The sequence below is a fragment of the Bacillus sp. JJ1533 genome (assembly GCF_036965045.1).
Classification (GTDB): Bacteria; Bacillota; Bacilli; order Bacillales; family Bacillaceae_L; genus Ferdinandcohnia.
The window spans coordinates 1176-116518 of the sequence record NZ_JBALOV010000003.1 but is presented as its reverse complement, the minus strand read 5'-3'; the positions used below and the strand labels follow the sequence as shown (position 1 = coordinate 116518).

Here is a 115343-nt window from a genome sequence, read left to right as displayed (position 1 = left end):
GTGGCTTTACTGATAGAGAAACGCAGGAAGTAAAATGGGGCATTGAAATTCCTTGGGCGCTAAGCTTTCTTGCTGGAAACAGCTTTAATACGGTGGTTGTTGGTTTGAATGATTTTCCAGAGGAGCTTTGGCCACCATTATTTATACATACTCTTTTTAATGCTATGGTTGGAATTGGTTCATTACTTATCCTTATCCCTATTCTCATGTTTGCCTGGAGAAAACTATTAAAAAAGAAGCATTACCCAAAAATCATGCTTTGGACGCTAGTTACTACAGGCCCATTGGCCGTGCTTGCGATTGAATTTGGATGGATTTTTGCTTGTACGGGCCGCCAACCATGGGTGATATACAGAATCTTATCAACAGCCGAGTCAGCAACAACTGCGACGAACTTAAGTACATTATTCATATTGTTTATTTCTGTATACATAATTTTGGCGATTTCTGTTGTATTTGTATTGTTGTACTTCTTTAGAAAAAACACAGAAATGGACGATATCGAGCGTGCAGAAAAGAAAACGGTCCCTTTGTTTAGTTCAAATTCATAGGAGGAAATGCAGATGCCTGATGCTCTTATTGCGATTACTGTGTTATGGGGGTTTGTCTTTATTTATGCTGTCATGGCCACCATGGATTTCGGAGCTGGCTTTTGGTCAATGGTTTACATTAATCGAGAAAAAACGAAAGCAACTGACATTGCCAATCGATATTTATCACCCACTTGGGAAGTGACAAATACATTTATTGTTGCATTAGTTGTCGCTATCTATAGTCTTTTCCCAAATGCAGCCTATACTCTAGGCACGATACTGATTATTCCGGGAAGTATAATCCTGCTTTTACTTGCATTGCGAAGCGCATTTTTAGTATTTTCAAATATCGCAATCGAATTTAAAAACCCATTGACTTACATATCAGGTATTGCAGGGATACTAATTCCTGGACTTTTAATTAGTGTATTGCCAATAACGCATGGGGAATTTGTTGATTACGGGAATGGTACTGCGAATTTAAATTTTTATAGGCTCTTTACCAGCTCAAATGTATATGCATTTATTGGTTTTGGCATTAGCAGTACTCTTTTTCTTTCATCCTTATTGTTAGCGGATTACTCGAAAGCATCTAATGAAATGAAGGCATATCAAGTATATCTTCGTGATGGGAAAATATTAGGACCTATTTCCTTACTAATGGCCTTTCTCATTATGCTTACATTACCAAATGATGCTGAGTGGTTATACAATAGAATGTTGGAAGACTTACCACTTTTACTTATTTCTGTTGGCTTCTTTTTAATTATAGGGATTGGATTATATGCCCAATCTCCTTTTCAGAAAGGAGTCAAGGGGATGCCAAGGCTCGCTGTTATTGCAGTGACGGTTCAATACCTAATTGCAAGTTATGTATATGGTAAAGCACATTTGCCTTATATCATCTATCCTAATGTAACAATTCATTCGGCTTTTACAGACCCAAATTCATTTAGAGCTGTATTTATTACCTATATCATAGGGTTCGCAATCCTTTTTCCTGGATTTATTTACTTTTGGAGTTTATTTATGAATGATAAACGATATTTACGACAAAAGCAGTAACTAGTATATCTTATATTTAGCAATTTTGATGTCGATATTATCGGCTAATGGGTGCGTTAAAGATAATAGGGCTCCTTCTGCTGCTTTTTTGTTGTTCCCACTAACAAGGCAGTCGAAAACGTCATTGTTCCTAAAAGAATCGGTAAAGTTGCAAATGTTTAATGCGGGATGCCCTTACTGCTATTGGGAATAATTAAAGTGGCATGCTATTTCAAATGGAGGAATTTAACATGGGCAAAACAATTTTCATTACTGGTGCAGGCACCGGGCTTGGCAGAGGTGCTGCAATCGGTCTTGCCAAAAAAGGTCATCGTGTGATTGCTGCAACAGAGCTGACTTCTCAAAAAACAGACCTTCTGTGGGAAGCCAATGACCTGGAAGTGGATATAGAAGTGATTAAAGTTGATATTACGAACCCTTCGGATCTGGAACAGATTGAGAAGTATGATTTTGACGTATTTGTTGCAAATGCTGCCATTAATGAACGAGGGCCGCTCGGGGAAGTGCCGATGGACCGATTTCGGGCACTTTTTGAGGTGAATGTTTTTGCAACCTTAGAAACAGCACAGTTAGCAGCACGGAAGATGGTTGAAAAGGGAAGCGGAAAAATCGTCTTTATGAGTTCAATATCAGGAATTTTGGCATCTCCATATGGTGGTCCATATGTCGCAACAAAGCACGCAATTGAAGCAATTGCCCATACTCTGCAGTTAGAACTTCAAGGATTTGGAGTAAAAGTTGCCACCATTAACCCTGGTGCCTTTAAGACAGGCTTTAATGACCGAGCGGCAGAAGAGCTATGGAAATGGTACGATGAAGAGAAAAACTTCACGAGAAAAGAGGATATAAAAAAAGCAGAAGAGGGGTTAAAGAACCAGTTTGACCCAGAAGATTTAATTGCAAAGATGGTAGAAATCATCCCAGCTGACCATCATAAATTCCGAACCGCTTATCCTCAGCAAATGGAGAAACAGATGAAGCAAGAAGAACAAAAGTGGTGGGAGATGGACATATAGGACGCTTCATCCAGCTCTTTTAACCTGTGGAATGAAATTGTTAATAAAAAGAGAAAAAACTGAAGTCCCTTTTTCCCCGTTTTGCATTTAGGTATTAGCTGAAAATGACTATTTACGATCAAACACACTAATAAGAGTTATAGAAATTCTATAAACTAAAAAGAAGGGTCCAAAGACTAAGTGTTTTTTAAAAAACAAATGTCCAAGAACCCTTTAATTATTATCGTAAAAGAGATATCTGTTCAATTTCAAGAACTTCCAATAGAGTTTCCAACAAGGAGGATTAAGCCGTGATTCGATCAAATTATAAAGTAAAACATTTCATTATTTAACGAACGAAGCAGTTTGGTTGAATAAGGAAGGTCAATAAAAGTAATAAGTTTGGATCTTAATAAATAACTTAACCAAATAGATTCCCTATAAAGTAGAGAATTAAAGCATAGGTCACAAAGGACCTATGCTTAGGAATTAATTTAGAGCTTTCTCCAATGTCTCAAGATTTTGCCTCATAATGCTAAAGTAATCAGCACCATTTTTTAGGTCCTCTTCTGTTATTGATTCAAGGTTATGAAGAGTTAAGGCTTCTGCACTGATTTCCTTTTTTACCATTTCAGAAATTTTGGAAGTTAGATTCTGCTCAAAAATAACAAACTTGATGTTATGTTCTTTAGCAGTATTAATAATGTTTTTTAAATCCTTTTGAGAGGGCTCATTTGTTGGTGATAAACCAGAAACACTTATTTGTTTAATACCGTACCTTGATTCCCAATATCCATAGGCTGCATGGGAAACTAATATTTCTTTTTTTGAAGACTGATCAATAACACTCTCAAATTCTTGATCTATTTCCTGCAAGTTTTTCACTAGTTCATCAAAGTTTTTTTCAAAGTCTTCTTTAGCCTCTGGTTTTAATTCCTCAAGTGTATGAAGAATACTTTCAGCTAATTCAACAGCTTTTAATGGGTCTAACCAAACATGTGGGTCAACGTCACTATGATGATGGTGGTTGTCTTCTGTATCTGCTTGACTGTCGTGATGCTCCTCATGTTCTTCATGAACATCATGACCGTGGCTTTCTTCAGAATTCGAATCAGACTGATGGCTGTTGTGCTCTGTTTCAGTTCCTTCTTCGCTTTGATGGTTTTCTTCGTATTCATCTTGTACATTGGATAATTCCATACTTTCTGTTGCTTTCACCAGTTGCACCTTTTCATTTTGAAATATTTTATTGGCAGCATCTATGAAGCCTTCGACACCTGCACCAATATAAATAAGAGCATCTGCTTCCGCAATCTCTATCATTGTTTTTGAAGTAGGTTCAAATGTGTGAGCATCAGCACCTGTAGGGAACACACTTAAAACTTCTACATGTTCACCGCCAATTTTTTCTGTAAAGTCCTGCAATGGAAAAACCGTAGTAAAGATTTTAAGACTTTTAGTTGTTGTACTTGTGTTCTTGACTTCGTTTGTACTTGTTTTGTTTTCTGAAGTGCACCCAAATAATAATGAGGTCGTTACTATGACCAGTAATGTAAAAAAGTGTTTAGTTTTCATAATTGCTCCTCTCAATCATAACCATTACGATTTAGTGAATATATTAATATATATCGTAATCATTCCGATTATATGACCAAAAAAAATTAAATTTCAGGTAGACTATGAAGTGGTCTGATAGGTTACTCCAGTCCATTATCATTCAATTTTTGATGATAAACATTCAATACAAATCGAAATGGTTTCGTTTTACCTAAACAATATTACGATAGAACTAGAAAGTTTTCAAGTTAAATTATTGATTTGTACAACTATTTTTAAAATAATGGGAAGCTCATTTCTAAAACGTAATAACTCCAATTCAAATTTAGTCTTGATCTTATTTAACTAAAGGACTATCGTTTATTTTGTAGAACTTATTGATCTAACGGTGCAGGATAGCTTAAGAAGAAAAAACTTTCCTATTATGTCGAAGTAGAAATAAATAACGACGATAGAGGATTTAATTTATTTATTGTATTCTAAATAAAAAGGCTGACTACTAAGTTAGTCAGCCTCAACTAGGAATACCTAATTCAATTAGTACCCATGATGAACGAAGGATACTCCAACAATAATTAACAGGATGAATAACACAACGATTAAGGCGAAATTCATGCCATGACCATGACCATATCCACTCATAGCTTACACCTCCTTTTTTTAGTTAATTCAGTATATGTAACTGAATGTAACATGCTTGGACAAGTGACTTAATTATGAATTGAAGGACACCCATAATTATGAGTGCCCAGTAGAAGGTATAAAACTATGTGCTAGGAAGTGGGTAGGAAGTGGATAATATAGTTTATGCGTAAAATACCAATATGAAATGGACAAGAGTGTATTTAATAGTTCGCAATCTGATTCAATTGTGACGAAATGTACTTAAATTAAAAGGAGCAAGAACTATAGATCAAGCTGTCATTATGGCAGTTTTTATTATTTCACTAAAGCGTGCCTTGATCCATGAAGGATTGATGCACTCAGTTTAGATGAATAAAGGGTATTTCTAAAGGGTTATTTAGGCGGTTTTCAAATGGATTTATTTTAATATTTTTTCCTAAATTAAGACCTTTCCTCGAGGTCACCAATACAGTTGCTCTTATCTGGATAGTAGTTTTTATTAAACATAGAAGTGACAATGCTAATAAGTAGAAAGTTTAGTAAATGAAACTAATCGAACATTAAGAACGTATAATTATTAATATAAAGTATCTTAGAAAGGAGGAATTCGTAGTGCCTACTTGTCAAAACTGTAAAAGGAAGTGGTCTTGGTTTGATTCGATTAAGAAATTATTAATATTTCGTAAAAGAATGAAAAGTAATCATTGTGGAGAAATTCAATACCAAAGTACATCTTCGAGAAATACTACATCTTTATTAATTTTACTCCCCATTAGCACTATACCATTTTCTGTAATGTTTGATTTATCTCCAATTGCTGTACTACTCTTAGGACTTGCTTTAATGATTGTGGCACTTTTTGCAGTGCCATTATTACTGAAATTAACTGATAAAGAAGAACCATTATGGTAAAAGGGGGACTTCACGAGACAGTCTCCTTTATTATATCTCTTAGATCAACATTAATCTTTAACATAGCCAAAAAGAAAAAACACTTTAATTAGGTTTATTCCATTAACGTGTGCTTTAGTTAAAGTTGCAAGTAATCAAACAACCAATCTAGTTCTTAATAAACTAGATTGGTTTTTAAATAGAAAAAATGCACTCCAATTTTGAGTACATTCAAGGCACACCTTTAGTTATAAACAAACTGTGAAAGGTGTCAGAATCGAAATGCTTTTGAAGCTTTTTTTGTTTGGTAAATCAAGAGTAATAGTTTGATCTTCAATTTCACTAAGTCCGCCGCAGTTTAGTGAAATTTAAAATATCTTTATGCGCCTTTGACCCAAACCTATGTAGTAAAGGCTATGAGATTTACAAAGTCATTTATGAATAACAACCGGAGTACCAATTGGAACCCTAGATGATAATTCGAGTACATCATGATTAAACATTCTAATACATCCATGTGAGACATTCTTACCAATTGAAGACGGGTTATTTGTTCCGTGTATACCGTAATGAGGTCTTGATAATCCCATCCACAACACTCCGAACGGTCCTCCGGGATTAGGTTGTTTATTAATAATCGTGTATGTCCCAGTAGGGGTTGGTGACAATATTTTTCCAATTGCAATTGGGTAAGCCTTTATCAACCTGTGTCCATCAAAAAGTTTTAATTGATGCTTTGATGTAGATACGTTAATCCATTTCGCCATGAAGATCAACTCCTTTTTTGAATATTGTATGAAGTAACCCATGCATTTGTTAAAAATAGGATTAATGCCTTTTCTCATATTACAATTTGAAAATTCTATGATTTGTTATAATGTACTTCGTAAGTAACCTAATTAGGTATACAGAGGGAGTGCTTAAAAATATGGAATACATAACACTTAATAATGGGTTAAAAATGCCAACTGTAGGTACAGGTACAAATACTTATGGAAAAGAAAATAACGAGTATTACGGGGCGTTAACAAATGAAATTCCTGAACTAGTATCAGCACTTGAGTTGGGTTACCGTTCAATAGACGCAGCCATCATTTATCGAAACGAAGAACTTGTCGGAAGAGTTTTAGCGGAAAGCCCTGTGCCTCGAGAAGAGTTATTCATTACGACAAAAGTTCCAGCAAACGTTGAATATATTTCTTCAAAGGAAGCTACTCGAGCAGCTATCGATAACAGCCTAAAAAACTTCCGAACAGACTACGTCGACCTGCTTCTTATTCACTTCCCTTTCGAAGACAAAGTACAACTTAAAAACACTTGGGAAGTCTTTGAAGAATATTACGAAGCAGGCAAACTAAAAGCAATCGGCGTTTCAAACTTTGGAAAAAATCATCTAGATGAATTGAAAGAATTTGCTAAAGTGAAGCCAGCTGTTAATCAAATACAAGTTAACTTAAAAGAACCTAACAAAGATCTCCTTGCTGTATTAAAAGACGAGGGCATTACACCTGTTGCATGGGGACCTATGAAAGCCGAAGCCCATCAAAAAGAAGTTTTGAATGAAATCGGTAAAGCCTATAAAAAATCTGGTGCACAAGTCTTATTAAAATACCAAATTCAACGCGGTGTGATCGTTATTCCTAAATCTCACAACCGTGATAATCAAGCATCTAATATAGATCTTTTCGATTTCGAATTATCTGCAGAGGATATAGAAAAAATTGAAAACTTATAATTAGTTAGTCCTTCATCCTGAGTGTAGATATGCCATTAATAATATAAATACTTTTAATAAACACTTATTGAAAGAAATTTGGGAATTGGCTTTAGCTTTAAAATGGTGTGGTGAACCAGTTTGGGTCCACGGAGACTAAAATATACTTTAATTTTGTTACTGAACAGTTTTCAATTATAGGACTTTAAGTTATTTTTTAATAATTGGAAGGTGTAGATAACATAGGAAAAACTAATGGATGAGTAAAACATTTGTTTCGGTTTAAAATTGACTAATTTGTAACTAATAATTTCTGCATTAACCAATTCATTGGGTATGCCAGAAATAGAACCATCAATGTGTTCACTAGTGTGTAGAGCCAAAATTCGTCGAAACGGACATAAGTGGAGTTTAAATAAAATGCGAAATAAGAAAAAAGCACCTCTTTTAGGTGCCGGATTTTAACAATCTTTATTTTTACTATAGTGAAGTGGTGGGGGAATTAGCCAACCTTTTTCCTTATTCAACTTTAACATTTTTAAACCAAACTGAGCCTTCGCCAAATGAAACTGACCATACATCATTGCGATATCTTCTCGGATACATTGGCCCATGGCTTGACTGCAAGCTACTAGAGCAACAGCTACATTGCTGCTAATAGCTGCGCTAATCTCAGGGTCAGTAAACCTTGCCCCAGCAGGAATGTCCTCTAAATTTGCGTTTGGACGCTCTGGTGGCGCTGGAGGCAAGGCGATTCCGTTTGTTTTAAGAAGTTCTTGTAATTGTCGGTTTTCGTTTTCCATACCTTGAATTGCTTCTTCAATAAGTTTTTGTAAGTCTTTATCACCAGTGTGATTAAGATATGCCTGATAACTAGCAATTAAACCATTGTTTGTTAACAGGTGAGTAAACATTCCATAAACCTCACCGTAATGCATTGGTTCATCTTGAGGATTTCCACTTAATATTCCCATAACTACACTCCTAATCATCTTTTGTACTATCATAAAATACTCCTTTTGGAGGATATAGAGCACAGTGATTATTATTAATTGATATGTACAAGAATATACACTTTAAAAAAGAGATTTTCCTTTTTGAGTAATAAAAAAAGTTTTTTATTTCACAGTTCTATGTAATTATAAAGAAAAACACTTTCATTGTTTAACTACCGGGGGAGATCTGTTGCTTTTCATGAACAAAGGGAGCCCTCACGATTTGGGGCCAAACTATTCTTCCCTAATTATAGAAATATTGACGTCATAAAACTCTGCAATTCTATAGAGCTCTTCTCTTTCAGGGAAACTTAGGTCTCTCTTATAGCTACACATAGAATTTTTACTTATTCCAATAGTTCGAGCAACCTGCAATTGCTTAGTATTCCATTGTTGTTATCCTTTTTAGGATGGATAAAATTATTGATAAATGGATAATTTATTATTACACCTAGAATTACCCTTGAAATAGCCCTGTCTCTTCGGACACGGGGTTTTTTTATTTGAGGCATTCTTAACTTTTCGGAAATCTAACCGACATCAACATTATTAGACAACGTTCCACAATATTTTTTAAGGGAGCTTAACGATGGATATAGAACAGGTCATTAAGGAAATAAACAACAGCGTAGGTACTCTTGATCTAGTAACAGCAAGAAAATACATTGAGGAAATATGGATTTGTTAAATTTTAAAAGTCATTACTCAAATAAAAATGCCAGGGAGCTATTGAAAATACTAACCGACATGCATAATTCCAATTACAAGCCGTTGCAAAGAAATTTACCTATTCTTATTTTTAAACAAAGGCAAGACGTATGTAGTAAAAACAAAAAACTACCTAATTTATGGTAGTTTTTTGTTTTGAAATTGGTCATCTATGCAAATCTCTGTGAAAAACAAATGTTTCACAATTTTAATATACCTTTAATATTCTTATTTATTCTTTTAACATTCCACTTTCTCAACTAAAAGGTTCATTAACCTAGAAGGATTTAGCCTTTTTTGTTGAAACCCTTATTTAACAAAGGTGGGAGGATAATTCAAACAACGATTTTTCTCATAAATTAAGCTTTTTGTACTTTCAAACAGGTATTGTAATCCATAGAACAGAAAAACCTTAGAAAAAAAATAGAAGAAAAACTGTAAATGATTTAGACGGACCAATGTGAAATACTTAATTTTTCTCGCGAATTTTGCGAATGGATAAGCAAAGAAAGCATTGCCGATTGCATTAAGAAAGACAAACCTTGTGAACTTTCCATATGACCACTTCATTAGCCAAATTGAAAATACCAAGAACAAACCAATATTAAAAGGGAATTCATTAAATAAGTAAGAATTTGGTTTATTATAAAAAACCCACCATCTACGTTTTTTTCCAATAAGTGCATTAATCACTTCTATACAACCGATAAGAAAGGAAACAGGTAAGAATCGCTTTAAATTTTGTAATCCAATAAAAGGTACTGTTGAAAATGCAATTATAACCATAGTAACATTTAAAATCTTTTGAATTTTTACCGACATAAAAATTAAACACCCTTTACTATAGGCTCACTACTCCATTTTGTTAACGTATCCAAAAATTGAACTTGTATGCAAATCCTAATATAGTTAAGGATTGAAGCTTTCTAATTCAAGACTGAACTACCTATATAAAGGCTTAGTATTTTTTATAAAACATACTGAAGACTGTTGTTGGGTGTAAGAAGTGTGAAAATAGCTAACGAAGAGGATAGGGTGGCATATCTTAATAAATTCAAAGTACTGTAACTAAAGGATTATCATCAAAAAATTATTAAGATTGTTAATCACTAGGAGCTGTTTTGCCGCTATATTTATGTGAATGAGGATGAGAGCCGTTTACGGTGGTTACTCCATAAAATTTGTGATAATGCCCTCCTTCAGGCAATGGGATAGCAGGCCCCGTGACTCCTCTAATTTCATGTTTATGCCCATCATTGAACGAAGTAACCGTAAAATAATGATGTGTATGAGGTACTCCAGTAGGGGCTGGTTCGGTTCTTCCTGCATATCGATGTTCATGTCCGGCATTAAAAGAGGTTACTCCCGAGAAATGATGTCTATGAACAGGTTTGCCATCCCATGAAGTAAGATACAAAACATGTGAATGTTCACCATCTCGATTTGAACTAGAGGATTCGACAATATAACCTGTAACCGGTATTTCCATAAGTGTTTTCCACCCTTCTTTTTGAAGTTTTAAAGAAAAGTTTTTGTGAAATTAATGTTTCTTCACAAAATACATATGGTGAATTTGTGATTTTAGACCAATGAATCACTTAGTCTTAGAAGAGAATAATGTTTGCTTTTTAAAAAAGGGCTGATTTCGTATTGATTGTTGCTTTGGAATAAAAAAGACATTGCATTAACCTTCTCCTAGTTAATAAATAGAGAAAATTCAATCAAACAATTTGCAAACTTGTTAGATATAAAATCTTCATAATCGATTGACAGAGTAGAAAATTTGAATTTTTATTGAAACCCTCATTTTAATATCCATATCTTTAAGAAGGGAGCACCTGGTGACTGTGCTCCCTAAATGTGTTCAGTTATGATCGGTGAAGGTTTGCTAAAAATACTCCTTTAACAAATGAAGCTCCTACAATAATTAACTGGATGAAGAGAACTACACAAATAAAACAAATTCTGAACCATAACCCCACATCATACACTACCTTCTTTACTTAAGAGATTATTACATAATATGAAACAAAATGGACAAGTGTGGATTTTTAATACTATTAAATATTTGTCCATATCCGTTAGTATTAATCTTCATACTTTATATTAGAAGGTAGTTTCCTACAAACTTTTAAACGACTAAAGGAGGGAGGGATTTGAAACTTCTTTTACAGTAATTGTTGTGTCGTTTAGAGGTTCTGTCCTTTTGATTAATTGAGAAAAAGAAAGGAGAGTGATAAGCATGCATCCTTTAATGAGATTTAGAGGAGAACCAGTTGAGGTAAGAACTCGTGATGGAAGAACATATAGAGGAACGATTGACGGGGATCCACCTCGTGGAGGATTTTTTTTACGTTCCTCCTTTGGCAGAAGATTCATTCCATTTTTTGCAGTTGTTTTCGTTTTCTCCTTCCGTTTTAGAAGACGGATATTTTGAGAACAAGCTTGTAACAAAATTCAATGGGGGTAGATTTAATCTACCCCATCATGTTGTAGAACATATTTTTTTATTAATTTAAAGCGAAAAGTTCTATCATTGTATGAGTTGATAGACATTTTAATCTATCACATTTACACTATTAACTTTAGTGATAAGAAAGCATTAGCACCTAAACCAAACCTACTATTTATTGATGGATGAGCCATTCAGTAATATCTAAATTATTCTGAACGGATATCACAGCATCAACAATATTGCTATTTCCATATGTCAAACTTTAATATCTTTTGCTTCTAAAACTCCGTTTACAATCAAAATGGTCTGTTTATATTCTTCTGAATCCAGTATATCAAAGCCATCAGTTAAATAATGTGGGGATTCTCGGAAATGTCCCACCCAGTCTTACATATAACAACAAATGCGGTCACTGGATCACGCTTTGCTGGAACAAGTGAATAACAAAAAGTACCAAGAGATTTCTTGGTACTTTTTGTTGCAACTTTAAGAAATAAGGTTTGAGTTAATCGTTACTGTTAGGGGTGATTAGTATCCACCGCCCACATATGAAGTACCAACAATGATTAGCAGGATGAAAAGTACAACAATTAATGCAAATCCTGCACCCATACCGTATCCGCCACCGTAGCTCATAGAAACACCTCCTTCTTCGAAGATAAGATAGTCTATGAATCGACATTAGGATCCGACATGGACAGGTGTGGAATTTAGCAACAATGAAATTTTCGTCTATGATGCACTACTTCAATTCTTCTAATCGGTTTTGGTACATCTTTCACATTTATACGATTAACATGAGTTTAAATACTTGAACGATAATAAAAAGGTACTTAAAGGAACAAGCTATAATAATGCAACTTAAATTAAAATCCGGATATAAGGTGTGACAGGATGTCTAAATTTATTAGTAACTTAATTAGAAACGCTATTAATGAAGCAGTTGATAAAACAATTACACGGATGGCAAGGGATTCATATACAGAAAACCTGTTCGAATGGATTCCTGTTACAAAAAAAGAAGGACTCATTAATATGATTGAAAATGTGATGAGAGCAACTCAAGGAAAACCTCCTGAACGTCCATGGGGAAGTCATTTGCATTTTTCTCCATGGGAAAAACTCTTATTTAATCCCGTGCATCTATATCGATTTCCAACCCAAGAAGATGTTAAAATATCGACTTCTGTAACTATTGGCAAGGGTGCTAAAAAACCATTAAAGGTTTCAATTCCGTTGATGATCGCCGGGATGTCATTTGGTGGAGCACTTAGTAAAAATGCAAAAATTGCTTTGGCCAAAGGTGCTTCCATGGCAGGAACAGCAACAAATACGGGTGAAGCGGGATTAATGGAAGAGGAAAGGGAAGCCGCAACCCTATTAATCGGACAATACAACCGGGGTGGATGGCTAAACACCCCTGATAAATATTCCCGTCTAGACGCAATTGAGATTCAATTAGGACAAGGAGCACAAGGATCAACAGCACAAAGGACTGTGGCAAGTAAAATCGGTCAAGAATATCGGGAGGTGTTTGGACTTGCTGAAGGTGAAGATGCAGTAGCACATACCCGATTGCCAGGTGTAAATAATACAAAACAATTCATAGAACTTGTACGCAGGTTAAGGGACGAGACAAATGTACCGGTTGGGCTGAAAATAGCTGCAACTCATTATCTCGAGAAGGAACTTCAGGTTGCATTAGAAGCAGGAGTAGACTTTATTACCATAGACGGTGCGGAGGCAGGATCTCACGCAGCTGCACCAATATTGGAAGATGATTTGGGTCTACCTACCCTTTATGCGGTTTCGCGAGCTTCGAAATACTTATCACAAAAGGGTGCAGTTAATACTAGTTTAATTGCAGCAGGAGGATTATCAAATCCGGGACAATATCTTAAGGCGATGGCCTTGGGAGCAGACGTTGTGTATATTGGAACTGCAGCAATTACCGCTTTGCTTGGAGAGCAAATGACTAAAACCGCACCTTTTGAGCCACCTAGCGATCTTGTCATCTACAATGGAAAAATAACGGATCAGTTAGACGTTGAAAGAAGTTCCATTCAATTGGCCAATTTTTTGAAGGCCTCTGTGCGTGAAATGGAATCAATCTGCTATACTACTGGAAAAGTAAGTTTGTCGGAATTATCCAGAACCGATTTGTGTACGCTTGATCCATTTTTGTCTCGAGCAATCGGAGTTGAGCTTGGGTATATTTCTTCAGATGAACAAAATGATTTCTTTGCAGGATTTCCTAATCTCCCCGATTTTAGTTCATCATTCAAACAGGATGATTTGTATCATGACCAACACGAACTACATTAAAAGAATCAAGCAATACTGTTTAAACGGTATTAAATGACATTATAAATAAAGGATTATTGATAAAGAACTAGTCGCCAAAATTGTAGCTTGTTCTTTTTGATTTTCGGACAATATTAGTTAAATAAAAAGAAGTCTAAACAAAGGAATATTATTCTAAACAGTAAAAAATAATGAAAGATGAAGATAGTTTATATTTATGCAAAACCAAGTTTTTGAAAAAATGAGCTTAAATTAAAAGGTGCTTTAATCCAAGAAGGATTAAGGCACCTTTTTGTTGAACTCCTAATTGAGCTAACGATGCAGGATACTTAAAAAGGTTAATTTAACAAATTTTCGAGAAGGGGAGAGAAAGATGAGTGTGCTATTTAGGGTTGAGTTGTATGTAAAAGACATTGAAGAATCTTTAAAATTTTATCAAGACATTATAGGGTTAGAACTGTATGGTAGAAATGAACGGTCTGGACGATTCAACTATGATTGTTTTTCTTTGTTAATCGCTTCTGAATCAATTCTAGGGGACAGCCATTATTTTAATAATAAGCCTAAAAGCAACGTTAAAGGAAATGGTTTTGAAATGATTATTGTAGTAGATGAATTAGAAAAAGTGTACCAACGATGCCTTGATAGCAATTACCCAATTGAGGTTGAGGTGGAAAAATACCCTTGGGATATGAGAGGATTTAAGATTGTTGACCCAGATGGATATTTTTTAAGAATAACTTCTAAATAATATAGTGAAGTACTGTAGTTAAATTATAGGGTGCGTTGGTCCAAGAAGGATTAACCGCCTTTTTTGTTGAGGTTATTAAGCTAATGGGGCAGTATTGTTCAATAAGTAGTGAAACTTTGTAATATGGGTTTTCGTAGTAGTAAAAATAAGGGGGGCATTACATCAAGAGCAGTAAAGCATTTATTTTATTCGCTTAATGGGGAAGTAGTTATTAATGTGAGGAGGAGTTTAATATAAGTAAAATTAAAACAACATCTATATGTACGTCTATCGTATTAATAATTTTACTTGGGATTACTTTTTTTGAATACATATTTTTAAGAATATTCGGGTTGCAATATAATTCAATTGGTGCTTTCTTTGTTATGTACGTATTCCTTGAAATACCTCTCTCGCTTATTACAAATGCGATACCAAAGGCTATAAAATCTATCGGTATTCTTCAATCAAGTAAGGGATAGTTATCAATTATTTTGAATACGGGTCTCACTTTTGCGTTAAATTGAGATACTTGATACCTTTTTGGAGAATATTTCGATTACTTGGCAAGGCTCACTCATATTCTCATTGATTACTGGACTTATCGGTTGGAAATTAGAAGAGAACGATGATGAACCCCCAATGATTGATAGCAAGGATTTTGAGATATTAGGACATAGATTTAGATCTAAGAAATAAAAGGGTTGTGAAAAATTACACTTAAAGTTAAGGAGTGTTAGTAAAAAAGGATCGTCAAAAAGATAACGGGTTCTTTTTTGTGGGAAAAAAGGCAATAAAAATATTTAAAACGCAAATAAAAACCACGATTTTCATAAAAAAATCGTGGTTTTTTAGCATTATAATTTCATTGTATAATTCCCTTAATTTTTTGTTCTTCCTGAAATTTAATTAAACATTTTTTACATTATGCAATCTATTCTTATACTTTCAACTGGCACTAATTCAAAGATTTCTTTAGGGAATTCCTCCATATCACACCAACAATTGCCGTGTTCTCCAGCACTAGACCTACATCCATTAACTTCCCCACATAAAGGGCAATATTTATTTGTCAATGAACTTCCCCTCGAATTGTGACATAATAATAGTCTTTTGTTATATTCTATTTATACTTTGATAATATGTGCTATTAACGATATGTTTGTAGCATAACATATTAAGAGCCATCGATATACCCAAGAAGCAAATCTTATCTGAAGACCTAATAGATAAAACGGTAATACTAGATGTTACAGATTATTATTTATTCCAGTAGTTATATGGTCCCGTAGAGAAAAGTAACTCCTACCGAAAAAAGCGTAAATCTAATAGAGATTTTCGCTTTTTTTGTATTTAACTTATTTATATAAGTAAAAAATTATTTAGGTGAAGTGTTTAAGAAGAACAAGCATGAATAACTTATAGAATTTTAACCAGATCTCTATGTATATTTCGTTTTATTTAGAAATCCAAAGTATGTAATTTAGAGCAGAAATTTTATATTACTGCTCTAATAATTTTTCTGGAATAAAAAGCTTTAAATTGGATAATGTATTTAGATCTTGACCAAAAAAGTTATTCGTCTTTACTTTAGATAAATCTTCAAATTTCTTAACTGCCCTTTGAAACTCCATATCACTCACTTGCCCTGTAGCAAGAAGAGAACATAAAATAGCAAAGCCTATTGCTGTTGTATCAACATTTACCTCAATATTTACATCTACATCTGAATTTCCGCTGTGTTCAATTGAGTTTATACTTTTATTTTCATTATTAAGCCTATTTATATCCTTGGAACTTCCATAGACTTTAAATCTAGTTTTTTCTTGGGGAAACTTATTTCTTTTCTCCATAATATTTCATCCTTTTTATTAGGTGGGATATAAAATATATCCCACCACTAGTTAAAAGTCTACATCTACATCAGTATTTTGATCCTGGTCGTTTTCCGCATCTTGTTCTGACCTTACACGTGCATTACTTCTACTATTTAAACGTACATCAACTCTAGAGTTTCCAGAATTAGTTACAGTAGCTCGCGCTACATTGGTATTTCTATCTGTGTTTCGAACATCCGCTTCAGATTCTGCATTCGTTCTGTTATCAATATCACTCTCGAAGTCAAAATCGCTATCAACATTCACCTCTTGTCGACCGTTTGAACTTCTAAAATGGCTTTGGTTTCCGTGACTGTCGAATCTTCTTCTAGTCATTTTGTTCCCTCCTTTCTCAATCTTAATTACAAGTTATTCTTATTTTAAAAAAGTGTATAGGCTGCTTTCTGAGTGTTTTTGCCCTTTTTAATGAATTACTAAAGATTTAAATCTAGTTAAGGCCTTGTAATAAATATACAAATAACAAAACTAAAAATAGGTTTTAAACTATTTCGGTTTTTGTTTTAGGTGTAAAAATTTCCAAGCTTCTAGAAACCCTCAATGTAGTGAAATTATTTATAAAAACAATCGTTTGTCCCTATCAAAATAATTGTCAATGAATAAAATGTCATTGATATTTATTGAAAGGAGCTAAAAAAATGGATGGAATGAATAATATGCAACCATCAAGGCTTTGTCAGGAGTTCGCAAATATCTTGGATGCGACTCCATCTATTATAAATGGTGTTTGTACAGCTACTCGCTTCAGAAATAACCTCCACCCAACCGTATTAGGCCGTAGAGCGGAATCCTTTATGTTTGTCCCACAAGCTTTTTCATTTGAACAAGAGGACAGTCAAGGAAGAGCTTTGTGTTTAGGTGAGACGGTGATTCTTCAAGACGAAATCAACCGATTTGTTTCTATATTAAGGAAGAATGGGATTCTTGTCACAGCTATTCATAACCATTGGTTATTTGATGATCCGCGGTTAATGTTTATTCATTGGGAAGCCACTGATAAACCACTCGATTTTGCAAGAAAAACAAAAGAAGCACTAAATGTATTAACATCGCGAAATATAGGGGGCTTTAGTAGAGGAAGGAATCGTGTTAATCCCCTTGCAGAGGAACTGTGCGAACAGTTTCATGATATACTTGGTGGTGATCATACATTTGAAAATGGTATTTGTACGGTAATGAGATCCAGGTTGAATCTAAAACCACGTATTTTAGGCAGACCAAGCAGATCATTTCTTGCAATTCCACAAATGTTTACTTTCGAATCATTAACTCCTGACGGAAGAGCTTTATGCAGTGGTGAGTCGGTTCTATTAGAGGAAGAATTTAATCCATTAGCTAGTAGATTGCGCCAACACGGAATTCTCATCACGGCTTTCCACAACCATTGGCTCTTTGACAATCCGCGACTTATGTATATTCATTTTGTGAAAATTGATAATCCAGTACAGTTTGCAAGAGATGTTAGTGATTCTTTAAAGGTTCTAAAAGGATAAGTTTGGGCAACTAGCAAACTTTGATGGAAAGCAACGTTTTAAAAGGCGTTGCTTTTCAAAATTTTAAATTTGATTTGTTTGTTTTTCCGAAGGGATGAATCTGGACTTCCTATTCATGTTATTTAAATAGATTGCTCTTCAAGCTCCACATAAAATCCAATAATAGAAAAACCCTTCCTTTTTTCATGGACAATCGATATTTTAACTTGAATTTTAAAAGGATGAAGTTAAAAAACTCAACTCCATCCCATTCAATGAGGTTAAAAACCTTCATCAAATTCTCCGTCTCCGTCTCCGTCTCACTTCTTCAACCTCAACATCAATGTTTATATCTTGGTCCTGATCGTTATCTTGTTCTTGTTCAGATCTAACATTCGCATTGCTTCTGCTATTAAAACGAACATCTACTCTTGAATTACCTGAGTTAGTTACTGTTGATCGAGCTACATTGGTATTTCTATCAACGTTACGTACATCTGCTTCAGATCGATTTCTTAATCTGTTTTCGATATCTATTTCCACATCAACATCAACATTTGTATTATTATTTCCCCTTCTATCCATTCAAACTTCCTCCTTTATTTGTTCTTTCGAAAACATAATATTCTAAATGAAAAAAACACCTCCTTATTTGAAGTAAGTACAGTATATATAACTGGATTTAACATGCTTGGACTATTGACTTTATTTTAAATAAAAGGACACCCATAATAATGAGTGTCCAGGAGGAGGTATAATATGTCTAAATGGTGGATAATTTAGTTTATGCGTAAAATACTAATATGAAATGGACAAGAGTGGAATTAATAGTTCGTAATTCGATGAAATTATGAAGTGAAAGCACCTTCTTTTAACTTAAGTAACAGGTGCGTTAATCCAAGAAGGATTAACGACCTTTTTTTTTTCTAATGAGCGATTTTAAAAGATAATTCTTATTCAATCAATGGTAGCGATGCTTCAAGAGCGAAGGATCGTCTTTTTGAAATTATTTATTTTCCTTGAAACCTTTTCTATGTATAAACGTATATACTATTAATCATTTTTGTCGGTTTAAACCATCACGTGATGGTTTGTATGGGGAGGTGAGTTTTGATGGGGTCGGGAAGTACCGAATTGGTGAACTTGCAGAAATGGCGAATGTAACAAAGCGCACAATTGATTACTATACAAATATGGGTCTTTTAAAAGCAGAACGTAATGCTTCGAATTATAGATATTACACTCAGGAATCTTTAGAAATTCTAAGATTTATAGAAAGCTGTAAACAAAAACAACTTTCCTTACATGAAATAAGAGAATCAATAAATGATGAAAGTAAAAAGAATCAGACTGATATTCTTCTACAAACAAATGAAGTGGAAGAAAAAATCAAGAACTTAAAAAACAATGTTGATGAGTTACTGCCCTTACTAGAAAAACTCAATGACAGTGAAAAAAAGTTGATTCTCAATAGACTCTCACCTGAAAGTGTAACTTTAATTCATTCATTACTGATGCTATTGGCTTAAACAGGTTTTAAGACTAACTAAATCTTTCTCAAAAATCAGGAGGTGTCTCCTTATCCGTTATCGGAGTAAGGGATTTTATTGATAATAATTAATTTAATTTTGTTTGCGGTATTAATTGTATTAACAGCATTTTTCGTTGCAACAGAATTCGCAGTTGTGAAGGTAAGAAGCACTCGAATTGATCAATTAGTTGCGGAAGGAAATAAAAATGCAATAGCTGCTAAGAAAGTAATCTCTAACTTAGATGGTTACCTCTCAGCATGTCAATTAGGAATTACAATGACTGCATTAGGTCTTGGTTTTTTAGGGGAGCCAACGATTGCCGCTCTGCTTGAGCCAGTCTTTTTGAAGTATAATATTACCCCTACAGTGTCTCATATCATTTCGCTTGTTCTTGCCTTCGCATTCGTTACATTTGTACACGTTGTTGTTGGAGAATTGGCTCCTAAAACGGTGGCCATTCAGAAAGCAGAACAAGTAACTTTATTTTTAGCTCGTCCCATTATATGGTTCTATAAAATCATGTATCCTTTTATTTGGTCTTTAAATGGAACTGCACGATGGTTAACTGGATTATTTGGGATAAAGCCAGCTTCAGAACATGAGGTAGCACACAGTGAGGAAGAATTACGTATGATTCTGTCTGAGAGTTATGAGAGTGGAGAAATTAATCAGGCTGAATATAAATACGTAACGAACATTTTTGAATTTGATGATCGAATTGCGAAGGAAATCATGGTTCCACGAACGGAAATAGTAAGTGTATCTGAAGATTCCAGTATTCAAAATTTTATCGACTTGGCAAGGTTTGAAAAATATACTCGTTATCCAGTAACACTTGATGGCGATAAGGATCAAATTATTGGATTAGTCAATATGAAAGAAGTTCTATCAGATTATGTTAATGGAAAGGATATGGCAGGAAAGACAATTGCATATTATACAAAACCTATCATCGTAGTAATTGAGTCTATGCCTATTTACGACCTATTAATAAAATTCCAAAAAGAACATACTCATATGGCCATCTTAGTAGATGAATACGGAGGAACAGCTGGACTTGTAACGGTAGAGGATATTTTAGAAGAAATTGTCGGTGAAATCCGTGATGAGTTCGATGCTGATGAAATAGCTGAAGTGGAAAAGGTAAAAGCTAGCCACTTTATCTTTGATTCCAAAGTCTTGATTGATGAAGTTAATGAATTACTAGGAACGAATATTGAAGAAGAAGAAATGGATACGATCGGCGGCTGGATGCTTACCCAGAATTTTGATCTGGAAAATGGCGATTCGATATTCTTTGACGGATACGAGTTTAAGGTTTTAGATATTGAAGATCATCATATCAAGCGAATTGAAGTTTTTCCAGCTAAGGAAAAGGTAGAAGACGATCCAAAAACAGAAAAGGAAACCGAATAAGATTAAAAAGGCATGAACGGTTTCGGTAAGCAGAGAGAGAACATAAATGAATATAGTCAATGGAGTATGAATTAGCAAATAAATTCATACTCCATTTTTTATTGATATAACAACTATTTATTTGTTTGTTTTAACAAGATATATAACCCTCTAACAATCTATGTCAGTAATATGGCCATTATCTAGAAAAATATGAATAAAACCTTTTTAATTGAGAATTATTATCACTTAATGTATATTAGGTAGTAACGATACATATTCAATGAGAAGGAGATTATACAATGCAAATATACTGGACTAAAATAAATAAGATTATTGAGGAAACGCCTGAGGTTAAAACGTATCTGCTCGACTGTCCGGAAAACTTTACTTGGGAAGAAGGCTCCCACACTCACTTTGCACTGGAAGGTTTCAATGCTGGAGATAAACCAAACAAGAGCCTGGTTCGTCATATGTCTATCTCTACTTTACCGTACGAAAATGCAATCGGTATCACAACACGCATCAGAGAGCAGTGCTCTGAGTTTAAATCGATTTTAAGAAATCTTGAAGTCGGAAATGAAGTTGCAATATTTAAAACACATTCGAATGTACCACTGAAAAGGGAAGATAAAAATATTTATCTGCTGTCGTCAGGTGTCGGCCTTGCAACTTTTAGACCGCTTGTACTTGAATATTTCGAACGTGCTGCCAACGTCAATCAAATTCATTCCCTAAACATTGATTCGTCAAAAGATTACCTATTCACAACTATTTTTAAATCTGCACCTGACAAGAAGTTTACGGCACAGTTCGTCGACAACCGTAAAGACTATTATGAAGCAGTGAAAAATTTTGCTGCAGATAAGAATGGACTCTTCTATGTTGTTGGTAGCGACGAGTTCGTTGTCCAGAACATTGAGGTGCTGCGCGGGCAGGGCATCAAGCCAGAACAGATTATGCTTGATAAGCGTGAAAAAGAATTGCCTAAGTTTTTTGGATTTACAAAGGAATAAAGGGGAGCAAGCGATAACAAGATAAAACCTAAAATGAGCCAAACTTAGGGTTGGCTCATTAAGATTATACTTTATCAAGCTCTTTCTTTTTTCTATAAGGCCTTTCATTGAACAATCTGTAATCCGCACTTAAATGGCAATATGCACATTTACATGTGGTTGATTGTTCTTGATTGTTATTTAGTCTAGCTACATGTGGAACATCAAGAGTATTAAGCCCATCTTTTACATGTTTTAGACAGACGGCTACCATTTACTTTCCTCCTTCTTATGCTAAAGAAGCTTCAGCAGAAATTCGTTTTTTATAAACGATTTTGCTAAGAGAAATACTTAATTCATACAGAATGAATAAAGGAATAATGACTAAAATATCCGAGATAAAGTCAGGTGGTGTAATTAATACAGAAATGGCAACGAGCAAAAAATAAGCAACCTTTCTTCCTTTTATTAACTTTTCCGGATTTACAATTCCTAGTCTGGTAAGGAACATGATGACCGCTGGCATTTCAAATAAAAATCCAAATGGAAGTGTTAGGTGAAGCATGAATTGGAAATACTTTTCTGCTGTGAAGAATGTTTCAAATTGGTCTCCAACTATATCTAATAAAAAAGAGAGAACTAATGGAAAAAGAACAAAATAACCAAATGATATACCTAAAATAAATAGGATAAATAAACCTGGAATAAACATTAAGGTTACTCGTTGTTCTACAATTGATAACGCTGGTTTTATGAACTTCCAGACTTGATAGGCAGCTACAGGAATCGTTATAGCAACAGCAAAGACAGTCGCAATGACCATATAAACCCATAGGATGTCCCCTGGACCAAGCAAGGCTAATTTTCCATCCATATCCCTTACTAAATATTGATAGAGATCCCCAACAAAAATTAAAGATCCAATTAGAGCTAATATAAAAACAAGTAACGTAATAATGATTCGTTTACGCAGTTCTGCTAAATGGTCAGTGAGTTGCATTGCTTCTTTTTCCATTTAGGTACCCTCCTTTCGTTAGAAAAAAAGATGCAAGTAGGTAAAGGCCTACCTACATCAATCTGTCAGTTAGCTTCCTGTTTTTTTGTTCGTTTGATCGATTGTATGCAGTGTAGTTTTTTCTTCCGTTTTTGATTGGTTGTCGTCACCATTTACTAATTCACGGGTTGCTTTTTTAAATTCCTTTAGGGTTGTTCCAAAGGCTCGGCCAATTTCAGGTAGCTTTGAAGGGCCGAAAATAATAAGAGCTAGGACCAATAAAAGAATTAACCCAGGGATTCCAATGTTTTGAAGCATATTTGAACCTCCTTCTAATGTGAGAATATTATAAGTTTACTCCGTGGCGCTCAAATGCTGCCGCTTCTAGAACGGACATACCTTGGGCCTCGGCTGCCTTAGCCACTTTTTCCGAAACTTGAGGTGCAAGATTCTTAGGAGCAGCAAAGGACATTTCTCTTGCGCGCGCAGAGTTTCTGCGTTGGAACGGTCCCCAAATGGCAAAGGTTATACCTGGTTCTTGAATATTGACAAAAAGTGTGTTTCCATCTGGTGAGAAGGTTGGTCCTGCAAATTCTTCATCATTTAAACGGTTGGCGGCAAAAGGATAGACCTTGCCTTCTGGGGTAATTCCCATAATGCGATCTTGTCCAGCGCCATCTTCTACAAACCAAAGGTCGCCCCATGGAGTACAGCAGATATTATCAGGATATTCCATTTCTCGTGCATCATTTCCCTCATAGAAAAGCTCCAATGTATTAGTGTGAGGAACATAACGATAAACGCGTCCAAGTTTTTTTTCACCGGCAGAAGTGTCATCGAACCAGAAAACACCCTCTTGGAAAAACGCTCCCTCAAGTCTTGAGAATTTAATGCAGTTTTGAGCATCAGCTTCCTCACGGCACCAATGAGGATCTACTTCCTTCCAAACAATCTTAAATGTTTGTCCTGTTTTAAATGTGCTTGCAGCTGGATCAGTTACCGCTTCAATTGCGGCTGCATAAAGCTTACCGCCTTTTTGTAACGAACCTGGTTTTTGGCTCAAATCATTAGGAATAAAACGGTAAAGGTAACTTGGGCTTGCATCCTCGGTTAAGTATACATAACCTGTCGATGGGTCGATGGCACAAGCTTCGTGAGAGAAACGCCCCATTTCCTTGATTGGAGTTTTGCTCAAATCGTTTTCCGGTTGTTGCGGATCTACTTCGAATACATATCCGTGTCCAGCGGAACGGTTTTCTTCACAAGTTAACCAGGTACCCCAAGGTGTCGCTCCGCCAGCGCAATTTCGGATTGTACCTGAAGAGGTAACATATTCTTTAATGACTTTACGATTTGCACTTACAACTAGAGCCGTTGTACCACCTTTAGCATTTGGATCATAAGGATTACTTCCAAATGCTGGACCTGCCGATAATTCATGATTACGAACCAGAATGGTTGTATTGTTAGGTCCTTCAAATGCCGCCATTCCATCAAAAGCTCCAGGGATTTTCCTTCCGTCTGTCATCAGTTCGCCTTCTCTGGAAATAATTTCATAATGAAAGCCTTCTGGAAGATCTAGAATTCCATTTGGATCTGGAATTAGAGGACCATATCCGCCAAAGCCACTAGTTGGATTATCAACTTTACCAGCCGCGAAAGTTTTGGCTTGTCCACCTACCGATAAGAGACCTGTAGTGCCTAAAGTCAACGCAAGTGTACTCATTCCACCAACCTTTAAAAAATCTCTTCTGTTCAAACCGTTCTTTTCCATTTGTTTGCCTCCATAAATGTAATAGATTATTAGGGTGTAAAAACTTCAGGTGAATCTATTTACTAAATTAAAACATGCAGTTTAATTATGAATTAAGACATGATTAAAATAGTGTGAATATTTTAAAAGTGGGTATAAAGTTTGATGTTTTTAAAAAACGGGATAAAGAATATTCATTTAAGGGAGTAATTTTGTACCAGTTCATTAAATCTAGGAATGAATTTAGGATAAATTCCCTGTGATTTAGGTAATGGATTACGAAAAGAAAAGAAGATGAATTTTCTTTTTTTGTAAAAGTCTTATTAATTTATAGTAAAAATAATGAATAAATTACTAACGTATTATTGTGTTGGTTAACATTGGGGCAGGAGTATGACAGAAACGTAAGACTATAAGATGTTTGTGAAGAAATGTACTTAGACAAGCGGGTGAAATACGTACACAAGGCGATCATAATGGTCGCTTTTTTTGATTTGTATATTGCATTTGGAATATTATGTTAGTATTGAAGCAACAGATATTTTACTAACGGAGCAGGTTTATAGAATTGGGAAGATAAGAAACTAGATATTACTAGAAATATGAAAAGATTTAAAGGAGTGAAGAAATGAATAATAATTTTCAGGAATTAGTGGAAAAGCATAAGCCTAAAATTGTTGATAAAGGGGAATTTAGAGTTGTCGGAATTTCGTGTAATACAACCATGATGGATAAGGACATTAAAGTCCCTAATATCGTTGAGGAATTCCATTCTTCTAGAATTGGCGAGGTCAAAAATAGAATTGATGAAACAATCTCTTATGGGATTTTTGTTGACCCGCCAAACTTTAACCCTGAAAAAGATGAGTTTACCTGGATTGCTGGTGTAGAAGTAACAAATGATGAAGATATCCCAATGGAGATGACGTTTATAACCATTTCCGCCCATCAATATGCTGTACTAGCGTTTAATCCAAAGACCGATGATATTAATCCCTATCAGTTTCTTTATCAATGGTTTACGAGCGAAGGATATGAAGAAACAGATCTCATTGGTTTTGAAGTTTATAACCCATATAAAGGTGTAGATTCGGATTATATATTGCATTTACCTGTTAAAAAGTCAGAAGATATACTCACTAAACGGAAATGATATCAGTTTTGTGAGTAGTGGTATGGTTCGCTGCTACTCTAGATGTACTTGTCATTGAAGCCTTGCAAGTGATGAATTAACCATTGAGGAATTGGATGCCTTACATTGTTTAAATCAAGATTTTCGAGTAGGACCTGTTCCGGACAACATTGATTTTTAATATAATCATAATGTGTAAGAGGCGTGTTTTTTGACACGTCTATTTTCTTTTTAATGGCAGATACTCGACATTATCACATTACAAAAAGGGATCAAAGACTATAATCAGTTACGTTCAAACCTGGATATTGTTATAATAAAGCGATATATAAGACTTAAGAAAAGTGGAATATTTAGCGACATTTAATGAAAAACTTAAATGATATGGATTTCTAACTAGTAATTTCACAGGAGGTAATAAATATGTCATTCAAATCCCAAAATATCTTTATCAATTTATCTGTAAAAGATGTGAACAAGTCCACCCATTTTTTCAAGGAACTTGGTTTTGAGTTCAACCCACAATTCTCTGATGAGACGACATCTTGTATGATCATCAGTGAGAATATCTTTGCTATGATCATGAATGAGGAACGATTCGTTGGATTTAGTAAGAAGAAAATTGTGGATACCACTAGTTCTGCCGAAGTAATTCTCAGTTTTTTAGCTGGAAGTAGGGATCAAGTAGATGAGATAGTAAATAAGGCATTGTCATCTGGTGGTAAATCTTTTAGTGAGCCACAAGATCATGGGTTCATGTATATTTGGGGGTTTCAGGATTTAGACGGTCATTTATGGGAAGTTGCTTATTTGGATGAAAGTACAATTAATCAATAATATGCTTAGAAGAGGATGGTTGGCATGACAAAGACTTCAATAACACAACTGGTAATGAAACGCCAGTTTGATGTTCCAGCAGAAAAAGTGTTTGATGCATGGACTAAGGAAGAAATGATAAAAAAATGGATGTTTACGATGGAGCATACGAACAAAGTGGCAGAGTGTGATCCTCGTGTCGGAGGAACATGGGAAATTGTGGATCATCGAGACGGGAAGGATTACCGGGCTATTGGAGAATACAAAGAAGTAACCCCACCTACGAAACTTATTTTCACATTCCGTATGCCTCAATTTAGTGATTTAGAAGACAACATTACAGTAGAGTTACAACCGATTGAATCAGGTTGTGAGATGACGTTCACACAAGATATTACCGTTATTCACGAAGAGGGTTGGACTACAGAAGACATTGAAAAAGCACAAGAAGAATGGAAAAAAGAAACCGGACAAGGTTGGCATTATATGTTCTTAGGTTTGAAGGAATTAGTAGAAACAGGAAAAATTACATATCCTTCATTTTAATATTAATTAAAAGTAACAGAAGTTCTTTTATCTTAATGATTCCTGCATTTTTATATCCTTACTTAAATTAATGATAAATGGCAACTGCTAATCGGGGACCAAATTTTATTTAAGAAAGCTACGAAAGAGAAAAATCTTTTTTGTTGAGTACGGAAATAATAAGGTAAAAGATGAACCAATTACACCTATAGTCAATCATAAAAATGATAAAGTTACGAATGCAACTTTGTAAAAAACTGTACGTTAAGGGTGCTTTTCTTGTTTAAGAAGGCGCCTTTTTTATTGTACCTGATTCTAGAAAAAGCCATTTTAGGATTAGTTATTGTCCAGCCTTCTTTAACGTTCTTTAACCTAAAATGAACAAAATAGGTAATGCTGTTTTTGAATGAAAATGGTACGATTGTCATGAAGAGCATACAATGAAAAGGAGACATGTTATGAAGGAAATCCTCTTGAAATATATGGCTACCTATACGTCGCTAAATGAAGAAGAACAACAGGCTGTGTTGGATGCTTTAGAAATACAAAGGTTTGAAAAGGGGACCTCTCTCATCAAACAGGGGGAACGGCCCTCAAAGAATTGTTATTTTGTATTGAAGGGCTGTGTCAGGCAATTTCATGTGAATCTTGATGGAAAGGAGGTTACGACCCACTTTTATACCGAAGAACAAGCCATTTTATTGTTTAATAATGAAGCACCAAATCAAGAATCCAACTATACATTAACCTGTCAAGAGGATTGTGTATTAGTGGTTGGAGAACTAGAATCTGAACAAGAAATGTATCAGCAATACACAGAGCTTGAAACCATGACCCGACGGATGATGGAAAACTACTTTGTTCAAGCACAAAATGAAACCTCAACATTTATACGTTCTTCCCCAGAAGAACGCTATAAAATGATCGTCCAAACTCGACCAGAACTCCTCACACGTGTACCACAACATCAATTGGCAAGCTACCTCGGTATGACACCAGAGTCATTAAGTCGAATAAAAAAGCGAATTCAGTCATAATCTTCCCTTATTTCTTACCATCTTAACTTAAGTCAATGCTGCATTCTTATTGTCCGGCTACAATCAAGTAAAAAGGATCAAAGGAGGACGGAGATGAAAGCAATTATCTCTGAAAGGTACGGATCACCAGATACACTGAAGCTACGTGAGGTCGCTACACCCACACCTAAGGAAAATCAAGTATTAGTAAGAGTCCATGCATCATCGATTAATTATAGTAATCTTGTTTTATTAAGAGGGAAACCACTTCCAGTTCGATTCGTGTTTGGACTGAGGAAACCTAAATACCTGATTCCTGGAGGGGATATGGCTGGAATCGTGGAGGCGATAGGTGAGAATGTTACCCAATTTCAAGTGGGGGATGAAGTGTACGGAGATATATCAGGCAGTGGCTGGGGTGCTTTTGCGGAATATGTAGCCGTTGATGAAAAGGCATTGGCTTTAAAGCCTAGTAATCTCTTATTTACCGAAGCAGCCGCCGTCCCGATGGCAGCATTGACAGCCTTACAAGCGATCAGAGACAAAGCGATGATAAAGCCCGGACAGGAAGTGCTGCTTCATGGTGCTTCAGGTGGTGTCGGGACATTTGCGATTCAAATTGCGAAAACATTTGGTGCGGAAGTGACGGCTGTGGTCAGTACGAGAAATGTAGAAATCGCAAGTTCCCTTGGTGCCGATCATGTCATTGATTATAAAAAAGAGAACATCAAGAACCATGATAAAACCTTTGATGTCATTATCGGAGTGAATGGCTCGCAATCACTTTCTACCTATAAAAGAATGCTAAAAGAAAACGGAGTATTCATTCATGTAGGTGGCGCAGAAAGTCAAATGTATCAAGCAATGATGCTAGGAGCCTGGTACTCGATGACTGGAAAAAAGAAATTCATGTCTTTTTTACAGAGACCGAAGCAAGAAGATTTAGTCGTGATGAAAAAGCTTTTTGAAGAAGGAAAAGTAAAGCCATATATCGATAGAAGCTATTCCTTACGTGAGATTCCTGAGGCCTTTCATTATTTTGAACAAGGACATTCACAAGGGAAGGTTATTATTACTATCTAGTTGAGAAGGTTGGGGTAGTAAGAGAAGACCCCAACCTTTTTCTTTATTAAATTCTTTATGACTTCTTTCTCCATACCCAAACGAATACGAATCCAAGACCCACAAGCATCATGCCAATATGTACATACCAATAATCAACTAAAAATCCCCATTGAAGTTGGTAAATTTCTTTTAGGCGTTCAAAATATCCCATTCGTTCACACCCATTTCAAGACTTTTTGATTAGGGCAAGGTCCCCAGTGTCATAAAGCATTACCGCACTTGGGGTCAAGCCCTAAAATTGGTCTATTTCTGTAATTCATACTTTTTTATTTTAAGATATAGCGTATTTCGACTGATTGGTAAAATGTTCGCGGCTTTTGTAATATTCCACTCGACAGATTTCAATGTTTGTAGGATAGCCATTTTTTCCGTGTTCGTCAGAGAAAGTGGAGTGGCTATTTCAGAAGGTCCACGAGCAGGTTGACGCTCAAACTCATCTTCGAAATGTAAATCCTCGCCGTTAATGATTTTATCTTCTGCAAAAAACGAGGCTTGCATAAGAACACTTTTTAGCTCCCGTACATTACCTGGCCAATGGTAGGAGATTAGTTTTTGCTTCGCATCATCCGATAACGTAATAGAGGGGGAGTCTAGTTTTGTAATTAAATGTTGTGCTAGTTCAATAATGTCGGTTCTATTTCGTAAAGGAGGAAGTGTGATAAAAATCCCTCTCAACCGATAGTATAAATCCTCTCTGAACCTTCCGGCTAGTACTTCCTCGCGTAAATTCTTATTTGTTGCAGCGATTACTCTTGTATCAATGACTTTAACGGAATCTCCGCCAATTGGGGTTACCGTTTTTTCTTGTAACACGCGAAGTAAGGCTGCTTGTGCCTTCAAAGACATATCTCCAATTTCATCTAAGAATATCGTTCCGCCGTCAGCAGCTTCGAATTTCCCGGGAGCTCCTTCCCGCCTTGCACCTGTAAAAGCACCACGTTCGTAGCCAAATAACTCACTCTCAATCAAACTATCAGGTATGGCACTGCAATTCACCGCAATAAATGGTTTCATTTTCCGTGTACCCGAAGTGTGTAAGGATTGTGCGATTAATTCCTTACCTGTTCCGCTTTCTCCATAAATGATGATAGGGTACTCAGATAAGGCCGCTTTTTTAACAACTTTCCTTATATTTGCTATTTTTCCACAGGAGCCAATTATATCAGAGATTGTATAAAGCTTTTTTTCCTGGGAGGATTTCGTGTTATTTCTATGTAAGGAAACAACAGAACGAAAAACTTTATTCGAGTAATCGTCTATGATATCGACCGAATAGCCACCCTTCATATGAAACTCCTGCCCGATACAATCACTGCCTAATACTTGCTGGGCAGGTTTGTTTGCGCGAATAATTCTTCTTTCATGATCGAGTGTAAGATGGGGAGTTGAGCTTAGATTTGCTGTAATTTCCAATTCTTTTAAGGCTAGCAGCTTTTCTCGGTTTACATGATCCATAAGCAATCGGTTTTGGATAGCTTCTACAATCATAGTTGCTAAAGAAACCATTGAAGGATGAAATAACTCTTTCCTTGCACTTATATTAACTGCTCCGATAAAATCGCCACTTGGAGAAAAAATGGGGCTTGCTGCACATGTGAGAAAGTGATTCTTAACATGGAAATGGTGTTCTGCGTGGGTGATAATGTTCTTTTTCTCATAAATGGCAAGTCCAATTGCATTTGTCCCTTTCAATTCCTCTGACCAATTTGAGCCAATTGAAAAATAGTCAATGGATGCATCAATATCGAGATTACCTATTTTATGAATGATCGTTCCATTACCGTCAGCGATTACTGTAACAATGCCACTTGAATGAATGGTAGGATAAAGCTTTTCTAAAATGGCCGTAGTATGGTTGATCAAATTCTTATTCTCTGTTAGAACCTCTTGTAATTTCTTGCCCGTAAATTTGATATCCTGAATTGGGCCGGTGGGTGAAAATCCAAACCTTTGACATCGTTTCCAAGAAAGATCAATAATGTTCCTTTGATTGAAAAGATCGACGGATGACATGAATTTACCTATCCCCCTTACATACTTTCCTTGCAATTAGGACGTACAAATTATATCTAGTTATTATTATACTATTATTCCATTATTTTGAAAGTAATGAATACTTGTATTACGTATGTATCAAAATAGGACAGATGTTGCTCAGGTTCTGAACAGCATTTTTATTTTTCACTCTTAAAAAGGCGATTTTTAAAAGAATGTAAGATTGGCACGTTACTTGCAAGTATACAAGTTGTCTGAATCATACTCATTTTAATGGAGGGGAAAAACAATGGCAGGAAACAGAGCGGTAGCCTATATGGGACCTGGTAAGGTAGAGGTAATGGATATTGGTTATCCAGATTTAGTTTTGAGAGATGGACCTGGAGTAAACCCTTTAAACGTAGGACGTAAATGTGAACACGGTGTTATCTTGAAGGTAGTGACAACCAATATTTGTGGAAGTGACCAGCATATGGTAAGAGGGAGAACAACTGCTCCCTCAGGACTTGTGCTGGGACATGAAATAACTGGAGAAGTAATTGAAGTGGGACGTGATGTGGAATTTATCAAAAAAGGGGACCTGGTGTCTGTCCCGTTTAATATTGCGTGCGGACGATGCCGAAGCTGTAAAGAGCAGAACACACATATATGTGAAAATGTAAATCCTGATCGTCCTGGTTCAGCTTATGGTTATGTTGATATGGGGGGATGGGTAGGAGGTCAGTCTGAATATGTGATGGTACCTTATGCTGATTTCCAATTATTAAAATTCCCGGATAAAGATCAAGCGATGGAAAAAATTAAAGATTTAACCATGCTTTCTGATATTTTTCCAACAGGTTATCATGGGGCAGTGAGCGCAGGAGTTAAGCCAGGATCTACTGTGTATATTGCAGGAGCAGGACCTGTTGGTCTAGCAGCTGCACATTCGGCACAATTATTAGGGGCTTCTGTCGTTATTGTAGGAGACTTAAATGAAGAAAGACTTGCCCAAGCAAGAAGCTTTGGCTGTGAAACAGTGAATCTACGTCATCACCCAGATCTGGGAGAGCAAATTGAACAAATTTTAGGAGTTCCTGAGGTAGACTGTGCTGTGGATTGCGTAGGCTTTGAAGCATCTGCCCATGGTGCGAGTGGTATCGAAGCACCAGCAACTGTATTAAATTCAATTATGCAGGTCACACGTGCAGGCGGACGACTAGGGATTCCAGGTCTCTATGTAACGGGAGATCCAGGTGGAATTGATGAAGATGCCAAAATTGGTACATTGAGAGTTCGTCTAGGATTAGGGTGGGCGAAAGCGCACACGTTCGTAACGGGTCAAACACCAGTCATGCGATACCACCGTGACTTAATGCAAGCGATCTTAAGTGGAAGAGCACAGATTGCAAAAGCTGTTAATGCAACTGTTATTTCCTTAGACGACGCGCCAAGAGGCTACGCAGAGTTTGATAAAGGTGCATCAAAGAAATATGTAATTGACCCTCATGGAATGTTGAAATAATGGTGGATGCCTATGGAGACACCCAGCCTGTTCAAACGATGTTTTGCTGAAGGGATCGGTACTGCTTTATTAGTTCTTATCGGTCCTGGAACAGCTGCATTTAATGGCATTATTACCGCGAATAACAACGAGTCTACAACATTAGCAGATATTGGCGTGATTAGTTTTGCCTTTGCAATCATTGTGATGGCAATGATCTATTCAATCGGAAGATTAACGGGTTGTCACATAAACCCAGCAGTTACAATCGCATTAGCTTCGACTGGTCATTTTCCATGGAAAGAAGCAGGACCATATATTCTTGCGCAATGTGTGGGCGGTGCCATTGGGGCGTTTGGAATTGTAACGGTTTTAGGCATGGACGGAGTCTTGTTAGGTAATTTAGGGGCTACTGTACTGGCACCATCTACCGGATATTTACAGGGGGTGATTATCGAAGCCATTGCAGCGTTTATTCTGATGTTCGTCATTATGGGAATTGCAGTGGACTCAAAGGCCCCAAAAGAGTGGGGAGGACTTGTAATTGGTTTAACAGTCGGAGGGATTATCATGATGACTGCCGGTGCTACGGGAGCATCATTTAATCCAGCAAGAACCTTTGGCCCCTATCTAGTAGATAGTCTATTAGGCGGCAATATCAATTGGATCCAATTTCCTGTTTATGTCATTGGTCCCATCGTGGGTGCCATCGCAGCGGCGGTCGTTTATACGTATATGACTAGTTCGAAAAAGCTACCGGTATCAAATGAAGGATTTCCTCATGAAGTAGCTAAATAGAGTTAGATAAAGGTGAAAGTCCCTGCTGTAAATACTTTTAGGCAGGCGACTATTGCCTTTTTCGATTTTTATAGAGGGTGTTTGGCGGTTGTAACAGAGTCAGGCCCTTCTTATCAAATGACAGGGCTGTATTTTTAGATATTGAAGATGATAATGAAAACAGAAATTGTATATTTTTGGTTGGTAGCAGTAAGGCAATCCAATACTGCTACCAAAAGCTGTGACCAATAAAATATTGTTCTCAGGCGGTGTGAAGTGGATAGGAAGTGATTTCTCAGAAGCCATTGGTTCATAACTGTTAACATTATTTTACAATAATAACCAAAAGTAAAATATTGGATTTATATAAACCCAACCCGTATAGTTATAATATGAGAGGTTAATATAATAAAAGGGGATGTTTTAATAGCATGTATAAAGAAAAACTTATGTACTCACCATGGATTATAGGTATCCTATTTGCATTGTGGTTTCTAATAATACCTCCAATAATAGCTATTGTTCTTATATATAAACGCAATAAAGAGATAAAAAAATTCAAAACTCACTGGAAAGAAAATAAATTTGACGAGATTACAGACTCAAAAGCTGAAGTCGAGTTGTTAAAAAGAGAAATTCTAAAACTATCAAATGATAAAAAAGAAATAGAAAGCCAATTAGAAACATTTAAACCAATTACAGATTCATTAGAAATTCAAAATGATCTACTTAAAAAAATAGAAGAACTTGATAAGGAGAGCAAAACGATATCTAAGAGAATATCTGATGGTAACTTGTTGATTGATTTGGAAAAATCAAAATTAGAAATTAGCGGGGCAATTCATGATTTAGAATCGAAGAAAAACACAATAATATCTGAAATAGACTCATTACAGTCGAACCTTGTACTTCTAAATGATGAACTCAAAATGCAATCTTTTGGTTTTTATCTACCTAAGTATGGTTTTGAAAACTCCGAAGCCTACCAGGTTAAATTAAATGAAATTCGCAAGGAACAAAAGAAAATGGTTAAAGAAAAAACTGCTACCATCCACAGTCTTGATTGGACTATAGGTAACGATAGTAAGAAAGGTAAGGAGTTTATACTTGATACCATAAAGTTGATTCTAAGGGCATTTAATAATGAATGTGATAATATCATCACAAAAGTAAAATACAATAACGTTGATGCAAGTGAGCAGAGGATTCACAAGGTTTATGATGAGTTGAACAAACTTACAGATATGCAGCGAGTGTCAATTGCTAAGGGCTATTTAAACCTGAAATTACAAGAGCTTTACCTAAAATATGAATTTGAACAAAAGAAACAAGAAGAAAAAGAAGAACAAATAGAAATCAAAGAACGCATGCGTGAAGAGGCAAGAGCATTAAAAGAGCTAGAAAAGGCTAAGGAAAAAGTCGAAAAAGAAGAAAAACACTTTGAACAAGCAATAGAAAAACTTCAAGTCCAAATCTCAGAAACAGATGAATTAAAACACGCTAAATTATTAGAAAAACTAAAAGAACTTGAAGCACAACTTGAAGAAACTAGAAAGAACAAAGAAGATGTATTATACCGTGTTCAAAACACAAGAGCAGGTTATGTTTACATTATTTCCAATATCGGATCATTCGGTGAAAATGTCTTTAAAATTGGTATGACACGTAGACTTGAACCTGTTGATCGAGTAAAAGAACTTGGAGATGCATCTGTACCATTTACGTTTGATATACACGGAATGATCTTCAGTGAAGATGCCCCAGCACTAGAAAACGCGTTGCATAGAGCTTTTTCAGGACAGCGAGTAAATAAAGTCAACGAACGTAAAGAATTCTTCAAGGTTACTCTAAATGAAATTGAAGAAGTAGTTAAACGTAATCATAACAAGACAGTTGAATTTACAAAACTAGCGGAGGCTTCAGAATTCAGACAATCCGTTGCGATGGAAAAAGAAAAAGTACTTGCAGTCGTTTAAAGTAGAGGAAAGAATGACAATACATTTATCTGAATCAAAAATAGATACGGTTTGGGGATTCTGGTTTGGCATGTATTCGGTATTACCGGACTCATGCCTTTTTATTTTACCTTTATAAGTTTTGGGTTATGGAGTTTGAGGAAGTATAAGAGTGTTTTCTTAATGTAGTTCTACCGACCACCACTATCTTTAGGTGAAACTGAGTGAGATTCTAGTGCCAGACCCCCAGTGCGGAAATACATTGCATATTGGAGGTCAGGCACCTTTACTAGGGCGTGCCAGAAACCGTCATCAGGTTTTTAGGAAAAGAAGCTATTATTAAAGGATTTTCTCCTTATAACAGCTTCCTAGATAACTAAAATTTTAAAAAAACTTTAAAAGTCCCCCCATTTGTCTTAGCATACCAATTCCGGTTGTAACCTTTCCTACGTGTCCCATAACCGTTTGTAATCCTTGAAGTCTAGAAGTTGGTGCCTGTTGATTTGGAGTTGTAAAAAAAGAACGAGGCTGTCGTCTAATTCGATTAGGCGGTCCAAATCTCCTTGGAGGGAATGGTCTCCTTCCTGGGTTTGGAGGATAAAATGGCATATTTAATCACCTCCTGTTAGTTTCTCATGTTCAATAACCTTCCTAACTACCATATGACATGTGTCTTTGAATTGATTAGACATTAAGATAAATTGTCTACAAATAATACATATACCTACACAACAATTACATAAAATAAGGGAACTTGAAAAAATTTGTATATATCTTAAGAGAGGTGGAGGAAATGAAAGAAATTTTAAAATTAAAGATGGTGCCTGACCGTCATAATGCATTATCGGGGGGCAGGCACCTTTTTCATAAAAGTAGAATTTGATTTCGTTTTTTATGCAAATCGATAATAAATCAATAAAAATGTACTTAGCACGAATAAAAAGTTTAGGAAAACAAATATCATTTGGTCCAATCTGGTCTTATGTATTTTAACTGGTGGATGATAAAAGGATATTCCTTCGATAATAAAAATGATTAAAACAATATGAATCATCCCATGTCCCACTACTTCAGTGTAGCCAAATATGGTAGTTGTCAGGATAAATAAAATGGTTACTACAACAGCCAATAAACGGTTGAGAATACCAACGACTAATAAGTAACCAACAACGAATTCAATAAATGCTGATAGAACAATAAATAGTTCTGGAGCAAAGCCAAAAGTAGGTACGTGATGGCGGTGAATAATATCGATAGTCATAAAAGGATAAACCCATTTTTCTACTGCAACCCAACATAAACTTAAACCTGTTCCGAGGTAAAGAAATGGAAACCCTGCCGTCTCCAATCTCGTTCTTCCCACCAATAAGACACCGATAATAGCAAGGTAAAACCCATAATCTAACATATGAAACCAACCGGAATAACTCCAAGTATGAATAAATAAACCAAGCATTAAAATGGAAGCTAGTTTTGTTGCAAAATGATGAGGAATTAATAGTAAAACGATAATCGCCCACATAAGAACCGTTTGCCAAATATGGTGGATAGTGAACTCAGGTGCAAACATAGTTCTATTAATGACTTGTAAAATAAATGCGACAGCTGTGCCATATTTAAGAATATAACGAGAGTATTTCCGATACCCATCTAACTTCATATCGATTTTGGCGACACCGGGAATTTTCATCAACTGTGGTATGAATTGAGATAATAACGCTAAAAAAAGAGCAATCAGTAAGGATAATATGATGAATTCTATTGAAAGGATTTGTTCAATAGGAACCTTTTCTGGTTCTTTCTCCGTAAACCACTTTACATGTGCATTTGCAATAATTGGCGAAAAACAAATAAACCCAAATAAAAGAATAAAATTGCATTTCTTCAATGGATATACCCCTCCTTTTTGTAACAAAGTTCAAAAATTATTATTCCTTAAGAAGTAGCCTATTATGTTGACGTTCACTGTAAAAGTCGGAAAAAAGCCCCCTAACCGACAAATCACAGTGACTTGTCGGTATTTGGTGTTACTGTCTCGAAAAGTCTTCTAAATGCGTTTATTGTCTTTCTATCTAGTTTGATTGTACGAATGGATGCTTCATTTTTTGTTGGACCAAAACCTTCAGATGCCTTTTGCATAGTCCTACGTTTTTCCGATCACATTGCCTGACCCCAAGTTTGATATAGCAATACAGCATTAAAGCATTACTGCACCTAGGGGTCAGGCCCCTTTTTTAAAAAGAGAAGCGCATCCATGGAAATGCACCATTAATAATACAAATCAGTCTGTAAATACTAACCAATATGCTATAGTAAATAAGCCTTTGAACAAACAAACTGATATTAATATACGAAAAGAGAAGTGATTGGCCTTGCGAGATTTTTTACAACTGGGTATTCGAAAAGAGATTAACCATACATTAAAGTCATTAGGTATAGAAGTGCCTACTTCCATACAAGAACGGACGATACCATCCGTACTTGAGGGGAAGGATGTGATTGCAAAAGCACAAACTGGAACAGGAAAGACGTTGGCTTTTGTTCTTCCCATTCTTGAAAAGATTGATGTGCACAATTCGGATGTTCAAGCCCTTATTTTAACGCCAACAAGAGAGTTAGCTCAGCAAATTTCAAAAGAAATTAAGAAAATGATGGAGAACCTAGAAGGTGTCAATGTGTTAGCTGTATATGGTGGTCAGGATGTTGAACATCAATTAAAAAAGCTAAAAGGAGCTCAACATATTGTCGTTGCAACACCTGGTCGGTTATTAGATCATATTCGCCGTGGAACAATTGACCTTTCAACGATTGAGAAGCTTGTGATTGATGAAGCTGACCAAATGTTACTTATGGGTTTTCTTCCAGAGGTAGATGACATCATTCAGGAAACATTCCCATCTAGACAAACCATGTTGTTCTCTGCAACAATGCCTAAAGAAATTCAATCTCTTGCCAAAAAATATATGGTAGAGCCAGAATTCATAGAAGTGAAAGCAAAAAAAGTAACGGTTGAAGAGATTAAACAAATTGTGATTGAAACAACGGACCGAAGAAAACAAGCCACTTTATTTCATTTAATCGAAGAGCATCGTCCATTTTTAGCAATTATCTTCTGTCGTACAAAAATTCGAGCTAAAAAGCTTCATGATGCATTGATTGCCAATGGATATGAATCGGATGAGCTTCATGGTGATTTGCCACAATCCAAACGTGAAAAAGCGATGAAACGATTTCGTGAGGCGAAAACTCAGTTTTTAGTTGCAACAGACGTTGCTGCACGGGGACTTGATGTAGAAGGGGTAACACATGTCTATAACTATGATATTCCACAAGATGTTGAAAGCTATGTTCACCGAATAGGACGAACTGGCCGTGCGGGTGGCGATGGGGTTGCCATTACGTTAGTGGCTCCTAAGGATCTGGAGTTCCTCCGAATGATTGAAAAAGGGATTCATCAAAAATTCGAAATACAAGTGATTAAAGGAATAAGTATCCCTGATAAGGAGGACTATCAGAAAGAAAGAAACGAGCAAATCAAAAAAACAAAGCGCCCTGAAGGTAGTGCAAAAGACAGAAGCAATGGGTCTTCAAAAAGAAAATCCAATGATAGTCAATCAAAAAGAAATTCAGGCACTTCAACAAGAGGGAGAAGACGTTCTCGCTAAAGAGTAAATGATACATAATGGACTTCCTTACCTCTGGAACGAAAGACGCTTTAGTTCACCGGGGGAAGGAACCAAATTCAGGAGGCTACACCCATGTTACAAAAACAATTGAAAACATACATTCAATCAGAGTTGATGAGTAAAGAACCTTCGTCAATACCATTATATCAAGAGGAAAAAGAGTACATTGAAAAACATCAATTGATTTCAAATGACGTTACATTAATAGAAAAAGATCCAACTACACGTTTCCATGAAGCGTACATTGAAAGATGTGATAAAGAAACGGAAGAAACACTCTCTAAAGAATCCTTCGTTTTTTTAGAACAACCGATTGACTATCTTCAAAAACACAAGAATGAATTTCTATACTTGGAATCAAATTGGTTGGGACTAATCGGCGTTGATGCAATTGCGTTTGAAGTGAATGATGTATTTGGAACATACGACGTCATGGTAGGATTGAAGCTGCAGAAAAAGTATGAGGCAACTCTTAAAGAAAACTTAAGAAAAGATTTACTTGGAGATGAAGCAAAATTCGAACTGATGTTTAATCAAAATGATGGCTTATGGGACTTTAATTTTGCTTTGAATTACGTGAATGGGTTCAAAGAGGAGATGTCATTAGAGGAAGCATATCGGTTAATTTATCGATTTTTATTTAAACTAGTAGAGAGAACGGAAGAAAGAAGCATGGACGTGAATTAACTGTTAAATCGCATTTCTTTCTTACATCTGATACCATTTAACTCTACACAAAAAAGGGACGTGATTGGACATGATAAAAATTACCATACCTACGCCGGATCTAACGATTACAGAACGGAAACAAATTCCGAAAGAAAATGAACCAGTAATCAAGGATATTTACGGCTTTATTGATTTCCATCTAATACCGAGAGATAAAGGTGGCATTTTCTTATTTTTCAATAAAAATGATGAGCTTCTTTTTGTCGGGAAAGCGCGGAAACTACGTCAAAGAATTAAAAAACATTTTGAAGATACGGTATCTCCTATTAAAATGCACAGAGATGAAGTACATAAAATCGATATTTGCATAGTAGAAGATCCAATGGAACGAGAAATTTACGAAACATATATCATTAATAAACTCAAGTCGAAATATAACGTGGATAAAGTATTTAATTAAAAAGGGATTACAGGGCCAAACCCCCAGTGTATGAAAGCATTACTGTGCTTGGGTTAGGCCCTAAGTTTCTAATATCTTTCTTTTCGATAAATACATTACCTAAATAATCTTCCAGAACCACGTATGATCTGAAGGCGTTGTTGCTCTAGTTCCCTCCATATTTCTCGACATCATTCCTCTTATAAATCCCGAAGTATTCATCTTTTTTCCTCCTAAACTAAAAAAAGAATAGAGGGCTAATTGTTTGACCCGACGAATTGGGTCAGGCCCCTAGTTAGAAACTTTTTATACATTTTTTACACAAAAATATTGGCAAATATAAGTGTTTGACAGAAAAAGAGTATAATAACTTCAAAAAGGAGTACTGAAATTTGAAATTAAAAATTTTAGATTCAACCATTTCCGTTTAAGATTTCCATCAACAAAAACAATACCATTGTGGCATTGAACGCTATATATTTTTTCTAACACGAACAGATGAGGAAATCGTGTTAGAAAATGAAACTTATTGAATCTAAAAGAATATTCCAGTCAAAGGTAGGCGATAGAAATAATGGGTAAAATTAATTATTCAATTGTAGATGTATTTTCACAAGGAAAATATACAGGGAATCAACTTGCTGTTTTTAAGAATGCTGAGAACCTTTCAGATAAAAAAATGCAACAAATAGCTAAGGAGATAAATTTTTCAGAGACTTCTTTTATTTTATCAGATAGTAAAAAAGATGATGGCTATAATGTTCGTATTTTTACACCTAATGAAGAGGTTCCATTTGCTGGCCACCCGACTTTAGGAACGGCATATATCATTCAAAATGAAGTAATAGGGGAACAGATAGATAAACTAATTTTAAATTTAAAAGCTGGACAGATTCCTGTAACGTTCGATAAACAAGAACAAATACTTTGGATGGAACAAAATAAACCCACATTTGGTCGTATATTAGATACAAATAAGGTTTCTGATGTTTTAAATTTGGATAAAGAGTACATAGATGATAGATATCCTATCCAAGAGGTTTCAACAGGACTTCCCGTAATTATTGTCCCTTTAAAATCTTTAGAAGCAATTAAAAAAGTTAGAATAAATAAAGAAAAATACTTTGAGTTAATTGAGCATACTGATGCAAAAGCAATTTTGGTCTTTTCTCCTGAAACATATAGTATCGATAATAATTTAAACGTTCGAGACTTTGCATATTATTTTGGTATTCCAGAAGATGCAGCTACTGGAAGCTCTAATGGGTGTTTAGCTTCTTACTTAGTGAAATATCGGTATTTTGATAAAAGTGAGATTAATATTCGTGTAGAACAAGGATATGAAATTAAAAGACCATCTTTATTGTTTTTAAAGGCAATTGATAAGAATGGAGAAATAATAGTGAATGTTGGAGGAAAAGTAGAAAAAATTGCTCAGGGCGAATGGTTTCTATAGTAAATATATATTCTTTCTTTTTTATTTAACGAGATCAAGATGTAGGTCGCTCTTTTTCTTGTTATACGAAAGGAGAAGTTTAATTAAACAACAATTTAATAGAATTGTACAAAAGTAAAAAATGGACTTAATCTGTAGTTCATGGAAAATTACATCTAGGGGGAAATCTTATGGAGGACAAGAAAAAAGCGTTAATTATAGTTGATGTACAAAAAGCGTTCGATGATAAAAAGTGGGGAGAGCGAAATAACCCAAACGCAGAAGAAAACATTAGGAAGATACTACACTTGTGGAGAAGCAAAGGTTGGTTAGTAATACATATACAGCATACTTCCGATAATCCTAATTCAATATTTCATCCCGAAAATGATGGGTTCGCTATAAAAGAAATCGTTGAGCCTACTGATAAAGAAGTAATAATAAAAAAGAAAGTAAACAGTAGTTTTATTGGTACAAATTTAGAAGACCATCTTAAAGAAAATGAAGTAAAAACAGTTGTAATAACTGGTTTTACTACACCTCATTGCGTATCAACAACTACCAGGATGAGTGGTAATTTAGGTTTCGATACATATCTAATTTCAGATGCAACAGCAGCCTTCGGTATGAAGGATCAAACCGATACATATTATGATGCAGCAACTATTCATAATATATCTCTTGCTACATTGCACGAAGAATTTGCCACAATACTGACAACAGAACAATTAATAAACAATTTTACAAAATAAGCTTGTTTCATGAACGAGTGGTCTAAAAGAATAAGCTATCATAAAAAGTCGAATCCTTCGCGTAAGAGGAATTCGACTTTTTAGATTCATATTCACTTAGCGTAGAAAATTTTCGAAATGTGACGATTCACTTACATTCAAAATATCGATCAAATTGGTATTCCATAAAAAGTGCCATGGGAACAGTGGGGCGGTTCAAACGATTCACTTAAAATGCTGAACAGTCCCCTCGTTTTTACAATATGTATTAGGTTATTGAAGATGATAAAATAATGAGTAGATGGGCTACATAGTTATTGAAATTGTAAACTAGTAAACTTGCGACACTTTTTTGAGAAGGAGGAAATAAAGTGGGTTATGAAATTGTTACATTACCTGGCTATCGGGCAGTAGGATTAAAGTGGGAAGGGACATTCTCTGAGATTGTCCCTAAATTAAAAAACGTTATTCGGCAAATAGAAGAACGTGCCAATGAGTTAGATGACAAGCTGAACCCCCATGTTCAATTAGGACTCTCTTATCATGTAATTGAAAATGGTTTCGTGCATTATGCAGTATATGAAGTAAGTAACAGTCAGGAAATTCCTGATGGGATGATAGAAATAAAGGTTCCTCAATTGACTTATGTGAAGACAACACATCACAAAGGGGAGGATATACAAAAGACGTATACCGACCTACATGAATGGTTATTTGATAGCGATTATACCGCATTTAGGGAACCAGGTGTAGTTTACTATGATTCATATATGCCAATAAAACATGAACATTATCCAGTGGAACGCGACCCTAGTGATCCGCATTTTGATATTTATATACCGATTGTTAAAAAGTAGAACAGAGAGATGGTTCCAACACTTCACCTTGAAAAATTGCAACAGCCCCTTGTTTTTCCAAGACCTTTTCAGAGGAGAGTGAGATTGTGAAAGACAAAGAGATCATAGACGCCTTTGAACAGTCAGAAATAAATTTACTCGTAGAACTAAGAATGGGAAATGGATTCCATGAAAAGGAGTATGAAAGGTTAGTTAAGGCTCTCACCGTCTGTGCGGATGAATGGGAGAATCGTACAAGTATTCCGGGAGAAGTCGTCCATACTTTAGTTGGACTATACGATGAACTGTACAACTTTTCTTTAATATATGGTGGTGAAGAATCAGTCCGTATTAAGAACGCAGCCGAAAATACCAAAAAGCTGATTCAAAGATGTACGAAAGATAAAGGAGAAATAGAACCCGAAAGAGCCAGAGTGATTGTCAGGTTGATTGAGAAAATCAACGAAAACGGAAATTTTTTTAAAAAACTTCAAACTGGCAAAGGAATGGATGAACAACAATTTGAAAGAATCTACCATGAATTAACACGTATTATTGACGAGATTTATTCGTGGGAGGAAATTCCAAAAGTTTTGGTAAATATTTTGATTGATTTTCGTGAATTAGATTTGTTTGTCGGTCAATATCAAGATGAGTTCAAACAACCTGAAGAGGCAAATAAAATCTATGATGCGTATGAACGTATTTTTAGTTTGATTTTTGGTTGAACCAGTGAGATGAGAAATATAACAATTTGATAGACAAATAGGTACATATGTGACCAGTGACACAAAAGTACTATGATGGGCCTGCCACCAGTGCATTAAAGCATTACTGTGCTTGGGGTTAGGCCATAAATATCCTACTTTTTCATAAATACATATCCTAAATAATTTCCTGAACCTCGTTTGATCTGAAGGCCTTGTTGCTCTAGAACCCTCCATAGTTTTCGATCTAGGGCATACGGATCTCTTTGTTGAAGGGTTTTTATCTCTGTTTCTGTAATTGTAAGTTGGAGAGATTCTTGTGTACATGTAACAGCCAATTCATAGTTTTTGAGCTTCATTACGATCACTTTAAAATCTGGATCCCATTCCTGCAGCTCTTGCTCAATGCAAGTCGCAACCTGAATCAAAAATTTTTCTCCCACCGTATTTTTTGACATCATTTCTCTTATAAATCCCGAAGTATTCATCTTTTTTCCTCCTAAACTTTAAATCAATAAAGTACAAGAATGAAAGCAATGAAAAAGGCTCTTCATTGCGTATGAACGCAACAAAGAGCCTAAGCCGATCGTCATCATTCAAAGCATTGCTTTGCTGGTTGGAGCACCTTACCTATTGGCAGGTTGCTGTGAAGTCATTGAGCCAGGACTCTCGTTCACTCTTGATAACCTTATTGAACTATATATATTATACCTACACCAAGTAGGTACCAAAAACTCTTTTGTTTGCATTTCCCATGTATAATCGATAGCACCACCATTCTCGTCACCCTTATAACTCAGTGCCTTGAACGTATGCTTCATCTGACTTGGATCAAAGAATCCACTAAATAGGGAAGTTAGTTGGTCTTTACCTTCCTTGCGGAATCCAAAAGTAAAATCCTCGAAAACACCATCATCCGTAAACATATTTAAAGCTTTTTCTTGTCCTTCATAGGTGAAATTATTTAAAAGTTGTTCTGCAAATTGTATATTCATACTAAATCTCCTCTCAATACTTGTATAAGATGATATTTTGGCTCTTGCACACGTTTAAAAAATAAATAGCTTAGCTTGCTTTTCGTTTAAATAAAGCTTTGAATAATCGAGTGATTTTATTTTCTTTAGCCTGAATTGGTTGAGTATTCTCCTTTAATTTAAGAATTTCGCTAGCAGCGTCATAGTAGTCGATAAGACTCGTAATCTTTCCATCCTTCAAGGTGATTACCATAGTTCCACGAAGGTTTACTAGTTGGCCGTTTGTTGGAACCCCCATAAATTCCTTCGTTTGCATTTCCCATGTGTACTCGATCGCACCACCATTCTCGTTACCTTTGTAACTAAGGGCATTAAACGTATGTTTCATTTGGTCAGGGTCAAAGAATCCACGGAAAAGGGAGGTTAGTTGCTCCTTACCCTCCATGCGAAATCCAATCGTGAAGTCCTCAAATACACCATCATCTGCAAACATCGCCAAGGCCTTATCCTGCCCATCATAATTAAAATGGTCCAAAAGTGTTTTTGCAAATTGCATATTCATGTTAAATTCTCCTCTCATTTTTTAATAAAATTGGTTTGCAATTGCTTTGTGACTTTATAGTAACAGGAGGAAAAAAACGAATGTACCAATAGAAATGGAGAAATGTCGTTTATCCAACATTTCAATAAAATTGTCTGAAAAATAGGAGTGAGCTTACACCATTACAATGGATTCTAACATTTTGGAATATATGAACAGTTGATGGTGCCTGTTCTCTTTACGGATAAACGTTTCCGCATGGGGGTCATGCACCTTTTTTATAGACCTAGGCGTAAAGAGGTTAATTATCGAACTGATATGGTATAATTTACCTAAATAAAAAGCACAAAAAACCGAGTCTATATATAAACTTACTCATGCAAAATGCTATTTAAAAATGCAAAAGTGGATGATTATAAGTTAAAGGGAGCTAACGAAAATGAGTGTGTATTTTCAAAACAAACGTTTTTCAGAAGTAGCCTATGGAAAGGAAATCGAATTAGAAAGAGACGTTGTCCAAAATGCTGAACTGTTTTTTGGTCAACGTTCTATTTATATTGATGCTAAAAAGAAAATTGAAGGAAAATCACTGGGTGGGAGCATACCAGACGGTTTCTTATTCGATTTGTCTGATTTAAACAATCCTGTTTTTTATCTCGTTGAAGCGGAGTTAAGTCAACATAGTTTTTATGGTCATATCTTTCCACAAATTACAAAGTTCTTTGCTTTTTTTAATAATCGTAAAAGCCAGGATGAATTAATAAACAAGCTTTATTCCCTTGTACAGGAGGATAAAGAAATCACTGAAAAGTTCCGGAGTCTACTAGGGAGGCAAGAACTTTATAAATTCATGAAGGACACTGTGGAAACCAGCCGAAACATATTGATTATTATTGATGGGGAGAAAAAAGAGTTACCGGACATCATGGAGACCTATGGTGAATGGGGGAATACGGTGAAACTATTAATACTAAAAAAATATAGTGACGGCAAGGATATTATTTTTACACTTGATCCTGATTTCGAAAATGTTGAGTACTCTGTCATGAATATTGACGAAGACGCAGACGAAGAAGTGAAGAAAGAATACACAGAAGAAATACATATGGACTATGCGATTGATAAGATTAAAAATCTTTACCTTTCAATACGAGGGATGGTGAAAGAAACATATCCAGAAGCCGAATTTAACGCTACGAAATATTATATAGGGTTACGAAAAGGAGAAAATAAAAAACAGGCTATCTTTATCTTTAATAAGAGAAGTCTTCGTATTGTCTTGATGAGAGAAGAGGACTATGTAAGACCAATGTTACCATCTCATACAATTAAATCATTATCCGCTTCTGTACAAAAGTTCTGGAATGGTTCTTGTTGTGAAGTTCAATTAACAGATAGTGAAAACATTGATGAAGTGGTAAATGTAATTATTGACTTATTAGAGAAGGACAATGGGTGATATTCTATTTACTTAATTATGGTGGTAGAACCTTTATCGCAAGAAAATTAACTTGAAATTGTATAGTAACTAAGAAAATTAAAATGCTAAGTGATAAACAGTTTTTATAAAAAACAGGAGGACAAGCAAATGGTAAATCCTCTTCAACTAGGCTGGATTGACTATTCAAATGAACATCGAAATAAAGTAATGGCAATACTTGATTTACTTGCACAAAAAGGAGCTGTTGATGAGCTTGGTATCGGCATGATACGCGATGGTTTCTCAGATACGTTCTTCCCAGGAACATCTACCTTACAAACGAGAGCTAAATACTTTTTTATTGTTCCTTATTTACTAATGGATCTCGAAAAAGAGTCATTCGCTAGCCACAAACAATTCCTAGATAAGCTATCACAACAAGAACTTGAACTTATCGATGTACTAAAACAAGGTGAAAACCTGGAAGGAATTATTGGAGGCAGATCTGGAAAGAAACTAAAAAGAAAGCCATCCAGTATCTATTGGAACGGTCTTAGGAAATTTGAAATATTTAAATATGAAAACCTTACTCTCGATAATTACGCGAAAACAGTAAACGCAATGAAACGAAATAAACAAGCCTTAAAGTCTCTAGGTGACGAAGAGACAGATGATGCCGACGTTGGAAATGAATATAGTGGGACGTTCTGGCATTGCCTATTACCCGAGGACGATTGGAAACAAAATCTTCAAATAAAGCTAACTCGACAAGAAGCGGAGTTTTTAAAGCAACGAATTCTCTTATCTTCTAAAACAGAACACAGCCTTTTTGCTTTTTTACTTCAACAAGATCCCGAAAAACTGAAACAAGTTGAAAGTTTCGAAATGGTTGGAGAGATGTTTGCTTTACCAGAAGAAATAAAGAGAATGTATCAATTAGCAACCAAATTTAATCATTTTATCTCTGGAGCCAATATACGATACAATGTCATCCTTTCAAAACAGGAGAACCAGCAGGCAGTTGACGAATGGGAAAAATGGTTAAATAGTTCTTTTGTGAAAAATGAATTCGCATCTTTTCCTTATTTAGAAGTGATAAACCTTTTACACATAGACAGACGAAATATTCGATTGAAAAATTTTCTTCGTGATTGGCAGAAGCTTGCAACAAATGGTAACGAGGAAAAAATTGATAAACTACTAATTACTAGAGAGATAGAATTAAAATCAAAAGATCGTGCCAAATTATATAATTCGAAGGCCTTTTCTTATGACGGAAATTGGGTTGGTATAAGGTCTTTGGATTATCGTTTTCGAATTGCGAAGGCGATTATAAACGATATTTTGGAAGGATTGGAGGAGTAGCGTGCTTAAACCTGATAAGAACAGATTGAACTATAGCGATATGTTAAAACCACCAGTAGGATATGAAGTGGAATTTGCAATCGGGACAACTTATTCACTCGATTTAGAAGCATTGATTGGGGTCCCATTGGCACTCAGCTTAGCAGAAGAAATGGGTCATGCTTTCCACGACAATCCAATTTTTATGTTGGAAGGACTTAGAAGAGCATCAGATAAATTTTTGATATTCTGCGAAGCAGGGCAAATAAAGGTACCTCAGAATAACAATACCATTTTTGCTTTAGTAGAAAATAGCGTTTGTGAAATCGCGTTAGAAAACAACCTCTCCTTCCATCCCAAACTATGGTTGATCAAATATGTGAATGAGGAAAATCGTGAATTATATCGTCTCCTTGTGTTAACAAGAAACCTAACGTTTGATCGTAGTTGGGATCTTGCATTGGCATTGGAAGGGGAAAAGCAAGAGGAAGTGAATACGAAAACAAAGCCACTTAAAGACTTCTTTCAATTTCTCCTTCCTTATGTACCAGATGCAACGAAGGTAGAATCCATGAAGAAGTTGATATCAGCGTTGGATTACGTACATTTTGTACCAGGTGGTAACTTTGTGGACTATGATTTCCTACCACTTGGAATCGAAGAGTACAGCAAGGACAAGACGGAACTTTTTGATACATATCATGATCTTATTATCATGTCTCCGTTTTTGAGTGGAAGTACGATAAATGAGATAAAAGAGAAAAAACTGTCAGATAAGAAGTTTGTATTGATTACAAGGAGAACAGAGTTACATAAGCTTCCACATGACATTCTAGATTATAGTGATATCTATGTTTTAAAAGAAATGATTGTTGATGGGGAAGGTGTTATCAGCGAAGAAGATGAAGAGGAAATGGGACAAGCACAGCAGCAGGATATTCACGCAAAATTATATGCGAAGAGTAAATATAATCAACATCATTTTTACATAGGTTCTGCGAATTGTTCGAGGAATGCGTTTCACGGAAATGTGGAATTTTTATTAAAACTAAAATATAAAAAGTATGGGTTTAAAATGCAACAATTACTTGAAGACTTATTTGGAAAAGACGAGGAAGACAATCCATTTGAAAAAATTGATGTCCTTCCTGTTTTTGAAGAAGAAAAGGAAGATGATGTACTAGAACAACTACAAAAAGGGATTAAGCAGCTTTGTAGAAGTGATTTACGGGCATATGTTACAAAGACACAAAGTACATATTCGTTGGCGATTCAAAGCAAGGAACTACAGGGTACGATTCGCTTTTTTATTAAACCATTGTTAAGTCAAGTTCAAGAGCAACTACTAGACGAAACCGTTCTTTTCTCTGATTTGAACTTAGTAGAACTTGGAGAATTTTATCGTGTCAAAGCAGTAATAGAGGATGCTCAAATAGAAAGAATCATAAAAATTGATACAGAAGGAATTCCGGCTGAAAGGGATAGCGAGATCTATAAAAGTATTATTCGTGACCCAGCGACATTTCTTAGGTATGTTGCGTTTCTATTAGCGGATGATTTCTTATTAGCTGCTCTAGAACAGTTTGAGAGAAGTAAAAAAGGGAACATTGTATGGGACTCCGCTTATTTAGATGGACCTATTCTTTACGAGAATATGCTTAAGACTGTTTCTCGCTCTCCTGACAAGCTGAATGATGTGGAATATGTCATGGATATTATTCGTGACGAAGAAATCATCCCAGAGGACTTTGAAAAATTGTATCAAATATTTAAAAGGGCAAATCAGAATAGGTGAATGAAATGATAAATCTGGAAAAGAAAGAAGCGGAAATTCTTTCGGGGCTAAAGGATTTCCAAAGAGCCACGGTTGAACGAATTCATGATCTATTTACCAATCAGTATAGCCGTGTACTTGTAGCCGATGAAGTAGGTCTTGGAAAAACGTTAATAGCCAAAGGAGTTATTGCTAAAACAGCTAGGTACCACAGGGAAATAGTAGAGGATCCCTTATTTAAGGTTGTGTATGTTTGTTCGAATCAGGGAATTGCTAGCCAGAATATAAAAAAATTAATGATTGATAAACAGGTAAAGGTGGAAAAGGCCTCTACGAATCGTTTATCCATGCAGCACCTTAGAATTTTTAAAGATAAGTATGATGATGAGTTAAAGGAAAAATATATTCAATTAATTCCGTTAACTCCCATGACATCTTTTGAAATGACTTCGGGATTTGGTAGTGCAAATGAAAGAGCCCTGATGTTTGCATTATTAAGAAGATACAAAGGGTTTGAAGAACATATCGAAGAATTAGATTGGTTCATGATGGATAAGGCCAAATCAAGTTGGAACTGGCTAAAGGACTATTTTGAGGACAAGGTATTGTCGGTTGATGAAATAAGTAATGGGGAATACATTGAAACAATGCTCCAACAGATCGGACGAGCTTTTGATGACAATCCATCTATACGTAAGGAAATTCAAGATGTTTGCCAACTCATCAAGGAAGCAAATTATCCTGATACAAGAGTAGAAGGCGCAAAGAAGGTTATTCTTTTTTTACGTAAAATGATGGCTGAAATCAGTGTGAAGATGATGGAACCAGATTTGGTCATCATGGATGAGTTCCAACGATTTTCGGAGTTAATCAATACAGATAGTGAAAGTGAGACCGCAATTCTCGCAAAGAAATTCTTCAACAGTGGTAATTCATCAAAAGAAGAAGTGAAAACGTTACTTCTATCGGCAACACCTTATAAAATGTACTCAACATTAGAGGAAATTCTGGAGTCAGGAAGTGATGAACATTACCACGAATTCTTCCAAGTCACGAATTTCTTGTTTGAGAAAAATCCAGATCAGCAACAGAAGTTTGAAACGGTATGGAAAGATTACTCTACAGTATTAAGTGAGTTTACACATCATGATTTTGCAGTTGTAAGGGCAAAAAAGCAAGAAGCAGAGGAACAGCTTTATAAAGGAATAGCACGCACGGAGAGAATGCTGGCAGAAGGCGCAAGTGAATTGATTAAAGGAAGAATCGAGAATTTAGAGGTTACCGAAGAAGATGTAAAATCCTATCTGAATATGGATCAACTTCTTCAAGAAGCGGAACTACCTGATAAACTCCCAGTAGAATATGTAAAATCTGCGCCATTCTTGATGTCTTTTATGGATAAATATAAATTGAAACAGAAAATCTCACAATATTTCATTCATCATCCAGATAAAGTTTCATTAGCCAATAAAGAACGATTATGGGTTGAGAGAAAAGGAATTGATACCTATAAGAAAATACCCGATGTAAATGCAAGAATGTCAAAACTCAAGGAAATTGCTTTACCAGAAGGGGCAGAGAGATTATTATGGGTCCCACCATCGCGTCCTTACTACGAGTTTGGAGGAAGTTATGCGGGGCATCAGCAGTTTTCGAAGGTGTTAGTTTTTTCTGCTTGGGAAATGGTGCCAAGGTCAATAGCAACGTTACTATCGTATGAAGCAGAGCGCTTAACTGTAGGTGGAATAATAGAAAAGATACCTAGTAAGAAAAAACGCAAAAGTAAAAAAAATTATCTCTATTCAGCTGAAAGGAGATTTCCACAGCCACGACTTCGCTTTGTCATGAAAGATAACGCGCCATCTAATATGAATCACCTGACGCTACTCTATCCATCTCTTTCGTTAGCGAAGTTATTTGATCCGATTGATGTCTTAAATCGGAACGTAACATTACCTGAGATTAAAGCAGAAATCAGTGAAAAAATTAGGCGCATGATTGATGAAATACCAGAGGAAGAAAGTGCGAGAATAGATGAAAGATGGTATTTTATGGCTCCTCTTTTATTTGATTTAGACGACCCTGATATAAAGAATTGGTTCGCTGATGAGCATTTCATGGAAGATGATGACCAAGGTGCTACAAAAGATGGCGATGACAAAGCATTAACACTCCATTTTAAAGAATTAAGGGACATTTTCTTATCGGAGGAATACCCTACTTTAGGAAAGAAACCAGATGATTTAGTAGACGTATTAGTGAATATGGCTCTCGGTTCTCCCAGCGTTTGTGGAATACGCATGGTCGGCCAAGTTGACTCAAAAACGTTAACGGATATCGTCATGTTTTCAAAATCTGTACTAAACAGATTTAATTCTCAAGAAGCAATCGCGATCGTCGATTTACAGTACACAACGAAAGATAGAGAGCACACCCATTGGAAGAATGTACTCCGATACTGTGTAGATGGCAACTTCCAGGCAATGGTTGATGAATATGCGCATATGTTGCTTGAAGAAGGTGGATTAAAACAGAAAGATCCAACAGAACGAAATCATGAGCTAATTGAAGCTATCCGAGAATCTTTAGAATTTCGTAGTGCCCCCCTACAAGTAGATACTTTCTCGAGTTTCAAGAGAAGGGTCACAAAAGGGAGCACCGCATCGGGATTACGTATGCGAACATCTTATGCAGTTGGCTTTGCTGATAAACGAAATGAGGACAAGGCACACGACCGAAAACAGAGTGTTAGGAAATCCTTTAATTCGCCATTCCGACCATTTGTGCTTGCCTCCACCTCAATAGGACAAGAAGGATTAGACTTTCATTATTATTGTCGGAAAATCGTTCACTGGAACTTACCTTCAAATCCAATTGATTTGGAACAACGGGAAGGCAGAATTAATCGATATAAGTCGTTTGCGATTCGTCAAAACATAGCTGCAAAATATGGACATATCGAATTTGAAAGTGATATTTGGGAGGAAATGTTTGAACACGCGAATGAAAGTGAACGTGATGAAACTACGTCTGAGCTTGTTCCATATTGGACACTTTCTGGGGACCAAGGAATTCAAATCGAACGAATTGTGCCTATCTACCCTTTTAGTAAGGATGGTCAAAAATATCATCGGCTGATGAAAATACTTCAGCTTTACCGATTAAGTCTAGGACAAGCAAACCAAGAGGAACTTCTAGAATATATCTTCCATCATGATGTGGATGAAGCAGAGCTTAAAGAGATGTTTATGAATTTGAGTCCTTATTATAGGGGTTAAGAAATACCTTTTCTGAAGTAGGGGAATGAACCTCCATCCATTAGAGCAGAGAAAAATTACATGAGAAACAGAGAAGTAGTCCTATCTATCTAGGGGATGCTTCTTTGTCATTTCTACATGCAACAATTAGTGGATTTATATCTTCATCTAGTCTTGAGCGTTACTTATGATTTTGATGATGGTAAAGAAAAAATGATCGACCATAGTTAAAGGAAGTTCTTGAAAAGGATAGTTTAGACCTTTTTTAAACATATGCTTTTACTGAACATGGTAGATGAAGGAAAGACATTGTCTGAAGATAGTTTGGAGTCTCTGCTTATGTTAGAGGGAGGAAATCTAGCATAGAGAACTATTAGAGTTGTCAATCATGTGGTTCTATTAGTATGGTATAATTTCCCTATGCAGTGACTGATTTAGATTTAAACATATATTTATAGCTGGATAGGGGTATCGGTAATGTCAGTAAAATATTTATCAACTACAGCACTCTCTAAGGCAATACAAATACCTGTTAAGGATGTATTTGCATTGCTTGCTGATAAAGGATTAATAACTAGAGAAGAAAATAACTGGATATTAACAGAGAATGGAAAGAAACAGGGAGGTATAGTGAAATCACATCCTCAGTATGGTACATACATTGCCTGGAATGAAGAGATGGAAAATAATTCCATATTTCAAAAATTGGAGAACGAAAAAAACTTGCTTACTTCTACTTCGTTGGGAAAACATTTTGGAATTTCAAAGTTTAGAATCAATCCAATCCTTTCCGAATTGGGCTTAGTTCAAAAAGATGTGAAGGGATGGAGAGTTACTCCACTTGGTAATTTAATGGGTGGAAAACAATTTGAACATGTAAAGACGGGTATTCCCTATGTTTGTTGGAACCCGGAGATTTTAACAAAAAAGAGTATTATCAACGCTTTGAAAGAAGTTCAAGGAGACTCTGCGTTCGAAGAAAAAAATGAAAGTAAAAATACTACGGTAGAATTTCGTGAAAAGTTTGAAGCGAAGCATAGAAGTGCGGATGGGCATTATGTACGTTCTAGAGCAGAGATGCTAATAGATAACTGGTTGTATATGTCCGAAATAGTTCATGCTTACGAGCGAAAACTTCCAATTGAAGAAGATGTATATTGTGATTTTTACTTACCAGTAGGCAAAGTATACATTGAGTTTTGGGGTCTGGAAAATGACGAGAGATATAAAGAAAGAAAAAAAGAGAAAATAAGAGTCTATGAAAAATATGGATTTAATCTGATTGAACTAGATGATAATGACATTAAAAATTTAGATGATATATTGCCTAAGAAGCTACTAAGGTTTGGAATACAGGCGTATTGATAAATAATTTATTACAATGGTAAATTGGAAAACTTTTAGGATAATTGATATACCCTTTTTGAAAATATTGATAGTAGTGAACTTAAAACCAGGGATTATGTAACCAAATACATAAAACTAAGTAGTACTTGTTCGCCCCCCGACCACCGGTATCTTTAGGTAAAATTGAGTTAAATTAAGAAACTATAGAACACTCGCAAATGTTCATACATCAATGTTTGTGGGTGTTTTTTAGTTTTTTGGGTAAAGGCTGAAGTAGGTGGGTTTTGAATTTGTTTTACACATTTTTTACACAAGAGGATACCTTTGATTGTTTGCGGAGCAACTATTATTTAATGTAATAGGCAGTTAATAATGCATAGTAGACTAAATCAATCACTTAAGGGAGATTTGTGTAAAAAATGAAAGATTTACGTTATGAAGTAGGTAAGCGAAGTAATTCGTGGTAAAAGATATCAATTACCAATATGCTGATGTAATTGTTACAGGTTAGCGCAAAAATGAATTCGGTTGGGTACACTCTGAACAAGACGGAGAGTATCTCGGTTTAATGAAGCTCAGAGTACCTCCATAAGAAAGAAAAAGAGGTTACCAAGCTAAGAGATTTAGGAGTCTGACGAATTTGTTTATATAGAGCGGTTTTAGACGAAAGTTAAGTTTCGGGAAGTAACGAAAGCAGGGATATTACGGTTCCCTTCGCTCGCCTAATGGCGGGTTTTTTTATATAAATAGGAAAAAAGAAGGATTTAGTATGTCTGTATAGAATTACAGAAGCAGTAAACATAGAGGAGACGAGAAAATGCCCAATAATATTGAAGTATATTTCACTAGACCTGGAAAAAGGTCTGAAATAAGAGACAGATTGCTATTGGACTTAAAACATGCTAAGCAAAGGATTTATGTTGCAATGGCATTTATTAATGATAATGACTTTTTAGAAATAATCGGGAAATTTAATATTAATTCCCAAAAAAAGTTTATTATAAATACTAATGCTAATAGACATAGAATAGTGACAACAGCTTATACAAATGAATGTGTTCAACTTGGGGGTGTTGTTAATGGAGAAGAAAGTGTGAATTCCCTTATGCACCATAAATTTGTTATTATTGATGATATCCTTTGGTTAGGTTCCTATAATGCAACAGAACATGCTGCACAAATTCACTGGGAAAATATGATTAGAATTACTGATGAACAGGTAATATCCCAGTTTGTTAGAGAATTCAATAAAATGTTCATTATAGGTAGTGCTATACAGCAAAATGGAGAAAGTGTTATTGAGTATACAAATAATGGCCACCAAGAAAGGTTCAATACTATATGTACAGAGTGTAGGGGCTTGACGGCGGGGGATGCTGAGTTAGATGGAACAGTTACTGATGATATACTCTCGCATTTCAATTTTAGTCTCGAACATAATCTAATAAGTATAGATCCCCATGAAGTTACAGAAATATCATACTTTATGGAATGTGCCACAAGAAGATTCCTTTCTCCAGGACCGAGTGAATGGACCGTAGGCGTTTGTGAATTATGTAGCGACGTTCAAAATAGGAATTCTTTAATAAGCGTACACTTTCAGGAACTAGACAGGGGGACAGATAGTAATGGTCTAGTAGATACGCTTGTTAGAAGAGGTAGGGAATATAGATTTTGTACTAAATGCATATTTGACGCTCTAACAAATCACAGAGTGTATAATGAATAGATGATAAAAAAAAGAAAGCCTCGTCACCATCGACGGGGATTTTTTCTTCCTTTCATCATATGCGACAGCTCATCACGATCATAGCTTAACACGGTTATGCTTCGCTATTTCCTCCTCAACAGGGTTAAAGAGTTATTCGTTACTATCATTGCGCATAGAGCCTTATAATAGCCGACAACCCCTACGACCTCTTGCATTGCAGATACACCGATTGATCGACTGTAACGCTAAGCTTATACTACGTACTTTTTACCCTTCTTTGCACAGTAATAGATCTGCACCAAAGTCACCACCGCCCTTTGTAACCTCAGCACGATACACAAACTTTATATGAAGCAATGCAATGTTCGAAGTCATGGCCGTCCATTTGATCGAATTCATGTAGATCCTTTACATGGTGAAAGTATTATTAATAAATACACGGTAATATCCATACACAAAAATAGTAACTAACTCCGCGAAGAAAGTATAGCTAAGTATTTCTTAGGCTTATGGAGTTTGTGATTAGTACATTGAATATATGCCCCAACAATTTAATTTTCTAATTTCAAATACCACTACTTTTTTGTTTTAGAATTGATCGTCCCAAACTCTTCACCTCATGGAACTTTTATTTATTTATCTCCAATATGATTCGCTATAAACTAATGTATTGCCTCAATGAAAAGAGGGTTTAACCCCGAAAAGGGTAGCAGACTATTGAACTTATAAAAACATAACGAACTTTAAATACAGAATCATCTTGAAACAATTTTACTTAGCTTTAAGAACAAGTAACATACCCAAAGTCGTTTGCTGAGCAGTAAAAATATACTATTCAATAAAATGCTTTTTCAATAAAGGGTGCTTTATTGAATTGTGATATATGAAAGCTCAGAGTTAGTCTCTGAGCCTACATATTCTTAAAAGTTTCTATCGTCAGTTTCTCCTCTTCCTCCCGCAGTTCCTTAATCACGTGAGAATAGTGTTAATATGTCGTTTCGATATTGCTATGTCCCAGGTGTTCACACACGTAATTAATGTCAATTTTCATATATAATAGAACACTTGCATGAGTGTGTCTTAAGCCATGAATCGTCATTGGAGAAATTCCAAGTTCTTGTAAGGTTTTTTTAGAGTTTGTTGGCATTGGTGTTGCTAATTTCTCTGTATTTGGACTCTGGGCTATAAAAGACTGAGCCATACAGATTAGGTGTAACTGTCTCGAAAAGTCTTCTAAATTCTTTCATTGTTTTTTTATTTAGTTTAAAGATGGTGCCTGACCCTCATTGTGGTAATTCATTAACGTATTGGGGGGCAGGCATCTTTTTTCGATGTAATAGTCTCCAATATGGGGTAACAGTAAACGTAGGCACTGATAAAGCTAAAATAGCAGAAAAACTAGGTTTCGGTTTCTTTGTTACAGATAAATACTACTAACAGCTGAAGTTGTATCAATCTTATCTTGGTTACTAACGAATTCCACGGCTTTTCCTGAAGAGTATTAGCGATTTGAACAAGTATTATTTGATCTTGATACATTCTCATTTATGAAGGGAGCCATAAAGTTCCCTTATTTATAATCTATAACTTGTAATCGGGAATTAAGGAAGAATCATTAGTTCCAATCCATGGGAATATATAGTATTATAAGAACAGATGTTCTTAATAATTACAGGCTAAATATCATTCCAATTTTAAACGGTTGGATAAGCCATAAAAACAAAGTATAATACATTTAATGAGGTGGAGAATATGAAAAAATTTAAAGTTGCGTCTTTATTCTGTGGCGCAGGTGGTCTAGACTTAGGATTAGAAGCAACCGGAAAATTCCAGACAGTCTTTGCCAACGATATGGACAAGGATGCTTGCACGACTTTTTCTAAATGGTCAGATGCATTAGTAGTACCTGGTAAAGTTGAAAATATTAGTGTAGATGATATTCCTGATGACATAGATATTGTTACAGGAGGTTTCCCATGTCAAGGGTTCTCGGCAGCCGGTCCACGTCAAGTTCTTGACGTGCGTAATAAACTTTATTTAGAGCTTAGTAGAGTGATTGAAGCAAAACAGCCTATCGGCTTTTTAGCGGAGAATGTTAAAGGACTTACTACAATGGCTGGAGGATTAATTTTAGAGAAGATTGTTGAAGATTTTAGCTCAAAAGGGTACAACCTATATCATCAGATTCTTAATGCAGCAGATTTTAATGTTCCTCAGGATCGTCAAAGAGTAATTCTTGTTGGAATTAGACAAGATATCGATAAAGGCTTTGAGTTCCCTGAGCCAACCGGTAGAATTTCTTTACAAGAGGCTATTGGAAATTTCCCTGAACCAAATCCAAATGACGTTTGCCAAGCACCTTTTTCATCAAGATACATGAGCCGAAATAGAAAACGTGATTGGGACCAAGTTAGTTATACAATACCAGCAATGGCTAAACAAGTAACACTTCATCCTAGTTCGCCGGATATGATTAAACTTGATAAAGACTTATGGAAATTCGGTGAAGGGGTAACAAGACGTTTTAGTTGGCAGGAGGCTGCTGCTATTCAAACATTTCCACCAAACCTTGAGTTTGAAGGGGATTTAACAAGCAAGTACAAACAAATTGGAAATGCTGTCCCTCCTAAACTAGCTGAAGCCGTCGGATACAAATTTGCCGAATCACTTGAGAAAGCTGTAGAAATAGAGAGAACAAAGGTAGTGATTTGATGGCAACCCAAACTAAAAATGGCAAGGCATTAGAGTTTGCTTTTCTGCAAATTCTTGATCAAACATTAAGTAGACAAACTAATGTTATGGTTATTGATTCACCCCAATTACAAACAGCACAAAATGCTTATTTGTCATTTCCGAACACGTCGCAACAAAGCATGAGCGCTGGTGCAAGCGCAGGAATAAACACAATCCTTCAATTAGAGCCGCGGCTAATTCACGGTAATGGAACATTACAACTTTCAATTCAACCTGACTCAGCAGGTCAAGCCGGCGACGTTCGAGATGTAATAGGTGTGAGAAGCACAGAAGGATGGGAAATAGGAATATCTTGTAAGAACAATCACGCTGCTCTTAAGCATTCCAGATTATCCTCTACGATTGATATTGGAAATTCTTGGTTTGGGTATAACTCAACTGCTGATTACTTTCATTACGTTGTTCCTATCTTTAATGAGCTCAATGATTTAAGATCACATAACGTGTTATGGAGCGAAATCCCAGATAAGGCAAACCGATATTATGTACCAGTCCTCAATGCTTTAATAGAAGAGTTGTGGAGGCTAAACAGTATTTATCCTGGTCAGATACCACAAAGATTGTTGGAGTACTTACTGGGGCGATTTGACTTTTATAAGGCAATTGTTAAACCAGGCAAAAGAACAACTGAAATTCAAGGTTTTAATTTACAAGGAACACTAAACCAGAGTGCTCATGGAGTAAGACCAACTCTAAGAATGCCGCATCTTAAATTGCCGACAAGATTTTATGACATTCACTTTAAGCCTGGCTCAGATAATACGATCTTAATTGTTTGTGATGAAGGCTGGACAATATCTGCTCGAGTTCATAACGCAAGCTCGCGCGTTGAGCCTTCACTCAAACTGGACGTCCAACTTGTAGGACTACCGCCAACCATTTTCAGGCAGACTTTAGGCTGGTAAGTATAATAAGAGTCCATTCTGGACTCTTATTAGTTTTGACTAGTAAATGAAGCTGGTCTAATAACCCGTTACAGGAGACATTAAACCGGTTTTAATGCCTTTTTCAAAAAAATCAATTGCTTAATTATAAATAGCAATTAGTTTTCTTCTAAAATACTATCGATGTTCTCAATGTTTATATGGTTTGTAAATAGAATATCCGCTATATCAATACCTGATATAATTAGTATCGGATGTTGGTCTTCTTGAATTTCCTCATAGGCTTGTTGTGCTATATAACTTGTTGTGACAAATACGCCGAATTGTCGATGCTTTATTCTTGAAATTAACCTTGATGTATGCTTAACTCTGACCCCAGTTTCCGGACTAAAGAGTTTCGCTTCTAAAGCACAATCTATAATTAATTTCTCGTTTAAGTGGCCAATTCTATATTTGCCAATTGCATCTCTACCGCCATCTTTCCAGGGGCGTGTTAAATCAAATTCAATAAAATTTTTATCCATGAGTTGGACTATTTTGACGGCAAATTTTTCAAAACCAATAGGATTTTCTTTATAATGTTCGTAGATTTTTTCTAGAATTTGTTTTTTTATTTTTTTTGTTGGTAGTTGCTCTATTTTAGTTCTATATGTTTTAATTTTTGGAGCTTTTAATGGTTTTACAGCTGTTAGCCCTTTTTTTATAAAGTCACGCCATACTTTTGGTGCTAACTCCAACAGATTTTCTTGATTCATTCTTAATGCATTTAACCATTCCTTTGAAATTGGTTCTATCCCTGTATCTAAAATAGTAAAATAAGCCTCGTAGTTTTGAAAGCGTTCTCCCTTCTTTGTTCTCCAGATTGCAACTAGAGCTTCATCTGGGTTGATTGATGGATTCCCTGGTACGGCTAATCCTAAAAACCGAACGCTTCTTTTGCTATTATCTGTTATTCTTTTTTGAAATACTAAAATAGCAGGTAATTTCTTTCTTGCTTCCGGACCTTCATAAACTGTTCGAAAAATATCTGCCAATAGTTTATTGCCGCCCTTGGGTGTTTCATGTAGGGTATTTCCAGGCTTACGGTTGTCTCCATAATAACGAAATATCCCAGTTTCAGTGTCAAACAAATCGGGCCATTCTGTCTCATTTCCAGTTGTATATAGTACTACATAAGCCCAATTTTCTGAACTTAACCTTCTGGTTTTACGGAAACCTCCCATATTTTCTAAATTAGGTATTAACTTTGGCAAAGGCTCGTCCCTCGTGTTACCATAGGATCCGCCTTCATAAATAGCATCGATTACTAATGGTGCTTCCGCAAGTTCATCAAATTTATAGATTTTCATATAATACCTCGCTCTCTTACTGCTGTAAATAAAAGTATAAAAAGTGGTATAGAACAATAAAATTAGACACTCGATGGTTTGTTCAAGAACATTTTTGATTTCGTGTTCCCAAGTCTTCTTCACACCCAAGTTTTTTAATATAGTAAGTTGTAACCTCTTCATCCCTTTGTTTGATTCTTTCAAGTTTATATTACCAGCAATCCCTTTTGCTTTTGGACATATACCCATGGATAGGGCAATTATAGCAAAAACAGGAATCGATAAAAAAAAATTTCATATTCTTTAATTTCAATATTAGGTTTCCTAATTAGACATTTATACTTCGCCAAAATCTTACCCCTTTTTTCAAAAGCTCTTTTGCTATCACTCTCTAACTTTGAAACAGACTTAATTGACCGCAGCTTTTTAGATCTGTTTTCTTTCGAGATTTTATATGCCTTTTGAAAACACCTTAAATCGGGAAAGTAGAATAATATAGAATTTACTTTTTATATTTACTTATCTTTATACGTTTAAACAAAATAAGCTATTTGAAACCTCGTAGGAAAGGACTATAATAACTTACTTCATTAAAACAATATAGCTGCCCGTTTTTTACATTTAGTGGTACTATTATATTAGAGTGAATTTTATTAAAATAGTGTTACAGATAAACTCAAATGGCATAAATATATTTTAATACATAAAACCTTTTTAGAAATAGATATAGTGATTGCAAGTAATTGAACACTTATAGAGAGGAGGTAGAAAATGACATATATAAAATGGAACGATTTGATTGCAGAAAATTTTTTTAATGAAGATATGGCCGGAAAGGAAGTTCTTCTATTTGTAGATGAGGCTTTAATAAACGAAATTGGAAGTAAAATCGGTAAGAACACGGATAATTTTATTTCATCAGTTATTGAAGGACCTCCATGGGTTAATGTCCGCAGTAATTCAGGTATTTGTCGAAAGGCAATACAAACATATAAAAATTGGAGATTAAAGAAAAAAATTAAATACCCTCCTTATATAGGTTACCTTGCGTTATTTGTTTTAGCTGGTTATGTAGAAGACGAGAACTACTCTCCCAATGCATATTACCCAAAACTTCGATCTTTATTGAGAGAAGATGAAGGGGGTGGGCAATATCCATTCTTTAATCAAATGATTAATTTGTGGATGGATTTGGAAAAATGGAGTAAAGAAGATAAATTTGAAGAGTTGGGTCGTTTTAATGTTAGAGTACGTGGGAATTTAAGGCATGTTGGCTTACCTCAGTCTCAAACTATTATTTCGAGTAAGGAAAGGAAAAGCCTCCCTTTAATATTTAATAGAGCAGGTATTATTTTCTCGGACTCCCCCGACTATGAAACAATCCGTAATATTTTGCTAGAGCATGGTCAGGACATCTTAGCAAAGAAAACACTAAGACTGTTAAATTTACAGGAAAAAGATAAACATTTATTACAAGCTTTGCTAAATTTGGTTATCGATGAATTAAACGAATGGGATGGTTCTCTACCGGAAGAGTTCTTAGATACAAATACGTTTGCTAGAGCTCGATTGAAAATTTGCATAAACTTAAATAAGGTCACAGAAAAAGCTACGTTTAGTTTAAGGATAAATGCCCAAAATGAGTTTCCAGATGAAACGTTATTTTTGCAGAGAAAGGGAAATATAGGATTATTTCAATGTACACGAAGTATTGAAAATTGGTCTTCTGAACTCAAAAGTGAAGATGGTTCAATATTAAATGGAACTTCATTGGATTGGTTAAATGGAGAAAATTTTGAAGATCAAAGTAATAGATGGAAATGTACTTTAAAAGGAACTAGCGTGCGTGTTTTTGCAGAAGGCCGAAAATTTGGCTTGCCAAATAATTTGGTTGAAATTTCTCGGCTGGAACGGGGATCTCGGTTTATTTTGCTTTGTAATAAAACCTATGTTAGTAACATATTGGAATGGGGAAAAAACTCTTGCGAATCGTTCAGTGAAATTAATTATCAGGGTGTGCCGGCTGGATGGAGTTTATTTTCAGGGATAAATCCGAGTAAATCATGTATGGGAATATCTGAACTGACTATTGGTAGCGAAATAAAAATTCGTCATGTTGATGGGATTCGTTTAGGTAAAGGAAATACTTACTTAAAAGCAGCTCCACCTAAACTATTAATAGAAAATAGTAATGGGACAGAAATTCCCTTTTTGAATGATAAACCACTTAAATTTAATACTGAGAATAGATATTGGGAACTTCCAGAAGATTTGCCAATAGATCAAACTCTTACTATAAATATATTAAATGAAGGTATTGAAATTCGACGAACAAATTTTAAAATTACAAACTCTAGAATATATAATCGTGACAAGAAAAGGTACTTTGATACTGCGGGGTTGCAAGAAAATGAAGATAATCCGCTAGTAATAGGAGTAAATGTATATAATAATGATTCTATTCAATTTGAAAAGGAATACGCCTTACCAACGTACTCATATAACGAAATCATTTTTTTAGGGCAACACCCAGGAGAAATATTTCACTGGCAAAGCAAGGCTGAAATAAATTTAGAATGGGAACCTGTATGGGCAATTTGTAGGGTAAAAAGAAGAAAGTGGAAGGCTGAATTTTGTTCTATGAAAAAAATAGAGGATTGTCAAATCAATAACCAGATATATGATAAAAACGATTTTAGATTTTGGAAAACAGTCATGCGTAAGATGAGAAAATCAATTAAAAGTCCTGAATTTCCTCCCTTAAAAGAGTTGTGGGAAAGCTATCTTGAGGTGGCAAAAAATGTCCATTGATATTCTTACTGTTTTAAGTGTAATGGGTAAAGTTTCTTTTGAAAAATTCAAGGAGGTTTATGATATTCTTCTTAAACAAATGTTTAATAGAGATGAAAAACTAGTACTTGAATATTCCCACTATACTATTTTAAGAGAATTAGAGGCAATGGGGTATTGTGAAATAGATTATATAAAAAGACAAGTTTTAGTTTGTCCACCCTCATTTGCATTATTGCCTATCAGAGGATTACCACGGCTAGTACTAGCTGGCGGAAGGTCTATAGAGATGGTAAATTACATTACAAGACTAGCGAAAAAAAATTCTGACAAAATTAATGTTTCATTTGTAGATGTACCAACAGCAAAGAATGCTCTTTTTCCAAAGTCTATATTTGTAGAAGCTAAAAACATATTCATCCTTAAACAGGTAGTTAAAAAATTGAAACTTGAGGGGAATATAGAAATTCCTGCTTCATACTGTTTATTAGGTTCCTCGCCAAGTGTAAGCGAAGTTAACAACGCTCTTATATTTAATTACGCTGATGAACCAAATTGGAAAAAAACTGTCTTCTGTCGTGAAAATTTATATTTTCGGCAATTTGAAACTTTTGATGAAATAAGGTTAGTCAAATACACAAATCCTATGTCCCAACAACATTACACATGGGTTTGGTTTAACAAAAATGCAGCGGCAATCGATATTTCATGGGGGAGATATTTAATTCTGCACTATTATAAATCAAAGGTGCTTTTATTTGATTCAGTCAGGAAGCGCTTTGCAGTGCCAGCTATTTTACCTCTACCTAAACAACTTTATAAAGCTGCTATTTTTTCAACAGGAATTCTTCCAAGAAATAAAATACTTCGAAAGCAGATAGGAAATTTAAATGAAAATATGAATATTACAGTTTTTGATTGTATTTCGGATACTATAGCGTTAGAAATATCAAAGAAATTAGGGCTTGATTTATTGGAAGCTAACCTAAGTTAGGAGGAAAAGAAATGAGTAGTCCAATAGAAGCTTTTGAGGAGATTAAGCAAAATTTTACTAGATATATTAAGACCGCATTTGGCACAAGTTTCCCTTCACTAGAAAAAGAGAGGGAGGAATTGCTTTTAAACCCAGGTGTTCTGGCACAAGATCCATGGATTGAACCATTGCCAAGGTATAAAAGTTCAAACAAGAAAATAAAGGACCTAACCAACAAAGATCTTCCTAACTTTACTTCAGAAGAGATAAATTTATTTAAAAAATTAGTAGAAAGTGGTCTGTTTAATCCTGAAATTCCCTTATATACCCACCAAGCCCGGATGCTAACGGAAGCATTATCTTCAAAGCATTGTGTTATAACTTCAGGGACCGGTTCAGGTAAAACTGAATCATTTTTATTGCCTCTCTTCGCTTATTTGTCTAAAGAAGCTAGTAAGTGGGGAACTATTGTACAAAAAGAACCCCATGCCGACGATTGGTGGAAAAGCTCAGAGTGGCAAAATCAGTGCAATCCACAAGTTGGAAAAACACGTAGAATTAAAAGATCTTATCGGGTTCCTCAAAGGAAGCATGAGAAGAGGCAATCTGGTGTTCGTGCTTTAATATTATACCCAATGAATGCATTAGTTGAGGATCAATTAACCCGCTTAAGAAAGGCATTAGACTCTGAAGATGCCAGAAAATTCTATGATGAGTACCTTGGGGGAAATAAAATTTATTTTGGTAGATATAACGGAATGACCCCTGTCGCGGGTCATGAATTTAAAAAAACAGGAAATCCTAATAAGGATAAAATAGAGGAGCTAGCAAATAAACTGAAAGAAATAGAGAATACAAGCATTTCTGCTCTTCAATATTCAAAAGAGAAAGGTGATCCTGAAATCCCGTTTTTTTTCCCAAGACTTGATGGTTCAGAAATGAGATCCCGATGGGACATGCAAGATTCCCCACCAGATATATTAATTACAAACTATTCAATGCTAAGCATAATGATGATGCGGGAAGTGGATGATGGAATATTTGAAGAGACAAAGAGGTGGCTTAAAGAAAGCAAAGAAAATGTCTTTCATTTAATAATTGATGAGCTGCACATGTATCGTGGTACATCAGGTGCAGAAGTTTCATATTTATTAAAACTCTTACTAAAGCGTTTAGATTTAAAACCAGACCACCCGCAGTTACGTATTTTAGCATCAAGTGCATCCCTTGAACCAGATGATGCTGATAGTAGGAAGTTTTTAAAAGACTTTTTTGGAATAGAAGGGGAAAAATTTGAAATTATTTCAGGCATACCTGAATATATACCTTCTTCCAATTATGACCTGTTCTTGCCATCAAAACCGTTTATTCAATTTAATGAAGAGATTGAAGAAAATCCTGATCAAGCAATTTACAACCTATTAACTAGTTTGGGTTCTAAAGAACCAAGTGGTGAGACACTAAAAGACTTTTTGGAATCAAAGGATTTGAATTTAACTAATATACTTCTAAATGCCTGTATGAGCGGCAAAAAAATACGAGCTGTATCAATTAGTGATTTCACTAAAAAAATATTTGGTCCAAATGTAAGTATTAAAGATAGAAAAAATGCAGTTAGTGGATTATTTAAGGCTAGGGCTCTTTGTGATAATAAAGATATGAGCAGTTTACCATCCTTTCGTTTCCATTGGTTTTTTAGGAATATAGAAGGGCTGTGGGCATCTACTGCTAGAGAAGACATCGATAATAAAACGAGATCAGTAGGAAAATTATTTTCTAAACCAAATATCATTGATGATAAGGGAAGAAGGATACTAGATCTCTTATACTGTGAACAATGTGGAACGGTTTTTTATGGTGGTAATCGATTGGTATTGCAAAATGGAGAATTTGAGATGCTTATAACATCTCCTGATATCGAAGGAATACCAGACCGTAACAAAAAGAATATGGTTGAACAAAAAAAATACGAAGAGTATACAATTTTTTGGCCCGTGACAGAGGCTGAAGAATTGCATAAAGAAGCTTACTCATGGAATCAACCAAAAAGAAAAAAGGAATGGGGGAAGGCAAAGGGTGAATGGAAGCCAGCTAGCCTTAGTTCATTAACTGGCAGCGTTATGATGACTCATGAAGATGCGAATAAGAATCCATCAATAAATATTAAAGGCTACAATTTTATAATTAATAATGATGAAACAGAAGACTTTAATGCATTGCCATCTATTTGTCCTTGTTGTAGTGCTGATTACTCAAAAAGAAAATATTTAACTAGCCCAATTCGGGGGTTCCGAACGGGTTTTTCAAAAGTGAGCCAAATTCTATCAAAAGAATTGTTCCATCAACTATCTGAAAAGAATGAAAAAAAGTTAGTAGTTTTTTCGGATAGCAGGGAAGATGCAGCTCAAATATCAAATGGGGTTGAACGTAATCACTACAAAGATTTATTTAGAGAAGTGGTGGTAGATGAACTTCGGTTAGCTACAATTGGAGAAACGCAACTTTTAGCTGATTTAGAACAGGGGAATACACTCTCATCTGTTTCTATGCAATATATCAGTGCTTATCCTATGGCGAAGCAAAGAATTACTGAGTTATTGGAACAAACAAAAGAAGTACCACCTCCGGCATACAGGGGATATTATGAAACTGCTTTAGCAGAGTTAGAGCAAATTCGTAATAAGAGGGAAACACTAATCGTGCATTGTAATGAGTTAATCAATACAGCGTCTACAGATGATTGTGGAAGAATAATATCTAGGCTCCTAGGCTTAGGGGTAAACCCAGCTGGGAACGATATTAAATATCAATCTTATTGGTGGGGAAACCACGATCACCGCTGGACGGAACTTTTTGATTTTGAAAATAAAAAGTGGAGGAGCAATTTACCGCCTGAGGCGGATTCTTATAAGAACCAAATATATACTAAGATTCGAAAAGAATTATCTGAGTTGTTATTCAGCAGATTGTATTTCGGATTTGAATCTTCTGGGCTTGGATACCCCATTATAAACATTGAAGATACTTTGTTGGAGGCTAGCTCAAGTTCATTAGGAATTGAGTCTAGTAAATTGAAAGAAATTTGTAATTCAGTTCTGAGAATACTTGGTGATCTTTATCGGCACGAAGGCTCGGATTATCGCATCGATGACTGGGTTGAATACAAAAATGCACGAAGTTCAGTAAAGCAATATGTAAGCAATGTTTGTGGGCAATCAGGACTTCCTTCGAGCGCTCACGCGGTTGTAGGGGAGAAAGTCCTTCAGTTATTAATAAAATCAGGACACTCTGGTGCTATTATTTCTACCGATAAACTGTTATTAAAAGTTGCGGCGGAAAATGACCCTTATTGGGAATGCCCTAATTGTAAAAGACCACATCTACATTTATCTGCCAATATTTGTACTAATTGTTATACACAGATCCCAAATGAAATTAAGGGGACGTGTCGGGAATTAATGCAGCAAAATTACTTGGCTCATATGGCAACAGATGATAGACTACCTATCAGATTACATGCGGAAGAATTAACCGCCCAAACAGATGACCAGGCTGCACGTCAACGGTTATTTAGAGGCATTTTAATGAATACCCAGGGAAGTAACAATGTTAAAGAAGTCGACGAGATTGATATTCTAAGTGTGACTACTACTATGGAGGTAGGCGTAGATATTGGTAGTCTTCAAGCAGTTATGCTAGGAAATATGCCGCCAATGCGGTTCAATTACCAACAGCGTGTAGGTCGTGCTGGGCGAAGAGGTCAAGCTTTCTCATTTGTATTAACTCTATGCCGGGGAGGCAGAAGCCATGATGACCATTATTTTGAGAATCCCTCTGCAATAACAGGTGACCCACCTCCAGTTCCGTTTGTTACGATCGATCAACCGCCTATAATTAAGAGGCTTTTGGTAAAGGAAAGTTTAAGGCAAGCCTTTAAAACTATTGGTCTTCGATGGTGGGATGGACCGGAGAGCCCTCCGGATTCACACGGAGAATTCGGCTATAAATCTAATTGGGGTGCCAATAGGGACGCGATTGATAAATGGCTAAGGTCTAATAAAAATGATATTGAAGATATTATTGTTTGTTTACTTCCAAGTTGGCAAGCCGATAAAGAAACTGTAGAGAAGTTATTAAAATATGTGCAAGAAGAATTAATAAGGGAAATTGATGAATGTGCAAGTAATCCCGAATTAGTTGGGGAAGGGCTTGCAGAATGCCTTTCAGAAGGGGCGAAACTCCCAATGTTTGGTATGCCAACCCGTACAAGGCTTTTGTATCATGGTTTTGATAGTAAAACAAATGAACCTCTTACTATTGATAGAGATATTGAATTAGCTATAAGTGAATTTGCTCCTGGCGCACAGAAAACAAAAGATAAGGCAATCCACACTTCAGTAGGATTCACTTCTCCACTTCTAAAAGTAGAAGGAAAATGGCAACCATCTATTGAAGATCCATTACCACAGAAAAATAGGTATCAAATTGCACACTGTGCGAATTGTGGTTATATGAAAGTAGATGAAAACTTAGAAGAATGCTTCAACTGTGGTGAAAGTATAGGTGAAAAATTTAAAATATATAATGTTGCAATACCCCTAGCATTTAGAACCGATCTTTCTAAGGGAAAAGATGCTAGGGAAGAAGGAGGGGCTATTTCTGGGGCTCCATCGAGTATCGCTGAAGGAAAACAGGTTGTCTTTAATAATGTAATAGGTACCAATTCTCAGGTTAGTTTAAACAATGATGGACGTGTTTGGAGAATTAATGACAACAACGGAAACTTATTTAAAGGCGGTCATATAACTACTAATCATACAAGAAATAATAGTGACAGAGTCGTAAAACATTTTACCTTTAAAGGTCAATGGATACTTGAAGATTATAAGTATACAAGTGATCAGGATTTCATTACAAGTGAAAAATTAGGCATTGCTAGTGCCAAAACAACTGATTTATTAAGAATCAAACCAATTTCTAATAATAAAGGATTAAATCTTGATCCTATAAACATAACAGCCAAAGCGTCCCTATATTCAGCAGGATTTTTACTTCGTTCTGTGGTTTCAGAAGAATTAGATATAGATGCCGATGAAATTGAAATCTCCCAGTGTTTAAGGTCTGAAGTTGATGATGGAAGTTTTGTTGGGGAAATAATCTTTAGTGATAGGTTGCCAAATGGTGCAGGTTTTGTACGTTGGTTAGAAAATAATTGGATAACCGTGTTAAAAAACATTGTTGAACCAAATGGAAAGCACTCATTTATGGACTTTCTAACAAGTGAAAGGCATCAATGTGATACTGCATGTTATAGTTGTTTAATGAATTATAGAAATATGCAGTACCATGGATTATTGGATTGGCGTTTGGGGCTAGCCTTTTTAAGGAGTATGTATGATAAAAAATACCAGTGTGGGCTAAATGGGGATTTTTCAACTCCAGAATTAAAAGGGTGGATTGGCTTTGCAGAGATGCTGGCAAACCAATTTGCTAATTTTTTCGATTATGAACTAACCGAATGGGCAGGAATCCCAGGAATAAAAGCTGGAAATAGAAATATTATTATCGTTCATCCTCTATGGGACAAAAATAACTCTGATGGAATCTTAGCAGATGCTATAGTTGCTGCAGGAGCAAATATGGACAACATCGATTTTATAGATACTTTTAATCTTGCAAGGCGCCCTGGATGGTGCCATGAATTATTAGGAGGAAGTATGGATGAAAATGATGCCTGGTGGTAAAATCCCATCATCCATAAACATAAGTCCATTAAAAAGGATCCCAGCAAGCAGATTTTTTGATATGCAGTTATGTAGTTTTAGGGAAGTAGTAGTATCAAATGGGTTGGAAAAGCTACTTCCTTCATCTCCGAATACGTATTTTGGACTTGCTGCACATTCGTTTTTGCAAAAAGTTGGTTCAGGATTAATCAATGAGCCAGATGACTTTGAAAATGGGTGGTTAATGGCACTATCAGAGGTAGAAAAGCTCCTGTTAAAGTCTGAAAGAGAAAAGCATTTTATTCCTTTAAGCAAAACAGTTAAGCAATTTGAGATTAAGAAAAGGGTATTGTTTAAAAAGGCTTCAAGTTTAATGATTAATAGAGGAATAAAATATAAATCAAATTCTAACTTATTTCAAGGAATTGAAAAATGGTATCAGACTGAAGATGGTATAGTGGGCGGCTATTTAGATAGGGTCTTATTAACTGAATCAGGTTATGAAATAATTGATTATAAGACAGGGATACTTTTTGATAAGAACACAATGGAAATTAAAGATGCTTATAAATATCAGCTCTTAATTTATGCAGCATTATTTTATGAAAATTTAAATGAATGGCCGAGTGCGTTAAAAATTCAAGGAATTAATGGGGAAGAACTTTCTATTAATTACAACAAAGATGAATGTGTTAAGATACTAAAACAAGCAAGAGAGTTGTTTTATCGTGTTAACGATTTGATAACAAGATTTAACGACTACCTAGAATTACAAAAACATTTAGCCAAACCAGCTCCTGAAAATTGCCAATACTGCAGTGTCCGACCTATATGTAATGAATATTGGAAAGCAAGAGAAAAATATCCCCAATTAAATTGGAACAATGATATAAGGGGGCAATTCGAGAGCCTATTTACATTAGGTAACGGCACATATTTGCTTAAAATTAAATCGGGACTTAACACCTATAAAATTAGGGGGCTTAAACCAGATAGGCATCGAATCATGGAAGGTGGTTTTTTAAGTATCTACAATTTATCGAGCGATAAAAACGAGAATTGTTTTCGCGAGAATATTTTAACAACAATATTTACTTAATTTACTTTGCATTGCCCTCACAAATAAATTAGTATAGTACTAAATATTGAACCAGTGTTTAAAAATGCTGGTTCTTATTTTTGCAGTAAAATAACAATAAAAAAATAAATAATAGGAAAAAAAATATAAATAATAAGATTTTAATAAGTAAAAAACTTCTGCTCATAGGTTTGGGTTAATGGGTATAAAATATTTGTTAGATTTAAATACCTATTAAGTTAAGAACGAGGAATTTTACATAATAAATAAAGTTCTATTGAAACTATAAACACGTAGAGTAATATTTGAGAATTGTAAGATTAAGATTACCATAAGAACTTATTTTATGTATGATACTGGGCTTATTTATAGGATAAATTATTCGACAAAATACTCTAGGAAGTAGAAATACAATTATTCGGGTATTTTTCTTCGTTTCATATGGTGGTTCAGCCTTCATGCTTTGTGCTAGCATTTGAATCGAGTCTATGATACTATCAAGCTTCGTTTCAATCTCCGATGCAAAAGATAGAATGTCACGACTACTGGAAAGCCCACCTCTTGAATAAAAGGCATCATTTACTCCCTAAAACTCCACCTACCTCTAAATAAGTAGAGCCAACTTCCTAAAAGGAGAGCTGGCTCAATCAAAATAATAGTTCAACTGTTTCAACATTGGCTCGACAACTCGTGCGCCTTTTTCTCAACAATCGGCCCACCTGCTTTAATAAATGTACTGGTTGATACAATCAGATCCCTTACTACGGAAAGTGCTTCTGTATCAACGGGTGCTATTGGATTTTCAATAAAAATTGTTGAAGTCTTTCCATCCTCATTAATAAATTGCTTTTTTTGCTCCCCCATTCTTTAAAATAGTTTCAATTTTACTGTCCGTCACCAGCTAACGAATAGCTGTTATTACGGTCAAAGCTTACATGCTGTAAACATTGAAGTTTTTTAATTGCAACGGCTACTGAATATAAATCATCAGCTGTTACGAATGGGTTGATGTTGTTGTAGTTTTAGTTTTTTAAATCATCATTCCTTTATCATCAGTCCCATTTTTAAACACAAAGCGTAACTGTGTACGTTGAATACACTGCATTGCTGGCATGTCTCTAACCTTTTTTACACATATGTGATAGAGATAGAAAGGTAGAAGAGGGACACTCAATTTAAAAACACTTTAAATGGACTTGTTGCTTTTTATTTTCACTTTCTATTTAGACGAGTTATTAACTATCAAAAACGGAAAGAAAAACTATTAATTATTTCTAATAATTGATTCTCTAAAAAATTTTACTCAAAAAAGCAACCTAATAGGTAGTTTTTTGAATAATACAACCCCATAGGTTATTCACTTTTTATTTCTTCTAGGATTTACTAATTTTAGAGGTGATTTTATGTATGAATTAGTGGGTCAACGGATTAAAAAGTTTCGAACTGAGAAAAAGTTAAAACAAGAAAGACTTGCAGAATTAGCAGATATTACAACAAAGCATTTAGGGGAAATTGAACGTGCCGAAACTAACGTTTCACTAGTAACTTTAGAGAGAATTTGCCAGGCTCTAGAAATTTCACCTTCACAACTGTTTACACCTTATGAAGATGTGAAACATATTAAAAACCCGCAAATTCTTTTATCATTGATAGATTTACTTGAAAATAAGCCAATAGAATTACAGAAGGATCTATTGAAAATTATGAAGATTCTTATCAAAACACTTGAATATATCCGTTCGAGGAAATAAGAAAAATTCGACTTCTTTCACCTTAGATTAAAAGCATCCTCTGATTATACTGCTATTTTTATAAATAAAATCCCCGAAAAAACAACACCAAAAAGGAGAGAACCCCATGAATCAAATTCAAGAATTCTATGAAATTAATCCTCAAACCGAGGCAATTCTGTCAGTGGCTGAAATTGAATATTCAGCAATTGTCCTTGAGGAAGACAGGAAGATTCTAGTTAGACAAACACCCTTACAAATTATTAAAACAGCTTGCCTAGAAGGTGGGGCTTCCTATGAAGGAAGACGAAAGGCTGTTATCCATTTAACGGGTGCAATACAAAAGGTACCAATCCCGATTAACCCTCGAAGAAAGATCTTCGCATTTCCAACTCATTCTCCAACCACGTTTGAGTGCAACTGGATTTTCTTCCACCAAATCAAAGCAATTGCTCCAGCAAAGATTTCAAGTCCAACCATTCAATCCATTATTTATTTTAAAAATAACCAATCACTTTCCATGAATGAATCTTGTTATGTATTACAAAAACAATACCAACGTACAGCAATGTGTATATTACAATATTCAATACCGGAACAAATGAGAGCGCATTCAATGGTTGGAATTTAAAACAAACCTCGAAAAAATTTCACAAAAAGGATGGCTATCACTAATGAACGAAAATCTCCTAATAAAAGAAATGATATTATTTTTTATTCCTTCTCTCGCACTATGACTGAAGAGGATATTTTAGGAGAGCATCAAGGCTAACTGTTAGAGTAAATAGTTGGATGTTAGCTTTCGTTAGAAGTAATAGTTAATAATTGTTTCAAAGAATAAAGAAATTGTATTCGCTGGTTACTGTCCAATATCCTGAAGTAGTGCAAAATAACAATTTATTTTATGTAATAGCAAAATACAGTGGTTAAAGTTTTATAAGTAAATGATATAACTGTATAATAGATTATGGAAAATTTAGAAATTAGTACATATAGAATAGGGTAAAAACAAAGGCGGTAATAGGAATGTCAGGGATTAACTTAAAAAATGATTTTATTCATTGGCTTAATAATCAGGTAAAATCCAATGGAAAGCCATATACGGAGTTGACCAAGAAAGAATACATAAGAGCCTTGAGCAGTGCCTGCAAGGAGTTAGATAATTTGCCATTATCAAGCCATGACCTGTTTAACATTCATTCTTCAGAGGAGTTTCAACAAATCACTTTGCTTATTAGGAATCATTCAGATTTTTCAAGAGTCAATTTAAAGTATGGGAATGGTGCACTTTCCGCAGCTTTGATTAAGTATGCTGAATATCTTAAATCAAATAGTAAAGAGGGGACCGTTGCCTGGTTTGTCGGAGCTTCGTATGGTGGTACGAAGGATCAGTTACAACGATTTATTATTGATGGTATTTGGGAGAATGGTTATGATGACAAATATACTGACCAGGTAAATTTAATTAAAGAAGGGGATCTTATAGCCATAAAATCCTCCTATGTAAAAAAGTATAATTTGCCATTTGAAAATTACGGGAATATGGCTTCAGTAATGGCAATAAAGGCTATCGGTGTTGTTAAGAAAAATTTTCATGATGGAAAGCGAGTAGCCGTCGATTGGAAGTTGGTCAATCCAATAAAAGAATGGTACTTCTTCACTAGCCGAAATACAATCTGGAGAGTGGAAGAGAAGAAGGACTGGATGACTAAAAATTTAATTGATTTTACCTTCCATAATAAAGAACAGTTTATCAAAGGATTTGTTAATCATCCTTATTGGAAGGATCGTTTTGGGGAGAAACGAGATTCCCTTTATGAATGGACAAGCTTTTACGAAGCAGCCGCGAAGGCATTGTTAAAATATAAAGAGGACCGTAGCGACTTGGTTAAAGGGCTCCATGCGATGTTTGAAAAACTTAAATTGAATAATCCGTTAATCGAAACAAAAGTTGGTGGGACGAAAGGGCAGTTGGAGGATATTTGTCCATTTACAGTTTTCGGACTTTTTAACAAAGGGATTACGGATGAAAATAGGCGTGCTATCATGAAGGAATTGGCTAAATTACTACGAGTGGAGGTAGAGATCCCATCGACCTTCTACGGAGTTCCGACTCTTAATAACATGAATGCATGGTTCTTTGGGGGGGAAGCGTATAGGAAAGTATCGGATATTGACCTCTTATGGTCTTTATTTGATGCTGCAATCGAATATGCAGATGAATTTACCGAAGAAAATAAGGTTAAGTTTATTAATATGTTTGATCAAGTTACGCAGCAATACGGTATTCAATGGAATATAACATTTGCGTTATATTGGATAAAGCCTTGGGATTTCCTCCCATTAGATCAAAATACAAGGAATACCTTAAAGGAAAAACTAAACATTTCCATCCCAACGGGTTCATCAAAGAAAACATGTTCAGGTTCTGAATATTTAAATCTGATTGAATTTATGGTAAGTCAATTTGAAGACGAAGGATATCCAGTGCATACGTTTCCAGAGCTTTCTTACAAATCTTGGAGTGGAGAACTAACAACTCCAAAAGAGGGTATTGCGTCAGTAGAGCCAATAGAGCCTGTATTGGAAACGTACACTAAGGAAGACTTTCTTAATGAAGTTTTCCTGAATGAAGAGGACTATGAAACTGTTGTGTCTCTATTACTAAGAAAGAAAAATCTTATCTTGCAAGGGGCTCCTGGTGTAGGGAAAACCTTCACTGCTAAAAAGCTAGCTTATTCCATGATGGGTGTGCAGGATGAAGAAAGGATAAGGATGATCCAATTCCATCAGAGCTATTCCTACGAGGATTTTATAATGGGCTATCGTCCCAATGGTTCTGGGTTTGAATTAAAGGAGGGACCGTTTTATCAATTTTGTCGAAAGGCATCTAAGGATCAAGCTAATCCATACTTCTTTATCATTGACGAAATTAACCGAGGGAACATGAGCAAAGTTTTTGGTGAACTGATGATGCTAATCGAAAGTGATAAAAGGGGGGAAGAGTTAACACTCACATACTCGAATGAACCTTTTTCTGTTCCAAAAAACCTATATATTATTGGGATGATGAATACAGCTGACCGAAGTTTGGCGATGATTGATTATGCTTTGAGAAGAAGATTTTCTTTCTTTGAACTTGAGCCGGCTTTTCATACAGAAGCTTTTAAAAAATATTTATTGGATAAAGGGGCTAGTGAAGAATTAATCAATAGAATAATAATCAAAATTGGTAGACTAAATGTAGAAATCACCAATGATGCTAATCTCGGAAATGGTTTTCGAATTGGTCACAGCTATTTCTGTGATTACGAAGCCAATGATAATTGGTACAACGAAGTTATTAAATACGAAATTGAACCCCTTGTGAAGGAATACTGGTTTGATGAGGAAGATAAGGCGAATAACTACATTGACGAGCTTTTACGGTGATTCCCATGAGTAACGAACCGAAAATACCAATAAAAAATATTTACCATATGCTTTGTTATGCGTGGAATGTCTTGGATCAGTCAGGTAATGTGTTTGGTGGAAGTGAGAAGTTTGATACAATCCATAACTTATTAGCGAGAATTTATATTAACGGCACGAGTAATCTCATTAAAAGAGGACTCAATCGTCATTATATTCAAGAGACGGAGTCCCTATCCACGCTGAGGGGTAAAATAAGCATCGGGGATTCATTGAAACAACAAACGTTTCAACATGGCAGGATGGTATGTGACTATGACCATTTTTCTGAAAAAATGATGCTGAATAGAATCATTAAAACTACACTTTTTTTGTTATTGAAGGCACCCCAAGTAAATAACGATTTAAAGAAAAAACTTTTGAAGTTTCGGTTGCATTTTTCTGACGTGGACGATGTTGTATTCTCGCCAGTTTTGTTTTCCAAATTAAGATATCATCGCAATAACAAACACTACCGAATGCTGATGAATGTTAGTGAGTTAATTTATAAAGGACTTATCGCTAAAGAGTCAAATGGTAACTTGGAGTTTGCAGATTTCATTAGGGACCAGCAAATGAGTAAGTTGTATGAAAAGTTCGTACTCCAATTTTATCGAACTCATTTAGAGGCATTAGTTTATCGTGTACACTCTCCGAAAATCAACTGGGACCTGGGAGAAGAAGTTGATGAAGAAGTGATACACATGCTACCGGAAATGCGTACAGACATTGTAGTGGAAAACAAAGTAGCAAATACACAGCTCATTATCGATACGAAGTATTATCCTAAAGCCCTTGTCTCTAGTAATTGGAGTGATTTAGATAAAATCAGGACCAATCACCTGTATCAAATTTATGCTTATCTAAACAATAGCCAGTTCGCAGGAAAGAAAAATGGTGTACTTTTATACCCAACAGTTGAAAAAGAATTAAACGCCAAATTTCCAATCGGCGGAAAAGGTATCTCTGTTCTAACGTTAAATTTGGGAACGGACTGGGAAGAGATTGAGGATAGATTGCTAGGGATTGTGGGGTGATTTTTTTAGATTTAGTGCACTGCGTAAAAGCCTTCGTGAAGGGGGATGTATTTCAAAGTTACCTTTCAGATGTAATCAACTGTGATATGATTTGTGATCCACTGGTTAGCCTGACGCAAGATTGAACTTTGTGTGAGTGCTATCATATTTTTTAAGCAAGATTTTACGCTAGTTAACTGAAAAACCTTATAAAATCAATACTTTGACTGCTATTACGCCCCCGACCAACGATATCCAATAGAAGAAATGCACTAACAGAGTGTTAAAATATGCGCTCTGTTTTTTTACTTATTTTTAAACTTACTTAATAGATATGGTAAAATATTCATACTACATTTACGGAGGGTCCATAAATGATCGTCTACGAAGCAAGCAAACAAGAATTTCTTGATCATGTCGATAAAGATGTACTTGTTTCTCATATTCTGAATCAATTTGAATTGAAATTAGGACGCACAAGTGAGTCGGAAATTCGGTCCTGGGATAATTCGATGTTACATATGTATCGTGTTCTAAATGATGAATCAATTCCGGATGATGCTGGTGTGGCCATCGAATATAAGATTCCATATACATCAAAACGAGTGGATTTTCTTCTATCAGGACATGATGGGGAGAAAGATTCTGTGGTTATTGTTGAACTGAAACAATGGTCGGAGGTACAAAAGGTTGAGGGGAAAGAGGCAATTGTTAAAACTGCCATTAACCGCGGATTGCATGAAGTAACGCATCCATCCTATCAAGCCTGGTCCTATGCGGCATTAATTGAAGATTACAATGAAAACGTGCAAGAACAATTCATTCAACTAAAGCCATGTGCCTATTTACATAATTATCGAATCCGCCCAAATGATCCGTTAACTGATGAACATTATAATTACTATCTTAACCTTGCACCAGTATATGCAAAAGGTGAGGTTGAGAAACTACGAAGTTTTATAAAAAAATACATAAAGTACGGTGATCAAAAGGAAATTTTATATCGAATCGAGCAAGGAAGAATTAGACCTTCAAAATCACTCCAGGACTCATTAGCAAACATGCTAAAGGGTAACGAAGAGTTTGTCATGATTGATGAACAGAAGGTATTTTATGAGACTGCGCTTCAGTTAGCAAAGAGAGCAATTAAAACGGACACTAAACAAGTCATGATCATAGAAGGTGGTCCTGGTACAGGAAAATCTGTTTTAGCTATCAATTTATTAGTGGCATTGACGAATAAAGCTATGACATGTCAATACGTGACAAAAAACTCAGCACCTCGTAATGTATATTCCACAAAGCTAAAAGGTGATTTTAGAAAAACAAGGATTGATAACCTTTTTAAAGGTTCTGGAAGCTATACAGAGTCTGAACAAGATGAATTAGATGTATTGATCGTGGATGAAGCCCATCGGCTTAATGAAAAGTCAGGGATGTTTCAAAATCTGGGAGAGAACCAGGTAAAAGAAATCATCCATACTGCTAGAATGTCTGTATTCTTTATTGACGAAAATCAGCGGGTAACCTTGAAGGACATTGGAAGCATAGAAATGATTAGAAAATATGCAAAAGAATATGGAGCAGAAGTGACATCGGGAGTTCTAGCTTCACAGTTTAGATGTGACGGTTCAGATGGGTATATCGCTTGGCTTGATGATGTCTTGCAGATTCGTGAAACAGCAAATGCCAATGATATGGGCTTAGACTATGATTTCAAGGTGTTTTCAGATCCGAATGAGATGAAGAGAGAGATTGAAAAGAAAAATAAAATCAAAAACAAATCTAGAATTGTTTCAGGTTATTGCTGGGAGTGGCCTAAAGGTAACCGTACAAAATCGAATTATCATGATATTAAAATTGAAGAATATAATTTTGGTATGAGCTGGAACCTAGACAGTACAACCACATGGGCTATTGATCAAAACTCAATACATGAAGCAGGATGTATTCATACTTGTCAGGGGTTAGAGTTTGATTATGTTGGTGTTATTATCGGTGATGACTTACGCTATGAAAATGGACAAGTAATCACGGATTACTCGAAACGTGCTAAAACTGATCAATCCCTCAAAGGAATAAAGAAAATGCTTAAGGAAAAGCCCGAGGAAGCAAGAGAAACCGCAGATAAAATAATTCGAAACACCTATCGTACATTAATGACTAGAGGACAAAAAGGCTGTTATGTTTTCTGTACCGACAAGTATTTGGAAAAGTATTTAAGATCCCGATTGAAAAGGATAAGTATGTACAGTGAAAAAGGATTCGGTAATTTGAAGGCGGCGGAGGAAAAGGAAGGTTATTAATTACATTACATATTAGAATAATGGATCCATTTAGGAAGGCTCATGCATGTTGGAAAAACAACGTTTATGAGCATTTTCTTTTTTTATAGAAAAGGTCCTGTTGACCTAATAGTACTACTCTCCCAACCTTTACAACTCCCCAACCTTCCTGTATGATTTGAATTGAAATATTATACTGATTTTTCTGATTTTGAAAGCGGGTGGAAGGGGAATGGAGGAGCGGATTTTAGTTTTGATTCGTAAGAGAAGGCATTCGATGATGTATGCGTTGGCGACTGCCTTGCTGTTTTATTTTTTGCTTCCGTTGTCTCTTATTTTCATTCCTGATGTGATGAATCGGCCAAGCTTTCTTTTTCATATTCCTTGGGCATGGGTGTATGCCTTTTTGCAAATTCCGATGACGTGGTTTTTCTGCAGCCTTTATCATGTCACGGCGAAAAAGCTTGATCGACAGATGGAAGAGTTTCAGGAGGAATACTTGTGAATCCTACTTATTTTTTATTCCTTATTTATATTATTGTTTGTACCTTGATTATTACCTATTGGGCAGCGAAGCGCAGTAACACAACGAATCGGTTTTATATTGCGGCTGGGACCTTAACCGGTTTTCAGAATGGCATGGCGATTGCAGGCGATTTCATCAGTGCCGCCTCTTTTCTCGGTATCGTTGGAATGGTGGCGATTCGTGGCTATGATGGTTTTTTATATTCGATTGGCTTTTTAGTATCATATCTAGTTGTCTTGTTTTTAATTGCGGAACCGATTCATCGCCTTGGGAAGTATTCGCTTGGCGATGTTATGTGTTCCCGGTTTCCAAGTGAGAAGATGCGTTTAATGATGGCATTTTGTACGGTGATCATCTCGATTCTCTATATCATCCCTCAGCTTGTTGCTTCAGGATTTCTGCTTCGTTTGCTGCTTGATATCGATTATTCCATATCAGTTATTGTCATCGGGGGATTAATGACGATTTACGTCGTTGTAGGTGGGATGATTGCGACTTCTTGGGTGCAGATTGTGAAGACCGTCCTTCTGATGTCAGGAACGTTTCTGCTCACCCTTATCGTTTTTTCTCATTTTAATTGGGATGCTGGGAAGTTAATTGCAGAGGTAAAAACAGGCACGCCATTAGGAGAAACCTTTTTCCTTCCTGGAAATTTATATGACAATCCACTGGAATTTTTGTCGCTCCAGCTTGCACTCGTGCTTGGTACAGCCGGATTGCCACATATTTTAATCCGACTTTTTACGGTTAGTAATACATTTGAGGTTCGCAGATCGCTCATCAGCGCAACCTGGATTATTGGCACTTTTTATATCATGACTCTTGTCTTAGGCTTTGGGACGATTGCCTTCTTGGGATATGATTTGCTCATGGAACTGGATCCAACCGGTAATTTAGCTGCACCCTTACTTGCGAAGGCAGTCGGTGGCGACTTCTTGTTGGCGTTTGTTTCGGCGATTGCTTTTACAACGATTGTAGCGGTTGTGGCAGGGCTTGTAATTTCCGCGACGACTGCTTTTTCCCATGATATTTTCCATCACATCTTAAAAAGAGGAAAATCAACTGAGAAGGAGCAATTGCGGGCTGCCCGTTGGTCGGCTTTAGGAATCGGATTGATTTCCACGGTGGTTTCGTTACGTTTGGAGACCATTAATGTCACCTTTCTTGTATCGATGACGTTCATTGTGGCGGCATCTAGTATTTTCCCGGTTCTTTTATTAACGATATATTGGAAACGCTTTACCGAGGTGGGAGTTATGACGGGGATGGTGACGGGTCTGGCTGCTTCCTTGTTTTTTGTTATGTTAGGTCCTTACATTATGAACCCAACTGATGGATGGATTAGAGAAGAGGCCGTGTTTTCTCTCTATAATCCCGGTATTATCACCATTCCGATTGGCTTTCTTGGTGCATATCTAGGAACCATTTTTTCAAGGAAGAAGTCCCAGTCCATCACAGAATTTAACGAGTTTACGATTCAAGCACAGTCCGGCATCGCCTCAAGGAGAGAAAAGAAATGGAAAGCTTAACGATCATTTTGTTTGAACGGTTGGGCCTGCTTCTTATTGTTGCATTTGTGATGACACGGACACCTGGCTTCAGATCTTTACTCTATCGGACGTATAGTGTGAAGATGTCACTCGTCCATGCCGGGGTGTTTGGCTTATTTGGAATCGCCAGTACGTTTACAGGGATTGTCATCGACGAGAATGGGGTCTTCGGTCATCAATTAGTTCTTTTTCCAGTTGGGGAGCAACACCTAATTGTTAGCATGAGTCTTGTTGCAATCGTCATTGCGGGTTTATTGGGAGGGCCGATCCTTGGTTTGGGTGCAGGTTTGATTACCGGGATTCATCTCCTTTTTCTTGGTGGTGTCGGGGCATTGGCAAATGCCCTTGTTAATCCGATTACAGGCTTACTGGCAGGATTAACGGCACGCTTTTTTTCCAACGAACGCGTCATTTCTCCGCTGAAGGCTTTATTTATTGGCGTGTTTCCTCCTATATTGCACATGCAATTATTGCTCATTATGTACTCAAATCAAATCGATATGATTTCAGTCGTTAATACAATTGGGTTACCACTTGTGTTATCCAATAGTGCAGCGATTGCCATTTTTACAGCGATGATTGGAATTGTCCTGCGTGAACAAGAAAATGAGGCGGCTTTAGCCTCGAAACAAGCATTAACCATTGCGAAGGAGGCACTCCCTTTTTTAAAAAAGGACTCTCCTCTTGAGGTGGCAAACGGCTTAGCGGATTTATTACATAGTCGCCTGAGGCTTGCAGCTGTTTCGATTACAGATCAAAAGGAGGTCTTAGCTCATAAAGGGTTAGGAGAAGATCATCATCATTCGGGTGATCCAGTTATCGCACATCCAGCACAAAAGGCGATTGAATTGAAAAAAATCCAGGTTACACATGTGAAAGCAGATCTCATGTGTACTCATAAAAAATGCAGTCTTGAGGCTGCTATTTTCATACCTATTATAGAAGATGATCGAGTGACCTATCTAATTACGTTCCATTTTCGTAATGCAGAGCATATTTCTCCAGTTGAACTGATGATGGCACAAGGGCTCGGCCAATTTATTTCCGATCAATTGAATATGCTTGGAGCGGAAAAACTAAAAGCACATATTCGAGATGCCGAATTAAGGAATTTACAAGCACAAATCAATCCGCATTTTTTATTTAATACCCTTCAATTAATTGCGGGTTTGTTCCGGGAAAACCCAGCGAAGGCTCGTCTCATCACATTGCAGCTAGCAAGTTTTATGAGGTTTAATCTGCGCTTAGTATCGAAATCACTGGTTGAGCTTGAAAAAGAGTGTGAGCATGCGGAAGCTTATACCTCTATTATTCAGGAACGATTTAAAGGAAGATTAGACATTACTTTTGAAAAACCGGAAGATCTTCCCCCTATTTATATTCCGCCATCAACCATTCAGCCTTTGATTGAAAACTCGGTTCAACACGGCTTAAAGAATGTAATCGATGGTGCAAAGATTGATATTATCATAGAAAAAGAGAATGGGAGACTTACCGTTTTAGTTCGGGATAATGGCAGAGGTTTTCCTACACATATTCTGCCGATTGTCAGTCATCAGCCATTAGTCGGTGATCATAATGGGGGAATCGGAATCTATAATGTGAACGAACGATTGGTTCATTTAGTAGGAGAGTCTGCGAGATTGCATATTCGCAATTTGTCTAATGGGGGCAGTGAAGTGAAGTTTTCAATTCCAATACCAAATCAATATGAAGAAAAGCAGGTGATGGGATGAATATTCGTGCGATGATTGCTGAAGATGAGATGATGGCAAGAAAGGAATTGCTGTATTTATTGCAGGATGAGAAGGGAATTATCCTCACTCCGCATGCAGAAACGGGAGAACAATTAATAGAGTTATATGCCGAACATCGGCCGGATGTTATTTTTCTTGACGTAGAGATGCCCGGTCTGACTGGAATCGAAGCAGCACGCTATATTTTGAAACAGGAGACAGACACAACTCCTTTATTTGTGTTCACGACGGCATATGATGAGTATGCCATGGATGCGTTTGAAGTAGAGGCGGTTGACTACTTATTAAAGCCCTATGATGAAACACGATTTCGAAGGACGATGAACCGCATTCGCAAAAGCTTGGCGAATCGAGAGAAGAGGAGTGAAGCAACAGAGAAGAAAAAAGCACCAACGATGAAGTCAAAGATCTTAATTGATGATGGAGAACGGATGGTGGTCGTCGCTCCTGATTCGATTTACTACGCTGTACCAAACAACCGTTTATTAGAGGTTCATACTGAGGATAAGGTCATCATGAGTCGGATGACTTTACAAGAATTAGAGGATCAGCTGGCTGGTCATATGTTTTTCCGTGCCCACCGCAGTTATTTGGTCAATCTAAATCATATTTTAGAAATCACGCCATGGTTTAATGGAACGTGTAATTTGACGCTAAAGGATAAAAATCGAACAAAAATCCCTGTTAGCCGGTCTGCGAGTAAATCTATTTTTACTCTTTTCAAATGAGGAACAATGTCTAAAACCATTCACCAGCCAACCTTTACCATTCACCCTTCATTTTCAACCGTTCATTCATTTTTCGATTATATAATATTCGTAATATATATAATTATCTATAAACTAACGGAAGGGGATGGTTGATTTTGGCCCAAAAGGAACTCGCTTATGGCAAGAAGAAAAGTGTAGATTATGAAAAGGTGCAAAGCAGTCCGCAGTTTAAGCAATTTTTGCGAAGAAAAAGAGCATTTATCGTTCCGATGACCGTATTTTTCATGATTTTTTACTTTTTGTTGCCTATTTTCACCTCCTATACAACATTCTTAAACAGCCCAGCCATTGGAGATATTTCTTGGACTTGGATTTTTGCCGTTTCACAGTTTGTGATGGTTTGGGTGTTAAGTAGCATCTATGTAAAAAAAGCTTCTTCATTTGATAAAGATGCCGAACAAATTATTGATGAGCAGTTAAAATAAGGGGGGAATGTAAATGGATCCTATCGTAGTAACTCTTTTTCTCGCAATCGTCATTCTGACGCTTGTCATTACCTATATTGCAGCAAAACAAACGAAATCCACTGGAGATTTTTATACAGCAGGTGGTGGATTAACTGGATGGCAAAATGGACTAGCAATCGCTGGTGACTATTTATCGGCAGCATCCTTCCTTGGTATTGCCGGAATGATTGCTTTACAAGGGTTTGACGGATTTTTCTATAGTATCGGATTTTTAATTGCTTATTTAGTTGTCTTGTTTTTAGTGGCAGAGCCATTGCGTAACCTTGGTAAGTATACATTAGCCGATATGATCAATTCTCGTTTTGAGGCGAAAAAAGTAAGAGGGGCTGCGGCTCTTAGTACAATTACGATTGTTCTTTTCTATATGATTGCACAGCTTGTGGGTGCGGGCGCACTTATCCAGCTTTTATTCGAGATTCCATATTGGATAGCCGTGTTAATTGTTGGGGTTATGATGACGATTTACGTTCTATTTGGTGGAATGATTGCAACGAGCTGGGTACAAATTACAAAGGCTGTACTATTGATGGCCGGAATGATTGTCATCTCCTTCCTAGTCCTTCTCAAATTTAACTTTAATATCGGGGCCATGTTTACAGAAGTGAAAACGGCAACGAGTCATGGTGCAGATTATTTAAATCCAGGAATTAAATATACAAATCCGTTAGGAACACTTTCATTAATGCTTGCTTTAGTCCTTGGAACAGCTGGGCTGCCGCACATCCTGATGCGCTTTTTCACGGTAAAGGATGCAAAGACAGCTAGAAGCTCGGTTATTACAGCAACTTGGACAATCGGAATTTTTTACATTTTAACGTTATTCCTTGGCTTTGGGGCTGCTATTTATGTCGGGGAAAGTGAAATTCTCGCAGCCAATAAAGGTGGTAACATGGCTGCACCACTGTTAGCTGAGGCAATTGGCGGTAATATCTTATTTGCCTTCATTTCTGCAGTTGCATTTGCGACAATCTTAGCGGTTGTGGCGGGTCTTGTGTTATCAGGAGCATCTGCATTTGCACATGATATTTACGGACAAATCATTAAAAAAGGAAAGATTACTGAGAAAGAGCAAATGCTAGCAGCACGTTATGCAGCATTAGGTGTATCTGTATTATCGATCCTATTGTCATTAGGTGCTCAATACTTAAACGTCGCCTTCCTCGTTTCGTTAGCATTTTGTATTGCAGCCAGTGCGAATCTGCCTGTTATTTTATACACCGTATATTGGAAACGCTTTAATACATCGGGAGCCATTTGGGGAATTCTTTCCGGTTTAATTTCAGCCTTAGTTTTAGTATCAATGAGTCCTAGTGTATTTTCACCTGTTGAAGGGGCGGCACTATTTGTAGGGAATCCAATCTTCCCATTAGATAATCCTGCACTTATTAGTGTGCCATTAGGTTTCCTTGGTGGATATCTCGGAACGATTTTCTCGAAAGAAAATGATGTGAAGCGCTATGCCGAAGTGGCTGTCCGCGCACATACTGGCTTTAAAAAAGCAGAATAAGAGTTTAGTAGAATACCGCGTTTTATATAAGGGGATTGAATATAAACGTCGTAAAAAATTTAGTAAAGGGATGAAGTGGATTGGTAATGAACCAAGATATAAATGTGGAAGAGAAAGTGACAAGGTATCCACAACAGCCACATGGGGGGAAATTAGTTAACCGTGTTTTAACTGGAGAAGAACGAGATCAAGCGATGGAGCGGGCAAAGCAGCTTCCATACATCATGGTTGATTTGGAGGCTGTCATAACGCTTGAAATGATTGCCACAGGTGTACTCTCTCCAAATGAAGGGTTTATGATTGAAACAGATTACAAATCCGTATTAACAGAAGGGCGCCTGGCTAATGGACTTGTTTGGCCAGTGCCCCTAAGCTTCGCACCGATTGGCGACCGAAATAAGCAAGTGATTCAGACCCTATCTGTGGGAGATGAGGTCGCATTAGTCGATGAAACGAAGGAGCCAGTCGCGATCTTACAATTAGATGATATTTTCGACTATGACCGAGAATTTCGGGCCCAACAATTATTTGGCACGACTGACCGTAATCACCCTGGAGTTGATTCCATTTATCGAAGAATGGGGGAAACGGCATTAGGTGGTCCTATTCAGTTACTTCGCCGTGTCCATTGGGGGCCATTTGAAAATTTGCGGATCGAACCGAAGGATACATGGAAACTATTCTATGAGGAGAAAAAATTCAAATCGGTCGGAGGTTTTATTACCGGTGCAAATCCATTGCATCGCGGTCATGAATATATTCATCGTAATGCACTTGAGGAAATGGATGGCTTATTTGTTCAGCCGCTAGTTGAGATGGCCAAGCGTGAATATACTCGACATGAATACCGTATGTTATCCTATCAGGCTGTGCTTGATACGTATTATCCAAAGGAGAGAACAATTCTTTCACCACTGCGTGTGACCTATATTTTTGCAGGTCCTCGTGAAGCGGTTCTCCATGCCCTTATTATGAAAAATTACGGGTGTACCCATGCATTGATTGGCCGAGATCATGCAGGTGTTGGGGATTATTATGATAAGTATGCAAGTCACACGATATTTGATACGTTTACAAATGAAGAACTAGGCATCGATATTCGGTTATTCCATGAAGTGTTCTATTGCACACGCTGTGACAGCCCAGCAACCGAGCAGACATGTCCGCACGATGATCGGTACCGCATCAATATTTCTGGAACAGGTATCCGTGAATTACTAAGATATGGTGTGTTGCCGCCGAAGGAAATTGTAAGACCGGAATCTGCTCGGATTGCCATGCAAGGTGTGCAGCCTAAAGGTGTCGACGAGGATGGGCTTGCTATTGCTCCTGTTGGAAAAACGATAAAGTCTATTTTTCCTTATTATCTCCATTCAAAGGGAATCGGTGGTTCCAAACGCAAGCGTCCATTAGAGGTGTCTGAGCTCACAATCGACGATTTAGAAGCAGCGATTAAGGATGTCCGCGAAAATGCAGACCGTGTCTATAAGGAAGTCTTTCAAGAATTTAGTTATGTCACAGACCACCTTCGTTCTGTCCAGCCGACTTGGGTAGCAGAAGCGCGCGAATCGATTTCTCGTCAGCAACAAATGGTCGTTGAAAACTTGGAGGTAAAAGTGAGTCGAGCCTTGGAAAAAGCGTCTGATGAATTTTTATACCAGGATAAATCAGAAGCTGAGCGTGAACTAGAGGTAGCGAAGAAAATATTGGACGATATTCCTGCTGCCTTACGTAAAGATGACCTCGAATACCGAACCTGGAATCCGCTTCCATATAAGAGATATCGGGGTAGTGATGAGGAATAGAAATATAAAATAATAGATTGAACGATAATTATATAAAAATAACCTTTTTCACAATCCAGACCAATGGACTAGATAACGACGTTTTCCAATCGGAACGTCGTTTTTTATGGTTTAAAAGGTTATTTTCGCCCTATTGACACTCCCACACCCCCACTGGAAATAACAAATTCTTTACTAAAATAGTATTTTAATGATAGAATTCAATTAGTTGATTCATGCTTAATCTTATTTTTAATAAGAGCGGGGGACCCAATAATTACACGGATACGTTTCCGTTATAGGTGAATTCTGAAAAGAAGGGGCTCAGTGTTTCCGATAGTCCTAACCTGAAAGCTAACCTCGTAAGCAATTTAGTGGGAACGAGAACGATAGAGTTCGAAAGTCGGCACTTGCCGCTTTTTTTGTGGAGAATTATCGTATTCATTTGTTTCCCTTACCTAAGGTAATACGTCAAAAAAAACAACAAGAGGGTGAGGTAATTTATGAAAAAGTTCAAATTAAGTCTAGCGACTCAAATTTTTATTGGTCTTGTATTAGGGATTATCGTCGGTGGGATCTTCTATGGAAGTCCAACGGCACAAAGTGTATTACAGCCATTCGGAGATCTCTTTATCCGACTAATTAAAATGATTGTTGTTCCAATCGTGCTTTCAAGTATCATCGTTGCGATTGCTGGTGTAGGTGATTTGAAATCAGTTGGGAAGTTAGGTGCGAAGTCCCTAACGTATTTTATAGGCATGACATTAGTCGCGATTGCAGTCGGCTTGATTGCTGCCAATATTTTTCAGCCCGGTGCTGGTTTAAATATGGACAAGCTAGAGCAAAGTGATATTTCTGGTTATGTCAACACATCAGAGGAACAAGAAGGCAAATCGATTACTGATACGCTGCTTCATATTGTTCCGACCAATCCAATCCAAGCAATGGTTGAAGGCGATATGCTCGCGATTATCTTCTTTGCGGTCGTGTTTGGTCTAGGAATTGCAGCAATTGGTGAAAAAGGAAAACCTGTTTTACGTTTCTTTGAAGGTATGGCAAATGCCATGTTCTATGTAACCAACTTATTTATGAAGTATGCCCCAATTGGTGTATTTGCATTAATCGGTGTAACAATTTCTAAATATGGGTTTGCATCCCTTATTCCATTAGGGAAATTAGCGATTACTGTATATGGAACGATGATTTTCTTTGTGATTGTTGTGTTAGGCTTACTGGCTAAATTCATTGGGCTTAATATTTTTAAATTACTGAAGATGATCAAAGAAGAGCTCATCTTGGCCTTTTCAACAGCAAGCTCAGAAACCGTCCTTCCGAAAATTATGGACAAAATGGAGAAAGCCGGAAGCCCGAAGCATATTGCGACTTTCGTCATTCCAACAGGTTATTCCTTTAACCTAGATGGATCTGTTCTATATCAAGCCATCGCTTCATTATTTATTGCCCAAATGTATGGAATTCACCTAAGCATTGGTCAACAAATTACGCTTATGTTGGTCTTGATGGTCACATCTAAAGGGATGGCAGGAGTACCTGGAGTTTCCTTTGTTGTGCTATTAGCGACATTTAGTACAATTGGTTTACCAGCTGAAGGGTTAGCCTTTATCGCGGGTATTGACCGTATTCTTGATATGGGACGTACAGCGGTTAACGTAGTAGGAAATTCATTAGCAGCGCTCGTTGTTGCGAAATGGGAAGGTCAATACAAACCACCTGCTAAAGTTGAAACGCTAACTGAAGCTCAAGCTTCTTAATATATACTAAATCAAGTAAGCACATTTCTAAACAATAGAAATGTGCTTATTTTTTTGTATAAAAATAACATCTTCAAAATTAGGATAACAGCCTGCATGCCTATTGCATAAGATAAAAGAACATGAAGGGGGAGTGATCAATATGCCTACTCATATCAATATTTATAGCATGAAAGTTAACAGCATTTCGAATAACGGTTCAGTGAATATTGGTGAATCCTTTCATAATGCTCACACAGCAAACTCAAAGTCCCAAGGGGAAAATTCATCCTATGGAGATCTTTCACCAACGACTGCAGGAATGGAGAATGTGTATATTGATCCAGATTTAAATGATCAAGGCGATATCGGTAACCCAGCAGTTGTAAATGCAGCTCAGGATTGATTGCTGTTAACCTTTATTCAGCAGAAGTCTCTCTACAATTAGGCGAATGTAATGAAGGATAAAGTCAAAGAGAAAGGAATAAAAAAGATGCCCTATATGATCAATATCTTTAATATAAAGACGAATAGTATGAGTCAAAATGCGAATTTTGATATTGGCGGAACGGTTCATAACAGCCATACGGCCAATTCAAAAAATATATCATTAAGCTTTTCTTTAGGGGATTTATCACCCAATTCATCTATAACTGCAGGGGGTTATTTGGATACAGATGTGTCCGATCAAGATCAGATTTTCAACCCATCATTACCGGTTTCAAATCAATTTTAGCTTCGGTTTAAGGAGGTTATCCCATGTTCCCGTTTCAATCCTTCTTTCCTTTTAAGGATATCATGCAGCAGTTGTTGAAACATTCAGGAGAGTCTTCGAGCATTGAAAAATTTGTTCAAGAATCTATCTCAAAATCAATGTCAACTTCCCTGGATCTTTTTCAAAATAATGCATCTGTATTGAATCGTGCTTTTCATGAGAATCAAGTAAGTGATGATGGAGAAATATCCTTACCCGAACAATCAACAGAATGTGAATTCACTCCTTCAATATTTGATTCTCATGATCACGTATATGTAAAGTTTAGAATAAAGGATCCGTCGAAATTATCAAACGTAAAAATTTTTCATACATCTAACCAAATCATTATTGAGGGGTATCCGAATAAGGAAAGTTACCATTTGTTTGCCTTGCCTGAGCTTGTAAAGAAAAAAGGAGCTGTGACAAGTTATAAAGATGAGTATCTTCAAATCAAGCTTCCTAAGGCAACCGATACGCAGTATACAGAACTAGATGTCCCTCCTTTTGAATGAAGGGGCATCTACTTCTTATATGACCAAAAATAAGGGGATGCTGGTACGAAATCAGAGGAATGAATCGTCAATCAAACAATATGAATAGTAGTAGAAGTAAGTGGCTTTTTGCTTGATGTGTAAAACGGGAGGGAAGCATCGTGGATATGGAAAAGCTCAAGCAGTGGATGGAGATTGCGCAGAATTACCAAACGGGTGATTTTTGGAACCATGTGTTTGATCAGGAATCCTCCAAAAAAATCATGCGGGACATGGAGGCAGAACAACCTGCCGAACAAGCAAGACGAACAACTGAATCGGTTGAATTTCCTCCAATAGATATCTTCAAGCTTGACGCTCAGATTGTCATCTTAATCGAAATCCCTGGCATCGACAAAAGAGACATCCAGTTAAAAGTAGTTGGGTCAAACTTAACCATCAAAGGAATTTCAAGATTACCATTTAAACCAGATGCAACCTTAAAAAATGAGCGAGTGTATGGAGAATTCGAGCGCACGATTGCGCTTCCAGAACCAACAGACGGCAATCCGATAAGAGCCAGATACAACCACGGTCTCCTCGTTATCACCTATCACAGAAAAATTGAACCAGAGGAATTTGTCGTAATCGAATAAATGCTTATCCCCAAAAAACGGTTCCATAACTAAGCCTGTTATGATGAAAAAATAGGAAAGGGTGGTGATGAAAAAGTTGCCTTTTAAAAGAAATGTTCGTAAGGAAAATGATCGGGAGGCTTTAGAAAAGAGAATCGCAAAGCTTGAAATAGAGTTTAAGAGAATCAATACGCTTGAAGTGACAATGAAGCGATTCCTGAAAATAGAAAGCCATTTTCTTGCCCTTTCCACCATGAATGGATTAGAAAAAACAGCTATCAAGGAAAAAAAGGAAAAGCAGGATTTTAGCATACCTGATGATTTTGAAGCGAAAATCATCGCCACTGTGGAAAAAAGATTGAAGGCTCAGTGGTTTCACGAAATGGACAAACTAAAGGAACAGCTTCATATACTTACCCATGACATGGCTAGCTTAAAAGAGCGGATTGAACAGTGTGAAACTGAAAATAAACATATCCTTAATGAATGTAATGAAATAAAGAAAGCATTGGGCAGTCAAACGAAATCAAACGAACTCCCCATTGTATATCAGGATATAAAGGTTGAGCGTATGCTAATTGACAAATATGAACTGAATAATAATATTGCTCACCTTGGAGTAAAAGATTTAAGCGGGAGCTTAAATGTCGGTGCTACATATGGAACGGGAATCATTCCGTCAGATTTAGCGGAGGATTTTTTATCTACCATGAATGAGTTTAAGAAAGGGAAGAACGACGAGCAGAATAGCAATGAGGTAACAGAACCGCCTGAACCGCCTGACACAAATAAAGAACAAGATGCAGGACTGAAAGTCGATATTAACGAGGAAGGGCAAGAGATTTTTATAGAAGAAGACTAGTTAACATTAAACCTATACAGGAGACCTGGGACTTCCCCGGTTTCCTTTTTTATTTTGCCTCATCTTCTGACTGAGGCTTTTTGTCTAAAACAGATGATTTTCATGATCCACCTTAAAGAAAATAGTCCGAAAGTCATCACGATGTCAATATTGTACCCCTAACAGTCAATATCGTTTCCTGTATTATGACAGTTGTACCGTTATAATAAAAGAAAACGGTTACAATTTGGAGGGGGTGGTGTAAATGGAAGCGAAGACAGCCGAAACGGGAGGACAACTGAGTCGAAAACTCGAACTTAAACCGAAACGAAAAATAAAGTGGAAAAACGTCTTAACCTATGCAGCTTTTGTGGGACCTGCTTTATTGTTTTTTGTGATGATTCAAATTATCCCATTTTTAATGGGGATCTATTATTCATTTACATCCTGGAATGGGATTAGCTCTGCAGTGGAATGGATTGGATTTGAGAATTATAAAAAGATTTTTACCAACGATGCAAAGTTTTTCAATTCCTTCTGGTTTACAACGAGGTTTATGTTTGCCGCTGTTATCATTAGTAATTTACTTGGATTTGGATTAGCGCTATTGCTAAATGGGGCATTAAAGACAAGAAATATTTTACGAACGGTCTTTTTTATGCCAAATGTCATTGGCGGACTCTTGCTTGGGTTTATCTGGCAGTTTATCTTTGTGAAGGGGTTTGCTTCAGTAGGAAAATACACCGATCTTGGGATTTTCAAGCTTGCCTGGTTAGGTGATGAGGCTACTGCCTTTTGGGGAATTGTCATTGTATTTGCTTGGCAAACGGCTGGTTATATGATGGTCATTTATATTGCGGCATTACAGGGAGTTGATCAATCCTACATAGAGGCGGCTAGAATTGATGGGGCCTCGAATTGGAATGTATTAACGAAGATTATCATGCCGTTAATTCTTCCAGCGTTTACGATTTGCTTCTTTTTAACGATTTCGATGGCCTTTAAGATCTTCGACATTAATATTTCGTTGACGAACGGGGGACCGTTTAATTCAACAGAGTCTGTCGCGATTAATATTTATCGGGAAGCCTTTCAGTATAACAATTTCGGTCTAGGTACCGCTAAAGCGGTCTTGTTCTTTGTCATTGTGGCAATCTTTACAACTGTTCAAGTTGTAATGACGAAGAAAAAGGAGGTTGAGGCATAATGAACCGAAGATATACCAAAAGAACCTTTTTATTAGAGATTTTGGGAATTGTGTTAGGTCTCATTTTTCTCATCCCATTTTATTTCGTCTTCATTAATTCCGTGAAGGCATTTTCCGAGATTTTAATTGATGCGGCTGCATGGCCTAAGGAAATTTTATTTGCGAATTTTGTGAAAGTATGGGAGATTATTCAGTTTCCAAGAGCGTTTTGGAATTCATTGATTATTACGGTTTTAAGTAATATAGGAATTGTCGTGATTAGTTCGATGGCCGCTTGGAAGTTGGTCAGAACGGGTGGCAAATTTAGTAGCTTTTTATTTATCTTTTTTGTCGCAGCCATGGTGATTCCGTTCCAATCTGTTATGATTCCGTTGATGAAGCTAGGTGGTATGTTAGGAATCGTCAATAGTATTCCAGGGATTGTGATCATGTACTTTGGGTTTGGCGTACCGCTGTCTCTCTTCCTTTTTCATGGATTTGTGAAGACGGTGCCTGTTGAAATTGAGGAATCTGCCAGAATCGATGGCTGTTCGCAGTTTGGCGTCTTTTGGCGAATTGTCTTTCCATTGTTAAAACCGATTACCGTGACGGTGATCATTTTAAACACCTTATGGATTTGGAATGATTACCTACTGCCATTACTTGTTTTAACAGATGCAGAGCTACGGACGATCCCATTAGCAACAAGCTCGTTCTTTGCTCAATACACAAAACAATGGGATATGGGATTAGCAGCACTCGTACTTGGTATCACACCAATCATTATCTTCTTCTTGTTTTTACAAAGACATATTATTAAAGGAATTGCAGCAGGGTCGATTAAATAAGGGTTATACATTTTTGTATAATACAAAAATTCATATATTAAAGGGGGAAACAAGTTAATGAAACGCATGTTGCTTTTGTTAACAATGGCTTTGGTATTAATCCTTGGTGCTTGTTCCGATAAGGAGAAGACAAGTGGCGACAAGGGTGAAGGAGGAAAAAGCGGGGAGGAAACCGTTACTCTAAACATGATGCAGTTCAAGGTTGAAATTGCTGATCAACTCCAAGCGATGATTGATGAGTATGAAAAAGAACATCCAAACATCAAGATTAAGCTTGAATCAGTTGGTGGCGGTGCTGACTATGGTGCTGCATTAAAAGCGAAATTCGCTTCAGGCGATGAGCCAGACATTTTTAACAACGGTGGATTCAAAGAATTAGAGCTTTGGAAAGAGCGTTTAGCCGATCTTTCAAATGAGCCATGGGTTGAGCATGTGTTACCAATCGGTAAAGTTCCAATGACGGACACAGATGGCAAGCTGTACGGCATGCCTGTTAACCTAGAAGGCTATGGATTTGTGTATAATAAGGACTTATTTGAAAAAGCTGGAATTAGCGAGGCTCCAAAAACTTTCTCAGAGCTAAAAGAAGCAGCAGAAAAGCTTGAAGCAGCAGGGATTACTCCATTCTCAGCAGGCTATGGAGAATGGTGGGTTATTGGTCAGCATTTACTGAATATCCCGTTTGCCCAACAGGATGACCCTGTTAAATTTATCGAAGGGCTTTATGCTGGAACTGAAAAAATTGAGGGTAATAAGCATTTTGAAGACTTTAAGAATGTACTAGATTTAGAGTTGAAATATGCAAATGATAATCCACTTACAACCGATTATAATACCCAAGTTACTTTGTTTGCATCAGGTGAAACAGCGATGCTTCAACAAGGAAACTGGACAGAAAATATGATTTATGAAATTAATCCGGAAATCAACATGGGCTTCCTTCCAATTGCGATGACGGATGATGAGGCGTCAGCAAATCGTCTGCCAGTAGGGGTTCCAAACAACTGGGTGCTTAATAAAAACTCTGAGCACCTTCAAGAAGCAAAGGATTTCTTAAATTGGATGGTTTCATCCGATACAGGTAAGCGATTTATTACAGAAGAATTCGCATTTATCCCTGCTTTCGATAACATCGAACCAACCGGATTAGGTGACCTTGGTACTTCGATTCTGGACTATTCGAAAGAAGAAAAAACGATTCCTTGGACTTGGTTTAGATGGCCAGATGGTGCGAACATGGAGAAAGCAGCAGCGATTCAAGAATATGCAGCCGGAAAAATTGATTACGATGAATTATTAGCTCGTTTTCAAAAAACATGGGATGACCTGAAGTAATCCATTAACACAGTGGAAACTCCCAAATTTTGTAGAAAGCATGTCTATACTAGATGTGCTTTCTATTTTATACTAATATTGTATATATTTAGGGGGGTGCCCTTTGTTTAAGAGGAGTATTCGAAATAGGCTGATTGTGCTATTACTGCTCACTACAATCGTGCCGTTTGGGACGTCCATTGCGATTACCTATTTTCATATTAAAGAATCTTTAAAGGATCAAGTCGTTCAAGAGAATAAGAGTCTCTTATATCAAGGGAAGGAAAATCTGACGAGCTATATTCGAGAGTTGAATGGATTATCGCTTTCACTTTATAATAATCCTGATATTGTCAGTTTTTTAAGGTCCCCACATACGGAAAAGCATTATCCGATTTTGGATACCGTAAAGGATGTTTTGCAAACGATTTTATATGCGGAAGAAAACATTGAACGGGTCTATATTACATTTGCCAATGATGAACGAATTATCTCCATTTCAAAGCAATCAGCGGTCGTCTTTGCAAATAAGGTAGTGAATGGAAACGAGGAAGCGTTCGAAAAGGCCAAAAACAGCCCAGGCAATATGTATATTGAACCGATTCATCTCCAAAAGAACTTGGATAATATTGTTAATGTCAAACGGCCAAAGCCTGTTTTATCGATTCATCGTTCGTTTATCAATTCACCATCGAAGGACGTTCTTGCCTATGTCACGCTGGAAATTACGCCAGATAAAATCCTTGAATTAAGTGAAAATTTGTATAACGATAAAAATGAGGAATTTTATATCGTTTCGGCTGAAGGAGATTTTATTTATCAATCTAAACAAGAGGATAAGGCAAATCACGAGGCATGGATTGACACATTAGTCCATACAAATGAAGAGCAGGGGACGATGGAGTGGAGTGATGATTCGTTTCATGGTGTGATGGTCTATAACAAGCTTCCAGAGATTTCAGGAAACTGGATGCTGGTTAAAAGAATTCCATATACCACTCTCTATGAAAGTGTGAATAACGTAGCCATTATTAATATTTTATTTGGGGTCGTTGGATTGATCCTAGTGGTGTTAGCCACTTTATTCGTGTCGTTTAAAATAACATCACCGATTCGAATTCTTCTCCACAATATCCGGCAGGTAGAACGCGGAAACATGGATGTGAATTTTCAACCACTGGGTGAGGATGAAATTGGGGTTTTAGGGAATCGCTTTCAGCATATGATTGAAAAAATCAATCATCTGATTAACAAGGAATACAAGCTCGAAATCGAAAACAAAACCAATCAATTACGTGTCCTGCAATCACAAATTAATCCGCATTTTCTATACAATGCACTTCAATCGATCGGTACACTTGCGCTAAAAAACAATGTACCTCAGATTTATTCGTTGATTACGCAGCTTTCAAAGATTATGAGATACGGCATGAATATGGAAGAAGACATCATTCCGCTGATTAAAGAAATCAACTATATAAAAGCATTCCTTCTTTTACAAAAAGAACGATTTGGAGAGCAATTGGAATTCAAGATTGAAGTGAGTGAAAGTGCACAAGATGTGAAGGTTCCGAAAATGATCCTGCAGCCGATCATTGAAAATTATTTCAAGCATGGTTTTGATGATCGAACAGAAGTGGGGAAGATCACCATCACATGTGCAGTCGAGCATAACGAATTATTGATTGCGGTAAAGGACAATGGAACGGGTGTCTCGGAAGAAAGACTTCAAGAAATTTATTCGTATTTTCATAGTGGAACGAGTTTAGGTGAAGGGACTAATATTGGCCTCAGGAATGTATATGCAAGATTAAAGCTTTATTATCATGACCAAGCAGCTTTACAACTTCAAAACAGTGAGGAAGGCGGTTTTCTAGTGACCATGAGACTTCCGATTGATGTGAAAGGTGCCGATTATGAAAGCAATCATTATTGATGACGAAAAGCATGTGCGTGAAGGACTTTTATTACTGGCAGAGTGGAAAAAATTCGGGATACATACGATTTTTGAGGCAAAAGATGGGGAAGAGGCAATGGACATCATTTCAGAGCATCAGCCCGAGATCATTTTTACTGATATGAGAATGCCCAAAAAAGATGGCATCAGTCTATTGAAATGGATCCGCACATCCGGGATAGGGAGTAAAACAATTGTCGTAAGCGGTTACGATGATTTTGAATACATGAGGAATGCGATTTATTATAAAAGCTTTGACTATTTATTAAAGCCGATTGAGCCAGACGTGCTTAATGAAACATTAGAAAAGGCGGTTAATGAATGGAAGGAGCAAGCCCTCGATCGCAAGGCATCGGTCACGACCGATAACTATCAAAAAGAGAAAACAGGTATCCATTTGATTGAAGAGTACGTCAGACAAAATTATCAGAATGAAATCAATCTGCAGGAAATAGCTGACCGTTTCTTCTTCAGCAGGGAGTATATTTCAAGGAAATTCAAACAAGAATTTGATGATACGATTACGGATTATGTGATGAAAATTCGGATGGAAAAAGCAAAAGAATTATTAGAAAATCCCAATCTGAAAATCTACGAGGTTGCCAATCTTGTGGGTTATCAAAATGAGAAATACTTTAGCCGACTCTTTAAGAAGTTAGTTGGGGTAAGGCCGAATGACTATCGAAATCGAAAAGTGAAAGTAAAATGAACAATGAGGAGGACGAAGCAATGCTACACGTAACAGTTTGGAACGAAGGCCGCCATGAGCAAAAGGATCGGCCTGTACAAGAGGTTTACCCAGAAGGTATTCATGGGACGATTGCAGGCTTTTTAAAGGAGGAGAACTTCCAGGTTCGAACAGCAACCCTTGATGAGCCTGAACATGGCTTAACAGATGAGGTTCTCGAACAGACAGATGTATTAGTATGGTGGGGACATCAGGCTCACAATGAGGTAAGTGATGCGGTTGTTGGAAAGGTGAGGCAACGCGTTCTTAATGGAATGGGGCTGATTGTCCTTCATTCAGCTCACTTCTCAAAAATATTTAAAGTGTTGATGGGAACGTCTTGTGATTTAAAGTGGCGAGAAGCCGGTGAAAAAGAACGAATTTGGATTGTCGACCCAAGTCATCCGATTGTGGAAGGGCTCGGTGAATATATCGAGCTTGAAAATGAAGAAATGTATGGAGAACATTTTGATATTCCCGCACCTGACCAGCTGGTCATGGTAAGTTGGTTTGAAGGTGGAGAGGTATTTAGAAGTGGTTGTACCTATCAGAGAGGGAAAGGGAAAATCTTTTATTTCCGTCCAGGACATGAAACATACCCGACCTACCATCACAAGGACATTCAACGCGTGATTCGCAATGCTGTTAAATGGGCAAAGCCTACGAAGCTGCCAAAACCTGTATATGGGAATGCGAAACCACTTGAAGAAATCAAAGCAATGAAATAATACATAGGGGAGGAAATACCGATGAGTAAAGTAAAAATTGCCGTGATTGGCTGCGGGAGTATTGCCCAACACCGTCACCTGCCTGAATATGCGATGAACAAACATGTTGAGATTGTAGCTGTATGTGATATTGTCGAGGACCGTGTCCATCAGGTCGCGAGTCAATATGGTGTCATGGCCTATACAAACTATGAAGAACTGCTTGCCGATCCTGAGGTGGAAGCTGTAAGTGTTTGTACACCAAACTATTTGCATGCGCCGATTTCGATTGCCGCATTGGAAGCAGGTAAACATGTGTTATGTGAGAAGCCAATGGCGACGTCTAAAGAAGAAGCGATGAATATGATTGAAGCAGCGCAAAAATCGAATAAGAAGCTGATGATTGGTCATAACCAGCGATTTGTTGCTTCTCATCAAAAGGCAAGACAACTAATTGAAGATGGTGTCCTAGGAAAAATTTATAGCTTTCGCACTGCATTTGGACATGGTGGTCCGGAAGGGTGGAGTGTCGACGGAAAGGAAAGCTGGTTTTTCAAGAAGAACGAGGCCTTTATTGGTGCAATGGGAGATCTTGGTGTCCATAAAACAGACCTGATGCGATTTTTGTTAGGGGAAGAGTTTGTACAGGTGGGGGCGTTTATTGAAACAAGTGCCAAGGAATACGCAGATGTAGATGATACAGCGGTCTGTATTTTACGAACAGAATCTGGCATTGTCGGAACTCTAGCAGCGAGCTGGTCCTATGTGTCCAAAGAGGATAACTCAACGATTATTTATGGGGAAAAGGCGATTTTACGTCTGGAGGATGATCCGGTTAATAACCTCATTATTCAATATAAAAATGGTGAGGTTGTGAAATATGAATTAGGTGGCATTCAAACAAATGAAGACGGCGGGCAATCAAATTCTCACGTTATTTCTCATTTTGTCCAATCCATCGTTACCGATACGAATCCAGCTGTACCAGGGGAAGAAGGCATGAAATCATTACAGGTGATCTTAGCGGCCATTGAATCTAAAGAGACGAACAAGATAATCTCGATCAATTGAGGTGTAAAATGAGTAAACTTCGAATCGGAATCATAGGAGCGGGTGGAATTGCACAAGGACGCCATATCCCGGCCTTCCAACAATTAACGGATGTCACCATTACAGCCATCTGTGATGTGAATGAAGAGACAGCAAAGAGGGTTGCAGAAAAATACCAGATTTCATCGGTTTTTACACAATATCAGGAAATGTTTGCTGAAGTGGATGCGGTTGTTGTTTGTACCCCGAATAAGTTTCACGCAGAGATTTCAATCGCTGCACTGGATGCAGGCGTTCATGTGTTATGCGAAAAACCAATGGCGATGTCAACAGAAGAATGTGAGATGATGGTTGAGGCTAGTCATCGTTCAGGAAAAGTGTTGGCGATTGCCTATCACTATCGTTTTCTTAAAGACTCGCAGGCTGCAAAGAAATTAGTAGCAGAAAATGAAATTGGTGAACCCATCGTCGCCAGGGTAAAGGCATTAAGAAGACGTAAGGTTCCAGGATGGGGTGTCTTTACCAACAAGGACCTTCAAGGTGGAGGAACCCTGATTGATTGGGGCTGCCATTTCATAGACCTGTCGTTATGGTTACTCGGAAATCCAGAGCCTGTAGAGGTCATCGGTACAGCCTATAACCGCTTAAGTAAAATTCCGAACCAAGTCAATCAGTGGGGAAGCTTTGACCCGAATACCTTCAATGTGGATGATCATGTGACGGCTTATATTAAATTTCAAAACGGTGCATCCATGCTTTTTGAAACGTCATGGTCAGCCAATATTCCGAAGGATGAAGAAGGCGTTAGCATTTCAGGGGTTGAGGGTGGAATTGATCTATTTCCACTTCAACTCAATCAAGCAAAGCACGGCATGCTCTTAAACACGGTTGCGAACTGGGTTCCTGGTGAAGAATCTGCAGATCTTCCACAAGCGAGAAATTTTGTTGATAGCTGTTTAGGGTTAGATGAACTCATCGTAAAACCAGAGCAAGCTTTGCAAGTATCTAAAATCATCGATGCCATCTATAAAAGCAGTGAAACAGGAAAAAGCATTTCATTATAGCAGGAGGGAAACGAGAAATGAAACTAGGAGTATTTACCGTTTTATTTTCAGAAAAGAGCTTTGAAGACATGCTTGATTATGTAGCAGCCTCAGGATTGCACGCAGTCGAAATTGGGACGGGTGGATATCCAGGCAATGCCCATTGTGATCTTGATGCCTTGTTAGAAAGTGAAGAAAAACGAAACGAATATTTAGAAAAAGTAACATCACGCGGACTCCAAATCAGTGCATTCAGCTGCCATGGAAACCCGATTTCACCTGATCAAGCATTTGCCGAAAAATCTCATCAGGCTCTAGTTAAAACAATTAAGCTTGCAAGCTTACTAGATGTTCCTGTTGTGAACTGTTTTTCAGGCACGGCTGGAGACCATGAAGGGGCGAAATTCCCAAACTGGCCGGTTGCTCCATGGCCAAATGAATTTGCTGATATTTTAAAATGGCAATGGGAGGAAAAATTAATTCCTTATTGGAAGGAATGGGGGCAATTTGCAAAAGACCATAACGTGAAGATTGGGCTAGAGCTTCATGGTGGGTTTTTAGTTCACACGCCATATACGCTCCTTAAATTACGCGAGGAAACCTGTGATGCGATTGGCGCGAACCTGGACCCAAGTCATCTTTGGTGGCAAGGAATTGATCCTGTAGCGGCGATCAAAATCCTAGGCAAGGCAAATGCAATCCACCATTTCCATGCGAAGGATACATATATTGACCAAGACAACGTCAATATGTATGGGCTCACAGATATGCAGCCATATGGCGAAGTTCAGACGAGAGCATGGTCATTCCGTTCCGTGGGCTGTGGTCATGGTCTGCAAGAATGGTCAGACATGATGAGTGCGCTACGGACCTATGGCTACGACTACGTAGTAAGCATTGAGCACGAGGACCCAATCATGTCGATTGAAGAAGGATTTACCCGTGCTGTTCGAAACTTAAAGTCCGTCTTATTAGAAGAAGTACCCGGCAATATGTGGTGGGTGTAAATTAAATAAGGAAGTTCTTCAACAGGTGCCTGAGCCCCAATGCGGTAGCATATTACCGTAATTTGGTAAGGCACCTTTTTACTTGTAAGAAAGATTTCATTTACCGCTATGCACCCGACTGGTTTATAATTATAAGAGTAGAAAACGGCGTGGATTCCTATGAATCCATGAAAATGTAAGTAGGTGAGTACAATCGATGTAATTGAAACAAGGGTGAGAGGATTTATTTCAGATATCGCCCACCCAAAACAAAAAAAGAAGATTAATATAAATGAGTTAGAGCATCAGTTGCGCAGGATCATGGACGATTACTTTGAAATGGACGGATATTCCCTGTTTTATGCTGCCATTCAAATCCTCCAAGACGAGGGACAGATGACTCCCATTCTAAATAAACAATTCAACGGAAGGTCACCGGCACTTCCCCTCTTTTTTTGGGTAAATAGTAAGGTTCAGGAGGAGCAATGGGATCGTCTTGAAATGATGAAAATAAGTGATACCTTTGATTTTTCCTTTTATGAACGACATCCTGAATGGCAGACAAAAGAGGAATGGGCACGAATTGAAAAGCTACATCATTTTCTCCAATCCAGTCAGGAACGGGAAATCGTTTCAGTTGAAGAGAGAAGCCTTGAACTCTTTGGCCATGAAAAATTCTTGCTAGATAGTGATAGCTTTCCAGAAGGGACTGGATTTTTAGCTAGAATAGGAGTCGCAGAAGAACAGCTGAAAATGGTGCGCTACGGGGAACCATTTGTGTTCTGGATGAAACAAGGGGTAGAAATGAACGAGATCCAGAGAATTTTGATTGTCGAAAATCTATCATTCTTTCATACCTCTATACAGTTGTTGGAAGCCAATAAATTGGATTATGAACCTGAGTTGATTATCTATGGGGAAGGCACAAAAATTGAGCGGAGCTTTTCGTTTTTCTTCCGAATGTTTCCCGTTAAAAACTATCTATTCTATTACGCAGGAGATTTAGATGCTTCGGGATACGGAATTATGGTCAGATTAATTGAGAAATATCCGGATTGCAGCATTCAGCCGGCTTTAAAGATTTATCGCAAAATGCTGGAATGTGTTGATCAAAAAAATACGCAAAAACGTGGACAAGCACAAAATATCACCTACCGTGATTCCTTTTTTCAGTGGTTTACGAAGGAAGAGCAAGAGATACTGATGCAATTGTGGCAAGAAAATATGCGAATTCCACAAGAAGTCTTAACAATTGAAACATGGAGGAGATGGATGTGAACGAATCATGGGAAGGATTTGCCCAGCGCATGCAACGGTTAAATCCACTGTTTGAGCTCGGAAGGGGAATGGACGTTGGCGAGTTAAAGCCTCATATCCAAACGATTCTCATGCATGTCTTACTCACCATCTTTTACCGTGAATTAAACGATGATGATCAGAGACGTAAATCAGATATTAAGTATATGGTGGAAGATTCGATCAAACAAATGAAACTATTAGCAGACGAGAAGCAAATCGAACGAATTACAAGCGGACTGTTGTACCAAGGGAAAGAAGAGTTTAGTCAACCATTTGAAGCCCTCTATTACGATGAAATGAAGCAATCATGGGAGACTCAAGTCTTTCGTTATGTCACGATGGATGAATTATATACGAATTTGGAAATGGGCGGCCAGGTAGTTTATAAACTAACCGATGTTGCTCAGGAAATGATATTTATGAGCAGGGAAATGGCTGAAGATTTTTCAATCACAATTGAACAGCTCTATAGTATGCAGTTAATTAAAAACGGAAATTTCAGGAAAGCAACCCGAAACCTCGATCACCTCATTTCACGAGTTAACCGCTTAATGGCAAATGAATTCTCATTTCAAAAAGAAATGATCAACAATCCCAAAATTTTATTGATTGAAGAGGAATGGCAAAGGGCTGACAATCGCGTTGAGATTGAACAGCAGTTTGAAGAAGAAAAAAATCACTTTCGCACGATCACGAGCATGATTGAAAAATCGAAACGAACGAATGATGAAGATGATTTTATCCAAAAGGAATTGATTCTTCTCCAAGAAAAAATTGGTCATACAAGGCAGTTGCATGATCGGTTTGCCAAGCTTGTGATCCAAAATATTTCCTATGAGATGAAACTAAAGGTCGAAAACCCATCCTTGTTTTGGGAAAATAGTCTGGTTTCCTTTCGCGAGCATTTCTATGAAGATTGGATCATGAAAGAAGGCGTTACTTCTTTTACAACCGTTGAACAAATATTATCGCCATTGTTTTCACCGAAAAATGAATTTATTTTGCCCCTTGATTGGATATGGGGAGAACAAGAATTTGATGGACTTGAATCTAGTGATGATGTCATTGAAGATGAGGAAGAAGAAAATGTGACTCCGAAGCGGGTAACGGACTGGGATTCGGTTATTTCGGCATGGAGTTATGTGTTCCAATACTTACAAACGTATGGCGAGTTTTCGTTAACCGATTTAAAGGACTTGCCGCTTGAAATACAGGATTTGTGGTTTGAAGAATCAGAAACAATTGATTTATGGATGATGTTTGACAAAAAGCCATTAAGGGTTCAAGTGCTATATCGAAAGGAAGAAACATTAAGTGATGAGCGGGAAATTCTTCTTTATAAATTGATGCAGGAGTATCCTCAATTCCAAGTGTTTGAAGGTTTGAAGATTTATACAAAGTTTGATCATCGTGCGGAGCCTCTCCAATGGTATCGAATGAAAATAACCCCATTTAAAATCTGTGTAGAGGAGGGGAAGTAAATGAATACAGAAATCGTCAAAAAGGCGTCCACTGTCTATTTTACATTATTAAAAGAAAAGGTGATTGATGAAAACAGTGAGCACTTCCAAACGTATTTTGAGCCAGAAGTCAGACAAACCGTTCTCTTATTAGCGGATGAGTCTGGTACCTATATCATTGAAGCACCAAAACGAATCCACTTGGTCATCCAGCCAACCGGTTCAGTCTTTGCAACAAATTTCACCCATATGAAGGACAAGCATAAGCAAATCGAAACGAAAAAACACTTTCACTTGATGAGTGTAGTGATTATGGCGTTTTTGGCAGCGATCGACCGCAACCAAGCTGCAAAAATTCGTACAAAACGTGAAGGGATTAGCTTCTATGCGTTAGAGCGGCAAGTAAATGATCTGATCATGAATTGGGAGAGCCTTCTAAAATCTAAGCCTACCTTCGGAGAAGAAGAACAAATTGATATGAAGGAAGTGGTGACCACATGGAAGTACATGGAGGTTGACACTGAAAGTTTTGGGGTGAAAAAGGGAAATCGCCGTACAAGAATCGGGTTCATTGCAAGTAGTATGCGCTTATTAGAAACAGAGGGGCTCATCGTCATTTTGGACCGAGATGACATACCAAAAGTGATTCCCAAGAATGAGCTTTTCGAACGAATCGAATACCTGTATCACGATTACGATCGGTACGAACTATTTAAGAAATTAGTGACAGCTGAGGAGGATGAGCATGCCGAAAATATACTCGATTAGAATAAGTGGCCTGAAATATGATGGCATGCAAAAGCAATATAAAGATACCACCTTTCATTTTCATAATGAGGAAACCTCAACAAATGGGTTGATTGCGATGATGAACGGGGGCGGAAAAGGTGTATTCCTGCAAACGATTTTTCAAATCCTTAAGCCAGGAACGTCGTGGGGTAAGCAGAACAATCGTTATTATCAACAATTTTTCTTTAATAATAAAGAGCAATTTATTCCTTATACCTTCCATGTCGTCATTCAATGGGAATTGGACGGTGCTGATCATCGACATTTGATTACAGGTGGCATGTTCTCGGCGGAACAGCGAATCTCGATGAATGATGAAAGTGGAAATGAACATAAAACACTGGAACAAGAAGCGAAGATAGTGCCAGATATTACGTTTTATACAAGGGAATTTGACAGGAAAGAGGAAGCAGCTCTTAATCATATTCCACTTTATGAGAATGATGAGGTAGCCGAAACGGAGAGCCTGAAGGATTATCTTATGTGGAATGGTTATGACGTCTACCGGGACACAAAGAAGCACTATCGCATCCTCGATACATACGGAATTAACCGTAAGGATTGGGATATTATGAAGGATATTAATAAGGATGAAGGCGGGGTTGGAAAATACTTTGAGGGAGCGGAGGACGATCATTCCCTGTTTCAAAAGCGAATTATTCCGACTGTTAGCCAAGTGCTGCATCGTACCGAGCATCAAAAAAATGATCTTGTGGAGATTTTTAAGAGCCAGGCGAGTATTGCCAAGGATCTGCCTGTTCTTTTAAAAAGAGAACAAGCCCATAAGGAGTTTTTAGAAGACATTGTCCCATTTGAAGAGCATATCGCCATTGGTGTTCAACATAAAGAAAAGGCGAGTGCAAGTATCAAGATTGGCAGACAGCTACTGGGTGCATTGGAGCATGTAAAGCAACTAGAAGAGGAAACCCAGCTTACATTAGAAAAAGAGATGGAGAACCTGCACGAAAGACAAGATGAGCTGCGTTTTCAAAAGGAAAATTTGGAGTATGCCAAAGCACACCGTGAGGTCATGGATTGGGAAAAGAAACTGGTTGCGGAAAAAGAGAAGCACACGTCCCTTCAGGAAACCGTAAATGAAAAACAGGAGCGTAAGGAACAACTGAATTTTCAACTCTTATTAAAAGAGTGGAGTGAAAACGAACAGAGCATTCGGGCGCTGTCACAGCAGATTGTGAAATTGGAACAAAACAGTGGCTTAGAGCAAGTGAATCAACGAATGGAAGAAATCAAACAGGAAGCACTGCAGCAATGGGAATCCTCCTATCAATCACTCCAAGAAGCTGTCAAACAGTATGTTGGGTATCAAAAATTCCTGAAGAAAAAGGAAAAAGAACTTTCCAGGCAGGATAAGAAGTTGACCCAGGATTTAGCGAAGCTTACTACGGAAATCGATATGCTTTATACCCAGATGCATCATTTTGAGTCGAAGGAAGCGGAGTTGATCCAAGAATTTGGTGATCGATTAACGTACGACTTTGAGGGCTTGTTGGGTCACATTTCGAAACAAATCGAAGACAAAAAGGCTAGATTAGAAGACTTAGTGGCCAAGGAGAAAGAATCGATTGAAACCCAGAACCGTCTTGCCACTACACATGGTACGCTAGTCCAAGCGATTTCATCTTTGGAAGAAAAATGTGAGGAGCTAAAGGCATCTAAAGAAGAGCAAGCCCATAAAGAAGAAAAACTAGTAGACAGGCTTTATGGATTAATAGATGAGATCACAACTCCATTTACCCATTCGCTATTATCGAAATATGCGATTCAAATCGAAGGACTACTTGAAGAAAATCGAAAGCATGCCGAACAAATCAAAAAAGAGCTTTGGGAAACGCAAATCGACCATTCTTTAAATGACGAACCCTTTTGGATTCCGAATAAAGATGTGAAAGAATTAAAGGAATGGATTGATGAAAAGACGGGGATTGATGTGTTTTACGGAACACAATATCTTCAATCCTTACGTAAAGAGGAGATGGAAAGCTTTGCGTTAACGTATCCTCTCCTTCCATACGGGTTAGTCGTAAGCGGCCAGCAATGGCAAAAAATTAATACACAGGTTCTTTCAGGCAGAATGTTTAAAAGCCCAGTTCCGATCTTTTTACGTGAAGAAATGAACAGTGAAAACCAACCATTATCGTTTGTGCTCATCAACGGGACAGAGCAAGAGCTATTAACGGACAAAAATCAGTTTACCGACTGGAAAGTACAGATTGCCAAACAAATTGACGACAAGAAAGACACTCTTCGTGAAATGGAAAAGACAGAAGGATCATTACGCCGCCATTTACAGGACATTGATCGGCTTTTATCAGGGGAGCTTTCTAGTGATATCGAAAAACTGCTTCAACACGAACAAAATGCGCTCCAATCAAAGAAAATAAACTTACAAGAAATCATCACACAGGAAGCAAAGGAAAAAGAACTCCAGCTTCAGCTAAAGGATCAGCTGGAAAAGACAACTGGAAAGATTGAAAAGCTTAGAAAAGACGTGGATGTATTAACGGAGTTTGAAAAGGAAAAAGCACTCGATCAAGAAAATAAACGGGTGAAAGGAGAGAAAGAGAAACAAAAAGAAGCCTTAGAGATCGAACAGCAAGAAGTCGGGGACAAGCAACAACAAATCGCCCAGCTACAAACCAAGTGGAACCAAACTTATGTCGAATGGAAGCTTACAACCGAACAAACGATTAAAGAGATCACCATCTTTATTAGTGAAGCGGTGTTTCCGCCCGATGAAAAAGCGGATGAGAGTGAAGAGGTACCACGCTTATCTCCACATTTGCTTGAAGAGATAAAAGGTCATATCGAAGAGCTTAAACAACTTCAGAAATCCAAAGAAGAACAGGCTCAAGAATTACTCGTTATTCAAGCGACCAGAGATGCTGAGCAAAAGCAGCAAACGAAGCTTGAGAAAAAACTCAATGCCGCAAACGAGGAGTGGAAGCAAGCACCCGTACCGGATGAGCCAGTAAGTATTTTAGAGAATATGATGCAAACGGCACAAAAGGATGCAAGGGCAGCGGAAAAAGCAGAGCGGGAACAAGGGACTGCTGTTACCATAGCAGAAACATCCTTACAGCATGCCAAGGAACAACGTGTCAAAGCAGGAAAAAAAGTAGCCAAGTATGATAAACAGCCTGAAGGATGGGAAGATCTTGAGTTAGAAGTGAAGGAAATTGAAATCAAGGATCAAACGAAAGTAACAAATGAGGAAATCAAGAAGGTCGAGAAACGTCAAAAAGATACAGAAACATTGATTGCGGGTTATGAAGGAGATTTGTTAACTCTATCGGTTATCCTAAAAGAAGAAGCAGCAGCCTTCACGGAGCAAGATGTAGAAAAAATCAGGACGCAAGGTAAAAACTCCATCTTGAGCTGGTGTGAAGAACATCAAGTGATTCAAGAAGAAGGGCAAGAAAAGCATGCAAAAATTGATCAATCCTTACGAAACCTAAAGCTTACGATTGAAGGGAAGGATTGGGAAACACGTTTTAAAAACGAAGTGCTAACAACACTTGATCATATGGATACAAGGCAGTATGCCCATATTCAAAGCATCGTGAAAAACATGAAGCGTTTTTCTCAAAGTGGATTAGAGCAATTAGAACGTGACAAAGAGCGCGCTGAAAAGGCCCAAAGCTTCTGGGCAAGCCGTGCCAGCATGAAAGTGATGAGCATTTCAGAGGCGATCCGTTCGATGATTGCGAAAATGAAACTAAAAAATGAACGAGGAACGTTTCCGCTCGTCCAGTTAAAGGATGATATATTACCTAAAAAGGCAGACGAGATTGAACCGCTTCTGAAACAGCATTTTGTCGCAGCGATAAACAAAATTACGAAGAAATTTGATATCATCGATGACAATAATCGTGCGTTAGACCAAGAAATTAAGGAGCTCATCAGTGATGAACAAATATTATTTGTCTCACTTCGAAATCGATATCCTGAGCTGCTTGTCTATAATATGCGAACAGATAATGCCTTTATGTACGGGAAACCGCAACGGGAGCATTATTCAACCTGGCAAACCATTAACCAGGGCTCTAGAACGAAATCCGATGGCAGTGGCGGTCAAAAATTATCAGCCAGAATGGTGATGATGATGATGTTATTGTCTGTGAAAAGTGAAACAGATCAAAGCTGGGTACCGCTAGTCTGTGATAATCCATTCGGACAGGCGGCATCCGCACACGTTCTTGATCCAATCTTCGCAGTTGCACAAAAACTGAAGTTCCAATTCATCGTTGTTACACCACCCGAGCTGGTGAAGACGGAAATCAGCCAACGATTTGAGGCTTATTATAAGTTGGACTTCATTCGTGAAAAAGGAAAAGAAATTGTTTCAGATACGATTGTTCCTGCATTTCGGATTTATCAATAAGGGATGAGAACAATTCTGGAGCCTGCCCCCAGTTGCGGTAAAGACCGTAACTGGGGCAGGCTCCTTTTTTCTATTTAAGGAGAAAATAATCAAGAACTACAAGGAACGTCCCCATGGTTCTCCAGTTTACTCGTTTCAATCGTCTCGATAAATTTCTCAATCGTTGGGGTAAGGTACGTATCGGATCTTCTTACGAAAACCGTTTTTATTTTACTATACTGCTCTGGCAGTTTGTGAAAATGAAGGAGTCCTTCTTTTTCTAATTGCTTTACTTCTGATTTTGGCACAAAGGCAATGCCAAGTCCCATGGCCGTACTGCGCAAGATCGTCTCTAATGTGCCGAATTCCATTATTTTCTTGGGGGCAATATTTTGGTCTCGATACCATTCCGCTAGACGTGCCCGGTATCCGCAGCCCTTGCTAAAACAAAGTATCGGTTCTTCGACTAACTCATCTAGACTGGACACTCGATTGTCGGAAATGAGGACAAGTTCTTCTTGAAATACTTCATGGGATACAAGGTCGGGGTGCAAATCAGATTCAGTGATAAACGCGCCATCCAACCGATGCTGCAAAACTTCCTCCACTAATGTACTTGTCACACCCGTAAAAATAGACAAATCAACATCCTTATATTTTTTTACATAGCTTGATAGGATTTTAGGTAAATGAATAACCGTTTCCACTGTACCAATTTCTAATTTTCCTGAAGGTTCATGATCGGTTTGAACCGCTTGTTTCATTTCTTCAGTTAAGGCTAATATCTTTTGACTGTAGGTTAAAAGTTTTTTTCCTTCTGGTGTTAAGCTCATCCCGCGTCGATGGCGATTGAACAAGGGAGTGTTCATTTCCGCTTCTAGCTTCCGGATTCGGGATGTAATATTCGATTGCACGTATTTCAAATCTTTTGCCGCTTCTGTAATGGTTCCTTTTTCTGCAACCAACTGAAAAATCTCTAAATCTTTAAATTCCACTTTTTGTCTCCTCCGATTGCTATGATTCTATCCTTCTATGATATCACGAAAAGTGATAGTAGTTAATCATTATTATTCATTTTACAAGATATCAAAAAAGGGAGATAATCAAGATTGTCATTCATATAGGGGAGGCAGAAGAAAGTGAGAAACAATGTATTTTGGGGAGCTGTTTTGTGTTTTATTGCTGCGGTTTCATGGGGTGCCATGTTCCCTGTTGCACATGCAGCCTTTACACATATTGATCCATTTTATTTTACAATCATACGTTATGGAGCCGTTACGATTATTTTGGTTGCGATGCTGTTCTGGAAAGAAGGAAAACAAGCGTTTCGCTTTGAAGGCAAAGGCCTCAAATTATGGTTCTTTGGGACAATGGCCTTTACGGTCTATAACCTCTTTATCTTCTGGGGAGAAGATTTATTGGGTGAGCCAGGAGTCATGGTTGCATCCATTAATGAGTCATTGATGCCGATGATTTCAATTGTAATTGTCTGGATGTTATATAAAAAACGTCCACATTCATTTACATTAGCATGTGTCATCGTGTCATTGGTCGGTGCGGTATTCGTCATTACAAAAGGGGATATTCAATCATTCCTAAGTGCGACGGATAACATCATTCCATCTGTATTAATATTCCTTGCGGTTGTTGGCTGGGTAATCTACACAATGGGGGGAAGCGAATTTAGCGGTTGGTCCGTATTGCGTTATTCCACATTAAGCTGTTTACTCGGAACAGTAACAGCAGCTGTGGTTGTAGCAGGCGCAACGCTAGTTGGCTATGTATCTATTCCAACAGCAGAAGTGATCGCAGCAACAGGACCGCATTTATTGTTTATGATTATTTTTCCGGGTCTGATTGCACTGCTTGGTTGGAACGTCGGTGTCAGCATTTTATCTCCAATCAATGCCCTTTTATTCATTAATTTTGTTCCCGTTACTACACTTTTAGTTTCGATTTATCAAGGCTATGATGTCACGATGTTTGATATTCTTGGAACGGTCTTAATCATTCTTTCACTTGTCGCAAACAATCTTTTTGTAAGGTGGCAAAAGAAAGAATACAAACCAGTGCGTCAACCGAATTTGCGTGAGCGGGCATCCTAGTTAATAAAATATACGGAGGATTGCCTCCGTTTACATACATCTGTGATGAGATATTGTAAATAGGTTAGAATGAGCATATCAATTAAGATCCGAATTGGTATGCTTTTTTTGGTCTAGACTAACTTGTTAACATTCGTGCAGTCCGATTTACTTCTGGTTATGGCTGTGTTCATTTTGGAAGTACATCGGGTAAACTTAACGGTAAATATCGTTTAAGGCAACGCTATCTATGTAATGATTGCGGAAAAACTTTCAATGATATGACCAGGTCAAATGGTAGTATCTAGGAATCTAACTAAATGTTTTCATTTTAATTTCTCAGGATTCTTAATTTTTATTGATGCTACTTCTCCACAATCCAAGCAAACAGTATAAACTTTCTCTGAACCAATAGCCATTTTTTTATTTAAAGGTCGAAGATTTATATAATCGGTTGCTTGTATAAATGAATTTCCTTCGCAATTCTTACAATTCATATATTCACCCCCTATCACTATGTTATAACAATTTTTGTAAAATTAAAATATCTTTAAGTTAGTATCTTGTCAAGGAATGTATCTTAGAGCATCCATCTTTTAGAAAACAGCCAAAAGTTATTTCTCAATTTGCTTAATAAAAGCTTCTAATTCTTCAAATGTAGCAGGGGCACCATGCCCATGGATGTACACTTTTGCAGATTCTTTATGTAAAAACTTTAAAATATCCAAGGATGGAGAACCATCAGCAGATTTTGGATAAAAACAATCCCCAACAAAAAGAACATTTGAATCTAACACTTTTATCAAAATTGAATCATCTGCATGTTGCCCTCCAATAAAACTTAATTCTAAGGTAACTTTATTTATGTTTACAGTCATCCTGTCAGTAAAAGTAATACTAGGTAAGACAATGTTAAACGATTCCCAATCATTTATTGCTTTAATCTTTGATTCATGGCTGAATTTCAGCGATTGATCTTTTTCTATTTCACTTAATAAATATTCTTTACTCCAATTTATTTCTTGCATTTGCTTCAGATATTCAAAAGTGCGCTCATGGGCTATAACTTCACAATCATTAAAGATAGCACTGCCAAAGGTATGGTCCCAATGATGGTGTGTGTAGATGATATATTTTACAGGTGGAGCTTCAATCTTTTCTAATTCTTTCTTTATTAAATTCGCTTGCTGCGGGCTATTTCCACTATCAATAAGGATACATTTATCATCAGCGATTATAATGCCAACATTTGCTTGTACTCCTTCTTCACCAAACGGGAAAACAAATATCTTTTCACTTATATTTAATAATTTGCTCAATCTATACATCTCCCCAAACGTTTAATACATATATTCCACATTGATTACCCTTTTTCCTTTTATTGGTTTTCGTTTTGTTACTCAGACTTATCTTGATCTTAATAAAGTACACTCTGTCGGGAACAGTTTATGAAATAATTTACTCAAACTAAAAAAGCATCTCTTCAAGAGAAAGAATGTAATTGCTAGTTAAGTAATCGAGCAGGTTTTTTTAGCAAGAAGAAGGAAAATTTTGGGTGAACATTGAAATATAGTAATAAAAAGAATTGGGGCTATAAAATGGGACTTAATTTCCTTGAACTACTTGCTATCTTTACTGTATTTTACATTTTTAGATTACTTGGTGATTCAAAATATAAAGCTAAAGATAAGAAAAAGGTTGCTTTAGATATAATTTCAACATCTGTTTTGGCTTTTGTGTTGCTATGGATAATTGATTTCTTATTCAAATAAAGGGTGCAATAGTTTAATAGAGCAACCAGTTATTAAAACAAGTTGCTCCATTAAATTTGTTAGAAATACTTTTGATAAAACTCCTTCCTGAGACGACCACTTAATCTGCATATATTCGAGTAGTTCACTTTTCTCATGTCCCATCAAACTCTGTATCACTTCAATAGGTGCACCATTATTTAGTAAGTGGGTTGCATAACTGTGTCTCAGTTGATGCGGATGGATTACTTTGTTAATACCTGCCAGTTTTGATATTCGTTTAATGATATATCCCATTTGTGCTTTGCTCATTCGATGAGGATGTCTTTCCGTTACAAAGACGGCTGCATCATTATCTTCTCGGCTTTCTATATATCGTTTAAGCCAAATCTCACATCGAATATTAAAATATACTTCTCTTTCCTTATCACCTTTACCCTTAACGATGGCAGAGTGAAATGCTATTCTTATCGAGTGTTACGATCTCACCAATTCGACAACCAGTTGAAAACATTAACTCAAATAGGGCCTTCTCCGTAGGTGTAAGCTAGCTTCTCGAAGATGTTCAATCTCCCTTTCTGCTAAAAACTTTGGGATTCTTTTCCCTTTCTTTGGCTCTTTAATCTTAGCTGC

The 115343-nt window shown here is 36.8% G+C and carries 99 protein-coding genes, 5 pseudogenes and 2 riboswitches (1 of these 106 only partly in view); of the genes and pseudogenes, 73 read left to right on the top strand and 31 right to left on the bottom strand.

Annotated features, from left to right (window positions below; translation table 11 throughout):
• The 3 genes from V7138_RS01590 to V7138_RS01580 form a co-directional block, all read left to right on the top strand.
• A protein-coding gene (locus V7138_RS01590; RefSeq protein ID WP_335393634.1) for a cytochrome ubiquinol oxidase subunit I crosses the window boundary here: on the top strand, window positions 1-551 show its final stretch. It extends 811 nt beyond the left edge of the window; only the last 551 of its 1362 coding nucleotides appear in the window; its start codon lies off the left edge, out of view; the stop codon is at window positions 549-551.
• Between the two features lie 12 nt (window positions 552-563).
• On the top strand, window positions 564-1598 hold the full coding sequence (locus tag V7138_RS01585; RefSeq protein ID WP_335393632.1) for a cytochrome d ubiquinol oxidase subunit II: 1035 nt from the start codon (window positions 564-566) through the stop codon (window positions 1596-1598).
• A gap of 230 nt (window positions 1599-1828) precedes the next feature.
• A complete protein-coding gene (locus V7138_RS01580; RefSeq protein WP_335393630.1) occupies window positions 1829-2614 on the top strand; it encodes an SDR family oxidoreductase in 786 nt (261 codons plus the stop codon).
• A 468-nt stretch (window positions 2615-3082) separates the two neighbouring features.
• On the opposite strand, the gene V7138_RS01575 is transcribed toward V7138_RS01580, so the two are convergent.
• Entirely contained in the window at window positions 3083-4168 is a 1086-nt protein-coding gene (locus V7138_RS01575; RefSeq protein WP_335393628.1) for a metal ABC transporter solute-binding protein, Zn/Mn family, read from the bottom strand.
• A gap of 519 nt (window positions 4169-4687) precedes the next feature.
• Window positions 4688-4792 carry a YjcZ family sporulation protein gene (locus V7138_RS01570; RefSeq protein WP_335393626.1) on the bottom strand — a complete coding sequence of 35 codons (105 nt, stop codon included), beginning with the start codon at window positions 4790-4792 and terminating at the stop codon, window positions 4688-4690.
• Between the two features lie 594 nt (window positions 4793-5386).
• On the opposite strand from V7138_RS01570, the gene V7138_RS01565 reads away from it, so the two are divergent.
• The gene (locus V7138_RS01565) at window positions 5387-5686 is read left to right on the top strand and encodes a TIGR04104 family putative zinc finger protein (protein WP_335393624.1); all 300 of its coding nucleotides are present in this window, start codon (window positions 5387-5389) and stop codon (window positions 5684-5686) included.
• A gap of 410 nt (window positions 5687-6096) precedes the next feature.
• Here V7138_RS01565 and V7138_RS01560 read toward each other — a convergent pair whose 3' ends face one another.
• On the bottom strand, window positions 6097-6432 hold the full coding sequence (locus tag V7138_RS01560) for a L,D-transpeptidase (protein ID WP_335393622.1): 336 nt from the start codon (window positions 6430-6432) through the stop codon (window positions 6097-6099).
• Between the two features lie 161 nt (window positions 6433-6593).
• Here V7138_RS01560 and V7138_RS01555 point away from each other — a divergent pair, with 161 nt between their 5' ends.
• The gene (locus V7138_RS01555; protein WP_335393620.1) at window positions 6594-7400 is read left to right on the top strand and encodes an aldo/keto reductase; all 807 of its coding nucleotides are present in this window, start codon (window positions 6594-6596) and stop codon (window positions 7398-7400) included.
• A 440-nt stretch (window positions 7401-7840) separates the two neighbouring features.
• On the opposite strand, the gene V7138_RS01550 is transcribed toward V7138_RS01555, so the two are convergent.
• The 3 genes and pseudogenes from V7138_RS01550 to V7138_RS25245 all read right to left on the bottom strand — a co-directional run.
• Window positions 7841-8353, bottom strand: a complete 513-nt coding sequence (locus V7138_RS01550) for a DUF3231 family protein (protein ID WP_335393618.1) — start codon at window positions 8351-8353, stop codon at window positions 7841-7843.
• A gap of 1831 nt (window positions 8354-10184) precedes the next feature.
• Window positions 10185-10571 (bottom strand): YmaF family protein, encoded by a 387-nt coding sequence (locus tag V7138_RS01545; protein WP_335393615.1) that lies wholly within the window; start codon window positions 10569-10571, stop codon window positions 10185-10187.
• Between the two features lie 379 nt (window positions 10572-10950).
• Window positions 10951-11060, bottom strand: a pseudogene (locus V7138_RS25245) (YjcZ family sporulation protein); the annotation flags it as partial.
• Between the two features lie 264 nt (window positions 11061-11324).
• Here V7138_RS25245 and V7138_RS01540 point away from each other — a divergent pair.
• Entirely contained in the window at window positions 11325-11519 is a 195-nt protein-coding gene (locus V7138_RS01540) for a hypothetical protein (protein ID WP_335393613.1), read from the top strand.
• A gap of 546 nt (window positions 11520-12065) precedes the next feature.
• Here V7138_RS01540 and V7138_RS01535 read toward each other — a convergent pair.
• Window positions 12066-12149, bottom strand: a complete 84-nt coding sequence (locus V7138_RS01535; protein ID WP_246203968.1) for a YjcZ family sporulation protein — start codon at window positions 12147-12149, stop codon at window positions 12066-12068.
• A gap of 282 nt (window positions 12150-12431) precedes the next feature.
• Between V7138_RS01535 and V7138_RS01530 the strand changes: the two genes are divergently transcribed.
• The 3 genes from V7138_RS01530 to V7138_RS01520 all read left to right on the top strand — a co-directional run bounded on the left by V7138_RS01530 (window position 12432) and on the right by V7138_RS01520 (window position 15053).
• Complete coding sequence (locus V7138_RS01530; RefSeq protein ID WP_335393612.1) at window positions 12432-13862, top strand: FMN-binding glutamate synthase family protein; 1431 nt, start codon at window positions 12432-12434, stop codon at window positions 13860-13862.
• 352 nt (window positions 13863-14214) lie between these two features.
• Entirely contained in the window at window positions 14215-14592 is a 378-nt protein-coding gene (locus V7138_RS01525) for a VOC family protein (protein ID WP_335393610.1), read from the top strand.
• Window positions 14593-14825: 233 nt separating this feature from the next.
• Window positions 14826-15053 carry a YrvL family regulatory protein gene (locus V7138_RS01520; protein ID WP_335393719.1) on the top strand — a complete coding sequence of 76 codons (228 nt, stop codon included), beginning with the start codon at window positions 14826-14828 and terminating at the stop codon, window positions 15051-15053.
• Window positions 15054-15491: 438 nt separating this feature from the next.
• Here the strand turns inward: V7138_RS01520 and V7138_RS01515 are convergent, their stop codons facing one another.
• From V7138_RS01515 to V7138_RS01505, 3 genes are all read right to left on the bottom strand, one after another.
• Window positions 15492-15647 (bottom strand): cysteine-rich CWC family protein, encoded by a 156-nt coding sequence (locus tag V7138_RS01515; RefSeq protein ID WP_335393608.1) that lies wholly within the window; start codon window positions 15645-15647, stop codon window positions 15492-15494.
• Window positions 15648-16073: 426 nt separating this feature from the next.
• A complete protein-coding gene (locus V7138_RS01510) occupies window positions 16074-16424 on the bottom strand; it encodes a hypothetical protein (protein ID WP_335393606.1) in 351 nt (116 codons plus the stop codon).
• A 51-nt stretch (window positions 16425-16475) separates the two neighbouring features.
• A complete protein-coding gene (locus V7138_RS01505) occupies window positions 16476-16784 on the bottom strand; it encodes a hypothetical protein (protein WP_335393604.1) in 309 nt (102 codons plus the stop codon).
• 329 nt (window positions 16785-17113) lie between these two features.
• On the opposite strand from V7138_RS01505, the gene V7138_RS01500 reads away from it, so the two are divergent.
• Window positions 17114-17959, top strand: a complete 846-nt coding sequence (locus V7138_RS01500) for a DUF1259 domain-containing protein (protein WP_335393717.1) — start codon at window positions 17114-17116, stop codon at window positions 17957-17959.
• A 273-nt stretch (window positions 17960-18232) separates the two neighbouring features.
• Here V7138_RS01500 and V7138_RS01495 read toward each other — a convergent pair whose 3' ends face one another.
• Window positions 18233-18523 carry a hypothetical protein gene (locus tag V7138_RS01495; RefSeq protein WP_335393602.1) on the bottom strand — a complete coding sequence of 97 codons (291 nt, stop codon included), beginning with the start codon at window positions 18521-18523 and terminating at the stop codon, window positions 18233-18235.
• A gap of 518 nt (window positions 18524-19041) precedes the next feature.
• Here V7138_RS01495 and V7138_RS01490 point away from each other — a divergent pair.
• The 3 genes from V7138_RS01490 to V7138_RS01480 all read left to right on the top strand — a co-directional run bounded on the left by V7138_RS01490 (window position 19042) and on the right by V7138_RS01480 (window position 21881).
• Window positions 19042-19467, top strand: a complete 426-nt coding sequence (locus V7138_RS01490; protein WP_335393600.1) for a MerR family transcriptional regulator — start codon at window positions 19042-19044, stop codon at window positions 19465-19467.
• A gap of 78 nt (window positions 19468-19545) precedes the next feature.
• Entirely contained in the window at window positions 19546-20886 is a 1341-nt protein-coding gene (locus V7138_RS01485) for a hemolysin family protein (RefSeq protein ID WP_335393598.1), read from the top strand.
• Between the two features lie 281 nt (window positions 20887-21167).
• Entirely contained in the window at window positions 21168-21881 is a 714-nt protein-coding gene (locus V7138_RS01480; RefSeq protein ID WP_335393596.1) for a dihydropteridine reductase, read from the top strand.
• 64 nt (window positions 21882-21945) lie between these two features.
• Here the strand turns inward: V7138_RS01480 and V7138_RS01475 are convergent, their stop codons facing one another.
• The 4 genes from V7138_RS01475 to V7138_RS01460 form a co-directional block, all read right to left on the bottom strand.
• Window positions 21946-22134, bottom strand: coding sequence for a hypothetical protein (locus V7138_RS01475; RefSeq protein WP_335393594.1), 189 nt, complete (start codon window positions 22132-22134; stop codon window positions 21946-21948).
• 15 nt (window positions 22135-22149) lie between these two features.
• Entirely contained in the window at window positions 22150-22875 is a 726-nt protein-coding gene (tatC, locus tag V7138_RS01470) for a twin-arginine translocase subunit TatC (protein WP_335393592.1), read from the bottom strand.
• A gap of 69 nt (window positions 22876-22944) precedes the next feature.
• Window positions 22945-23172, bottom strand: coding sequence for a twin-arginine translocase TatA/TatE family subunit (locus tag V7138_RS01465; RefSeq protein ID WP_335393590.1), 228 nt, complete (start codon window positions 23170-23172; stop codon window positions 22945-22947).
• Window positions 23173-23200: 28 nt separating this feature from the next.
• Window positions 23201-24628, bottom strand: a complete 1428-nt coding sequence (locus V7138_RS01460; protein ID WP_335393588.1) for an alkaline phosphatase PhoX — start codon at window positions 24626-24628, stop codon at window positions 23201-23203.
• A gap of 607 nt (window positions 24629-25235) precedes the next feature.
• Between V7138_RS01460 and V7138_RS01455 the strand changes: the two genes are divergently transcribed.
• The 5 genes from V7138_RS01455 (at window position 25236) to V7138_RS01435 (ending at window position 29179) form a co-directional block, all read left to right on the top strand.
• A complete protein-coding gene (locus V7138_RS01455) occupies window positions 25236-25760 on the top strand; it encodes a GyrI-like domain-containing protein (RefSeq protein WP_335393586.1) in 525 nt (174 codons plus the stop codon).
• A 402-nt stretch (window positions 25761-26162) separates the two neighbouring features.
• Window positions 26163-26576, top strand: coding sequence for a VOC family protein (locus V7138_RS01450; RefSeq protein ID WP_335393584.1), 414 nt, complete (start codon window positions 26163-26165; stop codon window positions 26574-26576).
• A gap of 24 nt (window positions 26577-26600) precedes the next feature.
• Complete coding sequence (locus tag V7138_RS01445; RefSeq protein ID WP_335393582.1) at window positions 26601-27101, top strand: SRPBCC family protein; 501 nt, start codon at window positions 26601-26603, stop codon at window positions 27099-27101.
• 437 nt (window positions 27102-27538) lie between these two features.
• Complete coding sequence (locus V7138_RS01440; RefSeq protein WP_335393580.1) at window positions 27539-28117, top strand: Crp/Fnr family transcriptional regulator; 579 nt, start codon at window positions 27539-27541, stop codon at window positions 28115-28117.
• Between the two features lie 93 nt (window positions 28118-28210).
• Window positions 28211-29179, top strand: a complete 969-nt coding sequence (locus tag V7138_RS01435; protein WP_335393578.1) for an NAD(P)-dependent alcohol dehydrogenase — start codon at window positions 28211-28213, stop codon at window positions 29177-29179.
• 55 nt (window positions 29180-29234) lie between these two features.
• Here the strand turns inward: V7138_RS01435 and V7138_RS01430 are convergent, their stop codons facing one another.
• Both V7138_RS01430 and V7138_RS01425 read right to left on the bottom strand, forming a co-directional pair.
• Entirely contained in the window at window positions 29235-29372 is a 138-nt protein-coding gene (locus V7138_RS01430) for a hypothetical protein (RefSeq protein WP_335393576.1), read from the bottom strand.
• 92 nt (window positions 29373-29464) lie between these two features.
• A complete protein-coding gene (locus tag V7138_RS01425; protein ID WP_335393574.1) occupies window positions 29465-31234 on the bottom strand; it encodes a sigma-54-dependent Fis family transcriptional regulator in 1770 nt (589 codons plus the stop codon).
• A 271-nt stretch (window positions 31235-31505) separates the two neighbouring features.
• On the opposite strand from V7138_RS01425, the gene fdhA reads away from it, so the two are divergent.
• The 3 genes from fdhA (at window position 31506) to V7138_RS01410 (ending at window position 35452) form a co-directional block, all read left to right on the top strand.
• Entirely contained in the window at window positions 31506-32720 is a 1215-nt protein-coding gene (fdhA, locus tag V7138_RS01420) for a formaldehyde dehydrogenase, glutathione-independent (protein WP_335393572.1), read from the top strand.
• A 12-nt stretch (window positions 32721-32732) separates the two neighbouring features.
• The gene (locus V7138_RS01415) at window positions 32733-33497 is read left to right on the top strand and encodes an MIP/aquaporin family protein (RefSeq protein WP_335393570.1); all 765 of its coding nucleotides are present in this window, start codon (window positions 32733-32735) and stop codon (window positions 33495-33497) included.
• A 410-nt stretch (window positions 33498-33907) separates the two neighbouring features.
• The gene (locus tag V7138_RS01410; RefSeq protein WP_335393568.1) at window positions 33908-35452 is read left to right on the top strand and encodes a DUF4041 domain-containing protein; all 1545 of its coding nucleotides are present in this window, start codon (window positions 33908-33910) and stop codon (window positions 35450-35452) included.
• A 363-nt stretch (window positions 35453-35815) separates the two neighbouring features.
• On the opposite strand, the gene V7138_RS01405 is transcribed toward V7138_RS01410, so the two are convergent.
• Complete coding sequence (locus V7138_RS01405) at window positions 35816-36040, bottom strand: hypothetical protein (protein WP_335367158.1); 225 nt, start codon at window positions 36038-36040, stop codon at window positions 35816-35818.
• 283 nt (window positions 36041-36323) lie between these two features.
• Window positions 36324-37319, bottom strand: a complete 996-nt coding sequence (locus V7138_RS01400) for a DoxX family membrane protein (protein WP_335393567.1) — start codon at window positions 37317-37319, stop codon at window positions 36324-36326.
• Between the two features lie 484 nt (window positions 37320-37803).
• On the opposite strand from V7138_RS01400, the gene V7138_RS01395 reads away from it, so the two are divergent.
• From V7138_RS01395 to V7138_RS01365, 7 genes are all read left to right on the top strand, one after another.
• On the top strand, window positions 37804-39096 hold the full coding sequence (locus tag V7138_RS01395; protein ID WP_335393566.1) for a DEAD/DEAH box helicase: 1293 nt from the start codon (window positions 37804-37806) through the stop codon (window positions 39094-39096).
• 93 nt (window positions 39097-39189) lie between these two features.
• Window positions 39190-39804 (top strand): branched-chain amino acid aminotransferase, encoded by a 615-nt coding sequence (locus V7138_RS01390; protein WP_335393564.1) that lies wholly within the window; start codon window positions 39190-39192, stop codon window positions 39802-39804.
• A 70-nt stretch (window positions 39805-39874) separates the two neighbouring features.
• Complete coding sequence (locus tag V7138_RS01385) at window positions 39875-40246, top strand: nucleotide excision repair endonuclease (RefSeq protein WP_335393562.1); 372 nt, start codon at window positions 39875-39877, stop codon at window positions 40244-40246.
• A 553-nt stretch (window positions 40247-40799) separates the two neighbouring features.
• A complete protein-coding gene (locus V7138_RS01380) occupies window positions 40800-41681 on the top strand; it encodes a PhzF family phenazine biosynthesis protein (RefSeq protein ID WP_335393560.1) in 882 nt (293 codons plus the stop codon).
• Window positions 41682-41851: 170 nt separating this feature from the next.
• Window positions 41852-42412, top strand: coding sequence for a cysteine hydrolase family protein (locus V7138_RS01375; protein ID WP_335393558.1), 561 nt, complete (start codon window positions 41852-41854; stop codon window positions 42410-42412).
• Between the two features lie 350 nt (window positions 42413-42762).
• The gene (locus V7138_RS01370; RefSeq protein ID WP_335393556.1) at window positions 42763-43248 is read left to right on the top strand and encodes a GyrI-like domain-containing protein; all 486 of its coding nucleotides are present in this window, start codon (window positions 42763-42765) and stop codon (window positions 43246-43248) included.
• 86 nt (window positions 43249-43334) lie between these two features.
• Window positions 43335-43955: a hypothetical protein gene (locus V7138_RS01365; protein WP_335393554.1), complete on the top strand. Its 621-nt coding sequence runs from the start codon at window positions 43335-43337 to the stop codon at window positions 43953-43955.
• Window positions 43956-44089: 134 nt separating this feature from the next.
• Here V7138_RS01365 and V7138_RS01360 read toward each other — a convergent pair whose 3' ends face one another.
• A complete protein-coding gene (locus V7138_RS01360) occupies window positions 44090-44422 on the bottom strand; it encodes a hypothetical protein (protein ID WP_335393552.1) in 333 nt (110 codons plus the stop codon).
• Window positions 44423-44520: 98 nt separating this feature from the next.
• A riboswitch (SAM riboswitch) is annotated at window positions 44521-44623 on the bottom strand.
• Between the two features lie 376 nt (window positions 44624-44999).
• Entirely contained in the window at window positions 45000-45470 is a 471-nt protein-coding gene (locus V7138_RS01355) for a nuclear transport factor 2 family protein (protein ID WP_335393550.1), read from the bottom strand.
• Between the two features lie 418 nt (window positions 45471-45888).
• Between V7138_RS01355 and V7138_RS01350 the strand changes: the two genes are divergently transcribed.
• The 6 genes from V7138_RS01350 to V7138_RS01325 all read left to right on the top strand — a co-directional run bounded on the left by V7138_RS01350 (window position 45889) and on the right by V7138_RS01325 (window position 56320).
• Window positions 45889-46908, top strand: coding sequence for a hypothetical protein (locus tag V7138_RS01350; protein WP_335393547.1), 1020 nt, complete (start codon window positions 45889-45891; stop codon window positions 46906-46908).
• Window positions 46909-47037: 129 nt separating this feature from the next.
• Window positions 47038-48234 carry a DUF6361 family protein gene (locus V7138_RS01345; protein WP_335393545.1) on the top strand — a complete coding sequence of 399 codons (1197 nt, stop codon included), beginning with the start codon at window positions 47038-47040 and terminating at the stop codon, window positions 48232-48234.
• A gap of 1 nt (window position 48235) precedes the next feature.
• Complete coding sequence (locus V7138_RS01340; protein WP_335393543.1) at window positions 48236-50008, top strand: phospholipase D family protein; 1773 nt, start codon at window positions 48236-48238, stop codon at window positions 50006-50008.
• A gap of 5 nt (window positions 50009-50013) precedes the next feature.
• Complete coding sequence (locus V7138_RS01335; protein ID WP_335393541.1) at window positions 50014-53265, top strand: helicase-related protein; 3252 nt, start codon at window positions 50014-50016, stop codon at window positions 53263-53265.
• A gap of 456 nt (window positions 53266-53721) precedes the next feature.
• Window positions 53722-54609, top strand: a complete 888-nt coding sequence (locus V7138_RS01330; RefSeq protein ID WP_335393539.1) for a glycerol kinase — start codon at window positions 53722-53724, stop codon at window positions 54607-54609.
• 799 nt (window positions 54610-55408) lie between these two features.
• Window positions 55409-56320, top strand: coding sequence for a phospholipase D-like domain-containing protein (locus V7138_RS01325; protein ID WP_335393537.1), 912 nt, complete (start codon window positions 55409-55411; stop codon window positions 56318-56320).
• Between the two features lie 104 nt (window positions 56321-56424).
• Here V7138_RS01325 and V7138_RS25240 read toward each other — a convergent pair.
• The 3 genes and pseudogenes from V7138_RS25240 to V7138_RS25235 all read right to left on the bottom strand — a co-directional run.
• Window positions 56425-56535 (bottom strand): annotated as a pseudogene (locus V7138_RS25240) (hypothetical protein); the annotation flags it as partial.
• Window positions 56536-56569: 34 nt separating this feature from the next.
• Window positions 56570-56701, bottom strand: coding sequence for a hypothetical protein (locus tag V7138_RS01320; RefSeq protein ID WP_335393535.1), 132 nt, complete (start codon window positions 56699-56701; stop codon window positions 56570-56572).
• Between the two features lie 586 nt (window positions 56702-57287).
• Entirely contained in the window at window positions 57288-57449 is a 162-nt protein-coding gene (locus tag V7138_RS25235; protein WP_438824300.1) for a tyrosine-type recombinase/integrase, read from the bottom strand.
• A gap of 605 nt (window positions 57450-58054) precedes the next feature.
• Between V7138_RS25235 and V7138_RS01315 the strand changes: the two genes are divergently transcribed.
• Together V7138_RS01315 and V7138_RS01310 are read left to right on the top strand one after the other, a co-directional pair.
• Window positions 58055-59014: a DNA cytosine methyltransferase gene (locus tag V7138_RS01315; RefSeq protein ID WP_335393533.1), complete on the top strand. Its 960-nt coding sequence runs from the start codon at window positions 58055-58057 to the stop codon at window positions 59012-59014.
• The gene (locus V7138_RS01310; RefSeq protein ID WP_335393531.1) at window positions 59014-59961 is read left to right on the top strand and encodes a HaeIII family restriction endonuclease; all 948 of its coding nucleotides are present in this window, start codon (window positions 59014-59016) and stop codon (window positions 59959-59961) included. Before V7138_RS01315 ends, V7138_RS01310 begins: the two co-directional genes overlap by 1 nt.
• A gap of 137 nt (window positions 59962-60098) precedes the next feature.
• Here V7138_RS01310 and V7138_RS01305 read toward each other — a convergent pair whose 3' ends face one another.
• A complete protein-coding gene (locus tag V7138_RS01305) occupies window positions 60099-61472 on the bottom strand; it encodes a restriction endonuclease (protein WP_335393529.1) in 1374 nt (457 codons plus the stop codon).
• A gap of 567 nt (window positions 61473-62039) precedes the next feature.
• On the opposite strand from V7138_RS01305, the gene V7138_RS01300 reads away from it, so the two are divergent.
• The 4 genes from V7138_RS01300 to V7138_RS01285 are packed head-to-tail and all read left to right on the top strand — an operon-like array spanning window position 62040 to window position 71853.
• Window positions 62040-64079 carry a hypothetical protein gene (locus V7138_RS01300; protein WP_335393527.1) on the top strand — a complete coding sequence of 680 codons (2040 nt, stop codon included), beginning with the start codon at window positions 62040-62042 and terminating at the stop codon, window positions 64077-64079.
• A complete protein-coding gene (locus tag V7138_RS01295; protein WP_335393525.1) occupies window positions 64069-65052 on the top strand; it encodes a hypothetical protein in 984 nt (327 codons plus the stop codon). The genes V7138_RS01300 and V7138_RS01295 overlap by 11 nt, the downstream gene beginning before the upstream one ends.
• An 11-nt stretch (window positions 65053-65063) precedes the next feature.
• On the top strand, window positions 65064-70775 hold the full coding sequence (locus V7138_RS01290) for a DEAD/DEAH box helicase (protein ID WP_335393523.1): 5712 nt from the start codon (window positions 65064-65066) through the stop codon (window positions 70773-70775).
• On the top strand, window positions 70753-71853 hold the full coding sequence (locus V7138_RS01285) for a PD-(D/E)XK nuclease family protein (RefSeq protein ID WP_335393521.1): 1101 nt from the start codon (window positions 70753-70755) through the stop codon (window positions 71851-71853). Before V7138_RS01290 ends, V7138_RS01285 begins: the two co-directional genes overlap by 23 nt.
• Window positions 71854-72318: 465 nt before the next feature.
• On the opposite strand, the gene V7138_RS01280 is transcribed toward V7138_RS01285, so the two are convergent.
• Window positions 72319-72408: a YvrJ family protein gene (locus tag V7138_RS01280; RefSeq protein WP_335393519.1), complete on the bottom strand. Its 90-nt coding sequence runs from the start codon at window positions 72406-72408 to the stop codon at window positions 72319-72321.
• Between the two features lie 93 nt (window positions 72409-72501).
• Complete coding sequence (locus tag V7138_RS01275) at window positions 72502-72696, bottom strand: DUF2922 domain-containing protein (RefSeq protein WP_335393517.1); 195 nt, start codon at window positions 72694-72696, stop codon at window positions 72502-72504.
• A gap of 539 nt (window positions 72697-73235) precedes the next feature.
• Here V7138_RS01275 and V7138_RS01270 point away from each other — a divergent pair.
• The 31 genes and pseudogenes from V7138_RS01270 to V7138_RS01120 all read left to right on the top strand — a co-directional run bounded on the left by V7138_RS01270 (window position 73236) and on the right by V7138_RS01120 (window position 110896).
• On the top strand, window positions 73236-73583 hold the full coding sequence (locus tag V7138_RS01270) for a helix-turn-helix domain-containing protein (RefSeq protein ID WP_335393515.1): 348 nt from the start codon (window positions 73236-73238) through the stop codon (window positions 73581-73583).
• A 106-nt stretch (window positions 73584-73689) separates the two neighbouring features.
• Entirely contained in the window at window positions 73690-74193 is a 504-nt protein-coding gene (locus tag V7138_RS01265) for a competence protein ComK (protein ID WP_335393512.1), read from the top strand.
• A gap of 1961 nt (window positions 74194-76154) precedes the next feature.
• Window positions 76155-76994 (top strand): annotated as a pseudogene (locus V7138_RS25230) (AAA family ATPase); the annotation flags it as partial.
• Between the two features lie 5 nt (window positions 76995-76999).
• A complete protein-coding gene (mcrC, locus tag V7138_RS01255) occupies window positions 77000-78049 on the top strand; it encodes a 5-methylcytosine-specific restriction endonuclease system specificity protein McrC (RefSeq protein ID WP_335393508.1) in 1050 nt (349 codons plus the stop codon).
• A 353-nt stretch (window positions 78050-78402) separates the two neighbouring features.
• On the top strand, window positions 78403-80334 hold the full coding sequence (locus V7138_RS01250) for a DUF2075 domain-containing protein (protein ID WP_335393506.1): 1932 nt from the start codon (window positions 78403-78405) through the stop codon (window positions 80332-80334).
• Between the two features lie 211 nt (window positions 80335-80545).
• On the top strand, window positions 80546-80818 hold the full coding sequence (locus V7138_RS01245) for a DUF485 domain-containing protein (RefSeq protein WP_335393504.1): 273 nt from the start codon (window positions 80546-80548) through the stop codon (window positions 80816-80818).
• Window positions 80815-82368, top strand: a complete 1554-nt coding sequence (locus V7138_RS01240) for a solute symporter family protein (protein WP_335393502.1) — start codon at window positions 80815-80817, stop codon at window positions 82366-82368. Before V7138_RS01245 ends, V7138_RS01240 begins: the two co-directional genes overlap by 4 nt.
• Window positions 82356-84125 (top strand): LytS/YhcK type 5TM receptor domain-containing protein, encoded by a 1770-nt coding sequence (locus tag V7138_RS01235; RefSeq protein ID WP_335393500.1) that lies wholly within the window; start codon window positions 82356-82358, stop codon window positions 84123-84125. The genes V7138_RS01240 and V7138_RS01235 overlap by 13 nt, the downstream gene beginning before the upstream one ends.
• Window positions 84122-84874, top strand: coding sequence for a LytR/AlgR family response regulator transcription factor (locus V7138_RS01230; protein ID WP_335393498.1), 753 nt, complete (start codon window positions 84122-84124; stop codon window positions 84872-84874). The genes V7138_RS01235 and V7138_RS01230 overlap by 4 nt, the downstream gene beginning before the upstream one ends.
• Window positions 84875-85011: 137 nt before the next feature.
• Window positions 85012-85341, top strand: a complete 330-nt coding sequence (locus V7138_RS01225) for a DUF485 domain-containing protein (protein WP_335393496.1) — start codon at window positions 85012-85014, stop codon at window positions 85339-85341.
• Between the two features lie 13 nt (window positions 85342-85354).
• Complete coding sequence (locus V7138_RS01220) at window positions 85355-86890, top strand: solute symporter family protein (RefSeq protein WP_335393494.1); 1536 nt, start codon at window positions 85355-85357, stop codon at window positions 86888-86890.
• An 86-nt stretch (window positions 86891-86976) separates the two neighbouring features.
• Window positions 86977-88695, top strand: a complete 1719-nt coding sequence (locus V7138_RS01215) for a sulfate adenylyltransferase (RefSeq protein WP_335393492.1) — start codon at window positions 86977-86979, stop codon at window positions 88693-88695.
• A gap of 206 nt (window positions 88696-88901) precedes the next feature.
• Window positions 88902-89058: riboswitch (cyclic di-AMP (ydaO/yuaA leader) on the top strand.
• Between the two features lie 119 nt (window positions 89059-89177).
• Complete coding sequence (locus tag V7138_RS01210; RefSeq protein WP_335393491.1) at window positions 89178-90446, top strand: cation:dicarboxylate symporter family transporter; 1269 nt, start codon at window positions 89178-89180, stop codon at window positions 90444-90446.
• Window positions 90447-90588: 142 nt separating this feature from the next.
• Window positions 90589-90831: a spore germination protein gene (locus V7138_RS01205; protein WP_335393489.1), complete on the top strand. Its 243-nt coding sequence runs from the start codon at window positions 90589-90591 to the stop codon at window positions 90829-90831.
• An 87-nt stretch (window positions 90832-90918) separates the two neighbouring features.
• On the top strand, window positions 90919-91161 hold the full coding sequence (locus tag V7138_RS01200) for a spore germination protein (protein ID WP_335393715.1): 243 nt from the start codon (window positions 90919-90921) through the stop codon (window positions 91159-91161).
• 23 nt (window positions 91162-91184) lie between these two features.
• Window positions 91185-91694, top strand: a complete 510-nt coding sequence (locus V7138_RS01195; protein ID WP_335393488.1) for an Hsp20/alpha crystallin family protein — start codon at window positions 91185-91187, stop codon at window positions 91692-91694.
• 146 nt (window positions 91695-91840) lie between these two features.
• Complete coding sequence (locus tag V7138_RS01190) at window positions 91841-92308, top strand: Hsp20/alpha crystallin family protein (protein ID WP_335393713.1); 468 nt, start codon at window positions 91841-91843, stop codon at window positions 92306-92308.
• A 67-nt stretch (window positions 92309-92375) separates the two neighbouring features.
• On the top strand, window positions 92376-93149 hold the full coding sequence (locus V7138_RS01185) for a hypothetical protein (RefSeq protein ID WP_335393486.1): 774 nt from the start codon (window positions 92376-92378) through the stop codon (window positions 93147-93149).
• A 244-nt stretch (window positions 93150-93393) separates the two neighbouring features.
• On the top strand, window positions 93394-94335 hold the full coding sequence (locus tag V7138_RS01180; protein ID WP_335393484.1) for a carbohydrate ABC transporter permease: 942 nt from the start codon (window positions 93394-93396) through the stop codon (window positions 94333-94335).
• Complete coding sequence (locus tag V7138_RS01175) at window positions 94335-95162, top strand: carbohydrate ABC transporter permease (RefSeq protein ID WP_335393482.1); 828 nt, start codon at window positions 94335-94337, stop codon at window positions 95160-95162. Before V7138_RS01180 ends, V7138_RS01175 begins: the two co-directional genes overlap by 1 nt.
• A gap of 57 nt (window positions 95163-95219) precedes the next feature.
• On the top strand, window positions 95220-96497 hold the full coding sequence (locus V7138_RS01170) for an ABC transporter substrate-binding protein (RefSeq protein ID WP_335393480.1): 1278 nt from the start codon (window positions 95220-95222) through the stop codon (window positions 96495-96497).
• Window positions 96498-96600: 103 nt separating this feature from the next.
• Window positions 96601-98412, top strand: a complete 1812-nt coding sequence (locus V7138_RS01165) for a sensor histidine kinase (protein WP_335393477.1) — start codon at window positions 96601-96603, stop codon at window positions 98410-98412.
• Window positions 98393-99142 (top strand): response regulator transcription factor, encoded by a 750-nt coding sequence (locus V7138_RS01160; RefSeq protein ID WP_335393475.1) that lies wholly within the window; start codon window positions 98393-98395, stop codon window positions 99140-99142. Before V7138_RS01165 ends, V7138_RS01160 begins: the two co-directional genes overlap by 20 nt.
• 20 nt (window positions 99143-99162) lie before the next feature.
• Window positions 99163-99888: a ThuA domain-containing protein gene (locus tag V7138_RS01155; protein WP_335393473.1), complete on the top strand. Its 726-nt coding sequence runs from the start codon at window positions 99163-99165 to the stop codon at window positions 99886-99888.
• A gap of 21 nt (window positions 99889-99909) precedes the next feature.
• Window positions 99910-100938: a Gfo/Idh/MocA family protein gene (locus V7138_RS01150; RefSeq protein WP_335393471.1), complete on the top strand. Its 1029-nt coding sequence runs from the start codon at window positions 99910-99912 to the stop codon at window positions 100936-100938.
• Window positions 100939-100946: 8 nt separating this feature from the next.
• The gene (locus V7138_RS01145) at window positions 100947-101981 is read left to right on the top strand and encodes a Gfo/Idh/MocA family protein (RefSeq protein ID WP_335393469.1); all 1035 of its coding nucleotides are present in this window, start codon (window positions 100947-100949) and stop codon (window positions 101979-101981) included.
• A gap of 17 nt (window positions 101982-101998) precedes the next feature.
• Complete coding sequence (locus V7138_RS01140; protein ID WP_335393468.1) at window positions 101999-102967, top strand: sugar phosphate isomerase/epimerase family protein; 969 nt, start codon at window positions 101999-102001, stop codon at window positions 102965-102967.
• Window positions 102968-103150: 183 nt separating this feature from the next.
• On the top strand, window positions 103151-104224 hold the full coding sequence (locus tag V7138_RS01135; protein ID WP_335393465.1) for a Wadjet anti-phage system protein JetD domain-containing protein: 1074 nt from the start codon (window positions 103151-103153) through the stop codon (window positions 104222-104224).
• A complete protein-coding gene (locus tag V7138_RS01130; protein WP_335393463.1) occupies window positions 104215-105726 on the top strand; it encodes a hypothetical protein in 1512 nt (503 codons plus the stop codon). Before V7138_RS01135 ends, V7138_RS01130 begins: the two co-directional genes overlap by 10 nt.
• On the top strand, window positions 105727-106473 hold the full coding sequence (locus V7138_RS01125) for a DUF6063 family protein (protein WP_335393461.1): 747 nt from the start codon (window positions 105727-105729) through the stop codon (window positions 106471-106473).
• On the top strand, window positions 106451-110896 hold the full coding sequence (locus V7138_RS01120; RefSeq protein WP_335393459.1) for a hypothetical protein: 4446 nt from the start codon (window positions 106451-106453) through the stop codon (window positions 110894-110896). Before V7138_RS01125 ends, V7138_RS01120 begins: the two co-directional genes overlap by 23 nt.
• Window positions 110897-110985: 89 nt before the next feature.
• Here the strand turns inward: V7138_RS01120 and V7138_RS01115 are convergent, their stop codons facing one another.
• Complete coding sequence (locus V7138_RS01115) at window positions 110986-111870, bottom strand: LysR family transcriptional regulator (RefSeq protein ID WP_335393457.1); 885 nt, start codon at window positions 111868-111870, stop codon at window positions 110986-110988.
• Between the two features lie 144 nt (window positions 111871-112014).
• Here V7138_RS01115 and V7138_RS01110 point away from each other — a divergent pair, with 144 nt between their 5' ends.
• Together V7138_RS01110 and V7138_RS01105 are read left to right on the top strand one after the other, a co-directional pair.
• Window positions 112015-112980, top strand: coding sequence for a DMT family transporter (locus V7138_RS01110; protein WP_335393455.1), 966 nt, complete (start codon window positions 112015-112017; stop codon window positions 112978-112980).
• Window positions 112981-113102: 122 nt separating this feature from the next.
• Window positions 113103-113252: pseudogene (locus V7138_RS01105) on the top strand (IS1/IS1595 family N-terminal zinc-binding domain-containing protein); the annotation flags it as partial.
• Between the two features lie 33 nt (window positions 113253-113285).
• On the opposite strand, the gene V7138_RS01100 reads toward V7138_RS01105, so the two are convergent.
• The 3 genes and pseudogenes from V7138_RS01100 to V7138_RS01090 form a co-directional block, all read right to left on the bottom strand.
• Window positions 113286-113456, bottom strand: a complete 171-nt coding sequence (locus tag V7138_RS01100) for a hypothetical protein (RefSeq protein ID WP_335393453.1) — start codon at window positions 113454-113456, stop codon at window positions 113286-113288.
• Window positions 113457-113573: 117 nt separating this feature from the next.
• On the bottom strand, window positions 113574-114278 hold the full coding sequence (locus V7138_RS01095; protein WP_335393451.1) for an MBL fold metallo-hydrolase: 705 nt from the start codon (window positions 114276-114278) through the stop codon (window positions 113574-113576).
• A gap of 512 nt (window positions 114279-114790) precedes the next feature.
• A pseudogene (locus tag V7138_RS01090) lies at window positions 114791-115343 on the bottom strand (tyrosine-type recombinase/integrase); the annotation flags it as partial.

Bases quoted from the DNA above. Each gene is read 5' to 3' on its own strand.
- fdhA (WP_335393572.1), top strand. From the start codon at position 31,506: ATGGCAGGAAACAGAGCGGTAGCCTATATGGGACCTGGTAAGGTAGAG.
- V7138_RS01375 (WP_335393558.1), top strand. From the start codon at position 41,852: ATGGAGGACAAGAAAAAAGCGTTAATTATAGTTGATGTACAAAAAGCG.
- V7138_RS01160 (WP_335393475.1), top strand. From the start codon at position 98,393: ATGAAAGCAATCATTATTGATGACGAAAAGCATGTGCGTGAAGGACTT.
- V7138_RS01475 (WP_335393594.1), bottom strand. From the start codon at position 22,134: ATGGTAGCCGTCTGTCTAAAACATGTAAAAGATGGGCTTAATACTCTT.
- V7138_RS01310 (WP_335393531.1), top strand. From the start codon at position 59,014: ATGGCAACCCAAACTAAAAATGGCAAGGCATTAGAGTTTGCTTTTCTG.
- V7138_RS01560 (WP_335393622.1), bottom strand. From the start codon at position 6,432: ATGGCGAAATGGATTAACGTATCTACATCAAAGCATCAATTAAAACTT.
- V7138_RS01385 (WP_335393562.1), top strand. From the start codon at position 39,875: ATGATAAAAATTACCATACCTACGCCGGATCTAACGATTACAGAACGG.
- V7138_RS01190 (WP_335393713.1), top strand. From the start codon at position 91,841: ATGGAAAAGCTCAAGCAGTGGATGGAGATTGCGCAGAATTACCAAACG.
- V7138_RS01130 (WP_335393463.1), top strand. From the start codon at position 104,215: ATGGATGTGAACGAATCATGGGAAGGATTTGCCCAGCGCATGCAACGG.
- V7138_RS01535 (WP_246203968.1), bottom strand. From the start codon at position 12,149: ATGGGTGCAGGATTTGCATTAATTGTTGTACTTTTCATCCTGCTAATC.
- V7138_RS01500 (WP_335393717.1), top strand. From the start codon at position 17,114: ATGAATAATATGCAACCATCAAGGCTTTGTCAGGAGTTCGCAAATATC.
- V7138_RS01270 (WP_335393515.1), top strand. From the start codon at position 73,236: ATGTATGAATTAGTGGGTCAACGGATTAAAAAGTTTCGAACTGAGAAA.
- V7138_RS01205 (WP_335393489.1), top strand. From the start codon at position 90,589: ATGCCTACTCATATCAATATTTATAGCATGAAAGTTAACAGCATTTCG.
- V7138_RS01355 (WP_335393550.1), bottom strand. From the start codon at position 45,470: ATGAATATGCAATTTGCAAAAACACTTTTGGACCATTTTAATTATGAT.
- V7138_RS25235 (WP_438824300.1), bottom strand. From the start codon at position 57,449: ATGCCAACAAACTCTAAAAAAACCTTACAAGAACTTGGAATTTCTCCA.
- V7138_RS01220 (WP_335393494.1), top strand. From the start codon at position 85,355: ATGGATCCTATCGTAGTAACTCTTTTTCTCGCAATCGTCATTCTGACG.
- V7138_RS01430 (WP_335393576.1), bottom strand. From the start codon at position 29,372: ATGGGATATTTTGAACGCCTAAAAGAAATTTACCAACTTCAATGGGGA.
- V7138_RS01410 (WP_335393568.1), top strand. From the start codon at position 33,908: ATGTATAAAGAAAAACTTATGTACTCACCATGGATTATAGGTATCCTA.
- V7138_RS01295 (WP_335393525.1), top strand. From the start codon at position 64,069: ATGTCCATTGATATTCTTACTGTTTTAAGTGTAATGGGTAAAGTTTCT.
- V7138_RS01155 (WP_335393473.1), top strand. From the start codon at position 99,163: ATGCTACACGTAACAGTTTGGAACGAAGGCCGCCATGAGCAAAAGGAT.
- V7138_RS01480 (WP_335393596.1), top strand. From the start codon at position 21,168: ATGCAAATATACTGGACTAAAATAAATAAGATTATTGAGGAAACGCCT.
- V7138_RS01525 (WP_335393610.1), top strand. From the start codon at position 14,215: ATGAGTGTGCTATTTAGGGTTGAGTTGTATGTAAAAGACATTGAAGAA.
- V7138_RS01285 (WP_335393521.1), top strand. From the start codon at position 70,753: ATGAAAATGATGCCTGGTGGTAAAATCCCATCATCCATAAACATAAGT.
- V7138_RS01460 (WP_335393588.1), bottom strand. From the start codon at position 24,628: ATGGAAAAGAACGGTTTGAACAGAAGAGATTTTTTAAAGGTTGGTGGA.
- V7138_RS01175 (WP_335393482.1), top strand. From the start codon at position 94,335: ATGAACCGAAGATATACCAAAAGAACCTTTTTATTAGAGATTTTGGGA.
- V7138_RS01245 (WP_335393504.1), top strand. From the start codon at position 80,546: ATGGAGGAGCGGATTTTAGTTTTGATTCGTAAGAGAAGGCATTCGATG.
- V7138_RS01195 (WP_335393488.1), top strand. From the start codon at position 91,185: ATGTTCCCGTTTCAATCCTTCTTTCCTTTTAAGGATATCATGCAGCAG.
- V7138_RS01180 (WP_335393484.1), top strand. From the start codon at position 93,394: ATGGAAGCGAAGACAGCCGAAACGGGAGGACAACTGAGTCGAAAACTC.
- V7138_RS01320 (WP_335393535.1), bottom strand. From the start codon at position 56,701: ATGAATTCGATCAAATGGACGGCCATGACTTCGAACATTGCATTGCTT.
- V7138_RS01275 (WP_335393517.1), bottom strand. From the start codon at position 72,696: ATGGGGGAGCAAAAAAAGCAATTTATTAATGAGGATGGAAAGACTTCA.
- V7138_RS01120 (WP_335393459.1), top strand. From the start codon at position 106,451: ATGCCGAAAATATACTCGATTAGAATAAGTGGCCTGAAATATGATGGC.
- V7138_RS01315 (WP_335393533.1), top strand. From the start codon at position 58,055: ATGAAAAAATTTAAAGTTGCGTCTTTATTCTGTGGCGCAGGTGGTCTA.
- V7138_RS01330 (WP_335393539.1), top strand. From the start codon at position 53,722: ATGTCAGTAAAATATTTATCAACTACAGCACTCTCTAAGGCAATACAA.
- V7138_RS01265 (WP_335393512.1), top strand. From the start codon at position 73,690: ATGAATCAAATTCAAGAATTCTATGAAATTAATCCTCAAACCGAGGCA.
- V7138_RS01335 (WP_335393541.1), top strand. From the start codon at position 50,014: ATGATAAATCTGGAAAAGAAAGAAGCGGAAATTCTTTCGGGGCTAAAG.
- tatC (WP_335393592.1), bottom strand. From the start codon at position 22,875: ATGGAAAAAGAAGCAATGCAACTCACTGACCATTTAGCAGAACTGCGT.
- V7138_RS01230 (WP_335393498.1), top strand. From the start codon at position 84,122: ATGAATATTCGTGCGATGATTGCTGAAGATGAGATGATGGCAAGAAAG.
- V7138_RS01550 (WP_335393618.1), bottom strand. From the start codon at position 8,353: ATGGGAATATTAAGTGGAAATCCTCAAGATGAACCAATGCATTACGGT.
- V7138_RS01185 (WP_335393486.1), top strand. From the start codon at position 92,376: ATGAAAAAGTTGCCTTTTAAAAGAAATGTTCGTAAGGAAAATGATCGG.
- V7138_RS01150 (WP_335393471.1), top strand. From the start codon at position 99,910: ATGAGTAAAGTAAAAATTGCCGTGATTGGCTGCGGGAGTATTGCCCAA.
- V7138_RS01100 (WP_335393453.1), bottom strand. From the start codon at position 113,456: ATGAATTGTAAGAATTGCGAAGGAAATTCATTTATACAAGCAACCGAT.
- V7138_RS01380 (WP_335393560.1), top strand. From the start codon at position 40,800: ATGGGTAAAATTAATTATTCAATTGTAGATGTATTTTCACAAGGAAAA.
- V7138_RS01215 (WP_335393492.1), top strand. From the start codon at position 86,977: ATGAACCAAGATATAAATGTGGAAGAGAAAGTGACAAGGTATCCACAA.
- V7138_RS01360 (WP_335393552.1), bottom strand. From the start codon at position 44,422: ATGAATACTTCGGGATTTATAAGAGAAATGATGTCAAAAAATACGGTG.
- V7138_RS01440 (WP_335393580.1), top strand. From the start codon at position 27,539: ATGAAGGAAATCCTCTTGAAATATATGGCTACCTATACGTCGCTAAAT.
- V7138_RS01465 (WP_335393590.1), bottom strand. From the start codon at position 23,172: ATGCTTCAAAACATTGGAATCCCTGGGTTAATTCTTTTATTGGTCCTA.
- V7138_RS01210 (WP_335393491.1), top strand. From the start codon at position 89,178: ATGAAAAAGTTCAAATTAAGTCTAGCGACTCAAATTTTTATTGGTCTT.
- V7138_RS01350 (WP_335393547.1), top strand. From the start codon at position 45,889: ATGAGTGTGTATTTTCAAAACAAACGTTTTTCAGAAGTAGCCTATGGA.
- V7138_RS01455 (WP_335393586.1), top strand. From the start codon at position 25,236: ATGAATAATAATTTTCAGGAATTAGTGGAAAAGCATAAGCCTAAAATT.
- V7138_RS01530 (WP_335393612.1), top strand. From the start codon at position 12,432: ATGTCTAAATTTATTAGTAACTTAATTAGAAACGCTATTAATGAAGCA.
- V7138_RS01555 (WP_335393620.1), top strand. From the start codon at position 6,594: ATGGAATACATAACACTTAATAATGGGTTAAAAATGCCAACTGTAGGT.
- V7138_RS01125 (WP_335393461.1), top strand. From the start codon at position 105,727: ATGAATACAGAAATCGTCAAAAAGGCGTCCACTGTCTATTTTACATTA.
- V7138_RS01425 (WP_335393574.1), bottom strand. From the start codon at position 31,234: ATGTCATCCGTCGATCTTTTCAATCAAAGGAACATTATTGATCTTTCT.
- V7138_RS01250 (WP_335393506.1), top strand. From the start codon at position 78,403: ATGATCGTCTACGAAGCAAGCAAACAAGAATTTCTTGATCATGTCGAT.
- V7138_RS01345 (WP_335393545.1), top strand. From the start codon at position 47,038: ATGGTAAATCCTCTTCAACTAGGCTGGATTGACTATTCAAATGAACAT.
- V7138_RS01435 (WP_335393578.1), top strand. From the start codon at position 28,211: ATGAAAGCAATTATCTCTGAAAGGTACGGATCACCAGATACACTGAAG.
- V7138_RS01200 (WP_335393715.1), top strand. From the start codon at position 90,919: ATGCCCTATATGATCAATATCTTTAATATAAAGACGAATAGTATGAGT.
- V7138_RS01415 (WP_335393570.1), top strand. From the start codon at position 32,733: ATGGAGACACCCAGCCTGTTCAAACGATGTTTTGCTGAAGGGATCGGT.
- mcrC (WP_335393508.1), top strand. From the start codon at position 77,000: ATGAGTAACGAACCGAAAATACCAATAAAAAATATTTACCATATGCTT.
- V7138_RS01145 (WP_335393469.1), top strand. From the start codon at position 100,947: ATGAGTAAACTTCGAATCGGAATCATAGGAGCGGGTGGAATTGCACAA.
- V7138_RS01170 (WP_335393480.1), top strand. From the start codon at position 95,220: ATGAAACGCATGTTGCTTTTGTTAACAATGGCTTTGGTATTAATCCTT.
- V7138_RS01390 (WP_335393564.1), top strand. From the start codon at position 39,190: ATGTTACAAAAACAATTGAAAACATACATTCAATCAGAGTTGATGAGT.
- V7138_RS01325 (WP_335393537.1), top strand. From the start codon at position 55,409: ATGCCCAATAATATTGAAGTATATTTCACTAGACCTGGAAAAAGGTCT.
- V7138_RS01450 (WP_335393584.1), top strand. From the start codon at position 26,163: ATGTCATTCAAATCCCAAAATATCTTTATCAATTTATCTGTAAAAGAT.
- V7138_RS01505 (WP_335393604.1), bottom strand. From the start codon at position 16,784: ATGACTAGAAGAAGATTCGACAGTCACGGAAACCAAAGCCATTTTAGA.
- V7138_RS01495 (WP_335393602.1), bottom strand. From the start codon at position 18,523: ATGGATAGAAGGGGAAATAATAATACAAATGTTGATGTTGATGTGGAA.
- V7138_RS01545 (WP_335393615.1), bottom strand. From the start codon at position 10,571: ATGGAAATACCGGTTACAGGTTATATTGTCGAATCCTCTAGTTCAAAT.
- V7138_RS01585 (WP_335393632.1), top strand. From the start codon at position 564: ATGCCTGATGCTCTTATTGCGATTACTGTGTTATGGGGGTTTGTCTTT.
- V7138_RS01540 (WP_335393613.1), top strand. From the start codon at position 11,325: ATGCATCCTTTAATGAGATTTAGAGGAGAACCAGTTGAGGTAAGAACT.
- V7138_RS01445 (WP_335393582.1), top strand. From the start codon at position 26,601: ATGACAAAGACTTCAATAACACAACTGGTAATGAAACGCCAGTTTGAT.
- V7138_RS01580 (WP_335393630.1), top strand. From the start codon at position 1,829: ATGGGCAAAACAATTTTCATTACTGGTGCAGGCACCGGGCTTGGCAGA.
- V7138_RS01510 (WP_335393606.1), bottom strand. From the start codon at position 16,424: ATGGAGAAAAGAAATAAGTTTCCCCAAGAAAAAACTAGATTTAAAGTC.
- V7138_RS01290 (WP_335393523.1), top strand. From the start codon at position 65,064: ATGAGTAGTCCAATAGAAGCTTTTGAGGAGATTAAGCAAAATTTTACT.
- V7138_RS01280 (WP_335393519.1), bottom strand. From the start codon at position 72,408: ATGCCTTTTATTCAAGAGGTGGGCTTTCCAGTAGTCGTGACATTCTAT.
- V7138_RS01140 (WP_335393468.1), top strand. From the start codon at position 101,999: ATGAAACTAGGAGTATTTACCGTTTTATTTTCAGAAAAGAGCTTTGAA.
- V7138_RS01575 (WP_335393628.1), bottom strand. From the start codon at position 4,168: ATGAAAACTAAACACTTTTTTACATTACTGGTCATAGTAACGACCTCA.
- V7138_RS01235 (WP_335393500.1), top strand. From the start codon at position 82,356: ATGGAAAGCTTAACGATCATTTTGTTTGAACGGTTGGGCCTGCTTCTT.
- V7138_RS01570 (WP_335393626.1), bottom strand. From the start codon at position 4,792: ATGAGTGGATATGGTCATGGTCATGGCATGAATTTCGCCTTAATCGTT.
- V7138_RS01300 (WP_335393527.1), top strand. From the start codon at position 62,040: ATGACATATATAAAATGGAACGATTTGATTGCAGAAAATTTTTTTAAT.
- V7138_RS01405 (WP_335367158.1), bottom strand. From the start codon at position 36,040: ATGCCATTTTATCCTCCAAACCCAGGAAGGAGACCATTCCCTCCAAGG.